At 71.7% G+C, this 110,614-nt stretch carries 105 protein-coding genes, 2 tRNA genes and 1 pseudogene (1 of these 108 only partly in view); 45 read left to right on the forward strand and 63 right to left on the reverse strand.

Annotated elements, in window-relative coordinates:
• From ACFZ8E_RS13580 to ACFZ8E_RS13620, 9 genes are all read right to left on the reverse strand, one after another.
• On the reverse strand, positions 1-434 hold the 5' portion of the coding sequence (locus ACFZ8E_RS13580) for an ABC transporter ATP-binding protein (protein ID WP_243938530.1). Its footprint begins 583 nt before the window's first position; only the first 434 of its 1,017 coding nucleotides appear in the window; it begins with the start codon at positions 432-434; the stop codon falls past the left edge of the window.
• Between the two features lie 20 nt (positions 435-454).
• Positions 455-1,525 (reverse strand): ABC transporter ATP-binding protein, encoded by a 1,071-nt coding sequence (locus ACFZ8E_RS13585; RefSeq protein WP_147727493.1) that lies wholly within the window; start codon positions 1,523-1,525, stop codon positions 455-457.
• Positions 1,526-1,640: 115 nt separating this feature from the next.
• Positions 1,641-2,570, reverse strand: coding sequence for an ABC transporter permease (locus ACFZ8E_RS13590; protein WP_405042971.1), 930 nt, complete (start codon positions 2,568-2,570; stop codon positions 1,641-1,643).
• A gap of 21 nt (positions 2,571-2,591) precedes the next feature.
• Positions 2,592-3,545 (reverse strand): ABC transporter permease, encoded by a 954-nt coding sequence (locus tag ACFZ8E_RS13595; RefSeq protein WP_147727495.1) that lies wholly within the window; start codon positions 3,543-3,545, stop codon positions 2,592-2,594.
• A gap of 80 nt (positions 3,546-3,625) precedes the next feature.
• Positions 3,626-5,257 carry an ABC transporter substrate-binding protein gene (locus ACFZ8E_RS13600; protein WP_405042972.1) on the reverse strand — a complete coding sequence of 544 codons (1,632 nt, stop codon included), beginning with the start codon at positions 5,255-5,257 and terminating at the stop codon, positions 3,626-3,628.
• A 144-nt stretch (positions 5,258-5,401) separates the two neighbouring features.
• Positions 5,402-5,782: an oxalurate catabolism protein HpxZ gene (gene hpxZ, locus ACFZ8E_RS13605; RefSeq protein WP_147727497.1), complete on the reverse strand. Its 381-nt coding sequence runs from the start codon at positions 5,780-5,782 to the stop codon at positions 5,402-5,404.
• Positions 5,782-7,191: an AtzE family amidohydrolase gene (locus ACFZ8E_RS13610; RefSeq protein ID WP_243938494.1), complete on the reverse strand. Its 1,410-nt coding sequence runs from the start codon at positions 7,189-7,191 to the stop codon at positions 5,782-5,784. Before ACFZ8E_RS13610 ends, hpxZ begins: the two co-directional genes overlap by 1 nt.
• A 4-nt stretch (positions 7,192-7,195) precedes the next feature.
• Positions 7,196-7,402, reverse strand: a complete 207-nt coding sequence (locus tag ACFZ8E_RS13615) for a DUF4089 domain-containing protein (protein WP_405042973.1) — start codon at positions 7,400-7,402, stop codon at positions 7,196-7,198.
• Between the two features lie 170 nt (positions 7,403-7,572).
• The gene (locus ACFZ8E_RS13620) at positions 7,573-8,043 is read right to left on the reverse strand and encodes an ureidoglycolate lyase (protein WP_147729046.1); all 471 of its coding nucleotides are present in this window, start codon (positions 8,041-8,043) and stop codon (positions 7,573-7,575) included.
• A 197-nt stretch (positions 8,044-8,240) separates the two neighbouring features.
• Between ACFZ8E_RS13620 and puuE the strand changes: the two are divergent.
• The 4 genes and pseudogenes from puuE to ACFZ8E_RS13640 all read left to right on the forward strand — a co-directional run.
• A pseudogene (gene puuE, locus ACFZ8E_RS13625) lies at positions 8,241-9,146 on the forward strand (allantoinase PuuE); the annotation flags it as partial.
• Between the two features lie 56 nt (positions 9,147-9,202).
• A complete protein-coding gene (hutH, locus tag ACFZ8E_RS13630) occupies positions 9,203-10,837 on the forward strand; it encodes a histidine ammonia-lyase (RefSeq protein ID WP_147729044.1) in 1,635 nt (544 codons plus the stop codon).
• Positions 10,838-10,907: 70 nt separating this feature from the next.
• Positions 10,908-12,425, forward strand: a complete 1,518-nt coding sequence (locus tag ACFZ8E_RS13635; RefSeq protein ID WP_405042974.1) for a DUF1800 domain-containing protein — start codon at positions 10,908-10,910, stop codon at positions 12,423-12,425.
• 9 nt (positions 12,426-12,434) lie between these two features.
• The gene (locus tag ACFZ8E_RS13640) at positions 12,435-13,637 is read left to right on the forward strand and encodes a DUF1501 domain-containing protein (protein WP_405042975.1); all 1,203 of its coding nucleotides are present in this window, start codon (positions 12,435-12,437) and stop codon (positions 13,635-13,637) included.
• Here ACFZ8E_RS13640 and ACFZ8E_RS13645 read toward each other — a convergent pair.
• From ACFZ8E_RS13645 to ACFZ8E_RS13665, 5 genes are all read right to left on the reverse strand, one after another.
• A complete protein-coding gene (locus ACFZ8E_RS13645; RefSeq protein WP_147728593.1) occupies positions 13,565-14,875 on the reverse strand; it encodes an allantoate amidohydrolase in 1,311 nt (436 codons plus the stop codon). The genes ACFZ8E_RS13640 and ACFZ8E_RS13645 overlap by 73 nt on opposite strands.
• A 3-nt stretch (positions 14,876-14,878) precedes the next feature.
• Positions 14,879-16,138: a Zn-dependent hydrolase gene (locus ACFZ8E_RS13650; RefSeq protein WP_147843547.1), complete on the reverse strand. Its 1,260-nt coding sequence runs from the start codon at positions 16,136-16,138 to the stop codon at positions 14,879-14,881.
• 138 nt (positions 16,139-16,276) lie between these two features.
• Positions 16,277-16,738 carry a tellurite resistance TerB family protein gene (locus tag ACFZ8E_RS13655; protein ID WP_147859830.1) on the reverse strand — a complete coding sequence of 154 codons (462 nt, stop codon included), beginning with the start codon at positions 16,736-16,738 and terminating at the stop codon, positions 16,277-16,279.
• Positions 16,739-16,955: 217 nt separating this feature from the next.
• On the reverse strand, positions 16,956-18,098 hold the full coding sequence (locus ACFZ8E_RS13660; RefSeq protein ID WP_243938399.1) for a carboxylate-amine ligase: 1,143 nt from the start codon (positions 18,096-18,098) through the stop codon (positions 16,956-16,958).
• Between the two features lie 54 nt (positions 18,099-18,152).
• Positions 18,153-19,712 (reverse strand): CHAD domain-containing protein, encoded by a 1,560-nt coding sequence (locus ACFZ8E_RS13665; protein ID WP_405042976.1) that lies wholly within the window; start codon positions 19,710-19,712, stop codon positions 18,153-18,155.
• 424 nt (positions 19,713-20,136) lie between these two features.
• Here ACFZ8E_RS13665 and ACFZ8E_RS13670 point away from each other — a divergent pair, with 424 nt between their 5' ends.
• Positions 20,137-22,026, forward strand: coding sequence for a SelB C-terminal domain-containing protein (locus ACFZ8E_RS13670; protein WP_244030706.1), 1,890 nt, complete (start codon positions 20,137-20,139; stop codon positions 22,024-22,026).
• Between the two features lie 21 nt (positions 22,027-22,047).
• Here the strand turns inward: ACFZ8E_RS13670 and ACFZ8E_RS13675 are convergent, their stop codons facing one another.
• The 8 genes from ACFZ8E_RS13675 to ACFZ8E_RS13710 form a co-directional block, all read right to left on the reverse strand.
• Complete coding sequence (locus ACFZ8E_RS13675; protein WP_243945942.1) at positions 22,048-23,346, reverse strand: MSMEG_0569 family flavin-dependent oxidoreductase; 1,299 nt, start codon at positions 23,344-23,346, stop codon at positions 22,048-22,050.
• A gap of 72 nt (positions 23,347-23,418) precedes the next feature.
• Positions 23,419-23,697 carry an MSMEG_0570 family nitrogen starvation response protein gene (locus ACFZ8E_RS13680; RefSeq protein ID WP_147729117.1) on the reverse strand — a complete coding sequence of 93 codons (279 nt, stop codon included), beginning with the start codon at positions 23,695-23,697 and terminating at the stop codon, positions 23,419-23,421.
• Positions 23,690-24,868, reverse strand: a complete 1,179-nt coding sequence (locus ACFZ8E_RS13685; RefSeq protein ID WP_405042977.1) for an MSMEG_0565 family glycosyltransferase — start codon at positions 24,866-24,868, stop codon at positions 23,690-23,692. The genes ACFZ8E_RS13680 and ACFZ8E_RS13685 overlap by 8 nt, the downstream gene beginning before the upstream one ends.
• Positions 24,869-24,872: 4 nt before the next feature.
• On the reverse strand, positions 24,873-25,871 hold the full coding sequence (locus ACFZ8E_RS13690; protein ID WP_405042978.1) for a sll0787 family AIR synthase-like protein: 999 nt from the start codon (positions 25,869-25,871) through the stop codon (positions 24,873-24,875).
• Positions 25,868-26,425: an MSMEG_0567/Sll0786 family nitrogen starvation N-acetyltransferase gene (locus ACFZ8E_RS13695; protein ID WP_243945947.1), complete on the reverse strand. Its 558-nt coding sequence runs from the start codon at positions 26,423-26,425 to the stop codon at positions 25,868-25,870. Before ACFZ8E_RS13695 ends, ACFZ8E_RS13690 begins: the two co-directional genes overlap by 4 nt.
• A gap of 1 nt (position 26,426) precedes the next feature.
• Positions 26,427-27,581, reverse strand: coding sequence for an MSMEG_0568 family radical SAM protein (locus ACFZ8E_RS13700; protein WP_243985162.1), 1,155 nt, complete (start codon positions 27,579-27,581; stop codon positions 26,427-26,429).
• A complete protein-coding gene (locus tag ACFZ8E_RS13705; RefSeq protein WP_405042979.1) occupies positions 27,466-28,572 on the reverse strand; it encodes a Nit6803 family nitrilase in 1,107 nt (368 codons plus the stop codon). The genes ACFZ8E_RS13700 and ACFZ8E_RS13705 overlap by 116 nt, the downstream gene beginning before the upstream one ends.
• Positions 28,573-28,614: 42 nt before the next feature.
• Complete coding sequence (locus ACFZ8E_RS13710; protein WP_147729031.1) at positions 28,615-29,097, reverse strand: MSMEG_0572/Sll0783 family nitrogen starvation response protein; 483 nt, start codon at positions 29,095-29,097, stop codon at positions 28,615-28,617.
• 367 nt (positions 29,098-29,464) lie between these two features.
• Between ACFZ8E_RS13710 and ACFZ8E_RS13715 the strand changes: the two genes are divergently transcribed.
• The 3 genes from ACFZ8E_RS13715 (at position 29,465) to ACFZ8E_RS13725 (ending at position 32,514) form a co-directional block, all read left to right on the forward strand.
• Positions 29,465-30,916, forward strand: a complete 1,452-nt coding sequence (locus ACFZ8E_RS13715) for a PLP-dependent aminotransferase family protein (protein ID WP_405042980.1) — start codon at positions 29,465-29,467, stop codon at positions 30,914-30,916.
• A 142-nt stretch (positions 30,917-31,058) separates the two neighbouring features.
• Positions 31,059-31,514: an anaerobic typically selenocysteine-containing protein gene (locus ACFZ8E_RS13720; protein WP_147729670.1), complete on the forward strand. Its 456-nt coding sequence runs from the start codon at positions 31,059-31,061 to the stop codon at positions 31,512-31,514.
• Positions 31,515-31,689: 175 nt separating this feature from the next.
• The gene (locus ACFZ8E_RS13725) at positions 31,690-32,514 is read left to right on the forward strand and encodes an SGNH/GDSL hydrolase family protein (RefSeq protein ID WP_405042981.1); all 825 of its coding nucleotides are present in this window, start codon (positions 31,690-31,692) and stop codon (positions 32,512-32,514) included.
• 8 nt (positions 32,515-32,522) lie between these two features.
• Here ACFZ8E_RS13725 and ACFZ8E_RS13730 read toward each other — a convergent pair whose 3' ends face one another.
• Positions 32,523-32,873 carry a DUF2171 domain-containing protein gene (locus ACFZ8E_RS13730; RefSeq protein WP_243985147.1) on the reverse strand — a complete coding sequence of 117 codons (351 nt, stop codon included), beginning with the start codon at positions 32,871-32,873 and terminating at the stop codon, positions 32,523-32,525.
• 260 nt (positions 32,874-33,133) lie between these two features.
• On the opposite strand from ACFZ8E_RS13730, the gene rocF reads away from it, so the two are divergent.
• From rocF to ACFZ8E_RS13750, 4 genes are all read left to right on the forward strand, one after another.
• Positions 33,134-34,078: an arginase gene (gene rocF, locus ACFZ8E_RS13735; protein WP_405042982.1), complete on the forward strand. Its 945-nt coding sequence runs from the start codon at positions 33,134-33,136 to the stop codon at positions 34,076-34,078.
• Complete coding sequence (locus tag ACFZ8E_RS13740; protein ID WP_147843661.1) at positions 34,075-34,959, forward strand: urease accessory protein UreD; 885 nt, start codon at positions 34,075-34,077, stop codon at positions 34,957-34,959. Before rocF ends, ACFZ8E_RS13740 begins: the two co-directional genes overlap by 4 nt.
• A 187-nt stretch (positions 34,960-35,146) precedes the next feature.
• Positions 35,147-35,220, forward strand: a tRNA-Cys gene (locus ACFZ8E_RS13745).
• A 241-nt stretch (positions 35,221-35,461) separates the two neighbouring features.
• Positions 35,462-35,537 (forward strand) — tRNA-Asn (locus ACFZ8E_RS13750).
• A gap of 485 nt (positions 35,538-36,022) precedes the next feature.
• On the opposite strand, the gene ACFZ8E_RS13755 is transcribed toward ACFZ8E_RS13750, so the two are convergent.
• Both ACFZ8E_RS13755 and ACFZ8E_RS13760 read right to left on the reverse strand, forming a co-directional pair.
• Positions 36,023-36,562 carry a hypothetical protein gene (locus ACFZ8E_RS13755; RefSeq protein ID WP_243935153.1) on the reverse strand — a complete coding sequence of 180 codons (540 nt, stop codon included), beginning with the start codon at positions 36,560-36,562 and terminating at the stop codon, positions 36,023-36,025.
• A complete protein-coding gene (locus ACFZ8E_RS13760; RefSeq protein WP_187274893.1) occupies positions 36,562-37,056 on the reverse strand; it encodes a hypothetical protein in 495 nt (164 codons plus the stop codon). The genes ACFZ8E_RS13755 and ACFZ8E_RS13760 overlap by 1 nt, the downstream gene beginning before the upstream one ends.
• A gap of 804 nt (positions 37,057-37,860) precedes the next feature.
• Between ACFZ8E_RS13760 and ACFZ8E_RS13765 the strand changes: the two genes are divergently transcribed.
• The 3 genes from ACFZ8E_RS13765 to ACFZ8E_RS13775 all read left to right on the forward strand — a co-directional run bounded on the left by ACFZ8E_RS13765 (position 37,861) and on the right by ACFZ8E_RS13775 (position 39,901).
• Positions 37,861-38,070, forward strand: coding sequence for a hypothetical protein (locus ACFZ8E_RS13765; protein WP_405042983.1), 210 nt, complete (start codon positions 37,861-37,863; stop codon positions 38,068-38,070).
• Positions 38,070-38,348, forward strand: coding sequence for a hypothetical protein (locus tag ACFZ8E_RS13770; protein WP_243933848.1), 279 nt, complete (start codon positions 38,070-38,072; stop codon positions 38,346-38,348). Before ACFZ8E_RS13765 ends, ACFZ8E_RS13770 begins: the two co-directional genes overlap by 1 nt.
• 662 nt (positions 38,349-39,010) lie before the next feature.
• Positions 39,011-39,901, forward strand: coding sequence for an outer membrane protein (locus ACFZ8E_RS13775; protein ID WP_405042985.1), 891 nt, complete (start codon positions 39,011-39,013; stop codon positions 39,899-39,901).
• A 1,008-nt stretch (positions 39,902-40,909) separates the two neighbouring features.
• On the opposite strand, the gene ACFZ8E_RS13780 is transcribed toward ACFZ8E_RS13775, so the two are convergent.
• The 3 genes from ACFZ8E_RS13780 to ACFZ8E_RS13790 all read right to left on the reverse strand — a co-directional run bounded on the left by ACFZ8E_RS13780 (position 40,910) and on the right by ACFZ8E_RS13790 (position 43,747).
• Positions 40,910-42,154: an NRAMP family divalent metal transporter gene (locus tag ACFZ8E_RS13780; RefSeq protein ID WP_243932681.1), complete on the reverse strand. Its 1,245-nt coding sequence runs from the start codon at positions 42,152-42,154 to the stop codon at positions 40,910-40,912.
• 195 nt (positions 42,155-42,349) lie between these two features.
• Complete coding sequence (locus ACFZ8E_RS13785) at positions 42,350-43,273, reverse strand: alpha/beta hydrolase (protein WP_405042986.1); 924 nt, start codon at positions 43,271-43,273, stop codon at positions 42,350-42,352.
• Between the two features lie 180 nt (positions 43,274-43,453).
• Entirely contained in the window at positions 43,454-43,747 is a 294-nt protein-coding gene (locus tag ACFZ8E_RS13790) for a hypothetical protein (RefSeq protein WP_147726442.1), read from the reverse strand.
• Positions 43,748-44,091: 344 nt separating this feature from the next.
• Between ACFZ8E_RS13790 and dps the strand changes: the two genes are divergently transcribed.
• Entirely contained in the window at positions 44,092-44,643 is a 552-nt protein-coding gene (gene dps, locus ACFZ8E_RS13795; protein ID WP_147726444.1) for a DNA starvation/stationary phase protection protein Dps, read from the forward strand.
• Between the two features lie 1,423 nt (positions 44,644-46,066).
• On the opposite strand, the gene ACFZ8E_RS13800 is transcribed toward dps, so the two are convergent.
• Positions 46,067-46,309: a hypothetical protein gene (locus tag ACFZ8E_RS13800; protein ID WP_147841696.1), complete on the reverse strand. Its 243-nt coding sequence runs from the start codon at positions 46,307-46,309 to the stop codon at positions 46,067-46,069.
• A gap of 161 nt (positions 46,310-46,470) precedes the next feature.
• Between ACFZ8E_RS13800 and ACFZ8E_RS13805 the strand changes: the two genes are divergently transcribed.
• From ACFZ8E_RS13805 to ACFZ8E_RS13820, 4 genes are all read left to right on the forward strand, one after another.
• On the forward strand, positions 46,471-46,686 hold the full coding sequence (locus tag ACFZ8E_RS13805) for a hypothetical protein (RefSeq protein ID WP_405042987.1): 216 nt from the start codon (positions 46,471-46,473) through the stop codon (positions 46,684-46,686).
• Positions 46,687-46,692: 6 nt separating this feature from the next.
• On the forward strand, positions 46,693-47,034 hold the full coding sequence (locus ACFZ8E_RS13810; RefSeq protein WP_405042988.1) for a hypothetical protein: 342 nt from the start codon (positions 46,693-46,695) through the stop codon (positions 47,032-47,034).
• 1,356 nt (positions 47,035-48,390) lie between these two features.
• Entirely contained in the window at positions 48,391-48,696 is a 306-nt protein-coding gene (locus tag ACFZ8E_RS13815) for a hypothetical protein (RefSeq protein ID WP_405042989.1), read from the forward strand.
• 147 nt (positions 48,697-48,843) lie between these two features.
• The gene (locus tag ACFZ8E_RS13820) at positions 48,844-49,053 is read left to right on the forward strand and encodes a cold-shock protein (protein ID WP_147726454.1); all 210 of its coding nucleotides are present in this window, start codon (positions 48,844-48,846) and stop codon (positions 49,051-49,053) included.
• Positions 49,054-49,788: 735 nt separating this feature from the next.
• Here ACFZ8E_RS13820 and ACFZ8E_RS13825 read toward each other — a convergent pair.
• A complete protein-coding gene (locus ACFZ8E_RS13825) occupies positions 49,789-49,974 on the reverse strand; it encodes a hypothetical protein (protein ID WP_405042990.1) in 186 nt (61 codons plus the stop codon).
• A 258-nt stretch (positions 49,975-50,232) separates the two neighbouring features.
• On the opposite strand from ACFZ8E_RS13825, the gene ACFZ8E_RS13830 reads away from it, so the two are divergent.
• Positions 50,233-50,490, forward strand: a complete 258-nt coding sequence (locus ACFZ8E_RS13830; RefSeq protein WP_147841691.1) for a hypothetical protein — start codon at positions 50,233-50,235, stop codon at positions 50,488-50,490.
• A gap of 157 nt (positions 50,491-50,647) precedes the next feature.
• On the opposite strand, the gene ACFZ8E_RS13835 is transcribed toward ACFZ8E_RS13830, so the two are convergent.
• Positions 50,648-50,890 (reverse strand): hypothetical protein, encoded by a 243-nt coding sequence (locus tag ACFZ8E_RS13835; protein ID WP_147726460.1) that lies wholly within the window; start codon positions 50,888-50,890, stop codon positions 50,648-50,650.
• A 46-nt stretch (positions 50,891-50,936) separates the two neighbouring features.
• Here ACFZ8E_RS13835 and ACFZ8E_RS13840 point away from each other — a divergent pair, with 46 nt between their 5' ends.
• Positions 50,937-51,068, forward strand: a complete 132-nt coding sequence (locus ACFZ8E_RS13840; protein WP_405042991.1) for a hypothetical protein — start codon at positions 50,937-50,939, stop codon at positions 51,066-51,068.
• Between the two features lie 34 nt (positions 51,069-51,102).
• Here ACFZ8E_RS13840 and ACFZ8E_RS13845 read toward each other — a convergent pair whose 3' ends face one another.
• On the reverse strand, positions 51,103-52,134 hold the full coding sequence (locus ACFZ8E_RS13845) for a fumarylacetoacetate hydrolase family protein (RefSeq protein ID WP_147726462.1): 1,032 nt from the start codon (positions 52,132-52,134) through the stop codon (positions 51,103-51,105).
• 136 nt (positions 52,135-52,270) lie between these two features.
• Here ACFZ8E_RS13845 and ACFZ8E_RS13850 point away from each other — a divergent pair, with 136 nt between their 5' ends.
• Entirely contained in the window at positions 52,271-52,918 is a 648-nt protein-coding gene (locus tag ACFZ8E_RS13850; RefSeq protein WP_405042992.1) for an SOS response-associated peptidase, read from the forward strand.
• Positions 52,919-52,945: 27 nt separating this feature from the next.
• Here the strand turns inward: ACFZ8E_RS13850 and ACFZ8E_RS13855 are convergent, their stop codons facing one another.
• The 3 genes from ACFZ8E_RS13855 to ACFZ8E_RS13865 all read right to left on the reverse strand — a co-directional run bounded on the left by ACFZ8E_RS13855 (position 52,946) and on the right by ACFZ8E_RS13865 (position 56,389).
• Positions 52,946-53,197 (reverse strand): hypothetical protein, encoded by a 252-nt coding sequence (locus ACFZ8E_RS13855; protein WP_147727295.1) that lies wholly within the window; start codon positions 53,195-53,197, stop codon positions 52,946-52,948.
• Positions 53,198-53,642: 445 nt separating this feature from the next.
• A complete protein-coding gene (locus ACFZ8E_RS13860) occupies positions 53,643-55,607 on the reverse strand; it encodes an alpha/beta hydrolase domain-containing protein (RefSeq protein ID WP_405042993.1) in 1,965 nt (654 codons plus the stop codon).
• 584 nt (positions 55,608-56,191) lie between these two features.
• Positions 56,192-56,389 (reverse strand): hypothetical protein, encoded by a 198-nt coding sequence (locus ACFZ8E_RS13865; RefSeq protein ID WP_243988984.1) that lies wholly within the window; start codon positions 56,387-56,389, stop codon positions 56,192-56,194.
• 320 nt (positions 56,390-56,709) lie between these two features.
• Between ACFZ8E_RS13865 and ACFZ8E_RS13870 the strand changes: the two genes are divergently transcribed.
• Positions 56,710-57,702: an AraC family transcriptional regulator gene (locus ACFZ8E_RS13870; protein ID WP_405042995.1), complete on the forward strand. Its 993-nt coding sequence runs from the start codon at positions 56,710-56,712 to the stop codon at positions 57,700-57,702.
• Here ACFZ8E_RS13870 and ACFZ8E_RS13875 read toward each other — a convergent pair.
• Together ACFZ8E_RS13875 and ACFZ8E_RS13880 are read right to left on the reverse strand one after the other, a co-directional pair.
• The gene (locus tag ACFZ8E_RS13875) at positions 57,699-57,887 is read right to left on the reverse strand and encodes a hypothetical protein (protein WP_243948867.1); all 189 of its coding nucleotides are present in this window, start codon (positions 57,885-57,887) and stop codon (positions 57,699-57,701) included. The genes ACFZ8E_RS13870 and ACFZ8E_RS13875 overlap by 4 nt on opposite strands.
• Positions 57,888-59,255: 1,368 nt before the next feature.
• Positions 59,256-59,495 (reverse strand): hypothetical protein, encoded by a 240-nt coding sequence (locus ACFZ8E_RS13880; RefSeq protein ID WP_147727290.1) that lies wholly within the window; start codon positions 59,493-59,495, stop codon positions 59,256-59,258.
• Positions 59,496-59,712: 217 nt separating this feature from the next.
• On the opposite strand from ACFZ8E_RS13880, the gene ACFZ8E_RS13885 reads away from it, so the two are divergent.
• Entirely contained in the window at positions 59,713-59,943 is a 231-nt protein-coding gene (locus ACFZ8E_RS13885; RefSeq protein ID WP_405042996.1) for a hypothetical protein, read from the forward strand.
• Positions 59,944-60,027: 84 nt separating this feature from the next.
• Here ACFZ8E_RS13885 and ACFZ8E_RS13890 read toward each other — a convergent pair whose 3' ends face one another.
• Complete coding sequence (locus tag ACFZ8E_RS13890) at positions 60,028-60,306, reverse strand: hypothetical protein (RefSeq protein WP_147727297.1); 279 nt, start codon at positions 60,304-60,306, stop codon at positions 60,028-60,030.
• A 356-nt stretch (positions 60,307-60,662) separates the two neighbouring features.
• Between ACFZ8E_RS13890 and ACFZ8E_RS13895 the strand changes: the two genes are divergently transcribed.
• The gene (locus ACFZ8E_RS13895) at positions 60,663-61,367 is read left to right on the forward strand and encodes a hypothetical protein (protein ID WP_187274722.1); all 705 of its coding nucleotides are present in this window, start codon (positions 60,663-60,665) and stop codon (positions 61,365-61,367) included.
• 455 nt (positions 61,368-61,822) lie between these two features.
• Here the strand turns inward: ACFZ8E_RS13895 and ACFZ8E_RS13900 are convergent, their stop codons facing one another.
• The gene (locus ACFZ8E_RS13900; protein ID WP_147727288.1) at positions 61,823-62,134 is read right to left on the reverse strand and encodes a hypothetical protein; all 312 of its coding nucleotides are present in this window, start codon (positions 62,132-62,134) and stop codon (positions 61,823-61,825) included.
• Positions 62,135-62,305: 171 nt separating this feature from the next.
• On the reverse strand, positions 62,306-63,376 hold the full coding sequence (locus ACFZ8E_RS13905; RefSeq protein WP_147841683.1) for a UV damage endonuclease UvsE: 1,071 nt from the start codon (positions 63,374-63,376) through the stop codon (positions 62,306-62,308).
• A 184-nt stretch (positions 63,377-63,560) separates the two neighbouring features.
• Here ACFZ8E_RS13905 and ACFZ8E_RS13910 point away from each other — a divergent pair, with 184 nt between their 5' ends.
• From ACFZ8E_RS13910 to ACFZ8E_RS13935, 6 genes are all read left to right on the forward strand, one after another.
• Positions 63,561-63,806, forward strand: coding sequence for a 3',5'-cyclic-nucleotide phosphodiesterase (locus ACFZ8E_RS13910; RefSeq protein WP_147729921.1), 246 nt, complete (start codon positions 63,561-63,563; stop codon positions 63,804-63,806).
• Between the two features lie 171 nt (positions 63,807-63,977).
• Entirely contained in the window at positions 63,978-64,220 is a 243-nt protein-coding gene (locus ACFZ8E_RS13915) for a hypothetical protein (protein ID WP_147841682.1), read from the forward strand.
• Positions 64,214-64,366, forward strand: a complete 153-nt coding sequence (locus ACFZ8E_RS13920) for a hypothetical protein (RefSeq protein WP_405042997.1) — start codon at positions 64,214-64,216, stop codon at positions 64,364-64,366. Before ACFZ8E_RS13915 ends, ACFZ8E_RS13920 begins: the two co-directional genes overlap by 7 nt.
• A 220-nt stretch (positions 64,367-64,586) precedes the next feature.
• Complete coding sequence (locus ACFZ8E_RS13925) at positions 64,587-66,470, forward strand: MHYT domain-containing protein (protein WP_405042998.1); 1,884 nt, start codon at positions 64,587-64,589, stop codon at positions 66,468-66,470.
• 14 nt (positions 66,471-66,484) lie between these two features.
• Entirely contained in the window at positions 66,485-66,919 is a 435-nt protein-coding gene (locus ACFZ8E_RS13930; protein ID WP_147728927.1) for a response regulator, read from the forward strand.
• Positions 66,916-67,980, forward strand: coding sequence for a sensor histidine kinase (locus ACFZ8E_RS13935; protein ID WP_147728928.1), 1,065 nt, complete (start codon positions 66,916-66,918; stop codon positions 67,978-67,980). Before ACFZ8E_RS13930 ends, ACFZ8E_RS13935 begins: the two co-directional genes overlap by 4 nt.
• Before the next feature lie 29 nt (positions 67,981-68,009).
• Here the strand turns inward: ACFZ8E_RS13935 and ACFZ8E_RS13940 are convergent, their stop codons facing one another.
• The 5 genes from ACFZ8E_RS13940 to ACFZ8E_RS13960 form a co-directional block, all read right to left on the reverse strand.
• Entirely contained in the window at positions 68,010-68,738 is a 729-nt protein-coding gene (locus ACFZ8E_RS13940) for a spermidine synthase (RefSeq protein WP_405042999.1), read from the reverse strand.
• 110 nt (positions 68,739-68,848) lie between these two features.
• Positions 68,849-69,226 (reverse strand): phage holin family protein, encoded by a 378-nt coding sequence (locus ACFZ8E_RS13945; protein WP_147841678.1) that lies wholly within the window; start codon positions 69,224-69,226, stop codon positions 68,849-68,851.
• Positions 69,227-69,331: 105 nt separating this feature from the next.
• Positions 69,332-69,583, reverse strand: coding sequence for a hypothetical protein (locus tag ACFZ8E_RS13950; RefSeq protein WP_147728751.1), 252 nt, complete (start codon positions 69,581-69,583; stop codon positions 69,332-69,334).
• Positions 69,584-69,710: 127 nt separating this feature from the next.
• Complete coding sequence (locus tag ACFZ8E_RS13955) at positions 69,711-70,505, reverse strand: trypsin-like serine protease (RefSeq protein ID WP_405043000.1); 795 nt, start codon at positions 70,503-70,505, stop codon at positions 69,711-69,713.
• 103 nt (positions 70,506-70,608) lie between these two features.
• On the reverse strand, positions 70,609-70,860 hold the full coding sequence (locus tag ACFZ8E_RS13960; protein WP_147728750.1) for a hypothetical protein: 252 nt from the start codon (positions 70,858-70,860) through the stop codon (positions 70,609-70,611).
• A gap of 175 nt (positions 70,861-71,035) precedes the next feature.
• Here ACFZ8E_RS13960 and ACFZ8E_RS13965 point away from each other — a divergent pair, with 175 nt between their 5' ends.
• The 5 genes from ACFZ8E_RS13965 to ACFZ8E_RS13985 all read left to right on the forward strand — a co-directional run bounded on the left by ACFZ8E_RS13965 (position 71,036) and on the right by ACFZ8E_RS13985 (position 73,748).
• Complete coding sequence (locus tag ACFZ8E_RS13965; RefSeq protein ID WP_147728749.1) at positions 71,036-71,767, forward strand: LuxR family transcriptional regulator; 732 nt, start codon at positions 71,036-71,038, stop codon at positions 71,765-71,767.
• Between the two features lie 199 nt (positions 71,768-71,966).
• On the forward strand, positions 71,967-72,599 hold the full coding sequence (locus ACFZ8E_RS13970; RefSeq protein ID WP_147841676.1) for an acyl-homoserine-lactone synthase: 633 nt from the start codon (positions 71,967-71,969) through the stop codon (positions 72,597-72,599).
• 61 nt (positions 72,600-72,660) lie between these two features.
• Positions 72,661-72,855, forward strand: coding sequence for a hypothetical protein (locus ACFZ8E_RS13975; RefSeq protein ID WP_147728747.1), 195 nt, complete (start codon positions 72,661-72,663; stop codon positions 72,853-72,855).
• 133 nt (positions 72,856-72,988) lie between these two features.
• Positions 72,989-73,201 (forward strand): hypothetical protein, encoded by a 213-nt coding sequence (locus ACFZ8E_RS13980; protein WP_147728746.1) that lies wholly within the window; start codon positions 72,989-72,991, stop codon positions 73,199-73,201.
• Between the two features lie 52 nt (positions 73,202-73,253).
• Entirely contained in the window at positions 73,254-73,748 is a 495-nt protein-coding gene (locus ACFZ8E_RS13985; RefSeq protein WP_243935911.1) for a DUF6894 family protein, read from the forward strand.
• Between the two features lie 12 nt (positions 73,749-73,760).
• Here the strand turns inward: ACFZ8E_RS13985 and ACFZ8E_RS13990 are convergent, their stop codons facing one another.
• The 3 genes from ACFZ8E_RS13990 to ACFZ8E_RS14000 are packed head-to-tail and all read right to left on the reverse strand — an operon-like array spanning position 73,761 to position 80,514.
• A complete protein-coding gene (locus ACFZ8E_RS13990) occupies positions 73,761-74,669 on the reverse strand; it encodes a transglutaminase family protein (protein WP_243988993.1) in 909 nt (302 codons plus the stop codon).
• Positions 74,666-77,224, reverse strand: coding sequence for a circularly permuted type 2 ATP-grasp protein (locus ACFZ8E_RS13995; protein WP_243988994.1), 2,559 nt, complete (start codon positions 77,222-77,224; stop codon positions 74,666-74,668). Before ACFZ8E_RS13995 ends, ACFZ8E_RS13990 begins: the two co-directional genes overlap by 4 nt.
• Positions 77,221-80,514, reverse strand: a complete 3,294-nt coding sequence (locus tag ACFZ8E_RS14000; protein ID WP_405043001.1) for a DUF2126 domain-containing protein — start codon at positions 80,512-80,514, stop codon at positions 77,221-77,223. The genes ACFZ8E_RS13995 and ACFZ8E_RS14000 overlap by 4 nt, the downstream gene beginning before the upstream one ends.
• Positions 80,515-80,793: 279 nt before the next feature.
• Here ACFZ8E_RS14000 and ACFZ8E_RS14005 point away from each other — a divergent pair, with 279 nt between their 5' ends.
• On the forward strand, positions 80,794-81,981 hold the full coding sequence (locus ACFZ8E_RS14005; RefSeq protein WP_405043002.1) for a putative zinc-binding metallopeptidase: 1,188 nt from the start codon (positions 80,794-80,796) through the stop codon (positions 81,979-81,981).
• Between the two features lie 15 nt (positions 81,982-81,996).
• Here the strand turns inward: ACFZ8E_RS14005 and ACFZ8E_RS14010 are convergent, their stop codons facing one another.
• From ACFZ8E_RS14010 to ACFZ8E_RS14030, 5 genes are all read right to left on the reverse strand, one after another.
• Positions 81,997-82,608 (reverse strand): pyridoxamine 5'-phosphate oxidase family protein, encoded by a 612-nt coding sequence (locus ACFZ8E_RS14010; protein WP_405043003.1) that lies wholly within the window; start codon positions 82,606-82,608, stop codon positions 81,997-81,999.
• Positions 82,609-82,680: 72 nt separating this feature from the next.
• Positions 82,681-84,399, reverse strand: coding sequence for a lysine--tRNA ligase (locus ACFZ8E_RS14015; protein ID WP_405043004.1), 1,719 nt, complete (start codon positions 84,397-84,399; stop codon positions 82,681-82,683).
• A gap of 81 nt (positions 84,400-84,480) precedes the next feature.
• Positions 84,481-84,993, reverse strand: coding sequence for a hypothetical protein (locus ACFZ8E_RS14020; protein ID WP_405043005.1), 513 nt, complete (start codon positions 84,991-84,993; stop codon positions 84,481-84,483).
• Positions 84,990-85,319 carry a nucleotidyltransferase domain-containing protein gene (locus ACFZ8E_RS14025; protein WP_405043006.1) on the reverse strand — a complete coding sequence of 110 codons (330 nt, stop codon included), beginning with the start codon at positions 85,317-85,319 and terminating at the stop codon, positions 84,990-84,992. The genes ACFZ8E_RS14020 and ACFZ8E_RS14025 overlap by 4 nt, the downstream gene beginning before the upstream one ends.
• 108 nt (positions 85,320-85,427) lie before the next feature.
• The gene (locus ACFZ8E_RS14030) at positions 85,428-86,273 is read right to left on the reverse strand and encodes a transporter substrate-binding domain-containing protein (protein ID WP_405044382.1); all 846 of its coding nucleotides are present in this window, start codon (positions 86,271-86,273) and stop codon (positions 85,428-85,430) included.
• A 169-nt stretch (positions 86,274-86,442) separates the two neighbouring features.
• Here ACFZ8E_RS14030 and ACFZ8E_RS14035 point away from each other — a divergent pair, with 169 nt between their 5' ends.
• Entirely contained in the window at positions 86,443-88,311 is a 1,869-nt protein-coding gene (locus tag ACFZ8E_RS14035; protein ID WP_405043008.1) for a glycosyltransferase, read from the forward strand.
• 16 nt (positions 88,312-88,327) lie between these two features.
• On the opposite strand, the gene ACFZ8E_RS14040 is transcribed toward ACFZ8E_RS14035, so the two are convergent.
• From ACFZ8E_RS14040 to ACFZ8E_RS14080, 9 genes are all read right to left on the reverse strand, one after another.
• On the reverse strand, positions 88,328-88,909 hold the full coding sequence (locus tag ACFZ8E_RS14040) for an SCO family protein (protein ID WP_147843809.1): 582 nt from the start codon (positions 88,907-88,909) through the stop codon (positions 88,328-88,330).
• Between the two features lie 215 nt (positions 88,910-89,124).
• A complete protein-coding gene (gene cysG / locus ACFZ8E_RS14045) occupies positions 89,125-90,573 on the reverse strand; it encodes a siroheme synthase CysG (RefSeq protein ID WP_243933151.1) in 1,449 nt (482 codons plus the stop codon).
• A 44-nt stretch (positions 90,574-90,617) separates the two neighbouring features.
• Positions 90,618-93,320: a nitrate reductase gene (locus ACFZ8E_RS14050; protein ID WP_244032809.1), complete on the reverse strand. Its 2,703-nt coding sequence runs from the start codon at positions 93,318-93,320 to the stop codon at positions 90,618-90,620.
• A 113-nt stretch (positions 93,321-93,433) separates the two neighbouring features.
• Positions 93,434-95,035, reverse strand: a complete 1,602-nt coding sequence (locus ACFZ8E_RS14055) for a sulfite reductase subunit alpha (RefSeq protein ID WP_243935943.1) — start codon at positions 95,033-95,035, stop codon at positions 93,434-93,436.
• Positions 95,032-96,816, reverse strand: a complete 1,785-nt coding sequence (locus tag ACFZ8E_RS14060) for a NirA family protein (RefSeq protein ID WP_405043010.1) — start codon at positions 96,814-96,816, stop codon at positions 95,032-95,034. The genes ACFZ8E_RS14055 and ACFZ8E_RS14060 overlap by 4 nt, the downstream gene beginning before the upstream one ends.
• A 12-nt stretch (positions 96,817-96,828) precedes the next feature.
• On the reverse strand, positions 96,829-98,106 hold the full coding sequence (locus tag ACFZ8E_RS14065) for an NAD(P)/FAD-dependent oxidoreductase (protein WP_147727642.1): 1,278 nt from the start codon (positions 98,104-98,106) through the stop codon (positions 96,829-96,831).
• A gap of 404 nt (positions 98,107-98,510) precedes the next feature.
• Positions 98,511-98,723: a hypothetical protein gene (locus ACFZ8E_RS14070; RefSeq protein WP_405043011.1), complete on the reverse strand. Its 213-nt coding sequence runs from the start codon at positions 98,721-98,723 to the stop codon at positions 98,511-98,513.
• Positions 98,724-98,804: 81 nt separating this feature from the next.
• On the reverse strand, positions 98,805-99,821 hold the full coding sequence (locus ACFZ8E_RS14075; protein WP_405043012.1) for a CmpA/NrtA family ABC transporter substrate-binding protein: 1,017 nt from the start codon (positions 99,819-99,821) through the stop codon (positions 98,805-98,807).
• A gap of 21 nt (positions 99,822-99,842) precedes the next feature.
• A complete protein-coding gene (locus ACFZ8E_RS14080; RefSeq protein WP_147729847.1) occupies positions 99,843-100,430 on the reverse strand; it encodes an ANTAR domain-containing response regulator in 588 nt (195 codons plus the stop codon).
• Between the two features lie 254 nt (positions 100,431-100,684).
• On the opposite strand from ACFZ8E_RS14080, the gene ACFZ8E_RS14085 reads away from it, so the two are divergent.
• From ACFZ8E_RS14085 to pgl, 6 genes are all read left to right on the forward strand, one after another.
• A complete protein-coding gene (locus tag ACFZ8E_RS14085) occupies positions 100,685-101,254 on the forward strand; it encodes a hypothetical protein (RefSeq protein WP_243948842.1) in 570 nt (189 codons plus the stop codon).
• Positions 101,255-101,428: 174 nt separating this feature from the next.
• Positions 101,429-103,321 carry a glycoside hydrolase family 15 protein gene (locus tag ACFZ8E_RS14090; RefSeq protein ID WP_147841742.1) on the forward strand — a complete coding sequence of 631 codons (1,893 nt, stop codon included), beginning with the start codon at positions 101,429-101,431 and terminating at the stop codon, positions 103,319-103,321.
• A gap of 22 nt (positions 103,322-103,343) precedes the next feature.
• A complete protein-coding gene (gene tkt, locus ACFZ8E_RS14095; RefSeq protein ID WP_405043013.1) occupies positions 103,344-105,431 on the forward strand; it encodes a transketolase in 2,088 nt (695 codons plus the stop codon).
• Between the two features lie 171 nt (positions 105,432-105,602).
• On the forward strand, positions 105,603-108,455 hold the full coding sequence (locus tag ACFZ8E_RS14100; RefSeq protein ID WP_405043014.1) for a bifunctional transaldolase/phosoglucose isomerase: 2,853 nt from the start codon (positions 105,603-105,605) through the stop codon (positions 108,453-108,455).
• A gap of 97 nt (positions 108,456-108,552) precedes the next feature.
• Positions 108,553-109,533 carry a phosphogluconate dehydrogenase (NAD(+)-dependent, decarboxylating) gene (gene gnd / locus ACFZ8E_RS14105; RefSeq protein WP_243933167.1) on the forward strand — a complete coding sequence of 327 codons (981 nt, stop codon included), beginning with the start codon at positions 108,553-108,555 and terminating at the stop codon, positions 109,531-109,533.
• Complete coding sequence (gene pgl / locus ACFZ8E_RS14110) at positions 109,530-110,261, forward strand: 6-phosphogluconolactonase (RefSeq protein ID WP_243935957.1); 732 nt, start codon at positions 109,530-109,532, stop codon at positions 110,259-110,261. Before gnd ends, pgl begins: the two co-directional genes overlap by 4 nt.
• 54 nt (positions 110,262-110,315) lie before the next feature.
• Here the strand turns inward: pgl and ACFZ8E_RS14115 are convergent, their stop codons facing one another.
• Positions 110,316-110,522 carry a hypothetical protein gene (locus ACFZ8E_RS14115; RefSeq protein ID WP_147841738.1) on the reverse strand — a complete coding sequence of 69 codons (207 nt, stop codon included), beginning with the start codon at positions 110,520-110,522 and terminating at the stop codon, positions 110,316-110,318.
• Positions 110,523-110,614: the final 92 nt, after the last annotated feature.

Below are 110,614 nucleotides of genomic sequence, written 5' to 3' on the forward strand. Positions count from 1 at the left end.
CGCTCCGGGCTCGGGATGCGGACGCGCTCGAACAGCGCGAGCGCCCGCTGCCGGGCTCCCGCCGCATCGATCTTTTCGTGGCGGCGGATCGCTTCCGTGATCTGGCGGCCGACGGTGTAGACCGGGTCGAAGGCGAGCAGCGGCTCCTGGAAGATCATCGAGGCGACGTGCCCGCGGAAATCCGCCAGCTCGCGCTTCGACAGCGCGAGCACGTCGCGACCCGCCACCGAGATTCCGCCCCGCGTGCGGCTGCGCCCTTCCGGGAAGAGGCGCAGGATCGCGCGCAGCGTCACGCTCTTGCCCGAGCCCGACTCGCCGATCAGCGCCATGGCCTGGCCGCGCTCGAGCCGCAGGTCGACCCCGTCGACCACCTCGACCTTGCCGAAGCCGACCTTGAGGTCGGTGAGCTCGACCGCGGGGGCCGACGCGTTCATGTCCGCGCTCATCTTCGCGCTCATGCCGCCACCTGCTCGGCAGCGGGAGCAAGGGAATGGCCCGAGCCCGGCTGGCGCGCGAGGCAGGCGGCCTGATGCAGCGGCGCGATCGGGGCGAGCGGCGGCGTCACGCCGGAGCAGACCGGCTCGGCGAGCCGGCAGCGCGGATGGAAGCGGCAGCCGTCCGGCGGGTCGATCGGGTTCGGCGGATCGCCGGTGAGCAGGGCGGCCTCGGTGCGGTTGTCGGGATCGAGCGACGGCATCGAGGCGAGCAGCGCCTGGGTGTAGGGGTGGGCGGGCTCGGCCAGCACCGTGTCCGAGGGGCCGAGCTCGGCGACGCGGCCGAGATACATCACCATCACCCGGTCGCAGATGAAGCGCACCACGTTGAGGTCGTGGCTGATGAACAGGTAGGTCAGCCCGAACTCCGCCTTGAGGTCGAGGAGCAGGTTGAGCACCTGCGCCTCCACCGACTTGTCGAGGGCCGAGACCGCCTCGTCGAGGAGGATCAGCCGCGGCTCCAGCGCGAGGGCGCGGGCGATGTTGACCCGTTGGCGCTGGCCGCCGGACAGCTCGTGCGGGTAGCGGCCGGCGAAGCGCTTCGGCTCCAGGCCGACGCGGGCCAGCAATCCGCGGGCACGCTCGATCGCCTCGCGGCTGCCGACCCCGTTGACCGTCGGCCCGAAGGCGATCGAGGCCTCCACCGTCATCCGCGGGTTGAGCGAGGCGTAGCTGTCCTGGAACACCATCTGCACCTGGCGGCGATAGGTCCGCCACGGCATCGCGCGGCTGCCCACCGCCTCGCCGTCGAACAGCATCTCGCCCTGGTCGCGCTCGATCAGGCCCATCAGGAGCTTGGCCGTCGTCGACTTGCCGCAGCCGGATTCGCCGACGATCCCGAGGGTCTCGCCCTTGAGCGCCGAGAAGTCGACGCCGTCGACGGCGCGCACGACCGACTTCTTGCCGCCGACGCCCTTGCGCACCGGGAAGTGCTTGACGAGGCCGGAGACCGACAGGAGCGGCTGGGCCGGGCCGCCGCGGTCGCGTAGCGAAGCGGTCGCGAGGTCGGCGGGCTGGACGATGACGCTCATGAGTGTTGCCCTGGGCGCTGATGCCGCGACGGCGATCCGCCGCGGGGGCGGCGACGCGCGGGCGCGCTCGCCGACGTCGGGCGGATGAGAGGGGGGCGGTGCCGAGCCGTGGGGATCACTGGCGGATCTCCATGGCGCTGCGCAGGCCGTCCGAGAACAGGTTGAACGAGATCGAGACGATGAAGATTGCCAGCCCCGGCAGCGCCGCCACCGTCGGGTTGACGTAGATCGCGGTGCGCAGCGTGTTGAGCATCAGGCCCCATTCGGGCTCCGGCGGCCGCACGCCGAGGCCGAGGAAGGACAGGCCCGAGGCCAGGATCATCGAGACCGAGATCAGGCCGGTGGAGTAGACGAAGATCGGCCCGACCACGTTGCCCAGCACCTGCACCCGCATGATCGTCAGCGCCGAGGCGCCCGAGAGGCGGGCCGCGTCGATGTAGTCGCGCGCGCGGATGCCGGTGGTGACGCTCTCGGAGATCCGCGCGATCTGGGGCACGAACACGCAGGTGAGCGAGACGATGGCGTTGAAGATGCCGGCGCCGAGCGCGCCCGAGAGCGCGATGGCGAGCAGCACCGAGGGGAAGGCGAAGAACACGTCGATGGTGCGCATCAGGATCGTGTTGGTCCAGCCGCCGACGTAGCCGGCGACGATGCCGATCGACGACCCGATCACGAAGGCGATCAGCACCGGCGTCACGCCCATGAACAGCGACAGTCGCGCGCCGACCATCAGGCGGCTCAGCATGTCGCGGCCGAGCTCGTCCGAGCCGAGCCAGTAGGTCGCGTCGCCGACCGGCTTCAGGCGGCGCAGCATCGAGCCGCGATACGGGTCCATCGGCGTGATCCACGGCGACAGGATCGCGACGACGACGATGGCGAGGATCACCAATCCGGCGGCGATCGCCACGGGGTCGCGCACGAGGCGGTGGCCGACATGGCCCCAGTAGCCGCGGGAGGCGACGAAGCCGTCGGGCTCGACCTCGGACGCCGCGGGGGCGATGCCGCCGTCGAGGGCCATGGTGGCGGCGGTGACGGGTGCGGTCATGACGTCATGCTTTCCTCGGGCTCAGGCCCGCTCGATGCGCGGATCGAGTGCGGTCTGCATCACGTCCACGAGGAGGTTGAGGGCGACGAAGAACATCGCCAGCACCAGGATCGAGCCCTGGAGCAAGGGCAGGTCGCGCTGGAAGATCGCGGCGTTCAGGAGGAAGCCGGTGCCGGGCCAGGCGAACACCGTCTCGATCAGGATCGAGCCGCCGAGCAGGTAGCCGAGCTGCAGGCCCATGATCGCGAGCGCCGTCGGCGCGGCGTTGCGGACCACGTGCTTGAACACGCCGACCTCGTCGAGGCCCTTGGCGCGCAAGGCCTCGACGAAGTCCTGGGCGAGGATGTCGGCCACCAGCGCCCGCACGGTGCGGGCGATGATGCCCATCGGGATCACCGACATCGTGACGGCGGGCAGGATGATGAAGCGCAGATGCTCGAGATCGGGCCGCCAGTTGCCGGAGCCGTCGGGCCCGGCGCCGGTCGGCGGCAGCCAGCCGAGGTTGGCCGAGAACACGATCACCATCACCATGCCGAGCCAGTAATGCGGCACCGAGACGCCGAAGACCGAGATCGCGGAGGCGACCCGGTCGAGGATCGAGTTGCGGTGATAGCCGGCGACGAACCCGAACAGGGTGCCGAAGGTGAAGCCGATCAGCGTCGCGACCGAGGCGAGGATCAGGCTGTTGACCACCGCGCGCGAGACCTCGCCGAGCACCGGCCGGCCGGTGGCGATCGAGACGCCGAGGTCGCCGTGCAGCACGTGCCAGAGCCAGATCGCGTACTGCACCGGCAGCGGCTTGTCGAAGCCGTAGGCGGCGCGCATCTCGTCGATGGTCGCCTGCGTCGCGTCCGCCGGTAGGATCGCGCTCAGGGGATCGCCCGGCGCGAGGTGGACCAGCAGGAAGCAGACCAGGCTGACCCCGAACGCCACGGGCGTCACGGCGACGAGGCGCTTGAGGATGTAGAGCAGCATCGGATCCGGGTGTCCTTGTTCCGATGACCGGGGGGCGGGCGTGGGCCGGCCCCTCCCCCGCGACGGGGGGAGGGATCGCGTCAGCGCCCCGCGGTCGCGATGGTGATGTTCGAGAAGTCCTGGAACCAGTTCTGCGCCTGGATGAAGCCCTTCACCTTCGGGCTCATCGCCCGCGGGTTCACGTCGTGCGTGATCATGATGAACAGCGCGTCGTCGACGAACTTCTCATGGACCTTCTCCAGCACCGCCGTCTGCTCGGCCTTGTCGAAGGTGTTGCGGACCTGGTCGAACAGCTTGTCCATCGCCGGGTCGGAATAGTAGCCCCAGTTGGTGCCGTTCGGCGGCGCGAAGTTGCTCTGGAGATGCCGGATGAAGCCGGTGAACGGGTCCTGGATGAAGTACGAGTAGTTGATGCCCGTCACGCCGCGCGAGATGTCGGCCTTGGCGCCGGCGCGCCAGATGTTGATCAGCGTGTTCCACTCGACCACCTCGTAGTCGACCTGGATGCCGACCTCGGCGAGGTTCTGCTGCACGAACTCGTTCATCGGCAGCGGCTGCATCTGGCCGGAGCCGGAGGCCGAGATCGCGATCTTGGTCTTCAGGGGCTTGTTCGGCCCGTAGCCGGCTTCCGCGAGCAGCTTCTTGGCCGCGGCCGGATCGTAGGTCACCTTGAAGGTCGGGTGGCCGAACCACTGGTGGCCGGGCGGGAAGAAGCCGGTGGCCGGCACCGCGAGGCCGCCGAGCAGCTCCTTCAGGCCTTCGCGGTCGATGGCGAGGTTGGCGGCCTTGCGCACGCGCACGTCGTTCCAGGGCGAGCCCTCGACCCGCGATAGGTGCCAGGTCCAGTTGTGGGGATAGGTGTTGGTGACGATGGTGAAGCCGGCGCCCTTCAGCGAGGCGACGGCGTCGGGCGCGGGCGCCTCGATCCAGTCGACCTGGCCGGAGCGGAGCGCCGCGACGCGGGCGTTGGCCTCGGGCAGCGGCACCAGCACGAGCTTGTCGAGCTTGGGCACGCGGGCCTTGTCCCAGTACGCCTTGAAGGGGACCATCTCGGCGCGCTCGCGCGGCGCGAACAGGGTCAGCTTCCACGGGCCGGTGCCGGACGGGGTCTTGGCGAAGGCGTCCCAGCTCCGCCCGAGCTTCTCCCACTGGGCGGGCGAGGACATCATCACCCAGGCGATCTGGTAGGGCAGCGTCGCGTCCGGCGCCTTGGTGACGATCTCCACGGTCAGCGGGTCGACCACGCGATAGCTCGCCACCGCCGGGATGCGGGTGCGGCCTTGAGCCGACTGGCGCGGATCGTATTGCGGGCTGTCGTTCTTCAGCAGCTTGTCGAGGTTCCACACCACGGCGTCGGCGGTGAAGTCGGAACCGTCGTGGAACGTCACGCCGGGGCGCAGCTTGAACGTCCACTTGGTCTTGTCGGCGGCGTCCACCGCCCAGCTCTCGGCCAGCCCCGGCACGAGGTCGGAGGGCTTGGTCGCCGAGGACAGGTCCCAGTTGATGAGCCCGTCGTAGACCGTGTAGCCCATGAAGCGCATGCCCTCGCCGCCGTTGTCGGCCTGGCCGGTGGTCAGCGGGATGTCGGAGGCGGTCATGCCGATCCGGAGCGTGCCCTGCGCCATCGCGGCGGAGGGCGCCTGGGCCGACAGCGCGAGGGCGCCGGCGAACGCCGCACGGGCGGTGAAGGTCTTCATCGAGCGAAACGGCATGTCGGGCGGGTCTGCTCCGTGAGGCGGGCCCCCGCGACGGGGCGCCCGAGAGGACGCCCGGCTCCATGCAAGCGCGCGGCCAGACCGGCGCTGGGGTGTCATTCTTTATTCAATCGCACCGGAGGCGCGGATCGGCGGGGGGGCCTACCCGTCGATCAGGCTCACATGCGCGGCGACCACCCGCCAGCCTTCGGGAAACCGCACCCAGGTCTGGCTCTGGCGCCCGATCCGACCCGGCGCGCTCTCGCGGAAGAACAGGGTCATCGCGGTGGCGAAATCCCGCCCGTAGGTGGTGATCACCGTCTCGGACAGGGTCCGTTCCAGGCCGACGGGCGAGCGCGCCCGGCGGAAGGCGCGGATCGCGTCCATGCCGTAGAGGTTCTCGCCCCCGCCGTAGCGGATGGTGCGGGGATCGTCGCGGAACAAGGCCTCGAGCACCGGCACGTCGTTCTCCGTCAGCGCGGTCTCGTAGGCGCGGAACGCCGCCTCGACCTCGGCCTTCACCGCGAAATCGTCGACCACCATCACGTCAGCTCCGCGATCGGGGCGCGGACGATGCCGAGCCGTTCCAGCACCCGCGCCACGCGCAGCGCCACGTCCTCGCGCCAGGGCGCGGCGATGACCTGCACGCCGAGGGGCAGCCCGCCGTCGAGCCAGACCGGCACCGCCGCCACCGGAAGGCCGATGAACGAGATCGGCTGGGTGAACACGCCGATATTGGCCCGCACCGGCAGGGAGACGCCGTCGAGGGTGAAGTGCGTCTGGCCGCGCGGCGGTGCCCGGCAGGGGGTGGACGGTGCCAGGATCACGTCGACGTCCGCGAACAGGTCGGCCACCGCGCCGCGGTACCAGCGCCGGAAGCGCTGCGCCCGCTCGACGAAGGGCGCCGGCAGCATCGCGCCGGCGATGAGGCGGTCGCGCACCGCCGGATCGAAGTCCTCCGGCCGGGTCCGGAGACGGTCGAGGTGGAGCGCGGCGCCCTCGGCCGCGGTGATCAGGTAGGCCGCCGCCCGGGCGCGGGCGGCTTCCGGGATCTCGACGACCCGCGTCGCGGCGAGCGCCCGCGCCGCCACCTGGACCGCGGCGAACGCCTCCGGGTCGCCGCCGCGGGCGAAGTAGCCGCCGGCCACGGCGATGCGGAGGTCGCCGAGGCCGGAATCCAGCCCCGGCAGGACGGGCTCCGCGGCCCGCGCGGTCGCCGCAGCGTCGTCCGGGTCGGGACCCTGCATCGCGTCGTAGGCGAGGGCCAGGTCGGTCACGCTGCGCGCCATCGGCCCGAGATGGTCGAGGCTGTTCACGAAGGGGAAGCTGCCGGCCCGGGTCAGGCGGCCGTAGGTGGGCTTGAGCCCGAAGCAGCCGCAGAAGGCCGAGGGCACCCGGATCGAGCCGTTGGTGTCGGAGCCGAGCGTCAGCGGCACCAGGCCGGCGGCGATCGCCGCGCCCGAGCCGCCCGACGAGCCGCCGGTCATGTGGCCGGCCCCGTGCGGGTTGCGGCTGTCGCCGTCGTGCACGTTCTCGCCGGTGAAGTCGTAGGCGTACTCGCCCATGTTGAGCGCGCCGACGAGGACCGCGCCGGCCGCCTCCAGCCGGCGCACCAGGGCGCCGTCGCGCGCGGCCGGCGCCCGCTCGCGGTTGATCGTCGATCCCGCCCGCGTCGGCAGGCCGGCGCAGTCGATCAGGTTCTTCACCGCGAAGGGCACGCCGGCGAGCGGCCCCGACGCCGCGCCGGCGGCCCGCCGCGCATCCACGGCGTCGGCGGCGGCCAGGGCGCGCGCGGCCGTCACGTCGGTGAAGGCGTTGACCGCCGGGTCGACCCGGCCGATCCGCGCCAGCGTCGCCTCGATCACGCTGCGGGCCCGGACGCGCCCCTCCGCGACGCCGGCGGCGATCGAAGCGGCGTCGGCGCGGCTCCAGTCGGTGCTCTGCTCCACCATCGCCTCAGGCCTCGAAGACCGGGGCCGCCTCGGCCTCGTCGGGCAGCGGGAAGCCGCCGACGAGGTCCGCCGCGGCGGCCAGGACCCGGAGGTTGGCGATCACCGGCGCGACCCAGGCGGGATCGAGGCGCAGCCCGAGCAGCCCGAGCAGCGGGGCCGCGGCGGCGGCGAAGGCGTCGAGATCCGGCGGCGGTGCATCGCGGGTCGTCATCGGGCATCCTCATCGAACGATCGGACCTCGAGCGGGCAAGGGCCGCGCCAAGCCGCCCCGCTGGGCCGGACGCCTGAATTGCTCGTCGAATAGGCATAATCCGGTCAATCGCGTCTGCCTACGAGATAGGCAATCGGCGGCTGCCACGCCCATCGTGGACGCAGGGCCGGTCAACCGGCGCCGAGCGTCACCGGCGCGATCGCGGCGAAGACGCAATCCTCCGGCGTGCCGTCCTCGTGCACGAGCATCGCGAAGGTGCCGGGCGCCGAGACCGTCATCAGGTGCGCGTGCCAGGCGCCGGCGCGGTAGTTGATGCCGGCCTGCCCCGGCACCCGGAAGGCGCGGATCGCGGCCTCGTCGGGCCGCCCGTCGCGGTCGGGCGCCACCACGACGAGGTAGGAATCCACCGCGAGCGGCAGGAAGGCCTGGCTTGAATGCGGATGCCGCTCCAGGCGGGTCAGCGGCATCAGGCCGGCGAACGGCTCGCTGCGGATCAGGGCGAGGTTGGCGGAGACGCCCGCGCGCCGGTTCTCGATCGGGCTCGCATGGTCCTGCCGCGGCCCCGCCGCGGGCGCGGCGAGCAGGTCGGCGAAGGGCCGCAAGGCAACCTCGTCCATCGGTTCGATCGGGATCGTGCGCATCGTCCGTCCTGGCTTCGTGCCCGGCTTCGCGGCACGGGGCCGAGCTTCCGCCGCTCGCCTCGGCGGTCAAGCGGGATTCGGGCCGGCTTGCGTATGGCCGAGGGCGGGTTTGCGGGGCCGAGGGCCGCGGCGGGGTTGACGGCGGAGGCGGCTGCGTCGTTGCGTCCCCGAGCCTTCAGACCGCCCGAGCAGACCCGTTGACCGATCCCCGCCCCTATCCCCGCGACCTCGTCGGCTACGGCCGCAACCCGCCGGCCGCCGACTGGCCGGACGGCGCCCGCATCGCGGTGCAGATCGTGCTGAACTACGAGGAGGGCGCCGAGAACTGCATCCTGCACGGCGACCCCGCGTCCGAGGCGTTCCTGTCCGAGATCGTCGGCGCGCAGCCCTGGCCGGGGCAGCGCCACATGAACATGGAATCGCTCTACGAGTACGGCGCGCGCGCCGGGTTCTGGCGGCTGTGGCGGCTGTTCACCGCCCGCGGGATTCCCGTCACCGTGTTCGGCGTGGCGCACGCGCTGATGCGCAACCCGGAGGCCGTCGCGGCGATGCGCGAGGCCGCGTGGGAGATCGCCAGCCACGGCCTCAAGTGGATCGACATGCGCGACGCCTCCCGGGCGGAGGAGGCCGCCGCGATGGACGAGGCGATCCGCATCCATGCGGCGGTGACGGGCTCGGCGCCCGAGGGCTGGTACACCGGCCGCTCCTCGATCCACACGCTGGAGCTCGGCCTGGAGCGCGGCTTCACCTACCTGTCGGATTCCTACGCCGACGACCTGCCCTACTGGCTGACGGGCGCGGGGCGCACCGGCCTCGTGGTGCCCTACACCCTCGACGCCAACGACATGCGCTTCGCGAGCCCCCAGGGCTTCAATTCCGGCGACCAGTTCTTCGCCTACCTGCGCGACAGCTTCGACGTGCTCTACGCCGAGGGCGCGACGGCGCCCAAGATGATGTCGGTCGGCCTGCATTGCCGCCTCGTCGGCCGCCCGGGACGGATGGCGGCGCTGGCCCGCTTCCTCGACCACGTCGCCGCGCACGACCGGGTCTGGCTCGCCCGCCGCGTCGACATCGCCCGGCACTGGATCGCCCGCCACCCGGCGCCGTGACGGCCTGATTCGTGCTCCGCTCCGGGAAAGCCCCTTTCGAGAGACAGCCCATGACGACGACCACCATCGACGGCCGCACCCTCACCGCCGCGGACGTGCTCGCCGTCGCCCGGCCGGACGCGGCGGGCCTCCGCGCCGAGGCGGTGCTCGACGAGGGCGCGCGCAGGAGCCTCGTCGGCGCGCGGGACTACATCGACGCGCATTTCATGACCGACGACGCGCCGCTGATGTACTCGTTCAACACCGGCGTCGGCCTGTTCAAGGACCAGCGCGTGCGCATGGACGAGATGCAGGCCTACCAGCGGCTGACCGTCTACGCCCACGCCACCGGGATGGGCGAGCCGTTCGACGCGGAGGCGGTGCGCGCCACCATGCTGCTGCGCGCCAACGCCTTCGCGTCGAACTTCTCCGGGCCGCGCGTCGCGGTCGTCGACCGCCTGCTCGCCTGCCTGAACGCCGGGATCGTGCCGGTGATCCCGTCGAAGGGCTCGGTCGGGGCGTCGGGCGACCTCGCGCCGCTGGCGCACCTGGCCGGCGCGATCTGCGGGTTCGAGGAGGCCGAGGCGTTCTACGAGGGACGCCGCCTGCCGGCCCGCGCGGCGCTGAAGGCGGCGGGCCTGCCCGAGGCGTTTCCGCTGGAGGCCAAGGACGCCTCGGCGCTGATCAACGGCTCCACCGTGTCGCTCGCCGTCGGCGTGCTGGCGCTGGAGGACATGAAGCGGGTCCTCAAGGCCGCCGAGATCGCCCTCGCCCTGACGCTCGAGGCCCTGCGTGCGGAGAAGGCCGCCTTCGATCCCCGCGTCCACGCCGCCCGCCCGCACAAGGGCCAGGCGGCCTCGGCCCGCAACGTCCTGCGGATGATCGGCGATTCCGAGCGCTGCACGGAGGGCGCCCGCGTCACGGTGTTCCCCGACGAGGCCCGCGCGCCCGGCCAGGCCCCGCCGCCGCGGGTGCAGGACGTGTACTCGCTGCGCTGCGCGCCGCAGGTGCACGGGCCGGTGCGCGAGGCGCTGGCCTACGTCGACGGCATCATGGGCACCGAGATCAACGCGGCCACCGACAACCCGCTGATCTTCGCCGACGGGGCCGACCACTACACCTGCATCTCGGCCGGGCACTTCCACGGCGCCTACGTCGCGCAGGCGATGGACCTGCTCGCCATCACCGCCACCGACCTCGGCTCGATCTCGGAGCGGCGGCTCGCGCGCCTCATCGACCCGACCATGAGCTACGGCCTGCCGCGCAACCTGCTCGCCGGCAAGAAGGGCCTCAACACCGGCTTCGCCACCGTGCAGTGCACGATGTCGGCCCTGGTGATGGAGAACCGGACCCTGTCGATGCCTGGCTCGGTCGACTCGATCCCCGGCAAGTCGAACGCCGAGGACCACGTCTCGAACTCGACCTGGTGCGCGCGCAAGGCCCGCACCGTCGTCGCCAACGTCGAGACCATCGTCGCCGGCGAGATCCTGATGGCGTGCCAGGCGCTCTCGCTGGTCGCCGACGTCGCTCGGGACCATCCCCTCGGCTCCGGCACGCAGGCCGCCCTCGACGCGGTGCGCAAGGTCATCGCCCCGGCGCTGTCGGGCGACCGCTGGTACCAGGCCGAGATGGAGGCCGCGCTCGCGCTGGTGCGCTCGGGGGCGGTGGTCGCGGCGGTGGAGGCCGCGATCGGCCCGCTGGAATAGGCGCGGCGCCCCTTACCGCACCGGCGCCACAATCCGGTGGCTGGATCGTGCGGGCACGAGGGGGGATCCGATGATGCGGCCCGCGCTCCGCTTGTCCTGCCTGACGCTCGCCACGGGCCTCGCCTTCGCGGGCGCCGCGGCCCGGGCCGCGACCACGCCCGAGGCCGACGCCGCCTTCCTCGACGCCGTGACCTGGGGCGTCTCGCCGGCCAGCCACGCGGAGCTCCGCGCCAAGGGCCGCGAGCGCTGGCTCCGGGAGCAGCTCCATCCGCCGGCAGGCCCAGCCCTGCCGGAGGCCGCCCAGGCGCAGGTCGACGCGCTGACGCCGAAGGGCACGCTGCTCGAGCGGATCTCCGCCCTCGACGCGCAGGCGCGGGCGGCCAGCGCCGAGCCCGACCCGGATGCGAAGAAGGCCGCGCAGCAGGCCTACCAGGGGGCGCTCTTGGCCGCCGCCCGGGACGCCGCCGCGGCGACGATCCTGCGGGCGCTCGACAGCCCGGACCAGGTGCGCGAGCGGCTGACCTGGTTCTGGCTCAACCGCTTCAACGTCCACCAGGGCAAGGCGAACCTGCGCGCGATGGTCGGCGACTACGTCGACGCGGCGATCCGCCCGCACGCGCTCGGCCGCTTCCGCGACCTGCTGGAGGCGACGCTGCGGCACCCGGCGATGCTGCGCTATCTCGACAATGCCGACAACGCCGCCGGCCACCTCAACGAGAACTACGCCCGCGAGCTGATGGAGCTGCACACCCTCGGGGTCGGCTCCGGCTACACGCAGGGCGACGTCGAGGCGCTGGCCCGCATCCTCACCGGCGTCGGCATCGACGCCCGCCCCGAGGACCCGAAGCTGAAGCCGGAGCGCCAGGCCGACCTCGTCCGCGCCGGCCTGTTCGAATTCAACCCGAACCGCCACGATTACGGCGACAAGGTCTTCCTCGGCCACGCGATCCGCGGCCGCGGCTGGCCCGAGATCGTCGAGGCGCTCGACCTGATCGCCCGCGAGCCGGCCACCGCGCGAACCGTGTCGGCCGCGCTCGCGCGCTACTTCCTGGGCGCCCCGCCCTCGGACGCCCTGGTGGCGCGGCTGGCGCAGGTCTTCACCCGGAGCGACGGCGACGTCGCGGCCGTGCTCGACGCGCTGTTCCACGCGCCCGACTTCGCGGCCTCCCTCGGGGGCGGGTTCAAGGACCCGGCCCGCTACGTGCTCTCGGCCGTGCGCCTCGCCTACGACGGGCGGACGATCCGCAACGCCGCGCCGATCCAGGGCTGGCTCAACCGCCTCGGCGAGGGCCTGTTCAACCGCTCGACGCCGGACGGCTACCCGCTCGGCGCCGCCGCCTGGAACGGGCCGGGACAGATGACGACGCGCTTCGAGATCGCCCGGCAGATCGGGTCGGGCTCCGCCGGCCTGTTCAAGCCCGCCCCCGACATGGCCGACGAGCCGGCCTTCCCGCTGCTGCAGAACGGGCTCTACTTCTCGACGCTCTCGGCCACCCTGAGCGCCCCGACCCGGGACGCCCTGGCCCGCGCCGTCTCCCCGCAGGACTGGAACACCCTGTTCCTGTCCGCCCCCGAATTCATGCGCTGAAGGCCGCCCATGGACCCGCGCGACCCGCACCGCCGCGCGCTGATCCGAGCCTCCCTCGCGCTCGGCCTGTCCACCGTCGCCGGCCGGGTCTGGGCCGCGCCGAAGGTGGATGCGCGCCTGCTCGTGGTGTTCCTGCGCGGCGCCTACGACGCGGCCAACGTCGTGATCCCGACGGGCAGCGACTTCTACTACCGCGCCCGGCCGACCCTCGCGGTCGCCCGGCCGGATGCGGCCGACCCGGCGGCGGCGCTGGCGCTCGACGCCGACTGGAGCCTCCACCCGAGCTTGCGCGACACGATCCTGCCGCTCTACGCCCGGGGGCAGGCCGCCTTCGTGCCGTTCGCCGGCACCGACGACCTCACGCGCAGCCATTTCGAGACCCAGGACACGATCGAGCTCGGGCAGACGGTCGGCGCCTCCCGCGACTACAATTCGGGCTTCATGGCCCGGCTCGCCGCGGAGCTGACGCGGACGCGCCCGATCGCCTTCACCGAGCAGATCCCGCTGATCTTCCGCGGCACCGAGACGGTGCCCAACATCGCGATCAACGAGGTCGCCAAGCCCGGGATCGACGCGCGCCAGGCTGGGCTGATCACGGCGATGTACCGCGACACCCCGCTGGCCGCTTCGGTGGCCGAGGGGTTCCGCGTGCGCGACGCGGTCTACCAGTCGGTCTCGGAGCATCAGGCCGAGGCCGACCGCGGCGCCGTCTCGCCGAAGGGCTTCGCGCGCTCGGCCCGGCGCATCGGCCGGCTGATGCGCGAGTCGTTCAACCTCGGCTTCGTCGACGTCGGCGGCTGGGACACGCACGTGAACCAGGGCGCCGCCACCGGCTACCTCGCCGACCGGATCGGCGAGCTCGGCCGCGGGCTGGCCGGCTTCGTCGAGGAGGTCGGCCCCGCCTGGAACGACACGGTGGTGGTCGTGCTCTCCGAGTTCGGCCGCACCTTCCGCGAGAACGGCAACCGCGGCACCGATCACGGGCACGGCAGCGTCTACTGGGTGCTGGGCGGTGCCGTGCGCGGCGGCCGCATCGCCGGGCCGCAGGTGCGGGCCGACGAGGCGCACCTGTTCCAGAACCGCGACCATCCCGTGCTCACCGACTACCGCAGCCTGCTCGCCGGGCTGCTGCGACGCCTCTACGGGCTCGATCCGGCGAGCCTCCGGCGGGTCTTCGCGGATGCGGCGCCGGCCGACCTCGGGCTGGTCTGATCGGCCGACCGCTCCCGTGCCGCGAGGAACCCGCGCACCGTCCCGAGCAGCACCCGGGTCCCGGCCTCGATGTCGGGCAGGCTGGCGAACTCGGCCGGGTTGTGGCTGATGCCGCCGCGGCAGCGCACGAACACCATGGCGATCGGCGCGATCGCCGCCACCGCCATGCCGTCGTGGCCGGCCCCGCTCGGCAGCGCCAGGACTGGATGGCCCTCGGCGACGATCGCCGCCTCGACCAGGGCCGTCATCCCGGGGTCGCAGGGGACGGCTTCCGCCTCGTGCAGGAGGGCGATGCCGAAGCCGAGCCGGCGCCGGAGCGCGATGCGCTTGCAGGCGAGGTCGATGTCGGCGAGCGCGGCGTGCCGCTGCGCGTCGTCGGGCGCCCGCAGGTCCAGGCTGAACTTGGCCTGGCCCGGGATGGTGTTGACCGCCCCCGGCAGCGCCTGGATGCGCCCGACCGTGCCGACGAGGTGCTCCTCGCCGCGGCAGCGCGCCTCGATCGCCAGGATGCATTCGGCGGCGCCCGCGAGCGCGTCGCGGCGCTCGGTCATCGCGACGGTGCCGGCGTGCCCCGCCTCCCCCGACAGCGTGATCTCCAGGCGGCTCGCCCCGCTGATCGCGGTGACGAGGCCGACCGGCAGGCCCTCGCGCTCCAGCATCGGCCCCTGCTCGATGTGGAGCTCGACGTAGCCGAGGATCTGATCCGGCGTGCGGGCGGCGGTCGGGACGGCCTTCGGGTCGAGGCCGTATTCGCGCATCGCGGCGGCCAGCGTCGTGCCGGCGGCATCGAGGGTGCGCAGCGCCGCCGGGTCGAGATGGCCGGCGAACGCCCGGCTGCCGGTCAGCGTCGCGGCGAAGCGCACGCCCTCCTCGTCGGCGAAGCCCACCACCTCGATCGCGACCGGCGGCGGTCCTTGGCGCAGCACGGCCTCGACGCAACTGATGGCGGCGACGACGCCGAGCGGCCCGTCGTAGCGGCCGGCGTTGCGCACGGTGTCGAGGTGCGAGCCGATCACCAGGGCCGGCCCGCCGGGCTCGCGGCCCTCGACGCGGCCGATCAGGTTGCCGACGGCGTCGCGGCGCACCTGCAACCCGGCCTCGCCCATCCAGCCGGCGACCAGGGCCTCGGCCCGCGCCTGCTCGGGGGTGAGGTAGAGGCGGGTGATCGCGCCGGGCTCGGCGCTGATCTGGGCCAGCGCGTCGAGCCGCTGCTGGATGCGGGGGGCGAAGGCGTCCACGGATCAGGCCTTCGGCGCGTTGGCGAGCGTCAGCACCGTCTGCAGCAGCACGTCGGCGCCGGCGGCGCAGTCGGACGGGGTCGCCGATTCCGACTCGTTGTGGCTGACGCCGTCCTTGCACGGCACGAAGATCATCGCGGTCGGGACGCGGGCCGCGAGGTTGCAGGCGTCGTGCCCGGCGCCCGAGACCATGCGGCGGCGGCTCAGGCCAAGCCCCTCGGCGGCGGCATCGACCGCCGCGATCACGCCCGCGTCGAACGGCACCGGCTCCTTGCGCCAGATCCGCGCGAGGTCGATGGCGAGCTTGCGCCGGTCCGCGATCGCGGGAAGGCTCGCGCGCAGCTCCGCCTCGATCGCGTCGAGGACCTCCGGCTTCGGGTCGCGCACGTCGAGGGTGAAGCGCACCAGCCCCGGCACCACGTTGCGGGAGGGCGCGCCGATCACGGCCTCGCCGATGGTGGCGACGGCGGTGGGCGCGTGCGCCAGCGCGATCCGCTCGACCGCGAGCGCGACCTCCGCGAGCCCGAGCAGCGCGTCGCGGCGGCGCGGCATCGGCGTGGTGCCGGCATGCGCCTCGAAGCCGGTGATCGTGCCGTCGAACCAGGCGATGCCCTGCCCGCCCTCGACCACGCCGATGGTCCGGCCCTCGGCTTCCAGGATCGGGCCCTGCTCGATGTGCAGCTCGACGAAGGCGCCGATCTTCCGGTCGCCCACGGTGTCGGTCCCGCGGTAGCCGATCGCGTCGAGCGCCGCGCCGACGCTGATGCCGGCCGCGTCGGTCTTCTCCAGGATCTCGTCGGTGGTGAAATCGCCGGCGTAAGCCGCCGACGCCATCATCGCGGGGGCGAAGCGCGAGCCCTCCTCGTTGGTCCAGTTGACCAGAAGCAGCGGCGCCTCGGTCTCGATGCCGGCGTCGTTCAGGGCGCGCATCGCCTCCAGCCCGGCCAGCACCCCGAGGATGCCGTCGAACTTGCCGCCGGTCGGCTGGGTGTCGAGGTGCGAGCCGAAGGCCACCGGCGGGCGCGCCGCGTCGCGCCCGGGCCGCAGGGCGTACTGGGTGCCGAGGGCGTCGACCCGCACCTCGAGCCCCGCCGCCGTGCAGGCGTCCCGGAACCAGTCGCGGACCGCGCCGTCCTCGGGCGACAGGGTGAGGCGGTTCAGGCCGCCGGCCGGCGTCGCACCGAACCGCGCCGTCTCCTGGATCGTCTCCCACAGGCGCGAGCCGTCGATGCGCAGGTTGTGGGTCTTTGCCGTGCCGGCCATCCTGGCCTCCGTCGTGGCGTGTGTGTCTCGTGTCACGATGCCGACGTGACGGCCCGGCGGCCGGCAAGGATCGTGCCCGGCCAGGTTCCGCAGGCCCGCCCAGCCCCCCGCAGGCGCGTCAGGCCCCGCAGGCGCGGCTCACGGCGCCGGGCGGCGCACCGGCGAGGCGCCGAGCAGCGCGTTCCCGTCGACGCCGAGCGCGGCGGCGATCTCGGCCAGCGCCACCGCCTCGATGCCGCTGATCCCGTCCTGGTCGGCGACGTCGGCCGCGATCAGGAAGACGTTCTCGCGCTGCGCCTGCGGCCGGTCGGCGAGCGCGGCGGCGTGGCGCAGGTTCTCGGCCCGGCCCGCCCGCGTCCGGGCGCGGGCGATCCCGTCGTAGAGCTCGGCCTCCAGCATCAGGGTGTCGTAGCCCTTCTCGAGGATCGGGTTGGCCCTGAGGCCGGCCAGCGCCGTCTCGAACTCGGTGCCGGCCACCTCCCCGTCGGCGACGATGACGTTGGCGGCGGCCGAGACCGCCGCCAGCATCAGCGCCTTGTCGCCGGCATAGGCGGTCACCGCCTGGGTCAGGCGGCCGAAGATGTCTTTCAGGATGCTCATGGGAACCGGGTCGTTGAGGGGCGCCGATGCGTCGGGGGAGATAACAGAACCCAGGCGGTCCGTGTTGCGCCGATGCCCCCGCGGCGAACGGACATGCTTGGGAAATACGCGGGCGCGATGATGGCCCGTCGTCCGGCCTCTCGGTCCGGATGCCGGCCGACCGTCGGGCCGGGCGTGCCTACCCCCAACGGGCGCGCCCGGCCCGCATGGTCCGGCCTCATCGGGGCTTCGGCGACGCGGTCTCGTCGGCCAGGGCGTCCACCACCGCTCCGAGGCTCGCGCGGTCCGACGATCCGGCCGCGCGCGCCGCCGCGTACGCGGCGAGCTGCCGGTCGGCCCCCGTGCCGTGCCGGACGATGGTGCGGGCGCGCTCGCAGGCGGCCCGGCAATCGAGGGCGTCGGCATCCTCCGCGAGGCGCGCGAGCAGCCCCTCGACGATCTCGGCCATCGGCACCGCCCGCTCCCGCGTGGCGTCGATCAGCTCGGCCCGCACCCCGTCGCGCTCGGCCCGCCACAGGTTCTCCATCGCGAAGCCGCGCGCCGCCCCGGTGAGGCCGGCATTCACGCCGGGATCGCGGTCGAGCAGGCGCACGAGGCAGCGGAACAGGGCGGCGATGCAGAGCCCGTCCTCGACCTCGGAGCAGCTGTCGGCGATGCGCAGTTCCAGCGTCGGGTACTTCACCGACGCGCGCAGGTGCCACCACAGGAAGCTCGCATCCGCGATCGCGCCCGAGGCGGTCATCACCCGGACGTAGCGGTCGTAGTCGGCGGCGTCCGCGAACAGCTCCGGCAGGCCGGTGCGCGGCAGCTCGGCATAGGCCCTGAGCCGGTAGCCGGCGAGCCCGGTCCGCTGCCCCTCCCAGAACGGCGAGGAGACCGAGAGCGCGAGCAGGATCGGCAGGAACGGCATCAGCCGGTTCTGCAGGTCGAGGCGCGCGTCGGGACGCGGCACCTCGACGTGGACGTGGAGCCCGCAGACCACCGAGCGCCGCCCGACGATCTGCAGGTCGTCGATGATCCCGCGGTAGCGCTCGGCCGGCGTCGTCGATTGCCGCCGCCACGTCGCGGCCGGGTGGGTGCCGGCGGCGAAGACGCGCAACCCGTGCTCCCGCCCGATCGTCGCGAGGTCGGCCCGCATCGCGATCAGGCGCGCGCGCGTCTCCGCGATGCTGTCGGAGGGCGGGGTGCAGGTCTCGACCTGGCTCTCCAGCATCTCCCGCTCGGCCGATTCCATCCGCGCCTGGACGGCGGCATGGAAGGCCCTCACCCGGCCGCGAGACGTCTTGCGGGGGGTGTTGCGGGTCTCGGCGTCGGCGAGGAAGAACTCCTCCTCCATGCCGAACCTGTAGACGTGAGCCATGCCGCCTCCCCCCGCGCCGTCCGCGAGGGGTCTACGCGCCGACGGGCGCCCGGTTCAGCGCCAGAACGGCTTGAGGTCGGCCAGCGTGCCGTGGGCCTCGGCCGCGCCCGCGAGCAGCTCGTCCGCCTTCGCCTCCGAATCGGCGGTGGCGAGGCCCGCCGCGAACAGCGCCTGGCCGTCGAGCGCGTCCGAGGCGGGCCCGGACGCATCGGCGAGTCCGGCCATCACCGCATGCGCGGTGGCGAGGTCGTTGAGGCCGCCGAGGTGGTCCTGCAGGTCGGAGAGGGCGGCTGCGAACGCCTTGTGGCGCCGGCGCGCCTTCCGGCCGCCATAGAGGCCGGCGAAGAACTCGGCGCCGTAGCGCAGCTTCTTGCCGGCGATGCGGACGCGATGACGCGCCTCGGGATCGAGCCGCTCGATGTGGCGGCCGCGCTTGGCGATCCGCCGGCGCAGGCGCTCCAGCACCTCCGTGGCGAGGTCGCGGGCGGGCGCGTCGCGGAGCTTGCCCACGCCCTCCCGCCACGGGCCGGCCTCGATCCAGGCCAGGAGGTCGAGGAGCAGGCTGCGCCATTCGGGCGAGGTCAGGATCGCGCCGACGGCGTCGTGCGCCCGGTCGCGCTCGGTCTCCAGGCGCTCGCGCAGGCCGGCGAGCCCCGGCTCGTCCGGGCGCCGGGCGACCTCGTCGGGCAGGGTGGTCTCGAGGAAGACGTCGAGGTTGCGCGCCCGGCCGAACGGCTCAGTGACGCGCTTGATCTCGTCGCCGAGCGTGGCCGCCCGGGCGTCGCCCGCCAGCATCGGCCTGAACAGCCACAGCGCGGTGCGCAGCCGCCGCAGCGCCACCCGCATCTGGTGCAGCGCCTCCGGGTCGCGGGCGTGGCCCCAGACGTCCTCGTTGAGGCGCAGGTGCCGCAGGCACCCGAGCGCGATGTGGCGGAAGGCCTCGCCGCCGGTCGCGTCCTTCGGCAACGGCGCCATGTCGGACTTGCTCGGCCGCGCGGCCTTGCCGTCGCGCAGCGCGAACCCGCGGGCGCTCTTCGACAGCACGCCGATCCGCAGCGGCACCGTCTCGGCGAGCGCCTGGGCCAGCGCGAACAGGTCGGCCGGATCGCCGGATTCGAGCTCCAGCTCGAGCTCGCACAGCGGGGCATCGCCCCGGTCGGTCTCGACCCGGCCCTCGTCGAGGGTCGCCGCGATCCGCGAGGCGCCGTAGGTCACGGGCCGGACCGAGCGCATCACCACGGTGCGGAACTGGGCCGCCAGGTCCGGCGCCTCGGCCTTCGCGAGGAGATCGGCCACCGGCGTGTCGGCGAAGGCCGCCGGCTCCGGCGCCTCGCCGGCGACCGGGCTCTCCCATTCCGCCCGGTCGAACAGCCCGGCCGCGCCGGAGCCCGCCTTGACGGTCTGCACGAAGGCCTCGCCCGTCCGGCGCACCCGCAAGGTCAGGTCGGCCTCGCGGAGCGCGCCGTCGGCGGTGTCGAAATAGGTCGCCGCGAGGAGCTTCGGCTCGGATGCGGCCCCGTCGGCCTGCCCCTGCAGCAGCGGATGGGCACCGAGTGCGGCGAGGTCTGGGCCCGTGCATTCCAGCTTCAGCTCGATCTCCCGCGGCGTGTCCATGAAGCGTTCGTCCGTCCGTTCCGGGCCGCAGCCCCTGTCACCGCGAGAACGCATCGGAGCCACCTCCGATCCGTCCGGATCGCCTGCCGTGTAGCACGCGCAGGGCGGCGGTGGCGCCCTCGGCCGCATCCGCAAAGTTTGCCCTTTGCGCGACCGACGCTTCGTGCAAAAGCTTGGCGCAAGAGCGTGTTGTGCACAATCGACCCGACCGTCTCGCGGGTCCCGCCGCATCCGGGCGGGGCCTCGGCTCGATGCCGAGCCGGCGGTCGCGTCGCGGATTGGGCTGCGCGTCGTCCTCGTTCACGGGAACGGTGCGCGTGTTCGGTGCGTCTCCCGGCCATGCCCCCGAACGACCGCCATCCGGGGCGGGCGCGCGGCGGCGACGGTTCGGAGGCACGCCCGGTCGGGACGGTGACGATAAGCGATGAAGACACTCCTCGTCGGCGTGATCGGACATGTCGATCACGGCAAGACCGCGCTGGTGCGGGCGCTCACCGGCATCGAGACCGACCGGCTGAAGGAAGAGAAGGCCCGCGGCGTCTCGATCGTGCCGGGCTTCGCCCTCCTCGCGCCCGAGGGACGCGACGGGGAGATCGACCTCGTCGACCTGCCCGGCCACGAGCGCTTCGTCCGCGCGATGATCTCGGGCGCCACCGGCATGGGGGCGGTGCTGCTGGCGGTCGACGCCAACGAGGGCATCAAGCCCCAGACGATCGAGCACCTGGAGATCGCCCGGCTGATCGGCGTCCGCCGCGGCGTCGTCGCGCTCACGAAATCCGACCTCGTCGCGCCCGACGCCCTCGCCGAGCGGGCGGCCGAGGTCGCGGCGGTGGCCGCGCGGGCGGGCCTCGAGGCGCCTGCCGTCGTCGCGACCTCGACGCTGACCGGCGCCGGCCTTCCCGCCCTGTCCGAGGCGCTGGCGGCCCTCCTCGACGCGAGCCCGCCGCGGGCCGACGACGGCTTCCCCTACCTGCCGGTCGACCGGGTGTTCTCGCGGGCCGGCTTCGGCACGGTGGTCACCGGCACGCTCCGGCGCGGGCGCCTTTCCGTCGGCGACGCGGTCGCGATCGTGCCGGGCGGGCCGACGGCGACGGTGCGCGGGCTGCAGATCCACGGCCGCGCCGTCGCGACGGCCGAGCCCGGCCGCCGGACGGCGGTGGCCCTGCGCGGCGTCGGCCTGTCCGACCTGAGCCGGGGGCAGGCGCTCGCGCCGCCGGACCTCCTGGTGCCGTCGCGCTGGCTCGACGTGTCGCTCACCGCGAGCCCGGGCGGCGATCCGCTCCCCGGCGGCACGGCCCTGCGCCTGCTGTTCGGCACCAGCGAGGTCGCGGCCCGCCTGCGCCTCCTCGATCGCGACGCGCTGGAGCCCGGCGCGACGGCGCCGGCGCAGCTCCATCTCGACGCGGCGGTCACCGTGCCGGCGCGCGAGCCGTTCATCCTGCGCCGCGACTCGCCGGCGATCACTGTGGCCGGCGGCCGGGTGCTCGATCCCGACAGCCGCCGCCGCAAGCGTCACGACCCGCGCGTGCTCGCCGACCTCGCCGGGCTCGCCGGCGGCGGGCCGGCCGAGGCGCTGGCGATCCGCCTCGCGCAGGCCGGCGCGGCCGGCGCCGGCCTGCGCGACCTCGCCCGCGTCAGCGGCACGGCGCCGGACCGGGTGCGGGCGCTGCTGCCGGCGCTCGGCGCCCGCGAGGTCGGCGAGCGCATCCTCGGCGGCCCGGCCTTCGCGAGCCTTCGCGACGCGATCCTGGCGGTGCTCGCCGGCCACCATCGCGACCAGCCGATGGAGCACGGGCTGCCGGCCGAGCGCATCGTCAAGGCGCTCGGCCTCGCCGAGCCGGTCGCCGCCGCGGCCCTGCGCGACCTCGTCGCCACCGGCGACGTCGCGCAAGGCGGCGCCCTCTTCCGCCGCGCGGCGTTCAACCCGGCCCGCAACGAGAGCGAGGTCGCCCGGCGCCTGGAAGCCGTGTTCCGCCAGGCCGGGCTCAACCCGCCCGACGAGGCGGAGGCGATCGGGCGCGACGTGCGCCGCCGCGAGGCGCTGACCTACCTCGTCGGCGCCGGCACGGTGATCCGCGCCGTCGACCGGGTGCAGCGCCGCGCCGTGCTGTTCCACAAGGCGGCGGTGGAGGAGGCCCGGGCCAAGCTCCGCACCGCCTTCCCCGGGGCGACCCAGCCCGAATCCGGCTTCCTCGCCCGCGAGGCGGGGGCGGCCTTGGGCATCTCGCGGAAATTCTCGATCCCGCTGCTCGAGCACCTCGACGCCACCGGCTTCACCCGCCGGGCCGGCGACCGGCGGGTGATCGTCGGGTAGGCCTTCGCGGAGGCCGCCGTCTCAGCTGGCGATCGGAAGCGGCTGCGCGGCGGCGGCTCCGGCGATCGCGTCGGCGAGGTAGGCGGTGTCCTGCGCGATGCCGGAGAAGCGCCCCGAGCCCCAGGTCCAGAGCCAGGGCATGCCGACGACGTAGAGCCCGTCCTGGGCGGTGACGCCGCGGCGGTGCACCGGCAGGCCGCGGCCGTCGAGGATGTCGGCCTCGACGAAGCCGAAATCGGCACGGAACCCCGTCGCCCAGATCACGCTGCGGATTCCGGCCGTCGCGAGGTCGAGCACGGGCTCGAACGGGCCGGGCTGCCAGACGGGGGCGTAGTGCGCCTCCTCCGGGGCCGCGATGCCGGCTGCCGCGATGTGCCGGTCGATGGCGGCCTGGATGCCGACATGGACCGCGTCCGCCCCGTCGAGGTTCTTCGCAAGATCGTCGGCGAAGGCGAGGCGGGGGCCGTCGATGCCCGTCAGCCGCCCGTGCAGGCGCATGCCTTCCCGGGCGAAGCGGCGCAGGTCGATGTCGCGCCCGCCGTCGCGGCCGGTGAGGTAGTGGTTGGCCTTGCGCCGGACCTCGTCCTTCAGCGGATGCTTCTCGACCGTGAGGTCGTACTGGCCCATCTCGGCGAGCCAGTCGACGGCGTCGCGCCCGCGGTAGACCCGCGGGCAGCGCGGCGCCGAACCGGTGACGAGATGCACCGTCCGGCCGGCCAGGTGCAGGTCCTCCGCGATCTGGCAGCCGGACTGGCCGGAGCCGACGACGAGCACGGCCCCGTCCGGCATCTGCGCCGGGTTGCGGTAGGCCGAGGAATGGACCTGCCGCACCTCCGCCGGCAGGCCCGCGGCCATCGCCGGGATCGCCGGCAGGTGGTAGCCGCTGATCGCCAGCACCACCGCGTCGGCGGTGTGGACCCCCTCCCCCGTGGCGACGGCGAATCCCCCCTCGGGCCGCGGGCGGATCGCCGCGACGCCGACGCCCTCGCGCAGGGGCGCCGCGATGTGGCGGGCATAGGCCTCGATGTAGCCGACGATTTCCTCCCGCCGCATGAAGCCGTGCGGGTCCCGGCCGTCATGGGACGGCCCGTCGTAGGGGAAGTCCGGCAACCGGCACTGCCAGTTCGGGGTGACGAGGCAGAAGCTGTCCCAGCGCTGGGTCCGCCAAGTGTGCGCGATGCGGTTCTTCTCGAAGACCACGTGGCGGATGTCGCGGTTGGCGAGCTGCCGGCTCATCGCGAGCCCGGCCTGGCCGCCGCCGACGACGATCACGGGCCAGTGCGCGGGCGAATGGGTGTCCGGCTCGGGCTGGCGGCTCATGGCGCGTCTCCTGGTCTCTGGCGAAGGCCCGCCCGCGTGCGGGCGGAGCGAACGGTCATTCCTCGCGAACGGTCATTCCTCGAAGGCCTCGACGTGGACGGTGCCCGGCGCCTGCCGGCGCGCGCCCTCCTCGATCCGGGCGAGCTGCGCGAGCGCCCGGCCGCAGGGGAAGCCGTAGCGCTCGCGCACCCGTTCGCTCGCGATCCCGAGCGCGGTGCGGCTCAGCGCGACGAACTCAGCCAGCGGATAGTCCTGGCCGACCGCGAGGTGGTCCTTGATCACCAGGGAGGGCGAGTAGCAGGCCTCGCGGGCGCCGTCGGGCCAGCGGATGTGGAAGCGCATCTCAGGCATGGGACGTCTCCAAGCGCCGGCGCGCGCAGGCGGCGTAGGCCGGCAGGTGCCGCTCGGCGCAGAGCCGCCAGGGATGGGTCTTGGCGATCGCGAGCCCGGCCGGGATCAGGCGCGCCCGGACCTCCGGGTCGAGGGCGGCCTTCATCGCGCGGGTGATCGAGGCGGCGTTGTCGGGATCGACGAACAGGGCGTCGCGGGGCCCGAGATACTCGGTGAACGGCGCGCAGTCGGAGACGATCGCCGGGGTGCCGCTCGCCATCGCCTCGAGCACGCAGAGGCCGAACCCCTCGCTCAGCGACGGGAACACCAGGGCGTCGGCGCGGCGGTAGAGGGCCGGCATGACGGCCTGCGCCACCGGCCCGGTCTCGACCACCGCCTGCCCGGGCCCGACGGCGAGACCCGCCCGCGCCAGCGCGTCCCGGCAGCGGGCCCGGTAATCCGCGTGGTCAAGGAGCGAGGCGCCGCCCGCCACCACGAGCTGCGCCTCCGGGTGCGAGGCCCGGAACGCGGCGAACGCCGCGACGATGCCCAGCGTGTTCTTGCGCGCCTCGAAGCCGCCGACGGCGAGCAGCACTGGGCCGGTCCCGAGGCCGAAGCGCGCCGCGACCGCCGCGTCGTCGTCGGCCGGCTCGGGTGCGTAGGCGTCGGTGTCGATCCCGTTGCCGACGATCGTCGCCTCGGCCCCGTAATCGCTCGCGAGCACGCCCTTCCAGCCGGCGCTGACGCAGAGCAGCGCCTGCGCGTCCAGGATCGCCCGGTCCTGCCACTGTGCGAGCTGCGGATCGCTGAACGCGTCGACGTGGTGGACGGTGCGCACGAAGCCCGGGATCAGGCGGCGGCGGGCCAGGGTCGCGAGCGCGTTGCCGCCGATGCCGCAATGGGCGTGGAACAGGTCGAAGTCGCAGGCCGCCGGCGTCGCGAAATGGCGGAGGTAGTCGGCGATCCGCGCCCGGACGAGCTCGACCGTCGTCCCGGCCGCGGGCTTGGCCGCGACCGAGACGGTGGGGCAGCGCGCGGGGCGGAAGAAGCCGCCGCCGGTGGGGTCGGGGGCGTGCACGCTGGCCTCGTGCCCGAGCCCGCACAGCGCTTCCGCCAGCGCCAGGGCATGCACCACGCCGCCGCGCGGGTTGGTCGAATGCGTCAGGATCGCGATGCGCAGCTGCCGCGGCATGGGTTCACGCTTCCTCGCCGCGGGTCGCGCCGCAGCCGATCAGCGGCGAGCTGCCGAAATCCCACACCACCGCCTCCTCCGTCCCGCGCGCCACCCGCGCGACCCGGCTCGCGTCGAGGCTGCCGATCGCGGCGGCCGCGATCCCGCGTTCGGTGAAGCGCCCGACGACCGCGGGCACCTCGGCGGGGGCGGCCGCGACGAGGTAGCCGAAGCTCGGAAAGGCGGTGAGCCAGCGCTCCAGCGCGACGCCGTCGGGGATCGGGAGCCGGTCGAGGTCGATCCGGCCGCCGACGCCGGAGCATTCCATCAGCATCAGCGCGGTGCCGACGAGCCCGGCCATGCTGATGTCCTTGGCGGCCCGCGCCAGGCCGTCGGCCGCGAGCCCCGCCAGGATCGCGACGTCGCCGCGCAGGCGCTCCGGCGGCGCGCCGGTCGCGGCGTCCCAGTACGGATGGGGCTCGCGGAAGCGCCCGCGCAGGTCGATGCCGGCGATCAGCACGTCCCCCGGGGCGGCGTCGAAGCTGGTGAGCAGGCGCCGGCCGGCCCGGCCGAGGATCGCCACCGCGAGGTGCTCGGCGCCGTTGCGGGTGTTGGTGTGGCCGCCGACCACCGGCACGCCGTAGGCCTCGGCGCCGGCCCGCAGGCCCGCGAGCACCGGGTCGGCGTGGTCCTGGTCGCGGCTCCACAGGGCGTCGACCACCGCGACCGGCGTCCCGCCCATCGCCGCGATGTCGCTGACGTTGACCATCACGCCGCAGAATCCGGCGAAGTACGGGTCGGCGGCGACGAACCCGTCGAGGAAGCCCTCGATCGCCAGCAGGAGGTGGCCGTCGCCGTCGGGGATCGCGGCGCAGTCGTCCCCGGCCGGGACCGCGAGGCCGCGCGCGCCGAGCCGGCCGATCCCGAGCCTCCCGACGACCGCGTCGATGTCGCGCTTGTGCGCCAGCCCGCGGCTTTCGCGGACGGCGCGGGCGATGGCGTCGAGGCTGGGGGGCGCCGTCACGCGGCCGTCGCCGGCCGCCCGCGCGGCAGGGTGACGAGCCCGTGCTCGGGATCGTGCATCGGCGGGTAGTGGGCGAGGTCGGCCCGCATCAGCCGGTGCGGCCGGCCGTGCAGGTCGACCGCGCCGAGGTCGTCCCAGTGCAGGCCGGCGAACAGGGCGGCGTTGCCGGCCTGGACGTGGGCGAGGAAGCGCGTGCAGCCGCGGGCATGGGCCGAGGACACCGCGACCCGGATCAACCCGGCGCCGAGCGCCCCGACCCGGCGATGCCCGCGCTCGACGGCGAGCCGCGAGCCCCACCACTCGCCGGGCGTCTCCGGCGCCGCATGGATGCGGACGGTGCCGACGACCGCGTCCGGGTCGCCGCCGAGCGTCGACAGGGCGCAGATCGGGATCGCGTGCGCATCGAGCGCATCCGCGTCGCTTTCCGCGAAGAGGCCCTGCTCGGCGCAGAACACCGCGCGGCGCAGGCGCGCGCAGGCGCGCCGCTCCCAGGGGGCAGTGGCGAACTTCACCCGGAACAGGCTCGCGCGATACGGGGCGACCGGCTCGAACATCTCAAGGCCTCCGCTCGTAGGCGGAGAGCGCCGAGCAGGCGCCGCAGCGGCCGCAGCCGGCCTTGATGTCGGCCGAGCGGAGGTCGGCCCGCGCCAGCATCCCGGCCAGCGGCTTCAGGATCGCGTGCATGAAGTCGGGGGACGGGGCCGGGTGGCTTTCCAGCGGCGTGCCCGAGATCGGCACGAACGGCACCACGAACGGGTAGACCCCCAGCGCGACGAGCCGCTCGGCCATCCCGAGGATCGCCTCGGGCGCGTCGCCGAGGCCCGCGAGGATGTAGGTCGAGACCTGGCCCCGCCCGAACACCGGCACCGCGGCGGCGAAGGCCTCGAGATAGCGCTCCAGCGGGACGCTCGCCTTGCCGGGCATGATCCGGCTGCGGACCTCCGGCGTCACCGCCTCGAGGTGCATGCCCAGCGCGTCGATGCCCGAGGCCCGCATGCGGGTGAACCAGCGGTCGTCGTCGGGCGGCTCGCACTGCGCCTGGATCGGCAGGTCCACCGCGGCCTTCACCGCGAAGGCGCTCTCGCACAGGACCGCGGCGCCGCGGTCGGTGGCGTTCGGCGTGCCGGTGGTCATCACCATGTGCTTGACGCCGTCGAGCAGCACCGCGGCGCGGGCCACCTCGGCGAGCTGCTGCGGGCTCTTGTGCGCGACCGTGCGGCCGGCCGCCAGCGACTGGCCGATCGCGCAGAACTGGCAGGTCCTCGTGCGGCTCTGGTAGCGGATGCAGGTCTGCAGCACGGTGGTCGCGAGGACGTCGCGCCCGTGCAGCACCGCGATCTTGGAATACGGCACCCCGTCGAAGGTCTGGAGCGCGTAGAAGCGCGGCTTGTCCGGGAAGGTCACCCGCCCGACCACCGCGCCGTCGTGCTCGATCAGGCTGAACCCGTCCGGCCCCGGGCGCTGCACGAGGAAGGGCGATTCGAAGGCGGTGGCGGTGTGGACCGGCACCATCACCGTGCGGCCCGAGATCGTCATCGCCTTGTGGTCGGAGGGGCCGGCCCCGCCGCGCCGGCTCTGGACGCCGGGGCGGCTGTCAGCCAGCCGGACTCCGTAGGATTGCAGCGCGTTGATCAGCCGCTCGGTCGGAAGGCCGGGCGCCGCTGGGCCCGGAGCCGGGGAGGCCGGCGACGGGGCGGTCGAACCGGTCAGGAGCGGGCTGTCCATGGTCTGAACTCCGGGTCGTCGCGGGAAGGCGGTTCGTCGCGGGAGGCGTCGTCGTCACGGGAAGCGCCGGGCGCGCGTCGTGGTTGAGGCTGAGCAGCTCGGGCCGGGCGTAATGGCCGACCGAGTCCATCATCCGCTTGCGCTTGGTCACGAGCGCGAGGTCCATGTCGGCGATCACGAGCCCCTCGCCCGCGCGCAGGGGCTCGGCGAGCAGCCGCCCTTCCGGCGAGACGATCGCCGTGAAGCAGCCGCCGCGCATCGCGCCCCGCAAGCCCTCCTCCGGGCAGGCCTTGGCGATCTGGTCCTCGGAGAGCCATCCGGTGGCGTTGACCACGAAGCAGGCGGCTTCGAGCGCGTGGTGGCGGATGGTCACCTCCATCTGGTCGGCGAAGACCTGGCCGACCAGCGAGCCCGGGAACTGGGCCGCGTGGATCTCCTCGTGCTGGGCCATCAGGCAGTAGCGGGCGAGCGGGTTGTAGTGCTCCCAGCAGGCGAGCGCGCCGACGCGGCCGACGGCGGTGTCGACCACGGCGAGACCCGCCCCGTCGCCCTGCCCCCAGATCATGCGCTCGTGGTAGGTCGGCGTGATCTTGCGGCGCTTGAGCGCCAGGCTGCCGTCGGCGTCGAAGATCAACTGCGCGTTGTAGAGCGTGCCGTGGTCGCGCTCGTTGACGCCGAGCACGATCACCATGCCGTGGCGGCGGGCGGCGGCCGAGACCGCCTCGGTGACGGGGCCGGGCACCACGACCGCGTGCGCGTAGAGCCGCAGGTGCTCCGCCCCCTGCATCGCCGGCGGGCTGACGAAGGAGAAGTACGGGTAGTACGGCACGAAGGTCTCGGGGAAGACGACGAAGCGCGCCCCCTTCCCCGCCGCGTCCGCGACCGCGTTCAGCACGCGCTCCAGGGTGTTCTCGGGCCGGTCCAGGTCCGGCGCGATCTGGACCGCGGCGGCCCGGACGATGCGCGGCTCCGCCATTGTCCGCCTCCTCGCTCGTGATGGGTGCCGGCGGCCGGCCGCTCAGACGGTCCAGGTGTCGATGATCACGGCGTTGTCGCGCTTGTGCAGCAGCACGATGTCGAGGACGTCGGTCGGCGCGATCGGGCGGATGCCCTCGATCAGCGAGGGCTCGCCGTGGCCGTAGAGCGCCTGGAGCGCGAAGCGGCAGGCATAGACCTTGCCGCCCTCGGCGATGAACTTCGCGATCTGGTTGTTCATGTTGAGGTGGCCCGGGAACGCCTCGTCGCCGAGCGTCGGGAAGCCGCGCTGGATGCCCAGCGTCACGCCGGGGCCGTAGAGCAGCACCGAGGTGTCGAAGCCCTTGCGCTGGAGGCGCGTGGCCTGGAGCAGGTTCACGAAGCCGATCGAGCCCTCGAACGCGACGGTGTGGAAGGTCACCAGGGCCTTCTGCCCCGGCTCGGCCTTCACGTCCTCGAAGACCTTCTCCTCGTAATCGACGAAGTAATCGCCCTTCTTGTGCTTGTCGGTGCTGACGGCAGGCATCGGCCGCACTCCCTCTTGTGCATCGCGACCTGCGGCGGATCGAATGATCCCGGCCGCAGGTTCAATCGAGGATGGCAATCCCCGTGCCAGCGGGACGCCGACGACGTGCCGTTTCGGCGCCCGGTGCGGGATGCGGTCAATCATGCGGTCAATGGTCGATACGGCGCGATCGACGTCTGTTTGGAAACGGCGCCGAACGACGCGGCATCTGCCGATAAAATGGGCGCCATTATTGTGAATTCTCTGGCGAGTACTTGACCGGATTGACCGTATCGCTCGCGCGGTTCGCAGCGCTCGGGCGTACGGCACGCCGATTGCTCCCGATCAATCGACGATTGACTGCATCCTGACCGGTCGGGAGGCGAACATGAGCCGCGCGACGCCGAAATCACGCGTCTCCGGGGCGCCCGCTCCGGGATCGCGCCCGGAAGACGGCTGGTGCCCCGACCTGCGGCGCTTCGGCAAGCCGCACTACCTCGCCATCGTCGAGGCGATCGCCGAGGACGTCCGCACGGGAAAGCTCGCGGTCGCCGAGCGCCTGCCGCCGCAGCGGGTGCTCGCGGCCCGCCTCGCCCTGAACTTCACCACGGTGGCCCGCGGCTACGTGGAGGCGCAAGGCCGCGGCCTCGTCGAGTCGCGGGTCGGCCAGGGCACCTTCGTGTGCGATCCGGCGCGCAGCCTCCAGGCGCCCCGCCCGGCCCTGCCGCGCCGCCGCGGCGCGGTCGACTTCTCGATGAACCTGCCGCCCGAGCCCGACGACCCGCGGCTGCAGGCGCGGATGCGGGCCGGCGTCGCGGCGATCGCCGACGACCTGCCCAACCTCCTGCGCTACCAGGGCTTCGGCGGCACCGACGCCGACAAGGAGGCCGGCGGGCTCTGGCTCGCGCGGCGCGGGGTCGTCGCCGGCCACGACCGGCTCCTGCTCTGCCCCGGCGCGCACAGCGCCCTCGACGCGATCCTCGGCTCGGTGGCGCAGGCCGGCGACGTGCTCTGCACCGAGGCGCTGACCTATGCCGGCATCCGCTCGCTCGCGGCCCATCGCGGCCTGCGGCTCGTCGGCCTGCCGACGGACGCGGACGGGCTGGAGCCCGACGCCTTCGCGGCCGCCTGCACCCGGCTCGCGCCCAAGGCGCTCTACCTCAACCCGACGCTGCAGAACCCGACTACCCAGACGATCGGCCGGGGCCGGCGCGAGGCGATCCTCGCGGTGGCGCGCCGCTACGACGTGGCGATCGTCGAGGACGACGCCTACGGCTTCGTCTGCCCGGACCCGCCCCCGAGCTTCCAGCAGCTGGCCCCCGAGATCACCTACTACGTCGCCGGCCTCGCCAAGTGCCTCGGGGCCGGGCTGCGCCTCGCCTACTGCGTCGCGCCGAGCGCCCGCGCGGCGCTGCCGCTGGCCTCGACCCTGCGCGCGGCGACCGTGATGGCCTCGCCGCTCACCACGGCGCTCGCCACGCGCTGGATCCTCGACGGCACCGGCGAGGCGGTGCTCGGCTTCGTCCGCGCCGAGTCGCAGGCGCGCCAGGCCATCGCCGCCCGCCTGCTGCCGGGGGAGCTGGTCCGCTCCGATCCGAACGGCTTCCATCTCTGGATGCGGCTGCCCGAGGGCTGGACCCGCTCGGCCTTCGCCAGCCAGGGCCGCGCCGCCGGGCTCGGCGTCGTCGCGAGCGACGCCTTCTGCGCCGCGGGCCCCGCCCCCGAGGCGGTGCGGATTTGCCTCGGCGGCGTCGGCGCCCGCGCCGAGGTCGCCCAGGCGCTCGAGGTGCTGGCTCACGCGCTCGGGCGCGCGCCGACGCTCGCCTCCGCCTACATCTGAGCGCCTGCCCGACCCCGTCGCGAGCCGCCGGTGCGGCGTCGCGTGCCGGAACTCGCCGGCGCCTGCTGCCATTCCGCTCCTATCCCGAGGCCGCGCGACCCCGCGCGATGCCCTTCGCTCACGCTTCTCCGGACGGACCTTCATGCAGCATCTTCGACGCGACCTCGCCGCGGCCGCCCTCCTCGTCCTCGGGACCGCCGCGGGCCATGCCCAGGGCAAGCCCCTGCCCGCGCCGTCGAGCGCCGTGATGCCGCCGGTCGAGCTGACGATCACCGCCGAGGGCGGCAAGCCGGTCTGCGCGCCGGCGGAGCTGCGCCTGCCCGCCAACACCGACGTCGCGCTGCACGTGGTCAGCCACGCCGACACGCCGGTGACGATCACAGCGGCGGGGCTGTTCGAGAACGGCCACGTGCTCCATGCCGACGGCGACCTCGTCCACGTGGCGAGCGAGAAGGGCTACCTGATCAAGCGGGACGGCCAGGGCACCCTGCGCGTGCGGACGCTCGAGGCCGGCGACCACGACTTCGCCTGCACCAGCACGGCCAACAAGAACGCGCCGTTCGTGGGCAAGCTCGTGCTCACGCCGCCGGCGAACTGATCGGCGAAGCCGACGAGCCGCGGCGCGGGCGTCCGAACAGGTATCACCGGAATTCAGCCTTAATTTTGCGTTACGAATTCAATCGGAATTCAACAGGTGTTGCAGACGGGACCTTTCGGTCGGCCCCGTAGGATCGTATTCGGATCCCGCAAGCCCGAACGCTCCGATGGTGCCCGTGCCGAACACCGCGTCCGCCCGCCGCGTCACGAAACCCCTGCGGGGACTGATTCGCGGCGTCGCCCTGCTCACCGGGTTGTTCGTCCTGCCGAGCGCGGTGCTCGCCTACGCCGACCTCCTCCCGGCCCCGTTCGATTTCGGCCTCGGCGATGCGGTCGCCGAGATCGACCTGCCGCACGTCGCCCGGCAGATCGCCATCGGCGCACCGCTGCGCATCGTCGCCTTCGGCTCGTCCTCGACCGAGGGCATCGGCGCCAGCACGCCGGCCAACGCCTATCCCGCCCGCCTGCAGGCGGATCTCCGCGCCGCCCTGCCGAGCGTCGCCGCGAGCATCACGGTGCTGAACCGCGGCATCGGCGGCGAGCACGTCGACGACATGCTGCGCCGGCTCGAGCGGGACGTGATCGCCGCCGAGCCGCAGCTCGTGATCTGGCAGACCGGCAGCAACGACCCGCTGCGCGGCGTCACCATCGAGCATTTCCGCGAGGCGACGGTCAGCGCCGTGCGCCGGATGCAGGAGGCCGGCATCGACGTCGTGCTGATGGAGCCGCAATGGTGCCCGAAGCTCGACGCCACCCCCGGCTCCGACCGCTTCCGCGACGCGGTGCGCGAGATCGGCGACGCGCTCGACGTGCCGGTGATCCGCCGCGCCGACCTGATGCGCGGCTGGATCCGCGACGGCAAGCTGACCCACAGCCAGCTCTTCTCCGCCGACGGCCTGCACATGGCCGACCGCGGCTACGCCATGCTCGCCAAGGCCGCCGCCGCCGCGATCATCGAGGATGCCGGCCGCGTCCAGGTCACCGAGGCGGTCGCCGAGTAGCGCCCGGCTCAGCGCTTCGGCCCGTCCGTCGGCTTGTCCGCCCGATCCCACTGCGCCTTCGCCTCGGCCGCCGGCTTCGTCAGCAGCACCTTGCCGTCCACCGTGCCGATCCACGCGATCGGCACGGCGTGATGGCGTCCGCCGGCATCCCGGTCGGTCTCGGCCAGGACGATGGTGCCGTTCTCGACCTTGTCGACGGTGCCGACATGCGCCCCGTCGGCGCCGACCACCTCCATGTGCTCGGCGATGCGGGCGGCGCCCGCCGCCGGCGTGGTCTGCGCCACGGCCGCGGGCGCGAGCAGGATCGCCGCGGCGCAGGCGAAAGCGCGGCACCCGACGGTCTGCAAACGGTTCGGCATGGGCGATCTCCCTCGCGGCGCCGCGGCCGGCGTCCCTGCCAACCGCCCGGGGCCCCGCCCGTTTCCCCGCGCCGGGCCGGCCGCTGGCCCGCGGCTTGCGCATGCCCTATCGCGGCGTGAGCCTTCGCATGGCAGGCCTTGGTGTCGCCGGCCGCTCCCGGCCGAGGCCCGAGGCGGCGGCCCCGACACGGGCTCGTCGCGCAAGCGTGTCACGCCGCACGGCGCAGGAACCGGCACGGTTCCGTACGGACGAGGTGGGGATGGACGGCCCGGAACGTATCGCGATCCTCGGCGCGCCGACGGAGGTCGGCACCAGCGAGCCCGGCTCCGTGATGGGCCCGGCCGCCCTGCGCACCGCGGGCCTCATCCGCACCCTGCGCGACCTCGGCCACGCGGTGGCCGACCATGGCGATGCGGTGCCCGACGGGCCGGCCGACGCGGTCGGCAGGCCCGCGGTCGCGGCCTGGACCCGGGTGCTCGCCCGCCAGGTCGAGGCCGCCCTCGACGCGGGCGACCTGCCCGTGGTCGTCGGCGGGGATCACAGCCTGTCGCTCGGGACCGTCGAGGGGGCGATGCGCCACTGCGCGCGGACCGGCCGGCCGCTCTTCGTGCTCTGGCTCGACGCGCATGCCGACTTCAACACCCCGGAGACCTCGCCTTCGGGGAACCTGCACGGCATGCCGCTGGCGGCGCTCTGCGGCGAGCCGGGCCTGTCCGACCTGTTCGCCGACCCCGACCGCCCGGCCCTCGACCCGACCCGCGTCCACCTGTTCGGCCTGCGCTCGATCGATGCCGGCGAGCGAGCCCTCGTGGCCGCGCGCAACGTCGAGGTCACCGACATGCGCCACATCGACGAGTTCGGCGTCGTGGCGCCGCTCCGGCGCAGCCTGGAGCGGGTCGCCGAGGCCTCGGGCCACCTCCATGTCAGCTTCGACATCGACTTCCTCGATCCCGGCCTCGCGCCGGCCGTCGGCACCACGGTGCCCGGCGGGGCGACGTTCCGCGAGGCGCACCTGATCATGGAGATGCTGCACGATTCCGGCCTCGTCGGCTCGCTCGACGTGGTCGAGCTCAACCCGTTCCTCGACGAGCGCGGCCGCAGCGCCCGCGTGCTGGTGGAACTGGTCGCGAGCCTGTTCGGCCGCCGCATCCTCGACCGCCCGACCCCGATCGCCGCCGTGCGTGCGCCCGCGACGCGCGGATGAGCGACCGGCTCGCCGTTTCGGACCGGACCGACGCCGTCTCGCCCGAGACCGCGCCGGCGCGCCAGCGCTCGGTCGGCCGGGTGATGCTGCGCGTCGCCGCCGACGGCGCCGGCACGGCGACGCGGATCGCGGACCTCGCCGAATCCGGCCCCTCGCGCCTGCGCTTCCCGCGCGCGCATGGGGGCGCCGCGGAGGCGATCCTGGTCAACACCGCCGGCGGGATCGCCTGCGGCGACGACTTCGCGGTCTCGCTCGCGCTCGAGGCCGGGGCCGGCCTCGTCCTCACCACGACCGCGGCGGAGAAGATCTACCGCTCGGACGGGCCGGTGAGCCAAATCGCGAACCGCGTCGCCCTCGGCCCGGGGGCCCGGCTGGCCTGGCTGCCGCAGGAGACGATCGTGTTCGACCGCGCCCGCCTGCGGCGGCGCTTCGAGGCCGATCTCGCCCCCGATGCCGGGCTCCTGGTGTTCGAGGCCGTGGCCTTCGGCCGGGCCGCCCGCGGCGAGCGGGTGGAGGCGGGGCTGTTCGAGGACGTCTGGCGCATCCGGCGGGGCGGCCGCCTCGTCTACGCCGACAGCCTGCGCCTCGACGGACCGATCGCCGCCCGCCTCGCGCGGCCCGCGATCGGCGGCGGCGCCAGGGCCTGCGCGACGGTGCTCGACCTCTCCCCCGGGGCGGAGGCGCGCCTGGACGAGGCCCGGGGCCTGCTGGCGGAATGCGGCGCGAACGCCGGCTCGGGGGTCGAGGCCGGCGCGAGCGCCTGGAACGGCCACCTCGCGATCCGCCTCCTCGCCACCGATCTCGGGCCGCTGCGCGCCGTCGCCGCCCGCCTGCTCGTCCGCTACCGCGGCGTGGCGCTGCCGCGGGTGTGGCAGGCCTGAGGGCTCGGTGGCTTTCGACGGCCGGCGGTCCTTCGAAAGCGCGAATGCCCGACGATCCTGCGGAGATACGGCCTCGCGCCCGTTGCTCAGCGCCCGCCTCGTCTGCTAGAGACCCCTCACCCCGCGCCGGCCGCCCGGCACGGGATCTTGCGGGCGCCCCGTTTCGACGGCCGCGCCGGAGCGACGAGGCCTCGTGGCGGAGTGGTTACGCAGAGGACTGCAAATCCTTGCACCCCGGTTCGATTCCGGGCGAGGCCTCCACGTCACGTCCCTCCCATCTACTTTTCCTTGACCCATCCCCGGCGATCGATCGCAGGCGTTGCGCGTCCTCCGGCATCGCGACGCGAAGCCTGCGCCTCGTGGCGCGGCCGCCTCGTGGCCCCGGCGCAACGCTGTTGCCGAGGTTCCATTCGCGCCGCCCGAGGCAGCCCGCGCGAAATGCAAAACATCCACCCGAGGCCCTTGCGCGCCGTACCGACGCTGTGTAGATCACCCCCCGTGATCCCCGATAGCTCAGTTGGTAGAGCAGGCGACTGTTAATCGCCTTGTCGCAGGTTCGAGTCCTGCTCGGGGAGCCATCACTTCTCCAAGCCATTTTTCGGATTGATCTTTTCGCTCCGAACCCCGCACCGGTTCAGGAGAAGCGGAGATGGACATTCGAGCTGCTGCCCTCTCTGCGACCCGCTCGGCGAGTTTCGCTCGGTCGGCTCCGCGCAGGTAGGTCGCGCTCGCGGCTCCCCTCAGCCCATCCGAACCAGGCGTTCAATTCGGCCTCCGTGGCGCCCTCCTCCGCCGCGCGCCCGCCTTGCGCAGACCGTGCGCTGCGCCAGCTCGCAGCATCACTCCGAACCGCGGCGCATATGGCGGACCGGGCGGTCATCGCCGCCTTCCTCGAGGACGCGGCGACGACCATGGCCGCTCACAACCCGCTGTCTCGAACGAGCGCGGGCGCTCGGCGCCACTGGACCGGGCGGCAGCGAGAATTCGCATCGGCGGCCGCCGATGCCCACGGTGGGCCGGAGGCTCGGTTCGATGCCCTGCCACCTCACGGCAGTTGATACGGTCAGGTCGGATCTTCGGTCAGGTCTTTGAACTCGTCCTTGAGGCAAGCATGCACGCGCCTGAGCCATAGTTGAGCTTCAGCCTCTTCAGCCTTGGCGGCCTCTGCCTGCTTCTCTGCAAGCTTCGCCCTGGCTTCCGACAGCCGAGCCAGTTCCTCAGCCCTCTCGGCACGTGCGATGGCCGCGGCCGCTGAAGCTTCGGCAGCCTCGGCGCGCCGTTCGGCCTCTTCGGTCTGCTTGAGGCTACGGCGAATGATCGACTGAGACTGGCGGGACACCTCCTGCGCGAAATCGCGTGCCCGGCGCACGCGGTCTCCAACGTCGCGGATCAGGTCGAGCGCGGCAGGCCAGTCGGTTTCGCCAGGACCGACATCCGCAAGCCGTGGCGGTGAGATGCCCGGCTCCACGAAGAGGGGTACGATCTTGCTGTTGGAAGGCAGCCCGGCCGCCAGCTCGGAGCTGCTGCGCCAAGCATCGTCGGCCGGGATATCACGTCCGGCCGGGCGGACGGTGATTGCAGGACGCTGAGCTGAGTTCGGCATCACGCAGTTCTCTTCACATCCGGCTCAAGGGTGAACTCGCTCGCGATCGTGTCGTAGACGCGTGTGAGCCACTCCTCCGCGATCCGCGCTCGCTCTTCGGCCGCCTTTACCCTCTCGTCGGCCAGCTTCAGCATGGCGTCGGCACGGCTCTGAATTTCAGCGGTGCGCGCCTCAGCGACTCGGACCCGCTCGGCGGCGTTGCGGACATCTTCGCGGACGCGGTCAAGCACCTCCTGGACGCGCAGCTCCTGTTCTTGAGCCTGCGCCTCGACCTCGCGGGCGTGATTGGCCGCATGCCGAACCCGCTCGATCAGCTTCGACCAATCCTGTGGCGAGGAACGACGGGTGGGAGCGCCTCCACCACCGATGTCGTCGAGAGGCCCGACCAACCTCAACACGTTGGCCAGGTGGGTGTCGGTCGAGGAGGTCACATTCGTAGGCGCTTCGAGTTCGGAGGGGCTCTCCCAGGGGTATCGCTTGCTCGGACCCGTCATGACGCTTTCATTTCGCCTGGCTTCGTTCCGGAACCGCTATCCCGGGCTCACGGTGTGAGCATGTCCAAGAAGCCTAAAATATACTGATGTGTCTACCTGGCGCGCTTCTTATTGCCTTTAATCGATATCGCTTCCGCGCGGCGGTTCTTTATTGAGAGACCGTTGTGGCGGTTGAAACACAACATGCCGAGGAGCGCTGACATATGTAGCGTCAGATGCTCGATAACCTCGGCGCTCAGATCTGCCACCGTTGCCGGAAGCCCGCTCGCTCTCGGGGGTATGGACTCCCGACACGGGCGTCGCACAAACAGCCGCTGGCACCCAACCCCTCGTGCTCCCCCGCTACTCCCAGTCGGCGGCCGATCCTTCGGCAGCCGCTCCAGGAACGTGGCCGGGGCCTTCCAGCCAACCTCCGCGCCGTTCGGATCGCCCCGATCCGGCGGCACGTAGCGACCGCGGTTGTCCTTCAGGCGCCGTCCCTCGCGAGAGGCATCGGCGTGGCTCCGTTGAATGGAGCCCCTACGATCCGGCCGGCGTATGAAAGTCGAAATGGCGTGCGCGGTCAGCGGTCGAAAATAATTTTCGGCAGCCGCTGACGGAATCGGGTTGCACCTGACCCTGTCGGCCCGTGTACGCACTGGGTCCGCCCAACGTCGGGTCACGAGGGTGCGAGAGCAGGTTGTCGGCTGGAATGTAGGCGGCGGCCCTGCTCGAAGGGGCAAACAGGACCGTCGCAACAGATCGAGCGACCTGCTGGCCGCGGATGCGGCGGCGTCCACGGTGGATCAGATGGGTTGCTGAGGGATGAGCGACGAGACGACGACGCTGGTCCTAGCGCTCGCGACCGAGAACGCGGAATTGCGCGCGGCGCTCGCCGAGGCTCAGGAACTCTTAATCGAGACCGCCGTCGATGCCGGCGAGATGCATGCCCGTGTCGAGGAATTGCAGATGGAGTTGGCCGTGGCACGTGCGGACCGTGATGCCTGGATGATCCGCGCGAGGCGGCAGGCCTGATGATCGACCCCTATACCTGCCAGCCACGCGATACGGAATTTCGGACCCTGCTGGGAGCGCTCGACGACAACCTGCGGACGCGCACCATCCACAACCTGGCCAGGCTTCGCGTCGATCGCGAGGGCGGCGAGGGTACGTATCGGGACATGCTGGCCCTGATCGCCGCCGGGGGCACCGGCGCGCTCGCGGCCCAGCGTGCCCTGGACCGTGTCCACGAGAGAGCCGAGAGGAACCTCTCGGACGTCCTGGCGGCCTTAGCAGAGGCCAGCGCCACCTGACGGCTCGGGACGGATTTGCCGACCGCGAATGCGGCGCAGACCACAGCCGGCAGATCGATGGCCGCCGAGCTATCCAGACCGCTGTTCCTACCCGATCGACGGGCGCGAGCTGTCGGCCATGGTCCGGTTCCGGCGTGCCGGCGGCGCCTGCGAGGGCTGCGGACGACCGCATGGGCACATGGTCTCCCACCTGGGCGACGGGCGGTGGCGGAATGCCGAGGTTGGCGCCTGGCGTGACGGGAAGGGCAAGAGCCTCACCGTGCTGCCGCGTGAACCACGACCGGCCCGAGCATCAGCGGCGGCGAACGCCGTTCCGGCGCCGTGCGCTGGGCGACCTATTCGGTGGCACCGAACTGCGCCCACGGGCCAGCCAGGCGCCCGACTGCAGCGCCCTCGAAGCGGATCCCTTCGGCAGTCAGTCAGGGTGTGAACTTTGGGGGTAACGCGCGTAGTGCGACCCAGGAAAGCCAGGCCGAGACAGCAGGGCTGTTTGCCCACCAGGGACTTACGTGAAAGCGTGCGGATGGCGGGGCGCGCCTCATGATGCGAGGGCGTGATTGGATCAGAATAGAGGGATTGCAGGTGTGTCTTAGTCGCTACAGCAACTGCGCGGGAAAAGGGTATCTAGCAGTCAACTAGGCACACCGATCGGCACCCGACATATGAACAAGATCCTTACGTCCCTCGCAGCCTTCACGGCTCTCACCGCTGCCGCGTCCGCCGCCGACCTTCCGCGTCGCGCCCCGCCGCCGGTGTTCACCCCGGTTCCGGTGTTCACCTGGACGGGCGCCTACTTCGGTATCAATGCCGGCTACGGCTTTGATGCCAACGACAACCGCGGCGCCACCGTCGTCGGTGTCTCGCCGCAGAACGCGATCTTCGCCGGCCCGGCCGGTGGTAACCGCGCTGGCGTGCTCGCCTTCGGCGGCAGCCGCGGCAACGATGGCTTCACCGGCGGTGGCCAGGTCGGCTACAACTACCAGTTCACCCCGGGCTCGGGCGTCGTGATCGGCATCGAGGCCGACGCGCAGTACGTCGACTTCGGCCAGAACCGCAACCGCTTCTCGTCGGCCACCGTCGCTGGCGGCGGCATCCTGCCCGGCAACCTGATCTACAACCCGTCGGGCCTCTCCAGCCTCGACTACTTCGGCACCGTGCGCGGTCGCCTCGGCTACGCCTTCGACCGCACCCTCGTGTACGGCACCGGCGGCTTCGCCTACGGCAGCGGCGGCGGCCGTGACTTCGGCTCGGGCGTGTCCCGCAACGACTTCCAGACCGGCTGGGCCGCCGGCGCCGGCGTCGAGTACGCCCTGCCGACCGACTCGTTCCTGAACTTCTTCCGCTCCTCGGCCGTGACGCTGAAGGTGGAAGGCCTGTACGTGAACCTCGACCAGGGCGGCCGCAACAACGGCGCCTTCGCCTCCAACTCGACCGGCACCGTGACCCTGACCTCGCCGGGCGTGACCGTCGTGCAGAGCGGCCTGAACCGCAACAACAGCACCGAGTTCGCCGTCGTGCGCGCCGGCCTGAACTACAAGTTCGGCTCGTACTAGGACCTGCCGGATCCGCCGCGGCTCGCCCAGAGCCGCGGTTCGGTTGGATGGGTCGGTCGATCAAACAACGCCCCAGGAGAAACCTCCTGGGGCGTTTGTCGTTTTCCGAACCCGACCGTCTAAAAATCGGGGCAAGAAACAAAAAAGCGCGCCTTTTGGGGCGCGCTTGAGTTGTTTAATTCTAGATGGACTGGAACGAATTCTATTCTATCCGAAGTCGGATCGAACGCAATAGGTGTGGTATAGCTTTTGCCGGGCTTCAAAGGTTATCCCCGCTCACCGCTGCGCTGTAGTCCGATCCGCCGCTTTCCAATGCCCCATCTGCTGCTGCCGCATCGCCGGCAATGCATGAGTAGGGCGGGAAGCTGTACCGCATCCCAGCCGAGGCCGTGGCGACCTACGAGACCGACAGCAGGTTCAAGGCGCGGAGACCATAACGGCGTCAGGTCACGGCTGGCCCTGACGCGTCCCGGTGCGACTTGAAATCCGGCGAGCGTAGTGTCGGACAGGCGACGTGGCGGGGAATGCGCTGACGGGCGCAATGGTAGGAGGGGCTTTCGATGCAGCCATTCCGGCCGCCGGTGCCGCCGCTTCTGGGCTCCTAAACCGTCTGACCGGCTCCGCCTCTCCCGAGGTCGCAACCCTCGCCCGCACGGCGCGAGCCCGCTTTGGCATACCGATCCGAGCCGGGCGGATCCGCGACGCCTTGGATGGTGCTTAACGTGCCCTCGATCGCGCGATTGCGTGTCGAGAACAGTCCCGGCTCCCGGGCCGGCGCCCCGTTCTCATTCGCGGGACGATCGTTCGGCGCCATTCCGTCCACGCGGCCCGGCAATCTCGCCGCGGCAAGCACCTCCTACGATCCACGTCGAGGACTGGCAGGCAGGGATCGCCGATGGCCTCCGGCATCGTCACGAACGGCATGCTCTGCGTCACCGGCCCGGAACTGACGGCGGACGAGTGGACGGCGCGGCCCTGACTCCGCGTCGAGATCGGGTTGCGACCGCCCTAGAGCAGCCCAACCCCATCGAGGACACCAACCATCGCGAAGGCGATCGTGAGGCCGGATACGACGTAGACCACCCATTTGTAGGTGCCTTCGACCCGCCGGTCTGGCGGCAAGGCACGGGTGGCGAGCAGGATGAGGAAGCCGAGGGCCAGCGGCAGCAGGAGCGCGTTCATCACTTCTACGGCGACGTTGAGCGCTACAAGGTTCGGTACGAGCTGCACTCCGATCGCACCGGCGACCACAACTAAGGTGAAGGCGCCGTAGAAAACTGGTGCCTGACGCGGCGACAGGGTGAGGGAGTGCGCCCGGCCCGTCAGGTCGCCGAAGCCCCACGCGAGCGACAGTGCGACGACGTTGAGTGCCACGAACGCCGCTGCGATGATGCCGACCCCAAAGGCGACGTGTCCGAGCCATGGGCCCAGCGCCGGTGTGAAGGCATCTGCTAGTTGGCCGACCGTATCGAGCCCTTGGGCTGTTCCGCGGCCGCCCTTCCCGATGGTGGCGGCCGCCGCGATCAGGATCGCCCCCATCACGCATTGCGAGATGATCGCACCGACGAGGGTATCCAGGCGCGAGTCGCGTGCGTGTTGCCAGCCAAGGCCCTTATCGACGATCGCCGACTGCTGGTAGAAGATCATCCATGGCATGATGACTGCGCCGATATTGGCTGCGATGAGAACCCGGAAGCCGCCGTCGTTTAGCGGTATGTGCGCGAACGAGGCCAGGATTTCGCCTGGGTCAGGTTTGGCCGCAATAGCGAGTCCGATGAACACGAGTTCGAACAAGCCGACGGCGATGGCTACCACCTCGACACGCCGGTAGCCCCCGGTGAACACCAGCCACAGCAGGATCGCCACCGGTAAACCAAGGCTGACGATCCGCGGCACACCGAACAGGTCACCGATGCCGGCGATCCCCGAGAACTCGGTGACGATGGCTCCGATACCAGCCACGACGAGACCGCCAAATGAAATCCAGGCCCAAGCGGGTCCGAAATGCTCTCGGATTAGCGCGCCGTGACCACGGCCTGTCGCCGTGCCGAGGCGGACGGTGAGTTCCTGAACGATGTAGAGGATCGGCACGAGCAGGAGTTGCAGCAGAAGCAGGGAATAGCCCCAACGCGCTCCGCTCTGCGCGGCGGTGATCAGGCTCCCGACATCGGTGTCGGCGAGCATCACGACAAGACCGGGTCCTGCGGCCTTGAGAAACGCGGATATGCGGGGCAGGTAAGCGGTGTCGGGCACGGCATTGCAACCGGAACGGTCAAGGCGGGTTCCGAGCGTCCCAGTAAACCATGGTGCGTCACAGAAACCCGCTCCCCCAGGGCCCCTTGAGCGCGTTCGCCCGGCCGATGCAGCCGACGACCATTCGCGGATCGCGGTGCCCGGATGATCCCCTGATCTGGATGAGATCAGCGCACCGGAAGCGACGTTCAGCCTTCAACCCAGCATGTCGAGGGTCTGGAGCCACGCATGACACAGGGTGGGCCAGACGCTTGCGGGCGTGCCCGGCTCCCCAATGCCGAAACCATGGCCGCCCTTGCTGAAGCGGTGGAACTCGACCGGGACGCTCATGTGCCGACAGGCCGTGTCGAGGATGCGGCTGTTCTCCGGACTGATCACGGGATCGTCGTCGGTCTGCACGAGGAAGAGCGGCGGGCAGCCCGGACGCAACTGTGTCTGGAGCGACCAGGCGGTCCGCGCTTCGGGCTTCGGCTGCTCGCCGACGAGGTTCCGCCGGGTGCCCGTGTTGTCGTAAGGCGGCTCCAGCGTGACGACCGGATAGATCAGGGCCGCGAAGTCGGGACGGGCCAACTGCCGATCGATCTCGTCCACCGGCGCGTAGGTGCGTAGGCCGGCACGCATCGCGAGCGTGCCGGCGAGATGTCCGCCCGCCGAGAAGCCGACGACCCCCATCCGCTTCCGGTCGAGCCCCATCGCCTCCGCCCGAGAGCGCATCGTCCGCATGGCCCGTTGCGCGTCCTGCAGGGGAACCAAGGTGCCGTCGGCCCAGCCCTCGTTGGGTAGGCGGTAGGTGAGGACGAAGGCCGTCACCCCGATGTCGGTCAGCCAGCCTGCGGCCGGATAGGCCTCCTTGACCAGGCCGATGCGTCGATAACCGCCGCCGCCGACGACAAGTGCCGCGGCACCGTTCGGCTTGGGCGGAATGAAGATGTCCAGCAGGGGCTCGGATATGTTGAAGGCGGCCCCATCGATCTCGGCCTGTTGGGTCCCCATCGGGCCGCCCCCACCCGGTGGGGCGCTGGGCCAAAGCCGCAAGCGCTCGGACCGTGGCTGAGCGCAAACGCTGGTTGCGATCGCGCTCGCGCCGGCAGCGAGGATCAAGGAGCGGCGGTCGAGCATGGTGATCCAGCGCGGCGAGGTGGAGCCTTGCAAGCAAGACCCATACAGCGGTGAAGCGAAATCATCCGGGGACGTTTCGGAGTGAGGCGCCGGGAGCTGCTGTAGCAGGTCCAGCCTCATGGGAACCCGCTTCCCGAGTGCGCCCTATCCGGCATCGGCTGCGGCGCTATCTCAGACTGACTACTCGCGGTTCGCAGCGGTCATAGCGCGAGCGACAACTTCCCGTAGGGCTGTCTGTCCATCCACGAGGAACCAAGCTCGCAACGCATCCGTGGTCTCGGGCCTGTCGTCCACCCGCTCGCGGAACAGGTCGCTGTAACGTGCGAGTTCACGTTCAAGGAATGTGTCAAGGTAGCTCGGCCCTTTCGCTTTGGCGAGGTCGAGAAGGGCGTCATCGAGGACGCGACGCATCATCTCTCCGACCATGGCTGAGACGTAGATGGCTTCAGGACTGCCTTGCTCGGGCTCTTTCAATCCGGTCTCCGTAAGGGTGGGGGATGGCGAGCCTGTGCCCGCCAGCTGAGGCGCCGTGCAATCGCATCGGCGCCTGCCTGAAGCCTTTAGCCCTCATTCGCCTTGAAGTCGCCCCACGAGGATCGCCCGAGGCTCGGCCTCTTCATCCGGCTCCCGCTCGCCGAGCAGCGCGGCAATTCTAGCCACCCACGGTGCCCAACACCGTCGTTCGATCGTTGCAGAGGAACCGGCGCCCGATGGCGGTCTTGAAGGGAGCGAGCGCTCATCGCGCGCATCCCAGACGCTGTCGCCTAGGCTGCTGCAGAGCGCCTTCCGGCTGTTGCTGAAACTTGAAGGGACCTACCATGGCCGACACGAACGCCTCCCAGGGGCAGCGCCTCCACGAGACCCAGAACGGCACCAAGTCCAACGCGAAGCAGGTCTCGACCGACGCGCTCAACGCCCGGCTCGCGGACGGCATCGACTTGGCGCTGGCGGTCAAGCAGGCCCACTGGAACCTGAAGGGTCCGCAGTTCATCGGCATCCACCTGATGCTGGATGGGTTCCGTACCGAACTCGACGATTACAACGACAAGGTTGCCGAGCGCATCACGCAGCTCGGCGGCACGGCGCGGGGCACGGCGACCGCGGTGGCCGCTGGCTCGCAGCTCGCACCGTATCCGCTCGACGCCTATCGGATCGCAGACCATCTTGCGGCGCTGATCGATCGCTATGCGGTCTATGCGAACGCCGTCCGCCAGAACATCGACGACACCGACGAGGCGGGCGATGCCGGCACGGCGGACCTCTTCACTGAGGTCTCGCGCGGCGTCGATAAGCAGCTCTGGTTCCTCGAAGCTCATGTCCAGGAGCCAACTGGCGCGATGCGCGATGGTGATCACGACGGCAAGCGCTGAGGCGCGATACGGCCATTCGGCTGACGCCGGCACGAGAGCCAAGATCACATCCCTCAGATGAGGGATGTGATCTTGGCGGTCTCGACACACCGATGCCGGGCGGCTTCGTGCCGGGTCGATGGTCCTGCCCGTGTCCGGTGCGCCGAGGAAGCGGTGAGAGCACGATGTTCGCTCTCAGCCTGATCTGCCTCTCGGCGGGAGCTACATTCGCCAGTGTCGCTCCGCAGCGACTCGCGCGGCAGGCCACGTTCGAGAGCATGGGGGGCTGCCCGATTGTCGGCGGCCCCTGCCTGCCTGATGCTGGGCTGCCGCTGTGCCGCTGAGCGAAGCGCCAACGCGCCTGCCTTACCGTCCCGCCATGACCTCAAGCCGCGCCAGCGGCAGCCAGACTGTTGCCCCGGCCGCCCCAAGGGAGAGGCGCGAACGGGATCACCGCGCGCCCGGCCGCGACCGGCAGCACGCCGTCAGAGGCGATGGCAGGCATCCGTGCGGCTACGAGAGCCAGGAAGGCACCGAGAAACGGTGCGGCGGGCGAGGTCGGCCATCCGCGCGTCTCGCTCCGTTCGGCAGCGACGAGGCGTCAGCGGCGGGCAAGGCCGAGCGCCCAGGCATGGGCCCCGCGCTGATCGGTCTCGCCGGCCGCGGATCCGGTGCCGGTAGGAGGCACCAAGGCGGAGGCAGACCGCGTGATCCTGCCGGGCGTGCAGCAGGCGGACGGCGGGGGAGCGGATCCGGTCGGAGGCCATCGGTCCGACCTCGATGCGCGCGGTCGGCGCGGGAGGACCTTGGCGGCGGCCCGGGCGCCCGCGAGCGCATAGGACATGCACATGCCCCAGGCGTCGCCAGTCACTTCCATGCGGGCCTGAGCCGAACGGATCGCGGCGCGCTTGATGGCGGAGCGGTCGAAGGTGCCGTCGCGGTTGACCGGCGGGGCGACGGTGGCGGCGAAGCGCTCGGCGCTTTCGGTCGAGACGACGACGGCAGCCCTGGGAACGCCTGTCCGAGGTCTCCCGCCTTGCCGGCCTCCTTGCCGATCAGGTGCTGGACGCGCAGATCATGAGTCGGCCAGTCCCGGAGCAACATATCCGGGCGCTACTCAGCGCAGCCTTCCTGCTGGACGAGCACGACCTTCCGCTTCCTTCGCTGCCGCAGCAGATCGCCCACGGGGCGAAACGCGGAGCCGACCGATGCCAGGAGCCTTCGAGCGTGCGGGTCTGAAGTTCATCTCCGAAATCGGAGGTGGTTCCGGCAGCCGGTTCCATGAGGAGAAGGCGCGGAGCTGGACGAAAATCACTGCCCGGATCAGCTCGCCAGCAGGAACGAGGCTGGCCGAAGGGACGGAACGAACGGCCGCGCCGAGCCGAGCCGCATTCAAATGTTTCGCGTCTCATGGCTCGAACATGCGTATCTCGCGCTTTGAGCCCTAACCCCAATCCTGGCTGTCCAGCGTGCACGCGCCATTGGCGACGCTTGCGATGGCCGACATCGCGGCGTCGAGGGAGGCGTGCGCGCGTTTCACAGTCACGAGAAGGCCCGCCTCATCCGGCTGGATCTGGAAATCGTCGGTATCCTTCGGCCTTGTGATCTTGCCGAGGCTCCGTCCCAGCCGATCTTTGAGATCCCATGCCTTGCCGGCCGGCCCTGTCGGTGTGAGAACGACATCCATTCATCTGATCCTTAAGAGCGGGGAAGGTCGCTCCAAAGCCCTACAATTTCGGTCGAAGGCCTCAGGCAATTCAGGAGCAGGACCACATCGCGACCAATCAGGTCTGCGCTGTCGATGCCCTTCTGCGACAGATCGAGTGGAACCGCTTCGACGATACCGAAGTGGGCCACACACCGTTCTTGAATGAGTCGGCCTCGGCGACGATCGCGGCGCAGCTTCGCACAATCGGTGAAAGCATTCACGCCATCGGAGGACTGGATGCGGTCGACGAGGCGATCCTCCGGATCACCGAAATGAATTCCGGCTTTTCCGACCAGCGGTCGAAGCTCCTGAAAGCGCTTTGGTCTTCCATAGGCCACGATGTCGGGACGGCATGACGCTGGATGTTCCCGCCCTCGATCCTGACAGCCGTGGCCATCAACTTGCAGGCTTTGGCTTCGACGACCGGTGAATGCTTGATGTCGGGCCTTCAAGCGCATGCCTCACTGATCGTCCTTTCCGCTGTCGCCCTTCCCGGCGTTCGCAGCGTTGCCGGTGACCGTCATGCGAACGTGGTTGGCGGCTTCACGATGTTTTTCGATACGGGCTTGCGCCAACGTATCGTCGGCTTCGGCATCCCTTTCGGCTGCAGGGGAACGCCCGGCATCGTCAGCCCTGTGAGATCGCTGATCCGCGAGGCTCGGTTGCTGAGGCATAAAACGCTCCTTGCATGTTCGATTCCGTGATCCGGCAGCGAGTTCAGATCAGGCACGTCCGAGCCACATCAGGAGGAACCCTGCCAGGGGTAGGCTGAAGCCCAGCACCACCCGGATATCGAGTTCCTTGGAATGCTGTGCCATGCGCCATCGGCGACAGGCCAAGTGCTCCGACTCCATTCCCAGGATCATAAGACATAGACCAACGTACACCGGCATGGACGGCAGCGCGATTTCTCGCATGATCGCCTCATTTTGCTGGTTCTGAAGGGACAACGCCTCGCGGAGGCAATCGGGTACAGAGAAAATAACTCCAAAGGATCCTGAGGATTTCAGCTGAGATTGAGCAAGATCCTGGCGGGCATCGGGGCCGCCGGCACGCCGATGGTGGGGCGGCGCGCATGAGGTCGTCGTTGCGCGGTGCCGCGAGTACGTCGCGACAAACAAAAGCGGTCGCCGCCACCGTGCGGGCGTCCAGGCGGCAGGTACCGTCGTGAACCGAGCGTCCCGATCGGTACTTTCGGCTCGTCCTGGACTTACCGCGCAGTCTGCCAAAGGGCTGTTATCTCTCGAAATGCCGTATCGGCACTTGCCTCAGATGCCCCCTGTGATCCGAAAGATCGGATCGATTGGCGTATAACCAAATCATCCTTCATGATCGTCCAGTCGAAGCGTCCTGGCTCCGACTTGGACGGGTTGATCCGTATCGTATGCGGGTTCGGTGTGAAGGTGATCATGCCCGACATATAGGGCCTCGGCGCGTACAGCGTTCAAGGCGTGATCGAGCCGGCGGATCGCCGAGGGGCTCAAGAGGGCCGCCTGCGCCGGGCAGCGCCTTCCCGGTTCGCCGGCACTATACCAACACCGGGTACGCAGACCTATGCCGGCCCGGCCGCCTCTGCTGATCGACCGGCTGGCAACGGATCACGGGCACCTTCCCAGCAAGCCGAGCTCAGGACCGGATGGCCGGTGCGATGAACGACGCACCCATCCGCCGTGATCGGATCGGAGGACCGGCCTGCTTCGCCTTCAGCGTTCCATTAAGCGCCTGCTAACCGCCGGCCGACACCTTCGCGGGCATGTCGAAGCGTACCAAGCGGACCGCACGAGCCCTTCTCTGGATCACGTCGCTGGCCCTCTGCTGCTTTGCGGCCGTCATGCTGATGCAGATCAACCGGCCCCCGGATCAGGTGGCGAGGCGGGTGGGAGACGGAGATCCGATCACAACGGGCTCGATACCGCCCACGCCTATGCGCTGGTGTGGAGCAGCGCCATGGTGTCGGTGAAGCGTCGCCGATCGGCCTTTTGGACCGGAGGAATATCCGAGGTGCCCGGCTGCGCATTCCACGCGCTTACGGGTCCACGATCGAACGGATCGAAACGAGCTTGAGCTTGGTTCTTCCATTCTCCGGTCGACCGACGGGAGAAGGCTGTCGCTTCTGGCGGCATGCGAGGAGAACCATCTCGCGCTCATCCATCATTGCCGCCGCCCTGTTCGCCGCGCTCGGCGCAGCGTCGCTCTCCACGTCCGCCTCCGCTGCACCGATGGGCCCGTCCGCCGCTGTGGCCGCACCCGCCGAGCTGGTGACGAATGTCCGCATGGAGCGCCGGATGATGCATCGTCGTATGATGCGCCGGCCGATGATGCGCCACCGCATGCATCGTCGGGGCATGATGCGCCACGGCATGTAAACCAGTTCGGGCCCGTATGGCCTTGACGAGGCTCAGCCCGCCCGGCACCGCCGCGGCGGGCTTCGCTCTTTGGAACGTCGCGTGAGGGCCATCCGTTTGGCCTGCGAGCGCCCCGCTTTGGTGCGCCCGAGACGTCTAGGAACTTCTATGAGCATCGGCACCGTTAAGTGGTTCAACGAGACCAAGGGCTACGGCTTCATCGAGCCGAATGACGGCGGCAAGGATGTGTTCGTTCACATCTCGGCCGTCGAGCGCGCCGGGATGCAAAACCTGGTCGAGGGCCAGAAGGTCTCTTACGAGGAAGAGACCGACAAGCGCAGCGGCAAGCTGTCTGCCGGCAATCTGAAGGCAGCCTAAAACTGTCCCGTCCGGGGGATGGGCAAAGCACCTGAAAAGCCCGCCTCCGGCAGAGTCGGCGCCCCGAACCTACAGCGCTTGGGTGCGCTGATCGGGGCGCATCAGGGTCGCCTTACGGTCGGACACCTTCCACACCGGCAACGACCCTTCGCGGACGAACATAGCGAACGCCTCGGTCGCTTCCGCACTCCCGATAGCACCCGCTCCTTCCACGGCGCGACCCACGACGCAGGCCCCTTCAAGACCATTCGCGCAAGGCGCACTGCCCTCGATCGCGAAGATCACCCCTGATCGGTCTGGCCTCAGCGCGTTCGGCAATGCGCCGATCTTGCGCCAGAGACAGTACCACCGCACGCACACCTCAGGGCGATCCTGATAGATCCCGCACGCCGTCCCAGTGCTATGCCGACAGAGGACGCCCGCAGGCTTGGCAAGCACCTCGATCGCGGGAACCCGGCAGCAAGCCGTGCACGGTCCGCATGTTCGGCCTGGAACAAGGGCACCTACGGCCGGTGTGGTCGGGTGGTGCTTCGGGGTCAAATCGTTCCGTTCCCGATGCGGTGCGTGAAGGTCTGCGATCCGATCGAGGATCACGTCGGGCAGCTTCTGAGCTACGCGCTGAGAATGCAGGCCCACCTCCGCGAGGCCGTGGCTCACCCCGCGCGGCAAGCCTCATGGAGACCCTCGCAGCGTCGACTTAGCGGGACCTGCGGTCGTGTCGACCCGGCGGGTGGTTCAAAGGCTCTTGGTCGTCACCCCGAGCGCGAGCAGAGCGTAGGCGCCGATGAAGAACCACTGCCGGTTCGCGAGCACCGTGCGCCCGACCATCGGGACCTTCGTGTAGAGGCTGGCGACCGCCAGGCCGATCAGCACCGCGGAAGCGAGGAAGGTGAGTAGGCGCGGGGCGGACAAGGTCGGCATGCCGCGATTTTCACGCGCGTGCGGTTGCCAAGTCGTTACCGTGCCAGACGCTCGTCGAATCCCGGCAGGATAGCCCCAGCGACGGCGTCGTCGAGACGCGGTGAGATCCGGGATTCCCCCCGTCCCGTGAGCAGACCGGGGCGGGGCCGAACCGTACGCGTTCACGTGCCACAGGAACGAGCCCTGCAGCGATCGGTTTGCCCTGCTCATCCGGCGGGGGCGTATCGATCCGCCCCCTGGAACGACAGGAGAGCGACGATGGCGAATGCAGGCAAGCACGGCATGCACCCTGGAAGCCAGGGCAAGGGATCGGGCTCGGGAGCGATGACCGAGTTGCCGGAAGGCGTGATCGAGGACAACGCGGTGCTCAGCAATCGCGACAAGGCCCAGCATGGGGATGAGCGCGGCCTGGACAGCAAGACCGTGCAGACCGAGCAGTACCAGGATCACTCGGCCAATCGGCTGGGGGATGACAAGGACCAAGCGCAGGGCGGCGGCGACGCCGGAAATCCCTAGGCTCGCGACAACCCGCCCGGTCCATCGGGCGGGTTTCCCGTACCGTTATCCGCCCCGCAGGCTCTCGGCGAGATCCTCCGGCACCTCGCCGAACTGCCCAGGAGCGTTGCGCCTTCCAGCTCGCCGGTCTCGTCGGCGGCGTTCTTGAACACGCCGCCTATACCAGCACCTCACCCGTACCCGTCATCTCGACGAGCACATTTCCGAGGTAGGCTCCCAGGCGCTTCAGGGCGCCCCGATCCGGGGCGTCGATCCAGAAACCGATAAGGGCAGGCTTACCGTCCAGACGACGCAGCACCGACTCGGCCATCAGAGCCGCCTCCCGCTCGGTCGAGGCGAACAGGGTACGCTGAGCGCCGGCCGCTAAGATCGTGATTTCGAAGGGGGTGACGCTTGGCATACCAAGCCAACGTGTTGCGTTGCAAAATCGTTGCGTGCCGGACCCCATGACGGTTGGCAGCGTTCTGCTGACCCGTGCCGACCTTGAGGCCGTGCGGACTTGGGGCACGAAGTTCGAGATGCGGACGCCGCGCCCCACGACGCAGGTCGGCGCGCTGCCGATCGCGGTGGCCGGCTGATTGAGCGCCCGCCTCTCGATCGAGGGCGAACCTCTTACGCCGGGACGGCCTGGATCACGTTGCGCAGGGTGCCGAGGCCGACGATTTCCGTCTCCATCACATCGCCCGGCTTGAGGAATTCGGGCGGCTTGCGCGCGTTGCCGATGCCGGGGGGCGTGCCGGTGGCGATGATGTCGCCGGGCACGAGGGTGAGGCCGTGCGACAGCTCGGCGATGATGCGGGCGACCTTGAAGTACATCTGAGCGGTCGAGGCGTCCTGTTTCACCACGCCGTTGACGCGGGTCAGCAGACGGAGATTCGAGGGATCGAGGTCGGATGCAGGCACGATCCACGGGCCGATCGGTCCGTACCCGTCCAGGCTCTTCCCCTTGAACCACTGCCCGCCGTGCAGCTTGATCTGCATGTCGCGCGCCGTGGTGTCGTTGATGACGCTGTAGCCGAACACGTGGGCCATCGCGTCGGCTTCTGTGATGTTGCGTCCGCCCGTGCCGATGATGACGGCGAGCTCGACCTCCCAGTCGATCGCCGTCGACACCGAAGCATCGTAGGGGATCGGGTCGTAGGGGCCGTTGATCGTGTTGACGCCCTTGGTGAAGAACACGGGATGGGCGGGGTACTCGGCGTTCGTCCCCCGGACGGCCTGACCCTCGGCGAAGTGCTCCAGGTAGTTCCAGCCGACCGCGTAGATGTTGCGCGTCGGTGCCGGGATCGGCGCCAGCAGCCGCACCGTCTCGACCTGCGGGCCATCCCCGGCGGCTGCGGCCCGGCGCACGGCATCGAGCGCGGCCGGTCCTGCCGTGATGAGCGAGACCATCTGCGCCGGATCCACGCCCGGCACTCCAACCTGCGTCAGGTCGACGACGCGCCCGTCCGAGCGGACCACACCGAGCCGCGGCGTGCTGCCCGCGTCGGGTGCGAAGGTGACGAGACGCAGAGCCTCTCCGCTCGGCGGGGGTATCGGATGCCCCGGACCCGAGGCTGGCGCCTGCGCCGAGGCTGACCCGACCAGGGCCCCGACCGCCGTCGCGGCGGCCGTGAGATGCAGGAAGTCGCGCCGAGTGCTCATCGATGGTCCTCCGCAGCGCTCGCCCTTCATCGGGGCAAGTCGCGCGAGCGAATTTTGAATTCATATGATGCGGGATGCAATCGGGCTCGCGCAGCGTGCCTTGCTCTTTCGCGCTTTGGCGGCGCACGATGTCGGGATGTGCAACCTCTACAGCCTCGACAGGGGCCAGGACGCGATCCGCAAGGCCTTCGGGGTCGAGCGCGACGAGACCGGCAACCTGCCGCCGCTGCCGGCGATCTTCCCCGACCAGATGGCGCCGGTGATGCGTTTGGCCGAGGGCGAGCGCGCGTTGGCGATGATGCGCTGGGGCTTCCCCTCGCCGTCGAGCAAGGGGCCGCAGCACCCGGTCACGAACGTGCGGAACGTGAGGTCGCCCTACTGGCGCCCGTGGCTGAAGCCGGAGCAGCGCTGCCTCGTGCCGGTGTCCTCGTTCAGCGAGTACGCGGACACCAAGCCGCGCAAGACGCCGGTGTGGTTCGCGCTCGACGAGGACCGGCCGCTGTTCGCCTTCGCCGGGATCTGGCGACCGTGGACGGGCGTGCGCGGCCCGAAGCGCGACGAGCCCGTCGAGGAGGAACACCGGCTCTACGCCTTCCTCACGACGGAGGCGAACGGCGTCGTCGGGCCGGTGCATCCGAAGGCGATGCCGGCGCTGCTGACCACGCCGGAGGAGTGGCGCACGTGGCTGGAGGCGCCGGTGGAGGAGGCATTGCAGCTTCAGCGGGCGCTGCCGGACGAGGCCATGCGCGAGGTCGCCCGCGGCAAGCGGAGCGATGGGACTTAGGCCCCGGATCGACGGTGCGTGATGCGCTTACTGCGCGTCGTCGGTGCCAACCATTCGCATGGTGGCGCCAAGCCGACCCCGATCGAGCCCCTTCGCGACGTAGCGCTCATCCACCCGGGCAACCCGCATCGGCGCCGGAGCACGCCCGACGACGTTCAGATTGCTCCGCACAGCCCGCTCGAGCTGAGATCGCACCGCGCCGTCGGCCAGGATCGCAAGGCCGCCCACGGTCGCGACAGCGAGGACGCTGCGGGTGATGATCGAGGTCAACGTGAGCATGTGAGGCACCTAAAGGATGCCTCACGGTAACCGAAGGGCTCCGCTGTGGCTGCTACAGCCACGCCACAGCCAGCACAAAAAGCGAACGGGCCCTACGCGAGAGGGAGCGTGTTCGCGGGCTTCAGTAGGCGCGTGACCGAGGCGGCGGGGGCGGGCCGTCATCGTCGTCGTCATCCGGCGGAGGCGGCCCCCGCCGACGCGGCGGAGGCAGCGGCCTGTCGTCATCGAAGTCCGGCGGGGGCGGTCGGTAGCGGTGTGGCGGCGGCCCGTCATAGTCCTCATCCGATGGAGGCGGAGGGCGCCGATCGTCGTAGGGTTGAGCCGTGGCGCCGGCCGCCGCGAGGACGAACAGAGCAGCGCCGGTGAGACGTGCGCGCATGAACTCTCCATGGAGCGAGACCGCGCGAGCGGTGGCCCAGCTTTCACTTCGACCTGCCAGTTTCGGCTAGGGGGTCGCTCCTTGGCGTGCCGCCGCGATCAGCCGGTCTCCGTCCTCGCGCAGCAGCAGGCGATCCGAGACGAGAGCATCGACCGACTTCGCGACAGCCGCGACGTAGGCGTCCGGCTCGGCGTAGCGCTCCTCCAGGGACGGGCGGGGGTCGCCGGCGGCCGTCCGTTCGGCCCGTGTGCGTGCGAAGGGGATCTCGCTGCCCTCACGATCGCACAGGGCGCCGGCCGGGAACGGGTCGGCATACAGGTTCCAGCCGGTGAAGGTCGCGCGGGGGGCTGCGACGGCGGGTAGGCGGATGCCCGCCACGTCGTTGCCGTCCGCGTCGACCCGCGGCACCAGCGGGCGGTACTGCGGCCCGGTCTCGGGGCGGGGATCGACGTAGGTGCCGAACCGCGCGATCGCGTTCGGCGTCGTCGGGACCGGGATGCCGACCAGGAACGGAAAGCCGATCTCGGCGGCGTCCACCAGCGTGCCGTCCGACAACCGCGGGACACGGCTGTCCGGCGGGGCCTTGCCCGCGGTCACCCATTCCTCGAGCGCGACCAGCAGCGCCCGCAGGGCCGGCGCCGGGTTCAGGGTGCTGCGCAGGTTCGCGCACGCCCCCTTGGTCGAGGTCAGACCGGCGCGCCCGTAGTGAAAGCCGCTGGAGACCAGGAAGGCGCGCGACGTCCCGGGCAGCGCCACGTCGGTCCGGCCGAGCGGATCCGTCGTGAGCATCGAGGCGCCCTTCTGCCAGTACTCGGTCCCGGTGTTCACCTCGATCAGGAGCGGATCGAAGCCGTCGCCGCGCAGCAGCGCGCCGGTTCGGCCGGTGACCGGATCGTGCTGCCGTGCGGTCGAGAACGGAAAGGCGTTCTCGGGATAGAGGTGGTCCTCGTGCTGCGTGTTGGTGCGGGAGGGCTGCCCGAACCGGGCGTTGAGGAAGATGCCGCCGACGCCCGCGATGTGCGAGAGCATGCCGTCGAAGACGCGGCGGCCGGCTTCGTCACGGTTGAAGCCCTGGTAGACGAAGTCGCGCAGGTAGCGCCCGCTCTGCGAGATGCCGAGGGCGACGGCATGGCGGATGGTGCCGCCGGCCGGGTTCGCGCCGTCGGCGGCACCACCGCGCAGATAAGCCACCACGTCCCGCGTCGCGGCGAAGCCGATGCCGAGCACCTTCGGTTCGGTGGCCGGGTAGGTGAACTCGTAGAGCGATCCCGGCAGGGGCTTGGTACCCTTGGGCAGCAACTCCAGCTGTCGCGGCGTGGCGTAGTGCCAGGCTTCGGCCGGGACCGGGCGAGGCGGATCGCCCTCGCGCCGGCGAACGGTGAGCCGCGCGTCGGCCTTGTCCGGGCCGGCGGTCTTGAAGGTGAGGTAGAACGGGGCCTCGGGCGGCCCGCGCGTCGCGCTGACGAGCTCGTCGCGCACCGTCTCGACGATCGGCGTGCCGTTGCGGCCGGCGACCGGAACGTCGATGGCCATGCCGCCCTGCTGGCGCAGCGCGTCCGCCTCCCAGCCCGACCAGACGATCGTGTCGCCGCGGCGCAGGACGAGGCCGGTGCCGGCGTCGGTGGCGGTGCGCGGATCGTTGACGGCCTGGGCCGCCTGGGCCGGCGCGTCGAGCACCCAGTTGAACAGGAACTTGCGACCGCGGTTCAGCACCTCGAACAGCAGCGTGCCGCTGCCGCGGGCCGGATCCTTCGGGCGCAGCATGAACAGGTCGGTCTGGTACGCGACCATGCCGCGCGCGTTGCGGGGCGCGAGCGCGATGTCGACGATGCCGGCATTGGCCGGGTCCGCCGGGTCCAGCTCGCCGCGCGCCGTGCCGATGACGCGCTCGTAGGCGCCGGCCGCACCGAACGCGCCCCCGTCGGCGAAGGGCTCGACCGTCGTGATATCGATGCCCACGATGCGGGATTGCGCAGGCGCGACGCCCAGGGCGCAGCCGAGCACGGCGATGATGACGCCACTGGTTCGCATGGTCACTCCCGAGGTCCGGCTCTACGAAGGCCGGTACCATCAGCAATCACATGGAGGCGTGAGCGTCGAGAGGGATGGCTCCTCGACAGATGTCGCCCCCGCCGACCTGTCAGGTGCGGTATCGTCCTCGGGCTTGGGGCGACGACGGTCCGCAACGCGCCATCGCACCCCGCAAGCCACGATGAGGGGGCGTTCCGTGCATCTGACGGCTACGGCTCGGCCGCGCTGCCGACGGGACTGAAGTCGCCCCGGCGCTTCCGGACGGCCTGCGACGCGTCGAGATGCGAGAGCGGACGCCGAACCTCCACCGCGTGGTCGTCGTCGAGCGGGCCCGGGACGATCTCGATCGTCGCGTCCGGGAACGCTGCCAGGATGGCTGCAAGGATGGCTGCTGAATTGTCTCCAGGCGCTCCGATCGATCGGCTGGGGGCTCCGCAAGGGCTCGCTCGATAATCCGGATCATGCCGCACGATGGTACGGCCGGCGGGGTGGAGGCGCGGGCCGGGCGGCACAACGCGGCGTTCGGCCCTGCCGTACCCGCCTCGTCGATCGCCATTCACGCGCGCCACGCGACATGCAGGCGCTCAGTCGCCTCGTCCCTTGCTTTCGACCCGCAGCCAGCTGTGCCAGGCGCAGCCTTGGACCCCCTTCGGGAAGAACGCCCCCCGCTGCAGGTTGCCGTGCTCGCGCCGGATCCGGCCGACGCGGTAGCGATCCGCATCGCGGGCGATGAGGTCGCAGTCGCTGTCGGGCTGCGTGCGGGAGCCGATGGGGCTACTCACGCCAGCCTCGCGTACCCCTCTCGGCCGCGAGCATCCCGAGGAAGCCCGACCTGATCGGGTAGAGCGGGACAAAGCCGTGGCGGCGGGTGCTGCAATCTGAGGGCGCGTCGGGCGATGACGATCGTCACACGCTGCAGGGCGTGCGAGGTCTCGACGCAGTATTCAGACGCTCAACCAGAAGATGGAAAGCGACCCGCAAATCGAGTACGCCGATGCTCGCCCTACTCCCTGAACAGCGCTTCATTGGATCTCAGGGCGAGTAGACCTGCGGCCCGCCTCCCTCGCGAGAGGCGATCTCCTCGAGGAAAAGAAGCAGCGTCATGAGCGTTGTTCGGCATTCTTCGTTCTCGACCGATGACTTGCCTGAGCGCGATCGCTTCGACGCGTGGCGGACCTTGTTCAGCGCTCACGATCTGGATGCGGACCCGCACGGCTTCTCTGCTCGCATCGACACCACACAGATCGGTCCGGTCCTGCTGCACGTCATGAACGCGTCGCCTCAGAGGACAGGCCGCACGCGATCTAAGATCAGGCAGGATGGCCAGGAGCGGTTCACCCTGCTGCTGAGCCAGCACACCTACGCGATCGAGTCGGATCACGGCACCCAAAAAGTTCCGCCCGGTGCTTTCACCCTCAACGACCTCTCGCAGCCTTATCGACGCAGCCGAGTTCGCGAAACAAACTCACTAATCGTGAGCCTCGCGCGCGACAGCGTCGCTCGCCTGCTTCCTAACGAAGAAACGCTGCATGGGGCGATCCTCGCTGGTCCAACGGCCTGCCTGCTTGCCGAACATCTCCGCGGCTTGGTCGCGCATCGGCACACGATAGGGACGGACCAGGCGCTCGACATTGCGCAGGCCACGCTCCACTTGCTTGCAGCCACAGCCCGGCCCGACCGGGATCGGCAGGCGATGGCAAGTGCCCCGGCAAGCATGGCCCGGTTGTCCGCCTCGAAACGGTACATCCGCAGCAACCTTGCCAAGGCGCTGACGGTCGAGCAGATCGCATCGGCTGTCGGTTTGTCTCGGACCCGATTGTACCACCTGTTCGAACCTGAAGGCGGGGTAGCCCGCTATCTGATGCAGCAACGTCTCGCTGCCGTGAGGGCGGCTTTGGATGATCCGCAGGAGGGCCGAAATATCGGCGTGATCAGTGAAGCCTACGGGTTCGGTAATTTCAGCCACTTCAGCCGAACCTTCCGGGAGGCTTACGGCCAGAGCCCTCGGGACTACCGCGCGTCACGCAAAACATCTGGAGAGCTAGAATTCCCTAGTTCACCGGCTGCAGCAACATGGATGCGAGCGCTCGGCTAAGTCGCTCGCGGGGCCGTCGGCCGCGCCAGCAGGATCGCGGTTCGCACCATGCCGCGCCGAAAATTCCCGGATGCGCCGGGCTCGGCGACCGCCTTCCGCGATGGCTCATGGTCCTTCACCGCGGCGGCCGGGTCCACCGTGTGCCCGCTCGCGAACCGGAACAGGCTGACGGTCGGGTCGCGCATGGGGTGATCGTCGTGGCAGGCGGGAGCGGACGCTACCAAGGCGATGTCGGTGCGGGGGCCGCCGAAAATAACCCTTCCGCCTCAATGACCCCCCCTCCCCCCCAGGTGCGGGGCAAACAGTCTCGATGATAAAGGGTTGTTTGAGAACGGCTCGGGGAGCCATCACCTTTCCAAAACCTTGGTCTCGTTCATCGCTTCGCCCGGCGCTCCGCATCGAGCCCGAAGGTGCGGGGACAGGTCCGCGCGACCGGACCGGCGGCCGCGCCATCGCGCACATCGGCGGGAACGGCTCCATGTCCTCGAAAGCCAGCCCGCGCGCTCCGATCGGCCAGCGCGACCCTGGCCGCTCCGGGCCGCCGATGGCGGCGATGCCGGTGGGTGCGTTGCCGATCGCGAAAACCGGCTGAGGGAGCGCCTGTGCGATCTCCGGGGTGGCCGGCTCGTCGTCGCGTGCCCGCCGTGCAACCGGCGCGGCACCTACGACCTGGCGCGCCTCCGGCACCGGTTCGGCGACCACGCCGACCTCTACGACGTGTATCTGCGTCTCACCCGGACGTGCGGCCGCCGGCAGGCGGTCGGCCCCCGGGAGCCGGCCCGGTCCGGCCGGACGTGTCGCGCCATGATCGGCGTCGAGGGCGGCGACGGGCGCACGGGGTTGCCGTCCCGCACGTGACCTTTCGACGGCGATCGCGGGTCGGCCGCGGCGAGGCGGCAGAGCGGGTGAGGTCGCAACGGCCTCGAGCCGCCGAGCCTTCGGACGGGATCGGCAAGTTCGCCGCCCGAGCATGGAGGCCGCCCGACGACATGGACGGGGGCGGCGCTCCGAATGACCCCTGCGTCGCCGCCCGCCTCCTGCTGGCGACGATCCTGCGCTGGGTCGACGCCCGGGGTGATCGCGGCGGCTATGCCCGCCGTTCCGGCATCGCGGCGGCCGACAGACGAGGGCGACTTCGAGCCGGCGGGGCATCGGTGGTCCTATGACGCGTGACGCGCCGGCCGGTGCCGCATCGTCGCGCCGACGATCCGGCGTTCGTGCTCGGTTCGGGCGCCAGACCCGAGCCTGTTGCTCTCCGGGTGACGCTCAGGGCGCCCGGCGCGCGAGCCAAGCGGTTCCAAGACCGAGCGCCAACGCGCCGACGGCCCACGCGATTAGGAGGTAATTGTGCGGGTCCATCACCGGAACCCCTTCAGGAGGCTGCGTGCCGCCGAATATGGGCCGGTGCCGACCGCCAGGCAAACGCGGGACGTCTCCCCTGTGCCGACGGCGACGGACGGATCGACCGGGCCCGGCGGCCTCCGGGCGAACACGGGTGCGAGACCTCCCACGGCGAGGACCGCCACCGCGACGCCGTTCAGGCCGAGGGAGTGTCAGGCCGCCAGGGCGAGGACGGCGGTTTCCCCGCCGGTCGGGGCGACGGTGTCCTTGGCTCCGAACAGGAGTTGATAGATCGCGGCAGGGGTGCGGGCGTGACCATTGCCGTCGACGATCCGGACGTCGGCCAGGCCCGAGGCCTGCAGCGATAGGCCTTGCTCCAGAGCGTCCAACATCGAGTTGTAGTGATGCGAAAACCGTTGTGCCGATATGCGAGCGGTGACGGTGAAGTTCACGGACGCCAATCCTGACTGTCGAACTCGGCCGGCGGCCGCATGGCCGTGATCCGAGGCATCGTGATGAAGAGGAAGAGGATCGCTGGACAGGGCCGGCGCGGCTTTGAATTCGCCTCGTCGCCCGACGGCCTCCGTATCGTTGCAGATAGAGGCGGTTCGTTGACGAAAACTTAGCCCAGTATGGCAGGGACGTGTCTTTTGCGATGGGGATGCTGTCGTGACCCGGAAACCGCTGCTCGATCAGGTCGACGCCATTCAGATGGCGCGCACGTATTGCCGTCTTGTGAAAGCCGATCCCGACGCGGTCATCGCGGGCGACTTCGTCGACGCGACCGGCCAGCGGCGCCGCGTCAGCAAAGCCCGTTGGCGCTGGTATCGGGACATCGCCGAAGCGCCGGCTCCGAAGCCGCCGGAGACCGGCGCGTCGGGAGAGGCTGCCGAGGTCTGAGCTTGGCCGGAAAAGCGCCGAAGGACGCGGTTCTCACAGGCCGGTTCGGGTTTTCACGGATCGCGGCTCGGCGGACGGGCGCAGCTATGTCCTCGCTGCCATCAGGTCGTGCGTCAGGACGGTCAACTTCCCGATCAGGCCGGTGATGTCGGCCCCCTTGCACGACCACTGCGTGCCGACCGCCTCGCCATCTGCGGACACGGACACGACGGCGACCGATCGCAGCTTGCCTTCGCGAGCCAGGACGAGCTGGTCCTGCAGCACGGCGATGATCGAGGCGGTGTCCGCGTCCGCGACCGCGGCAGAGATCCGGGCGGGAAAGGGCACGACGGCGCCTGCGTTTGCCTGTTCGTTCGTGCTCATCGCGACCTCGCCTTGCCTCGCTGGATGCGCAGAGACCTGGGTGATCGCTTGGGACAGAGTGTGGCAGCTTGTCCGTGTCGGCGAACGTCGATGCCGAGTGTGGCTGCCAGAGCACGGTGCGGCTGCCGGAGCACCAACCATCCGGTCGGCCCCGCGCGACGCTTCGCCCGGCCTCGTCTCGCACATCGGCGCCGATCCGCCTTCCCGATCGCCCGATGCCGGCCGATCGGCACGACGGGCGGCCTGCTCCCCGTCGAGATCGGCCACCATGTCGGGATCGCCGTCATGCAGGCCGCGATCCGCGTGCGCGACGACCGCGTTTCCCGCGCGTCCCCATTCCATGCCGAAAGATCCGCATGACCATGACCGATCCGACGCCGGCCAGCCTGCGCGACGCGATGGCCTGCACCCTCTACGAGCACGACAGTGCGGAGATCGCCGGTGCGCCGCCCTGGATCGGCGATCGCCTGGACCGCGAGCATCCCGGGCTGCGCGCGCGCTATCTCGGGCGCGCCGATGCCCTCTTGGGCGGCCCCATCGCCGGGTTGCTCGCCCTGTTGGCGCGCCAGGGCGAGGAACGCCGGATGGTCGAGGAGGAGGTGAACGTCCTGCGCCGCCAGCGCATGGGTCCGGAGCGCGAGCGCGAACTGCTGGAAGCCAACAACCGGATGCTCGAGCGCGCCCGGGCCTCCGCGGCCGCCCAGGCCGCTGCGGAGGCGGCCCTGCCCCTGATGCAGCGCGAGCGCGACGTCGCGCGGGAAGCGGAGACCTTCTGGCAGCAATTCGCCTTCGACGCCGACGATCTGGCCACGCAGCGCCTGGTGAAGCTCACCGCGGAGCGGAACGCAGCCGAGCGCATGGCCATTCTCGAGCGCGCCCAGCGTGAACGGGTCGAGACCGCCCTGCGGCTGTTCGCGGATCGCGCCGACACGATGCCGAAGGAGGGCTGGGTCTCGGATCTGGCCGGGATGAACCGCGACATGCCGCTGTGGTGGTTCCATGCCGCGCGCGTCGCCCTGGAGCGGGCGGAGCCGAAAGCGGCGGACGATCATCCGCGGTGACGCAGGCCCCCGGCTGGGACCGGGTCGATGGCCGGGACCCGCGCCCTCTCCGTTGATGACGATCGCTCGGGTCGGCCGCTGCGAGGGGCGCCATGCGTGAGGCCGCCGGCACGCCGGGGTGCGGAACCTCCGCGAGCGTCCGGGCGCCAGGTGCCGGAAACTCGATCCCCCATCTGGAGGATGACGGCCGGTCCTGACTCGTTCACGCAGGAGGCCCGAGATCACCTTGGCCCGGCCGGAGACTTCCGCGCCGGGCCTTTTTGCGCCCCCGCCGTGCTCTCCCGGCCCCCGGTCGGAGCACGGGCGACGGCCGGAGCGTCAGCGGATTCCGCGGGGGACCGGGCCGTCGCGCCTCGCGGACGCACCGTCCTTCCCCGCGGCAAGGCCCTGGCGGCAAGGCCCTCGCGGCGAGGCGGGAACGGACGCGGCGCCGGGCCCGGTCCCGGCACGCCGCGTCAGCGTCTCAGGTCGGCGGTCCGCTTCCGGGCCGACGGGGCGGCGTTCCGGTTCTGCGCCTCGTCCATCACGTCGCCGATCTTGTCGCCGACCGCGATCACGATCGCCGTCGAGGCGGCGCCCTCGGCGGTCTCGGAATGGAAGCGGCCGAGGGTGTCGGTGAGGCGCTGCTCGATGGTGCTCAGCACCGTCCGCGCGGCCGCGGCGTTCGCGGTCATCATCACGCCGGCGAGGTCGCAATAGGCCTCGCGCAGCAGGTGGAACGCCAACCTGTCGACGGCCTGCGCGTCCTCCGGGCTCAGATCCTTCATGGGGTATCCCGTCGGCCTGCCGGCGGCGCAGGCATCGCTTCAAACGCAGGGCTTCGCTGCGAACAGCCCATCGCTTCGAACAGGGCATCGCCTCGAACGCGGCCACGGTCTCGAACGGTCGACCTTCGATCGGCCGCCCGATGCCGCCCTGCAACCGGTACGCCTGTGCGGCTAGGAAGGGAATGCGCCGGCTCCTCCGTCGCGGAATTCCGCCGCGAGGGCGTCGGAGGCCAGGTTCTTGGACTTCGCCTCGATCTCAAAATCCGCCCATTCCATGTGGCGCCCGACCAGGGCGTTCAGGGCCCTGTTCCACATCATGTCCGAGTGGGCGGCGAGGTCGCGCCAGGAATGCCCGGCCTCGGTCAGCGCGGCGAAGTCGGGCAGCGCGTCGCGGTCGTGCTCCGGCAGCACCGTCTCGCGCGAGACGCTGACATGGGCGAGCGGCCGCACCCCGCGCCAGGACGCGCGCACGCGCTCGACCCGCGGATCCTCCGGCGCGATGTACTCGCCGCGGCTCTCAACCCAGTGATGATGCAGGTCGAGCACCACCGGCACGCTGTCGGCGAGCGCCAGCACCGCGTCGAGCCCGAAGGCGTTCTCGTCGTTCTCGACGGTGATGAGGTCGCGCGCCGTCTGCGACAGGCGCGGCAGGGCGGCGCGGAAGCCGTCGGTGCCGGGGTCGCGGGCGCCGACATGGATGTTGATGTGGGCCCCGTGCGGGTGCCAGCCGCCGCCGTAGCCCAGCAGCGCCATCAGCTCGGCGTGATACTCGAACTCGGCGATGCCGTTCTCGGACGCCGCCGGGTTGCGCGAGGCGATCACGCAGAACGGGCCGGGATGGAAGCTGAGACGTATGCCGGCCGCACGCGCCGCCGCGCCGCAGCGGGCGAGGCCCGCCTCCACGAGGCGGCGCATCTCGGGCTCGGCGTAGATGTCGCGCGCCACGGGATGGGTGTAGCCCGGCAGGACGTTGCTCGCCATGCGCAGCAGGCGCGCGATCGGCGGCCGCCCGGCGACCCAGGCGATCTGGCGCTCCAGCGCCCCGAGGTTGTGGCGGACCAGATTCTCGATCTTCGCGCGCCGCGCCGCCGGAGCCAGCGCCGTCAGCGAGGCCATGGTCGCGTTGGTGAGGTTCATCTGAAGCGCCGCCTCCCGGGCGGCCTTCAGGGTTTTGAAGCCCTCCGGCGGCGGCGTGAGCACGAACTTGCAGCAGAATCCGAGGCGGGGCGCATCATCGATCATGGGTCGAGAACGCCGTGCGCCCGGTTTCGTCCCACGCCGTCGACGCGCGGCCGCCGCAGGGAGGGTCGATGCCGCAGGCGCCCGGCCGGGGAAGACGGAGCCGTTTCGCGCGGTCCGGCGTTCCCTGCACGGTTCGTCGACCCGAACAGGTCCGCGACCCGCCACATCCTCTCAGCTGGAAGCCATGATGCGCGTCGCCCCGCTCGCCTTCGTCCTCGCCCTCGCGGCCGTCCCGGCTCTCGCCGCGCCCACGTCCACGCGCGGCAACGCGGACCTGAAGAAGTACTGCACCGGGGACGCGCTGAAGCTCTGCGGCGACATCGATCCGGACGATCCGGCGATGGATGCGTGCTTCAAGAAGAACCGCGGCGCGCTGACGGAGAACTGCCGCCGGGCGATCGACGCCTACGCGGGCTCCGGCGGCAAGTAAGGGCAGGTCCGGTCGAGTTCGGGCACGCCGAGCCGGGCTGCCCCGGGACCCGTGAGGGCGCCCCGTCGCGGGCGTCCGGCGGCCGGGGTGCGGGTCCTGCGTCATCCGGCCGTCACGGTGTCCGCCTAAGCGGGCGCCCTCGCCGCGCCGACGGCATCGTGTCCCGAAACCATGCCCGAGCATCTCTGCCTCGACCCGCACGACCCGTATGCGCAGCGCGAGGTCCGGGTCGCGTTCGAGCGCGTCGGATCGGGCTTCCGCCTGATCGCGGCGATCGACGACAGCGACGACGACATCCTGCCCGACCTGATCGACGCGCAGCGCGACGACCTGCTCCGCGAGATCTCCCAGGCGGACCCGCGCGCCGCCGACTGCGTCCCCCCGCCCGACACCCGGCCGTCGGCGTCGTGCTGAGGCTCGGCCGCCTCGACGATGCGGACGAGCTCGCGGCGTCGCCGCTCGGGGTGCGCGGGCGCACGAGCCGGATGCCGGCCTACATCGCCGCGAGCGTCCTTCTCGTCCTCGTCTCGGACCTGCTGATCCAGTTGCTCCTGGCCTGACCGACGCGCGGAAGCCCGCCGGCGGCCGTCGCGTCGGGCGGTCCCCGGCACCCCCGCAGCGAAAGCCGTCCGCACGCGCGGTGCTCTTTCGCCAAACCGGGATTCCCTTCGGGCCAAAGCCCACTAAGGTCGCGCGAGCCGCGAGCGCGCTGGCCGACCCGAGCCGTGCGGCGACGGCCGCGACCCGCCTCGCGCGAATGTCCCCGTCACCGGTCGCGCCATGGTCCATACCGGCTACAATCCCGCCCTCGTCGCCCTGTCCCTGGCGATCGCGGTGTTCGCCTCCTACACCGCCCTCGACCTCGCCGGGCGGATGCGCGGCGCCGCCCGCGGTCCGCGCTGGGCCTGGGTCGCCGGGGCCGCCCTGGCGATGGGCGGCGGCATCTGGTCGATGCACTTCGTCGGCATGCTCGCCTTCGAGATGGGCATGCCGGCCGCCTACGACCTCACGCTCACCCTCGCCTCCCTGCTGATCGCGGTCGGCGCCACCGGCGCGGCCTTCGTCCTGATCAGCCGTCCGGGTGCGGGCCCGCGCGAGGTCCTCGTCGGCGGTCCGCTGATGGGGGTCGGCGTCGCGGGCATGCACTATACCGGCATGGCGGCGATGCGGGTGCCCGGCAATCTCGCCTACAGCTGGCCCGTGGTCGCGCTCTCGGTGGCGATCGCCGTCACCGCCGCGACGGCCGCCTTGTGGCTGACCTTGCGCCGGCACGGCGTTTGGCAGAAGCTGTCCGCCGCATTCGTGATGGGCCTCGCGGTCGCCGGGATGCACTACACCGGGATGGCGGCGGCGACGTTCACGGCGGAGGCCGCCGGCGCCCACGCCGCCCATGCCGGCGGCGTCGGCGCGGGCCAGCAGAACCTCGCCCTCTCGGTCGGCGGCGCGACCTTCCTGATCCTGTTCCTCGCCATGCTGGCCTCGTCCGTCGACCAGCAGCGGGTCCAGCGTGATCTGCAGGCCAGCGAAGCGCGGTTCCGCGCCGCCGTCCAGGCGGTGCGCGGCGTGCTCTGGACCAACGACGCCGCCGGCCGGATGGTCGGCGAGCAGCCCGGCTGGGCGGCGCTGACGGGCCAGGCGCCCGAGGCCTATGCCGGCTTCGGCTGGGCGAGCGCCGTGCACCCCGACGACGTGCAGCCGAGCATCGCGGCCTGGAACGCGACGGTGGCCGCGCGCCGGCCCTTCGTGCACGAGCACCGGGTCCGCGCCCGCGACGGCAACTGGCGTCACTTCGCGATCCGCGCCGTGCCGGTCCTCGACGACCGCGGCGCGATCACCGAGTGGGTCGGCGTGCACACCGACATCACCGAGCAGCGCGAGGCCGAAGGCGAGCTGCGGGAATCGAACGAGGAGCTCCAGCGCTACGCCTACATCGTCAGCCACGACCTGCGCTCGCCGCTGGTCAACGTCATGGGCTTCACCTCCGAGCTGGAGGAGGCCCGCCCCGAGATCCGCCGGGCGCTGGGGGACCACCCGGAGGCCGAGCGGATCGACGCCGATCTCGGCGAGGCGCTGGGCTTCATCCGGGCCGCCGTGACCCGGATGGAGGGGCTGATCGCCGCCATCCTGAAGCTCTCGCGCGAGGGGCGGCGCAGCTTCGCGCCCGAACCCCTCGACCTGACGCGCCTCCTGCGGTCGCTCGTCGACGCGCAGCGCCACCAGATCGAGACCGCCGGCGCGACGGTGGAGGTCGCCCCCGACCTGCCGACCATCGTCGCGGACCGGCTGGCGGTCGAGCAGGTCCTCGGCAACCTGATCGACAACGCGGTGAAGTACCTCGACCCGGCCCGGCCCGGGCGGATCACGATCACCGCACGGTCGGTGGGCAGCAACCGCGTGCGCATCGCCGTCGCCGACAACGGCCGCGGCATCGCCCCGCGCGACCACGCCCGCGTGTTCGAGCTGTTCCGCCGCTCCGGGGTCCAGGACCGGCCGGGCGAGGGGATCGGGCTCGCGCACGTCAAGGCGCTGGTGCGGTCGCTCGGCGGACGCATCGACCTCGCCTCGGCGCTGGGCGCGGGCACCACCTTCGAGGTGACGCTGCCGCGCGAGGCCGCTACAGGTCGTGAGGCACACGGCGCCCCGACGACGCTGGCCGCGGAATGACCCTGGAGGCCGCCATGAACGCCGTCAGCATCGTGATGATCGAGGACGACGACGGCCACGCCCGGCTGATCGAGCGGAACATCCGCCGCGCCGGCGTGAACAACGAGATTATCCCCTTCCGCGACGGCACCTCGGCCCTGGCCTTCCTGCTCGGGCCGGACGGCTCGGGCGAGGCCAGCGCCCGACGCCACCTGCTGATCCTGCTCGACCTCAACCTGCCGGACATGACCGGGATCGACATCCTGGAGAAGGTGAAGGCCAACCCGCACACCAAGCGCTCGCCGGTCGTGGTCCTGACCACCACCGACGACAGCCGCGAGGTGCAGCGCTGCTACGATCTCGGCGCCAACGTCTACATCACCAAGCCGGTGAACTACGAAGGCTTCGCGAACGCCATCCGCCAGCTCGGCCTGTTCTTCTCGGTGATCCAGGTGCCCGAGAATCCATGACCGGCCCTCCCCCCGCCGCGGCCGACCCGGCCGGCACGGCCCGCATCCTCTACATCGACGACGACCCCGGGCTCGCGCGCCTGGTCCAGCGCGCGCTCGGCGCGCGCGGCTACGTGGTCGAGCTCGCCGCCAGCGGCGATGCCGGGCTGGAGCGGCTGGCGCGGGGCGGGATCGACGTCGTCGCCCTCGACCACCACATGCCGGGGCAGACCGGGCTCGACGTGCTTCCGGCGATCCGCGCCCTGCCCGACGCGCCGCCGGTGGTCTACGTCACCGGCTCCGAGGACAGCCGGGTCGCCGTCGCCGCGCTGAAGGCCGGCGCGGTCGACTACGTCTGGAAGGACGTGCAGGGCCAGTTCCGCGAGCTGCTCGGCGGCGCCGTCGACACCGCGCTGCGCCAGGAGGCCCTGCGCCGCGACAAGGAGCGCGCCGAGGCGGAGGTCCGCGCGGCGCGCGACCACGCCGTGATGCTGCTGCGCGAGGTCAACCACCGGGTCGCCAACTCCCTCGCCCTGGTGGCGGCGCTGACGCACATGCAGACCAGCGCCGTCTCGGACCCGGCCGCGAAGGCGGCGCTCGAGGAGATGCAGGCGCGGATCTCGGCCATCGCCGGCATCCACCGCCGCCTCTACACCTCCGACGACGTCGAGGCGGTCGAGCTCGACGCCTATCTCGCCAGCCTCGTCGAGGAGCTGCAGGCGGCGATGCGGGCCTCGGGGCGCGATCACGCCATCCGGCTGAGCGCCGACCCGGTGCGGCTGGCCACCGACAAGGCGGTCTCCGTCGGGGTGGTCGTGACCGAGCTGGTGACCAACGCCTACAAGTACGCCTACCCGGTGAATGCCGCCGGCGAGATCCGGGTCGAGCTCCGGCGCCGGGCCGAGGACACCCTCGAGCTCGCCGTCGAGGATGACGGGATCGGCTGGACGGGCGAGGGACGGCCGCGCGGCACGGGCCTCGGCTCGCGCATCATCCGGGCGATGGCGACGAACCTGCGCTCGGGCCTGTGCTACGTGCCCGACCGCATCGGCACCCGGGCCGTGCTGTCGTTCCGGGCCTGACGGCCCCGTTTTCACGCGGATCGGATCCTCTAGGCGGCCGGGGTCGGGACGGCATCGGCGCGGACGGGGAGCGCCGCCGCCGGCCCCGTCCGGGTGGCGAGCCACAGGACGTTCCGCGGCCCCTCCCCGCTGGCACGCGAGCGCACCCGGACCTCCTCGACGGAGAAGCCCGAGCGGGCGAGCCGCGCCTTGAACTTGCGGTCCGGCCGGCCGGACCAGACGCCGAGGATGCCGCCCGGGCGCAGGGCGTAATGGGCGCGCTTCAGGCCCCAGCCGTCGTACAGGCGGTTGTTCTCGCCCCGGACCATGCCCTCGGGGCCGTTGTCGACGTCGAGCAGGATCGCGTCGAACGCCGCCGGGCCGGACTGGATCAGGCGGTTCACGTCCGCCTCGTGCAGGGCCAGCCGGGGATCGTCGAGGCTGCCGTCGAACAGGTGCGCCAGGGGCCCGCGCGCCCACGCCACCACTGCGGGCACGAGCTCTGCGACGACGATCTCCGCCTCCGGCCCGAAGGCGCCGAGCGCCGCGCGCAGGGTGAAGCCCATGCCGAGGCCGCCGATCAGCACGCGCGCCTTCGGCCGGTCCCGAAGCCGCGCCGCGACGAGGGTCGCCAGCGCCCGCTCGGATTCGCAGTGCCGGTCGCGCATCAGGTCCTGGTTGCCGACCGTGATCGCGAAGGCGTCGCCCTGCCGCATCAGGCGCAGGGTGGTCTCCTCGCCGGGCACGAGACCGGTGTCGACATGGACCCAAGACGTCACGGATGTCCTCCCGCCGTCCGGCGGCGTGGCTGCAGGAACGCCCCTGTACCAGCGGTTCGAGGGCGCCGCGAGGGGCGTGATCCAGGGCCTCGCGCCGCGCGCGCGCCGCGTCAGGCGCCGGCCGCGAGCGTGGCCCGTCCGCGGGCCTTCGGGCGCTCGATCCGGGTGGCGCGCGCGATGCGGCGCAGGCCGAACGACGCCAGCAGGCCGGCGGCGACCAGGAACGGGCTCGCGACGATCAGCGCGGCCACGACCTCGGAGCCGATCAGCGCCGCGAGCGCCTTCACCATCGCGTCGAGGAAGACGAAGAACGCCGCGACGAGCAGCACGAGGATCGTTCCCAGGAGCGCGAACAGGCCGATCAGCGCCCGGAGGTTGCCGTCGATCTCGGTCCGCGCAAGGTCGAGGGTCCGCCCGACCAGGCGCCCGCTCTCGCGCAGGATCCCGAGGGTCAGCGCGAAGGTGCTCTCGGGGGTGCGATCCTGCATCGAGCGGTGCCGTCGTCCAGAAGGGGGCCGGGAGCGGTGCACCAGTTCGGCGCGGCTACCAACCCCGGATGCGACCGGGCGTTCCCGGATGGCGGCGGCCGCCGGTCAGCGCGGCGTGATCGGCGGCGCGAGCGCGCGCTCGCACGCGTCCCGGATCAGCAGCCCCGCGATCCGTCCCGCATCCCAGACGCCCATCAGGACGGCGTGGATCGCACCGGCGGCCAGGAGGAACGCGGCGACCGCGCAGAGGGGAAGGCTCAGGAGGAGCCCGATCACCAGGCGGGCCGCGACGCGCTCGGCGAGGCGGCGTTCGAGCCGCGCCCCCGGGGCGAGGTCGAGCAGGCGTTCGTAGAGCATGGGAAGCCCGCACGATCGAGAATGGGCGGAACTCGGCACGACGGCGACGCAGGCACGCTGTGCCGGTTCAACATCGGCACGGGCCCGGCGTTGCATCGGACGATGCGAAAAACCCCGGGGCGCGGCGTCAGCGCATCCCGCTGCTGGTGAAGACCTGCGCGGCCGGCGCGATCACGACGAGGCTCCCGCACGGGGCCTGCCGCGACAGCACCGCGCTCGCCACGCCCCAGACGAACACGCCGCGCCGGTCCTGCCCCACCACGGGGCCGCCGGAATCGCCGAAGCAGACGCGGCCGCCGTTCACGCGGGCGATCGTCAGCCCGGTGCTCGACGCGGCGACGGGCGTCAGGATCGCGGTGCGCAGCCGGCCGACCACCCGGCCCGACACGCCGGTCCCGGCGACCCGCAGGCTCCTCGGCACCCGGCTCGGGTCGGTGGCGAGCGGCACCGGCACGCGGTCGCGCACCGGCTCGGCGAGGCGCAGCACGGCGAGGTCGAGCGAGAGGCTGTTCAGGTCGACGTCGACGACGTTCGAGGTCATCTGCCCGGGATCCGGGCTGTAGCGCGCGATCACCCGGGCGGTGCGGACCGGCTTCACCGGCTCGCTGCCGCGGAAGAACACCACGAGCGAGCCGAGCGGATCGCCGTTGACGCAATGGGCCGCCGTGAGGATCAGGTCGGATGCGATCAGGACGCCGGTGCAGCGCGAGAGGTGCAGGCCGTCCTCGGGCGCGGTCACGGTCCCGAGCCCGACGGTGGCCTGCGCGAGCGCATCGCCCGACCGGCCCGCGGCACCGCCCTCGAGCGCCGCGGCCGGCGCGCTCCCCGAAGCGAGCGCGAGAAGCGGAACGACGAGACGTGAGGCAAGGTGACGCAGGATGGGGCGAATGCCCGCTCGGGACGGGGTCGAAATTCGGGACACGCGGGCCTCGGGGGTGTGGAACACGCCGTCCAGAGATCATCCGGGCGCGCCGGAGGGCAATCGGGCGCGAGGACGCGGGGGCCGCCGCGCCGTCCTGCGGCTCTCAGGAGTCGCGGCGCGTATCGTCCTTCGCCTCGAGGTCCTTGAGCATGGCGATCACCGAGCGCCGAAGGTCCGGATCGCCGATCGATTGGAACAGGCGCAGCAACTCGGCGGGGTCCGCGTCGGAGCCCGGCGCGCCGGAACGCGGCGAGAGGAAGAACGCCGTGTCGACACGAAGGAGCTCCGCGATCTTCCCCAGCAGGATCCGCGCCCGTTCGGATCGGTCCGATCCGTTGTTCCGACCGTCGTCCACGTCGGACTCCTCACGTCATGCGTCTCGTTATACAACCTAGAATAAACTTTCAATCCCCTATAAACAGGGCAGGATGGTGTCTGTCCAGCCGCATGGTGGGATGGCGACCCAGTTCGCGTACGGAAGACGACGGCCGGCTCCGTCGGACGGCTCCTGCGAAACGGCTGCGCAACACATGATCACGAAGGCGATCGACGTCACCTACGGCCTGTTCCAGGCGTTCGACCGGGCCGGCTCCGTCGGCGATCTGAATCGCACGCTGCTGTCCGCCGTGTCCAAGCTCGGCGTGGAGAGCACGTTCGCCGGCATCATCCCGATGCCCGGCACCAGCCGGCGCGACCAGGCGGCCCACGTCCTGCTCGACAGCACGCCGGCCGGCTGGACCGACCGCTACTTCAAGGCCGGCCACCTGTTCCGCGACCCGACCATCCAGCGCCTGACCACGGACCTGACCGCGTTCCGGTGGTCCGACATCGAGCCGGAATACCGCGCCGACGCGGCCGCCCGGCGGGTGATGGAGGAGGCCGGCGACTTCCGCCTGCGCCAGGGCTTCACCGTGCCGCTGATCACCCTCGACGGGCGCGTCGCGGGGTTCAGCTTCGGGGCCGAGCGGTTCGATCCCTCGCCGGAGCTGCGCGGCATGCTGCAGCTCGTGGCGAGCTACGCCTTCGGCCGCTCGATCGTGCTGAGCGAAGGGCCGCCGCGGCCGGAGGTCCGGCTGACGCCGCGCGAGCGCGAGGCCCTGCAATGGGCCGCCGACGGCAAGACCGAGTGGGAGATCGGCGAGCTGATGTCGATCTCCGAGCACGGCGCCGAGAAGCACCTGCGCTCGATCCGGACCAAGCTCGGGACCGCGAGCCGGACGCACGCCGTCGCGGAAGGATTCCGGCGCGGGTTCCTCAAGTAGGCGCCGCGCGCCTCCGACCTCGAAGACCGCTTCGTCGAAAGCATGCTTCGTCCGGCGTGGGCGTGCGCGTGGGGATGCTCGCGCGGATTGACCGGATCCAGTCAAGTTCCGCTGGTTCGCAGTCGAGAATGGTACGCGAACGCGTACTTTCGGGCGAATACTTAGAAACGATACTGACGGCCATCCAATGGAGGCCGCTTTGATCCATATCGTCACGCCCGAGAACATCGATCGTTACCGCGATGCCATGGAGCAGGCCTATCGCCTGCGTCATCAAGTCTTCGTCGAGGAGAAGGGCTGGCACGACCTCGCCAAGCCCGACGGACGCGAGATCGACCAGTTCGACGACGGCCACGCCGTCCACATGCTCGCGATGCAGGGCGACCGCGTCGTTGGCTACCAGCGCATGCTGCCGACCACCCGCCCCTACCTGCTCACCGAAGTCCTGCCGGAGCTCTGCGAGGTCCCCGCGCCCCGGAGCGCGCGGGTCTGGGAGTGGACCCGCTACGCCGTGCAGCGCGACGTGCGCGACCGCGGCCGCATCCTGAGCCCGGTCGGAAGCGCGCTCCTGGCCGGCATCGTCGAGTGGGGTCTCGAGAGCGGGATCGAGTCGATCGTCATCGAGATGAACCCGCTCTGGCTGCTGCGCCTCGTGCAGCTGCATTTCCGGGTGACCCCCCTCGGCCTGCCCTGCCGGATCGCCGGCGAGGACACCCTCGCCGTGGTCGCGGCCTTCGACGTGCGCACGCTCCGGCGCCTGCGCGAGACCCGCAACGACGCCGCCTCCGTGCTGACCGCGCGCCCCGCCCTGCCGCAGCGCCTGGCGAGCTGACCCCAACCGTTCCGGCGCGATGCCGCCGGACCCCGATCGACGCCAACCCGCGAACGAACCGATGACACGACAGACCCTTCCCGCTTCCACCGAACCCGACAACCCGATGGAGCGCCTCGCCGAGATCTGCATCGAGGCGCACGGCCTGATCGAGGAGGCCGGCACGCCGGAGATGAAGGCGACCCTCGAGGCTCTCCTCGTCCGGGTCGGCTTCGGCCTCGCCGAGCGCCTCGACCCGCAGCACCGCACGGCCTGACCGGCCGGCGAACGGAATCGACGCCGGCCGACTTGTCCACCGCTCATCCAACGACCCGCCGGGATGGGAAACCGATCGGTAAGGGACGCCGCGCCACGGTGTCCCGCGACCAGCATTCGGGATCCGAAAGCCGATGATGACCAAGGACCAGCTCGCGACCGAGCTGAAGCGCATCGCGACGACGCAGATCAGCGACATCACGCGCGCGGTGAAGGAGGGCCAGAAGTCCATCGCCCTCAACGAGGTGCGGGACATGGCCCATCGCCTCGAGCGCCTGGCCGACGCCTTCCACCCGCGGCTCGCCGCGCCCGTGGACGCCGTCGACCCCGGCGCCCAGGCCGCTTGACGCCGTCGCACGGGCCCGCCGGCCCACCCAACCAGGAACGGGGCGTTCGATCATGATCCACGCGTTCTTCAACATCCGCCTCGACGACGCCTACCTGCCGGAGCGCACCGGGCAGCTCGTCCGGGACGCCGGCGAGGCGCGCGCGGTGGCGCGCACCATCATCCGCCGCCTCGTCGTCCAGCACGGCGGCGAGCCGCGCCTGCTGAACGCGGTGATGGCGGTCACCGACGCGGACGGCGCGTCCATCCTCGACCTGTCGTTCTTCGAGGCGCTCTACGTGCCCGTGGCGGCGCCCGAGCGGGCGGGGCCCGCGCGCCCGCGCGCCGACCTGCGCCGCGCGGCGGGCCGGATGCCCGACGCCGTCTCCGGCAAGGCGGCCGCGGCAGTCGCGGGCATCGCCGCTCGGATGCGGGCCCTGTCGACGCATCCGCGGATCGGCGCCGCGGCCCTGCGGCTGCGCGCGCATCTCGCGACGATGGCCGACCTGCTGTCGTTCCGGCGCGACCCGCGGCAGCGCTTCACCCTGCAGCTCGATCCGGGCCGCTGATCGCGACCGCGCTCAGCCGACGAGGGCCAGCGCCCCGATCTCGTCCTGCTCGTCCTGCGGGATGACGTCGACCTCGACCTTGAGCTTCTGCTTGCCCGAGCCGCTGACGATGCCGTCGACGGGCGAGACGTCGCCGTAGTCGCGCCCGCGGGCGACGACGATGTGGTCGTCGCGAACCCCGATGCCGTTGGTCGGGTCGAGGCCGAGCCAGCCGTCGCCGCACCAGACCGCGACCCAGGCGTGGCTCGCATCCGCGCCGCGAAGCCGCGGCCGCCCGGCCGGCGGGATCGTGCGGAGATACCCGCTGACATAGGCCGCGGGCAGCCCGATGCCGCGAAGCCCGGCGATCATCACATGGGCGAAATCCTGGCAGACGCCGGCGCGCAGGGCGAAGGCCTCGGCCAGCGGCGTGTGCACGTCGGTGGCCTTCGCGTCGAAGCGGAAGTCGCTGCGGATGCGCGCCATCAGGTCGAAGGCGGCGCCGTAGGCGCTGCGCCCGGGCGAGAAGCTCGCCCGCGCGTAGTCGGTCACCGCCGGCAGCAGCGGCACCCGGGCGCTCGGGAACAGGAAGTGGACCGGCGCGTCGGCCCCGAGGTCGCGGGACGCGATCGCCGCCATCCGCGCCGCCTCCCAGCTGCGGCCGGATTCGGGCGCCGGCAGCGGCCCGCGCTCGACCCGCACCTTCGACAGCGCCTCGACCCGGAACCGGGTGTGCGGCGCGTCCAGGGTGATGCCGACGGTCTCGATGCCGAAATAGTCGCGCCGGATCACCGCGGTCGCCGGGCTCGGGTCGATCGTCACCGCGCTCTCGAGCACGCTCTGGCCCTCGCCGTCGGCGGGCTTCAGGCGCAGGGAGCAGCGCGCGAAGCCGACCGGCTTCGCATAGGTGTAGGTGGTGACGTGGCGCAGCGTGTAGATCACGCCAGGCCCGCCAGCTTCTCGGGCCGCAGGGCGTGCGGCCCGTTCGGGAAGTAGCGGCCGGCGATGGTGTCGGCGAGCCGCTCCAGGTCGTCCTCGATCCGCGCCAGGCCGACGCCGTCGAAGTCGGCGGCCTCGCCGCTGCGCAGGGTCGCCACGATCCGCGCGGCCAGCCGGCAATGCGGCTCGGGGATGCCGTCGGCCGAGAGCGCCGGCAGCTCGGCCAGGTGCCGGCCGATCGCCTCCGCCTGGAACGCGACCGAGCGCGGGTTGTAGGGGTCGAGGAGCACCATGTCGCGCACGGGGTCGAGGGCCACGCCCTGCATGTAGCGCGCGCCGTAGGTGACCTGCGAATCGGCGAGGGAGAGCAGGACGCCGAGGCAGTCGGCCCCGGCCTCGTCGTGGCCGAAGGCCAGCGTGAAGGCGCAGGTGTTGATCGCCCGCTCGATCCGCCGCCCGAGATCGACGAAGTGCCAGCCGGCGGCGCGGTTCATGTTCTCGTGCGTCAGGCCCGAGAGCGCCGCGATGTGGCTCAGCGCCCGCTCGGCCCGGCCGAGCAGCTGCGACTCGGTGAACGCCCGGGCGGTGTCCAGCGAGAGCAGGTCGATCAAGTCGGCGAGCACCCGCCACGCCTCGCCCGAGAGCCGGGCGCGCAGGGTCGCCGCGTTGGTGCGGGCCGAGATCACGTGGGCGCGGGCGGAGCCGTGGACCTCGCGCCCGACCAGGGCCTCCTGCGCCAGTGCCGCCGTCGGCATGTCGGCGGAGCTGGCCGCCCCCCATTCCTCCAAGAGCGCGCGGATGCGGAGCGCGGTCGGCGCCGCGGTGTCGCCGGAGATGTCGGTGACGACGGCGTCGCCGACGCTGCGCAGGTGCGCCAGCACGAGGCGGATCACCGCCTCGGCCCGCTCGACGTAGCGGCCGAACCAGAACAGGCCGTCGGCCGCCCGCGAGGGCAGGTGCCCGGAGATGCGCCGGACCCGCGGCGTGGCCTGCTGCCCGAGATGGCGCGTGTCGACCGGGTTCTCCGAGAGGATCCAGACGTCGGCCGAGCGGATGCCGAGGCGCATCTCGATCGGGTCGACGTTCTCGCGCTCCGAGACCCGGCAGAAGCCGCCGGGCATCACCCGCCAGCCGTCGGGGGTGCGGGCGGCGAACACGCGCAGCGCGAAGGGGCGGGGGACGAGGTGCAGGCCCCGGTCGGTCCGCTCCCAGGCCGGCATGGTCGAGAGCGGCCCGAGGTCCTGGCCGACGAAGTCGAACGGCCGGTCGTGGAAGGCCGCGATCACCCGCTCGCGCTCGGCGGCCAGCGCCTGCGGCCCGAGGATCGCGTCGCGCCCCGCCCCGCGCTGCGGGGTGGCGGCCGGGCGCAGCGTCATCGCGTCGAGGTTGTCCCGAACGTGGGCGAGACCGGCCGGATCGCCGCACCACCACGCCGGCGGGCTCTTCAGCCTGAGGCCCTCGCCGAGGATGCGCTGCGCGATCCCTTCGAGATACGGGCTGAGGGCCGCCGACTCGACCACGCCGGAGCCCGGCATGTTGGCCATCACCAGGCTGCCGTTGCGCAAGGCCTCGATCACGCCGGGGATGCCGAGCCGCGAGGCCGGGTTGAGCTCCAGCGGATCGAGGAAGTCGCCGTCGATCCGACGCCAGACCGCGTCGGCCCGCTTCAGGCCGGAGACGGTGCGCACGTGCAGGCACCCGTCCTGCATGACGAGGTCGTCGCCCTCGACCAGCATCAGCCCGAGATAGCGCGCGAGCGCCGCCTGCTCGACGTAGGTGCTGCTGTAGGGCCCCGAGGTCAGCAGGCAGATGCGCGGGTCCGAGCGCGCGGACCCGGCCGCCAGGCCTTCGCGGAACGCCTGGAAGAAGGCCGGGAAGCGCTCGACCTGCAGGCTCTCGAGCACGTCCGGGAAGGTGCGGCCGAGCACCATCCGGTTCTCCAGGGCGTAGCCGAGGCCGGAGGGCGCCTGCGTCCGGTCGGCGAGCACACGCCAGGCCCCGTCCGGCCCGCGGCCGATATCGGCGGCGTAGAGCTTGAGCCAGCGCCCGCCGGGAGGCGCGACCCCGTGCAGCGGGCGCAGGAACTCGGGACTGCCGGCGACCACGGCGGCCGGCAGGAGGCCGTCGGCGACGAGGCGGCCCGGCCCGTAGACGTCGGCGAGGACCGCCTCCATCAGCTCGGCCCGCTGGATCAGCCCGGCGCTCAAGGCGCGCCACTCGGCCGCCTCGATCACCAGCGGCAGCGAGCCCAACGGCCAGGCATGCTCGCGCTGGTCGCCGTAGATGCGGAACGAGATGCCGGTGTCGCGGATGTGACGCTCCGCCGAGACGAAGCGCGCCATGATCTCGGGCTCGGTCAGCCGCGCGAGCCGCTCGAGCAGCCGGGGCCACGCGCCGCGCGCGCGGCCGTCCGCGTCGAGATATTCGTCCGGCCGGCCGGGTTCGGGCCGATAGCCATCGGCCCAGCGCGCGAGCCGGTCCGGCTCGTCCGCGGCGTCCGCGTCGGCCGGTGCGTGCCGTCCTGCCGTGACCTGTGCCGCCGCCAGCGTCGGGCTCATGTCGGCTTCGGCGTGCGCAGGTCGAGCGTGAGCGGGAATTCGGGGTTGGTCTCGGGCACCGGCATCGCGATCTTGCCCGGCGTATGGCCGTGGGCCTGGAAGCGGGCGAGGCGCCGCCCCTCCGCCTCGTAGGTGTTGACGGGATGCGTCTCGTAGTTGCGGCCGCCGGGGTGGGCGACGTGATAGCGGCAGCCACCGAGCGCGCGCCCGCTCCAGCTGTCGAGGATGTCGAAGGTCAGCGGCGAGTGCGCGGGGATCGTCGGGTGCAACGACGAGGCCGGCTGCCAGGCCTTGAACCGCAGGCCCGCGACCGCTTCGCCGCCGGTGCCGGTGCCGGTCATCGGCAGGCGCCGGCCGTTGCAGGCGATGACGTGGCGGCCGGGCACGAAGCCCTCGACCTTGACCTGCAGGCGCTCGACCGAGCTGTCGACGAAGCGGACGGTGCCGGCACTGGTCCCCTCCTCGCCCATCACGTGCCACGGTTCCAGCGCCTGACGCAGCTCGAGCTTCACGCCGCCGTGCTCGACCCGGCCGAAGACCGGGAAGCGGAACGCGGCCTGCGCCTCGAAGGCCGTGGGATCGAAGTCGTAGCCCGCGGCCCGCAGATCCTCCAGCACGTCGAGGAAGTCGGCCCAGAGGAAATGCGGGAGCATGAAGCGATCGTGCAGGCCCGTGCCCCAGCGGACACAGCCGCCGACCTGCGGCTCGCGCCACAGCCACGCCACCAGCGCCCGCAGCAGCAATTGCTGCGCGAGGCTCATGCGCGGGTCCGGCGGCATCTCGAAGGCGCGGAACTCGAGCAGCCCGAGCCGCCCGGTCGGCCCGTCGGGCGAGTACAGCTTGTCGATGCAGATCTCGGACCGGTGGGTGTTGCCGGTGACGTCCACGAGGATGTTGCGGAACACCCGGTCGACGAGCCAGCGCGGGATGTTGGGCTCGTCCGGGCCCGGCACCTGCGCCAGGGCGATCTCCAGCTCGTAGAGGCCGTCGTGGCGGGCCTCGTCCATGCGCGGGGCCTGGCTCGTCGGGCCGATGTAGAGGCCGGAGAACAGGTACGAGAGCGCCGGGTGGCGCTGCCAGTACAGCACCAGGCTCTTCAGGAGGTCGGGCCGGCGCAGGAACGGCGAGTCGTCGGGCGTGGCGCCGCCCATCACCACGTGGTTGCCGCCGCCCGTCCCGGTGTGGCGCCCGTCCACCATGAACTTCTCGGCGCCCAGCCGGGTCTGGCGGGCGTCGGCGTAGAGGTCGGTGGTGATCGCCACCGCGTCGCGCCAGGAGGTCGCCGGGTGGACGTTGATCTCGATCACGCCCGGGTCGGGGGTGACCTTGATCACGTTGAGGCGCGGGTCGAAGGGCGGCTCGTAGCCCTCGACGTGGATCGCGAGCCCGAGCCCCGACGCGGCTTCCTCCAGGACGCCGATCAGCTCGAGGTACTCGTCGGCGCGCTGGGTCGGCGGCATGAACACCCGCAGCGTCCCGTCGCGCGGCTCGACGGCGAGCGCGGTGCGCACCGCGACGCCGGTGATGCCGCCGCCGTTGACCGTTCGCTTGCTGGTCCCTTCGCCGGTTCCTTCGCGGGCATGCCCCTCGGGCAGGGGCTCGCGCGGCTCCAGCGGGTCCTGCGGCTGGTAGTAGGGGTAATGCTCCGGCGGCACGTACGGGAGCGAGCCGAGCGGCAGGCGGAAGCCCAGCGGCGAGTCGCCGGGCACCAGGAACGCGTGGCCGCGGCGGAAATCCCAGGCCTCGGAGATCCAGACCCGGTCGGAATCGCCGTCCTTGCCGGTGGGCAGGCTCGCGAGCGGCAGCACGAAGCCGGCCGGGTTGCCGAGGCCCCGCTCGTAGACGCGGTGGATGCGCGAATCGAATTCCACCGAGCCGCTCTTGGCCTCCTGCGTCGTCACGTTGACGGGCAGCTCCGCGCGCTTCTCCTCCCACTGCGCCGGGTCCTCGTAGGCCGGCATCACGTAGTCCTGCAGCCCGAAATGCCCGGCGACCGCATCGATCAGGCGACGCGCGGCGTCGGCGTCGGCCGTCTTCGGGCCGTCCTCCCGCGCGATCAGGTCGGCGTCGCGCCAGATCGGGCGGCCGTCGCGGCGCCAGTACAGGGCGAAGGCCCAGCGCGGCAGGCTCTCGCCCGGATACCACTTGCCCTGGCCGTAATGCAGCATGCCGCCCGGCGCGAAGCGGTCGCGCAGGCGGCGGATCAGCTTGTCGGCCAGCCCCCGCTTCGACGGGCCGACGGCGGCGATGTTCCATTCCGGCGCCTCGAAGTCGTCGATCGAGACGAAGGTCGGCTCGCCGCCCATGGTCAGGCGCACGTCCTGGGCGACGAGGTCGGCGTCGACCCGGTCGCCGAGGGCGTCCATGGCCGCCCAGACCGCGTCCGAGAACGGTTTGGTGATGCGCGGGCTCTCCTCCACGCGCGCCACGGTCATCTCGAAGCCGAACTCGACCTTGGCCGGCTCGGCGAGCCCCGAGATCGGCGCGGCCGAATGGTAGTGCGGGGTGGCGGCCAGCGGGATGTGCCCCTCCCCGCAGAGCAGGCCGGAGGTGGCGTCGAGCCCGATCCAGCCGGCGCCGGGCAGGTAGACCTCGGCCCAGGCGTGCAGGTCGGTGAAGTCGGTCTTGGTGCCCTCGGGGCCGTCGACCGCGGTGGTGTCGGGCACGAGCTGGATCAGGTAGCCCGAGACGAAGCGGGCGGCGAAGCCGATGCGGCGCAGCACCTGGACGAGGAGCCAGGCCGAATCGCGGCAGGAGCCGCTCTTCAGGGTCAGGGTCTCGGCCGGCGTCTGGACGCCCGGCTCCATCCGGACGCCGTAGGCGACCTCGCGGCTGATCTGCGCGTTCAGCGCCACCAGGAACAGCACGGTGTTCGGCTCGGACGGCAGGCGCGCCAGGAAGCCGTCGATCTCAGGCCCCTGGGCGTCGTCGAGGACGCGGTAGGGCGCCAGCTCGGCGACGAGGTCGGGGGCGTAGGCGAACGGGCGGGCCTGCGCGTAGTCCTCGACGAAGAAGTCGAACGGGTTGATCACCGACATGTCGGCGGTGAGGTCGACCTCGATCTTCAGCTCGCTGGTCTTCTCCGGGAAGACCAGCCGGGCGAGCCAGTTCCCGTTCGGGTCCTGCTGCCAGTTCACGAAGTGGTTCTCCGGGGTCACCTTGAGGGTGTAGGAGGGGATCTTCGTGCGCGCATGCGGCGCCGGCCGCAGGCGAATCACCTGCGGCCCGAGCGCGATCGGCCGGTCGTAGGTGTAGTGCGTGACGTGGTGCAGGGCGGCTTTGATCGACACGGGCACTCTCGTCTGGGCGAAGCAGGTGGCGTCCGGATCGAATCCGGCGGTGCCCTCGTCTGCGCCTTATGCGGCAAAGGGGAGGGCGCAAGCAATTTCCATGCGGCGTCCGGCTCCGGGCGGCGCGCCGCGTCCTCCCCGTGCCGCGCCCCCCGGGAACTTTGCCGGGCAAGCCCGTTTGATGCGGCGAGGACGGTCCGCCTGGCGGCGGCCGCCGACGACTGCCGACGACGCCTTCGACGACAGGGTGCTTGCCCGCCTCGGGCGCCGGGACCCGCCATGAAGATCTTCCAGTGCCAAGCCTGCGACCAGCCGCTCACCTTCGAGAGCACGGCCTGCGACAGCTGCCAGCGGCGCCTCGGCTACGTCTGCGAGGTGCATGAGATCTCCGCGCTCGAGCCGTCGGTCCGCTCGGCCCATCCGGGCTCGGCCGATGCGCAGACCTTCCACGCCTACGCGCGGCCCGGCCAGCGCTACCGCTTCTGCGCCAACGCCCGGCACGCGGCCTGCAACTGGCTCGTGCCGGACGACGCGCCCGAGACGTTCTGCGTCACCTGCCGCCACAACCGCGTCGTCCCCGACCTGACGCTCGCCTGGAACCTGACCCGCTGGCGCCAGGTCGAGGCGGCCAAGCACCGGCTGTTCTACTCGCTGCTGCGCCTCGACCTGCCGCTGGCCACCCGTGCGCAATACACCGACGGGCTCGCCTTCGACTTCCTGGTCGACCCGTCCGAGAGCTTCCTGATCGGGCCGCCGGTGCTCACGGGCCACCTCAACGGCCTGATCAGCATGAACATCGCCGAGGCCGACGACGTCGAGCGCGAGCGGCGCCGGATCCGCTTCGGCGAGCACTACCGCACCCTGCTCGGGCATTTCCGCCACGAGATCGGGCATTACTTCTGGTACCTGCTGGTCCAGAACAGCCCGCACCTGTGGACGTTCCGCGATCTGTTCGGCGACGAGAGCCTGAACTACGTCGGCGCCCTGCAGAACCACTACGCCCACGGCGCGCCGGGCGATTGGGAGGAATCCTTCGTCTCGGCCTACGCCACGAGCCACCCGTGGGAGGATTTCGCCGAGACCTGGGCGCATTACCTGCACATCGTCGACACGGTGGAGACCGCCTCGACCTTCGCGCTCCAATTGCGGCCGCAGCTGCGCCGGGGCGGCAGCGAGCCGGTGGTGATCGACTTCGATCCCTATCGCACGCCCGACCTCGACAAGCTGATCGCGGCGTGGCTGCCGCTCACCTACGCGGTGAACTCGCTGTCCCGCAGCATGGGGCAGCCCGACCTCTACCCGTTCCGCCTGACGCCCGCGGTGATCGCCAAGCTCGCCTTCGTGCACGAGCGCATCTACGCGGTGCGCGGCGACATGAGCGCCAAGGCCGGCGCGGGGGCGGGCGCCGACATCCTGCGCGCGGTGATCGCGGGGTTGCGCCAGAAGGTGGCGGTGCCGAACGCGTGAGCGCGCCCGGCCGCCCTACCAGAGGGTGGCGGCCGCGCGTGCCGGCCAGGCCTCGTCGTAGGGGCGGCCGCCGACCTCGCCCGCGCTCAGGGCGGCCAGGATCGTCCCCGGGCTCGGCAGCGTCCCCGCCTCGACGTGGCGGGCGGGATCCCACAGCTGCGCGCGGACGACGGCGCGGGCGCACTGGAAGTAGGCCTGCTCGACGGTGACCACGAGGGCGGTGCGCGGCGCCTGCCCGTCGACGGCGAAGCTTTCCAAAAGGGCCGGATCGGCCGAGACCACGGCCCGCCCGTTCACGCGGAAGGTCGTCCCCGAGCCGGGGATCAGGAACAGCAGGGCGACGCGCGGATCGCGCACCACGTTGCGCAGGCTGTCGATCCGGTTGTTGCCGCGGCGGTCGGGCAGCACCAGGGTGTGCGGGTCGACGACCCGGACGAAGCCCGGACCGTCGCCCCGCGGGCTGCAATCGAGCCCCTCCGGGCCGGCGGTGGCGAGGATCGCGAAGGGCGAGGCCGCGATCAGCGCGGCGTAGTGCGCCGTGATCCGCTCGCTCTCCTTCACCACGGAGGCCGGGGCGAGGTAGTCGCCGTAGATGGCCTCGAGCCCGGCGAGGTCCCGTACGATCATGCCCCTGCCCCCGAGCGCCCGATCCGATGGTGGTGCGTCACGCGCGGTGCGTGACGATCCCGCGAACGCCCGTCAGGCGGATTTCGCTGCGCGGCTCGCCGTGAACGCCGCGTGCTCGGCCAGCAGCTCGCCCGACAGCGCCTTGGCGATCAGCGCGCGGGTCTCCGCCACGCCGTAGAGCGCCACGAACGAGCCGAAGCGCGGGCCGCGGGCCTCGCCGAACAGCACGTTGTAGATCGTCGTGAACCACGCCTGCGACACGCCGGGCCGTCCGTCCGGGCTCTTGCCCTTGCCCGACAGGTCCGGGAAGTGCCGCCGCCCGACCTCGTAGACCACCGCCTGCAAGCCCTCTGGGTCGGTCGAGCCGTCGTGCTCGGAGAGCGACGCGGAGAGGTCGTCGAGGGCCGCGCGCTCCTCCGGGCTCGGGGCCCGGTAGCTCTTGGCCGGGCGCACGAAGTCGCGGAAGTAGGCCAGCGCGTGGCCGACGAGCCGGTCGAGGCCGGGATGGGTCTCGGGGCCGACGTCGGCGGCGTAGCGCCGGATGAAGCCCCAGAGCACGCCCGGCTCCTCGGCGTTGGCCACCGCCACGAGGTTGAGCAGCATCGCGAAGCTCACGCTGCCCTTGGACCCCCCTTGCGCGCCCTCCCCGATCCGCTCCGGCGCGGGCGGGTTGCCGGCATGGATGTGCCAGACGGGGTTGCCCAGGCGCAGCTTGGCGTCCTGCGCGGCGTAGCGCTCGGAGAAGCTCAGCACCTCGTCGACGTGCCGCGGGATCACGTCGAAGAACAGCCGCTTGGCCTCGCGCGGCTTGTTGTACATGAACAGGCTCAGGCTCTCCGGCGTGCCGTAGGCGAGCCAGTCGTCGATGGTCAGCCCGTTGCCCTTCGACTTGGAGATCTTCTGGCCCTTCTCGTCGAGGAACAGCTCGTAGTTGAAGCCTTCCGGCGGCTCGCCCCCGAGCGCGCGGGCGATCTGCCCGGAGAGCTTCACCGAATCGATCAGGTCCTTGCCGGCCATCTCGTAGTCGATGCCCAGCGCCACCCAGCGCATCGCCCAGTCGGGCTTCCACTGCAGCTTGGCGTGGCCGCCGGTGATCGGGGTCTCGTAGGCCTCGCCGGTCTTCGGGTCGCGCCAGGCGAGCGTTCCCCGGTCCGCGTGCACCGCGTCGATCACCACCTGCATCACCTCCCCGGTCACCGGGTGCAGCGGCAGGAACGGGGAATACGAGGCCGAGCGCTCGGCGCGCAGCGACGGCAGCATGATCGCCATCACCGCGTCGTAGCGCTCCGCGACCCGCATCAGGGCCGCGTCGAACACGCCGGAGCGGTAGCAGTCGGTGGCCGAGCGGAACTCGTAGTCGAAGCCGAAGGCGTCGAGGAAGCGGCGCAGCTCCGCGTTGTTGTGCGCGCCGAAGCTGTCATGCGTGCCGAACGGATCGGGCACCCGGGTCAGCGGCTGGTTGAGGTGCTGGGCCAGCATCGCGCGCTCGGGCACGTTGTCGGGCACCTTGCGCAGGCCGTCCATGTCGTCGGAGAACGCGATCAGCCGCGTCGGCACGGCGTCCTTCGTCAGCACCCGGAAGGCGTGGCGCACCATCGAGGTCCGCGCCACCTCGCCGAAGGTGCCGATATGCGGCAGCCCCGACGGCCCGTAGCCGGTCTCGAACAGCACCTCCGGCTTGGGCCGGCGCTCCAGCCGGGCCACGAGCTTGCGCGCCTCCTCGAACGGCCAGGCGGCGGCGGTGGCGGCGGCCTCGATCAGGTCGGGGTCGAAGTGGAGGGGCGCGGACATGGGCTGGGACGCTGGACTGTGACACGGGATCTTCGCGGGTGCGGCACCCTAATGAGGTTTGCCGCGATGCGAAATCGACTTTTACGGCCGCTCGGCCGGGTCGTCGGCCCCCGATCCCGTCGGCCGGTTCTCCAACGTCCTGACGGCCTCGACGAGTTTCGGGAAGGTCGCTTGCATCAGCGCCCGGTTCTGCTCCGTCCGGCCGGCGTCGTGGTCGAACCCGTAATTGTGCCGCACGCGGTGCCGAAAGCCCTTCAGCTCCATCAGCGAAACGTAGAGCTCGTCGTCGAGCACGGCCGGACGCAGGCCCGGTATCTGCGCCCGCATCTGATCGAGCAGGTTCTGGTGCGAGGTGTCGCCGGTCGGCGCGGCCCCGTCGACGTCCTTGGCGATGCCGAGCAGCACGTCCTCGATGCCGTTGTCAGCGTTGTGAAGGGCGGCCGCGATCGCCGTGAGCTGCCCCCACGTCGTCCGCTGCTCCGGCGGGAGGGCGTCGTATCCGGCGAGGAACGCGTCGAGGTTCGCCAGCTCGCGGCCCGCGCGGTCGAGCTTCGGACCAGGCTTGGCGAAGGCGGGCAGTCGCGACGCGATCACGGGACCGCCTTCTCGAATGCCTCCCGCTGCGACGGCGTGAGATCGCAGGCATAGATCAGGTCGTAGGGGATGCCGGTGCCGCGCATCACCGCAGCCACCGCCCGCTCGACGGCGGCGCGTTCGGCCGGATCGATCGGCCCGCGCACCAGGAGGTCGATGTCGGAATGCAGCCGGAAACGCCCGGTCGCCAGCGAGCCGATGAGGCTGATCGCGCGACCCTGCGCCTCGACGTCGGACACGATCCGTGCCGCGAGGCCTCGCGCCGTCCGGTGACGGTCCGCGACGCGGGCGGCGAGGATGCGCTCGAACGGGCTCGGAGCCGTCATGGCCGCCGCACGCCGTTTGCGGGATCGCCCCTTCGCAGGACCGCCCCGAGGATACCCGCAGGAACGCCTGCGGAAAAGGAGACTCGTCGGTCCCGGACGCAATGCGGATCAGAACGGGCTGACGGGGAAGAACCGCAGGTACAGCTCGGTGTACTTCCCGTCGTCCCACACCCGCTGCAGCGCGTCGTCCAGCGCGCGCGACAGGGCCGCGTCCTCGGGCCGGGTGATCAGGCCGATGCCCTCGCCGAAGTAGCGGTTCTCGAGGTAGTCGCCGCCGACGAGCGCGCAGCAATTGCCCGCCTCCAGGCCGCCGACCCAGAGGGCGAGGCCGAGCCCGTCGGCGAAGACGTAGTCGGCCTCGCCGCGCTTCACCGCGCCTTCCGCCGCGGCGAGGTCGGAAAACGGCTTCGCCTCGGCCTTGGGAAAGAACGCCTGGAGGTAGGCGGCGTGGGCGCTGCCGCCGACCACCGCCACCGACTTGCCCGCCAGCGCGCTCGCCGAGGGAGCCGGCAGGCCGCGGTCGACGCGGGCGGCGAAGCGCGCCGGCCACCGGAAATACGGGCGCGTCGCGGAGAACGTCGCCCGCAGCGTCGGCGTCAGCGGGATCGCGGCGGCGACGACGTCGCCCTGCTTGTCCGTCAGGCCGTCGAGGAGGGTGTCGAATCGCCGGGCCTGCACGGTGCAGGTGATCGACAGCTTCTCGCAGACGGCGCGGGCCAGCTCCACCACGAAGCCCGTCGGGTTTCCGTCGGGGCCTGCGAAGTGCAGCGGCGGGAACTCGTCGTCGGTCAGGAAGCGCACGGCCCGGCCGGTCTGCGGCGCCTCGACCCGCTCGCCGCGGCTGCGCGGGTTCCAGAAGTTGGGCACCGTCACGGCGGCGGGCGCGGGGCTGCCGGCGGCGGGCTGGCCGGCACGCACCTGACCGGCACGATCCTGGGCGTCCGCCTGCGGCATCGTCGCGACGCAGAGGCCGACGGCTAAGAGAATAGTCTTGATCGAGGACATCGTGCTTGCGCCGGGGCCGGGCGCACCTATGATCGCGGGGCGCCGACGGCGCGATGGGGAGGGGGTCCGGCTCACGCCCCCGCCTTAGCACGTCCCGGAGCCGACGGCAGCCGGCCCCGTGTCGTTCCTCCGTTTCCTGGGCCCGCCCCTCGGCGCACCGGGCCTGCCGCCGGAGATCGCGTTCCTGGCGGCCGAAGGCGTCGACGCGGCCTTGCTCCGCCGGGCCGCGGCGCTGGCCGAGGCGAGCGGCACCGATGCGGCGACCGCGCTGCTGCGGGCCGGGCTGATGGACGAGGAGCCGTATTACCGGGCGCTCGCCCGCGCGCTCGACGCGGCGTATCTCGACGGGCCGATCCCGCTCGGCATGGGCGCGCGCTTTCCCGACAGCCTCTCGCTCGGCATGGCGCCCCTGGTCCTCGGGGCCCCCGCCCCGGCGGTACTGGCGCCGCGCGGGCGGCAGATCGCCGAGCTGCTCGCCGGGCGCAGCCCGCGCGGGCGGATGCCGGCGGTGACGAGCCCGACCCGCCTGCGCGCGGCCCTGTTCGCGGCGATCCCCGAGGCCATCGCCGGCTACGCGGTCGACGACCTCGAGGCGAAGGCGCCGGACTGGGCCTTCGGCAGCCGTCCCCTGGGGCCGGCCCTGGCGCTGGTCGCGCTCGTGGCGTGCGCCGGCATCGTGGTGTTCGAGGCCCTGCCCCCGTTCCTCGCGATGATCCTGGTCGTGGCGGCGCAGACGCTGTTCCTGGTGATGGCGATCTTCCGCGTCGGCGCCGTGTTCGTCGGCGTCCCGACCGTCCCGCCGCCGATCGCCTCGCCCCTGAGCGACCGCGACCTGCCGACCTACACCGTCCTCGTGGCGCTCTATCGCGAGGCCCGCGTGGTGCCGCGGCTCGTCTCGGCGCTGGCCCGGCTCGACTATCCGGCGGCCAAGCTCGACCTGAAGTTCGTCGTCGAGGCCGACGATGCCGGCACCATCGCCGCGCTGGCGGCGGTCCCCCTGCCCGCCCGCTTCGAGGTGATCGCGGTGCCCGACGGCCGGCCGCGGACGAAGCCGCGGGCGCTCAACGTCGCCCTGCCGCTCGCCCGCGGCGAGCTGCTCGTGGTCTACGACGCCGAGGACGTGCCCGATCCCGGCCAGCTCCGGCTCGCCGCCGAGATCTTCGCGCGGGCGCCCGCCCGCACCGCCTGCCTCCAGGGCCGGCTGGTGATCGACAACGCGGAGGATTCCTGGATCGCCCGGTGCTTCGCCATCGAGTATGCGGGCCTGTTCGACGTGCTCAATCCGGCGCTGGCGCAGTGGCGCCTGCCGATGCCGCTCGGCGGGACCTCGATGCACGTGCGCACCGAGGTGCTGCGCAAGCTGCACGGCTGGGACGCGCGCAACGTCACGGAGGATGCCGATCTCGGGATGCGGCTGGCCTGCGCCGGCTACGAGGTCGGCGACCTGCCGAGCGCGACGATCGAGGAGGCGCCGAACAACCTGCCGGCCTGGCTGCACCAGCGCGTCCGCTGGATGAAGGGGGTCCTGCAGACCACCGTCACCTACGGCCGCCGCCCCGCCGAGACCTGCCGGCAGCTCGGGCGCCTCGACGCGCTCTGCGCCGTGACGCTGCTGCCCGGCGCCGTCGCCTCGGCCCTGGTCTATCCGATCTTCCTCGTCTGGGCGGGCGCCGACTTCCTGCTCCAGGAGATCCCGGCCGCGCCCGAGCCCTGGCCGAACCTGCCGCTCGCCGTCGCGATCACCCTGTTCCTGGCGGGATCCGCGGCCCTGGTCCTGCCGGCGGCGCTCGGCTGCATCCGCCGGGGCTGGTGGGACCTGCTGTGGTTCGTGCCCGGGATGCTGCTCTACTTCGCCCTGGTCAGCGTCGCCGCGTGGCTCGCGGTGATCGAGTTCGTCCGCGCGCCCTCGCGCTGGAACAAGACCGAGCACGGGCTGTCGCGCACCTCGCGCAGCGGCCTGCTGCGTCCGCGGCGCCCGGCGGCGTGAGGCCCGCGCCGGATGCTCAGATCCGCCGCGCGAGCTCCGCCGCGGTCTCGTCGGCCGGGCGCATCAGGTTGAGCGCGCCGAGGAAGCGGTTCCTGCCGTCCATCACGTAGACCAGCGCGGTGTGCTCCATCGTGTAGTCGCCGTCCTTGCCCGGCACCTTGCGGCTGTAGGCACGATAGGCCTTCACGGCCGCCGCCACCTGCGCCGGGCTGCCGGTGAGCCCGGCGATCCGCGGATCGAAGCTCGACAGGTAGGCCTTGAGGCTCGCCGGCGTGTCCCGCTCGGGATCGACGGTGATGAAGGCGACCTTCATCGCCTTGGCCTTCGGCCCCAACGCCGCCAGCACGTCCGAGATCTGCTGCAGCGTGGTCGGGCAGATGTCGGGGCAGTGGGTGAAGCCGAAGAACACGAGGTGCGTGGCGCCTGCGAAGTCGGCTTCGGTGACCGCCTTGCCGTCCTGGTCGACCAGCGCGAACGGCCCGCCGACGCTCGAGGCCGCCACCTCCGTCCGCTCCGGCATCAGCGTGAACACGGCCGCCGCCGTGAGCCCGACGAAACCGAGCACGAAGGCGATGATGGGCAGGAGGGCGCGGCGCATGGAGGTGACCTTCTCGCGACGGCCGCTGGAACAGCATGGGTGGCCGCGGGAGGCAAGGTCGGGGCACCTCGGAGGCCCCCGGCGCTTTGCCTCAGGCCCGCGTTCCGTCGTGCGCCTCCCTGGCCTGGAACCCGGTTCGGCAGGTGCCCGCGCGACGCCCTCACGATGCGTCCGGCGTCACGATCGGGCTGGCCGCAGACGGGAAGCGGCCGGGTCTAGATCGCGATCTGCGCCTGCTCGACGCAGTCCGCGACACTCTGTTCCTTGAGCGCGTCGCCCACCATCAGGATCGCCGGTCCTTCGAGCAGCGAGGCCTCGACCCGCTCCGCGAGATCGGCCGCCGTGCCCCGCAGCGCCGCCTGGTTGGGCCGCGTCGCGTTGAACACCACCAGAGCGGGCGTCGCCGGTGCCAAGCCTTCGGCCACCGCGCGTTCCAGCAGCACCCGCAGGGTGCGCTTGGGCATGTAGACCACGGTGGTGACCGAAGGGTCGGCGAGCGCGCCCCAGTTCAGGTCGTCCGGCAGCGCGCCGCGGCGGTCGTGGCCGGTGACGTATTGCAGGCGGCGCGCCGCGTCGCGGTGGGTGAGCGAGACGCCGAGGGAGGCGGCCGCGCCCTGCGCCGCGCTGATCCCGGGCACCACGGCGACGGGGATGCCGGCCTGCCGGCAGGCCTCGATCTCCTCGCCGGCGCGGCCGAAGATCAGCGGGTCGCCGGACTTGAGGCGCACCACCTGCTTGCCGGACTTGGCGAGCGAGACCATCAGCGCGTTGATGTCGTCCTGGCGGCAGGAAGGGCCGTGGCCGGTCTTGCCGACCAGCATCGTGCGCGCCTCGCGGCGGGCGTAGTCCAGGATCTCGGGGGCGACGAGGTCGTCGTAGAGGATGACGTCGGCGTTGCGCAGGGCCCGCAGCGCCTTCAGCGTCAGCAGCTCGGCATCGCCCGGCCCGGCGCCGACCAGCGTCACCGCCCCGCCCTTCGGCGCGGCCTCGGTCTGCGCGAGCAGCCTGTCGAGGTCGGCCTGCGTCGGGGCCCGGTCGGGCTCGGCGAAGGCCAGGTCCGAGAAGCGCTCCCAGAACCCGCGGCGCTCGCTGAACCCGTGGAAGCGGGCGGTGACGCCCTCGCGCCAGTCCCGCGCCGCCGCGACCCAACGCGAAAACCCGCGCGGCAGCATCGCCTCGATGCGCGCCCGCACGGTCTGCCCGAAGACCGGCACCGCGCCTTCCGTCGAGATGCCCACCACCAGCGGCGAGCGGTTGACGATGGCGCCGAACTTCACGTCGCAGAGATGCGGCCGGTCGACGGCGTTGACGATGGCGCCGGTGCCGCGCGCGGCCGCGACGAAGGCGACGCACTCGGCCTCGTCCTCCATCGCGCCGATGCAGAAGGCCGAGCCCCACAGGTCGTCCGGCGTCCAGGCCCGCTCGTGCAGGGTCACGCTGCCGGCGACGATCTCGCCCGGAACGTTGCGCATCTCCTCGCTCGGCTCGGCGGCGTAGACGTCGACGTGGGCGCCGGCGGCGGCGAGCAGCTTCACCTTCCAGGGCGCGCCGCCGTTCGAGCCGGCCAGCACCGCGCGCTTCCCCTGCAGCGGCACGAAGACGGGTAGGACGGCGAGGGGCTCGAGGCCGGCGCGGGTCTCGCGCGGCTGGCGGGGCGTGCTCATGAGGGTCGGCTTGGATCTCGGCAGGGTCACGGACGAACCTGATGCTACGCGGCGTCGCGCGCAAGCGCCTCCGGCAGCAGCTTGCGGATCTCAGGGATGCACGAGCCGCAATTCGTGCCGGCCTTGCAGGCCGCGCCCACCGCCTCGACGGAGCCCGCTCCGCCCGCGATGGTCGCCGTGATGACGTCGAGCCCGACCCCGTGGCAGGCGCAGACCACCGGCCCCGCCCCGGCGGTGGCGGCGCGGCCCGAGAGCAGGGCGCGGCGCTCGGCCGCGCCGGGCACCGCCTCCGCGAACAGGGCCTTGGCCGCCTCCCAGTCGGGCCGGCCCGCGTCGGGACCGAACGCGAGGCAGGCGAGGAGGCGCTCGCCGTCGTAGACCGCGCAGCGGTAGCGGCCGCGGGCGTGGTCGGCGTACTCGGCGAGCTCCAGCCCCTGGAACAAGCCGCGCATCAGCAGCATGGCCTCGCGCGACCCGTCCTGCGTGGCGAATTGCAGGCCCGCGCCGCCGGCGATCGTGGCGCGCGCCCACCACCATCCGGCGGGCGCCGCGACCGGGTCGCGGCTGAGCAGGAAGCCCCGCGAGCGGTAGGCGGCAGCCTGGATCGCCGCCGGCGTCGCCTTCAGCTCGGGCTGGCCCGAAAGCGGGTCGGGCACGCCGCGGACCAGCGCCCCGACGCGGGCCATCGAGGCGTTCGAATCGTTCCAGTGCATCGGCATGAACAGGTTGCCGGGCGCCACCGCCTCGGTGACGATCACCTCCAGCTCGGCGGCGCCGTGCGCGGTCGAGACCCGGGCGAGGCCGCCCTCGGCCAGGCCCGCGGCGGCGGCGTCGCGCGGATGCACCTGGACGAAGGGCACCGGGCGATGAGCCGAGAGCCGCTGGCTCTTCCCCGTCCGCGTCATCGTGTGCCAGTGGTCGCGCACCCGGCCGGTGTTGAGCACGAAGGGCATCGCCGCGCTCGTCGCCTGCGCCAGGGCCGGCGCCTGCACCGCGACGAAGCGGGCGCGCTTGTCGAAGGTGAAGAAGCGGCCGTCGGCGAAAAGCCGTGCCTTCGTGCCGCCGCGCTTCGTCAGCGGCCACTGCACCGGCAGGTTCGTCTCGTAGGCGGCGTCCCCGATGTCGGCGAGCGCGCCGATGTCGAAGTCGCGGGTGCCGTTGTTCTCGAACGCCGACAGCGCGGCGTGCTGGCGGAACACCGCCGCCGCCGAAGTGAAGCCGAAGGCGGCGCCGTGGCCGAGGCGGCGCCCGACGTCGGCGAGCACCGCCCAGTCCGGCCGCGCCTCGCCCGGCGCCTTGAGGAAGCGGCGCTGGCGCGTGATCCGGCGCTCGGAATTGGTGACCGTGCCGTCCTTCTCGCCCCAGGCCAGGGCCGGCAGCAGCACGGTCTTCCGGGCCGTGGCGCGGGCGGTGTCGGAATCGGCCATCACCTCGGAGACGACGAGCAGGTCGAGGCCCTTCAGGGCCTCCTTGATCGTGTCGGCCTGCGGCATCGAGACCAGCGGGTTGGTCCCCATCACCCAGAGCGCCTTGATCTTGCCGCGGGCGACCGCGTCGAACAGCGCCACCGCCTTCATCCCCTCGCCGGTGATGAGGTTCGGCGCGTTCCAGAAGCGGCGGACCTTGTCGACCTCCTCCGGCGCGAAGTGCATGTGGGCGGCCAGCATGTTGGCCAGCCCCCCGACCTCGCGCCCGCCCATGGCGTTGGGCTGGCCGGTCAGCGAGAACGGCCCCGCGCCCGGCTGCCCGATGCGCCCGGTGGCGAGGTGGCAGTTGATGATCGCGTTGCCCTTGTCGGTCCCCTGCGCCGACTGGTTCGCGCCCTGCGAGAAGGCGGTGACGACGCGCTGCGTGGCGGCGAACAGGTCGAAGAAGGCGGAGACGTCCGCCTCCGACAGGCCGGTCGCCGCCGCGGTGGCGGCCAGCGTCGGCGCGATCGACTGCGCCCGCTCGAGCGCGCCCTCGTAGCCGGAGGTGTGGTCGGTCACGAAGCGGGCGTCGCACGCGCCGATGCGGTCGAGATGCACCAGCAGGCCCGAGAACAGCGCGCTGTCGGTCCCGGGCCTGAGGCCGAGGAACAGGTCGGCCTCCTCCGCGGTCTCGGTCCGGCGCGGGTCGACCACCACGAGCTTGGTGCCGCGCGTCGTGCGCGCGTCCACCATCCGGCGGAACAGGATCGGGTGGCACCAGGCGGTGTTCGAGCCGACGAGCACGATGACGTCGGCCTCGTCGAGGTCCTCGTAGCAGCCCGGCACGGTGTCGGAGCCGAAGGCCCGGCGGTGGGCGGCGACCGCGCTCGACATGCACAGGCGCGAGTTGGTGTCGACGTGCGGCGTGCCGAGGAAGCCCTTCGCGAGCTTGTTGGCGACGTAGTAATCCTCGGTGAGCAGCTGCCCGGACAGGTAGAACGCGATCGCGTCCGGCCCGTGGGTCTCGGCCGTGCGGCGGAAGGCGCCGGCGACGGTGCCGAGCGCCGATTCCCACGACACCCGCGCGCCGTCGACGTGCGGGTGCAGCAGGCGGTTCTCCAGGCCCAGCGTCTCGCCGAGCGCCGAGCCCTTCGAGCACAGGCGGCCGAAATTGGCCGGGTGCGCGGTGTCCCCGGCGATCCCGGCGCCGCCCTTGCCGTCCGGCGTCGCGATCACCCCGCACCCGACGCCGCAATAGGGGCAGGTGGTCCGAACCGCCGCAGCCTGGTTCGCGCCCTGCTGGTTCGAGACCTGGGGCTCCGGCACGTGCACGGTCATGGCAGGGTCCTCGTATTCACGACGTCGGCCGGCGCCGGCGGAGGCAGCAAGAGTCGGGCCGGGCTCTGCCAGCGCCGCCCTTCCCGCGCGAGCGGGAGGGCGGCCCTGTCGGCTCAGTACACGTCGGCCTGGTAGCGCCCGGCCTTCTTCAGCGCGCCGAGATAGGCCACCGCCTCGTCGGGGGATTTGCCGCCGTGCTGGGCGGCGACGTCGATGATCGCGCGCTCCACGTCCTTGGCCATCCGCTTGGCGTCGCCGCAGACGTAGAAGTGGGCGCCGCCCTCCAGCCACTTCCACAAATCGGCGCCGTTCTCGCGCATGCGGTCCTGGACGTAGGTCTTCTCGGTGCCGTCGCGCGACCAGGCCAGCGACAGGCGCGTCAGCACCTTGTCGTCGCGCATCCGGGTGAGCTCGTCCTTGTAGAAGAAGTCGCTCGCCTGGCGCTGGTGGCCGTAGAACAGCCAGTTGCGCCCAGGCGCCTGCGTCGCGGCGCGCTCGCGCAGAAAGGCCCGGAACGGCGCGATGCCGGTGCCGGGGCCGCACATGATCACGTCGGTGGCGAGGTCCTTCGGCAGCCCGAAGCCATGCGCCTTCTGCAGGTAGATCTTCGCCCGGGTCTGCTCGGGCATGCGCTCGCCGAGATGCGTCGAGGCGACGCCGAGCCGGAGGCGCGAGCGGTGGTTGTAGCGCACCGCGTCCACCGTCAGCGAGACCTTGCCCGCATCCATCTTCGGCGAGGACGAGATCGAGTAGAGCCGCGGCTGCAGCTCGTCGAGGGATTCGAGGAAGACCTCGGCGTCCGGGCGCGCGCCGGGAAACTTGTGCAGGGCGCCGAGCACGTCGAGATAGGCGGCGTCGCCGTCCGGGTCCTCGCCGGCCGAGAGCGCCTTGGCCTTCCGCCGGGCCTCGCCGGAGGTCAGCAGCGAGAGCAGCTGGTAGAGCCCGTCGGGGGCGGCGCCGAGCGAGTAGTCGGCGATCAGCCGGTCGCGCAGGGTCTTGCCGCCGATCACCCGCTCGGGGCGGGCGCCGAGCTCGGCGATCACCGCGTCGGCGAGCGCCGGCGCGTTGGCCGGGAACAGGCCGAGCGAATCGCCGGCCTCGTAGCTGATCGGCGTGTCCCTGAGGTCGAACTCGACGTGCCACGTCTCCTTCTCGCCGCCCGGCTCGTTGAGCCGGCGGCGGCCGAGGAAGATCGCCTCCACCGGGTTCTCGCGGCAGAAGCCGAGGGGGCCGAGGTCGGCGGCCTTGTCCGCCGCCGCCTCGCCCGCGGCCGCGGCCGGCGCGGCGGCGTCGCCCGTGCCGAACTCCTCGTCGAGCTTCTTCAGCATCCGGAGCGTCTCCTTGCCGCCGGGCTGGCAGAGGTTCAGACGCGCCTCGCTTTTGAGGAAGATGGCGTTGGCGTAGTCGGCGCAATTGTAGCCGCACTGGCCGCAATCCTGCTGCGCCATCGCCGCCATGAGCTTCTGCGGCTCGGGCCGGGCTTTGGCCATCTCCATGCGCTCGGTGATCGGCAGCGACGGGTCGTGCCAGGGCGCGTCGTCGTTGTCGGCGAGCTTGGGGCCGCCGGCCATGTCGCCGGGGGCCAGGGCGGTGGCGCCCTCGACCGCCGGGCCGAGGAGGGCGGCGAAGTAGCCCGACAGCCACGAGCGCTGGTCGGCGGAGAACGGGGCGTTCTCGGGGACGAGGACGAGGGGGGGAGAGACGTGCTCGCTCATGCGGCTGCCTTGAGGGCTGGCTGGTCTTCGGCAAGGTCGCGCAGGGCTTCCGGCCCGGTGCGCGCCGTGAAGGTCTGGAAGCTCTCGTCCGGCCCGGTGCGGCGGGCGAGGTAGGTGCGCAGCAGCGCCTCGACGCGGGACGGCGCGTCCTCCGCCTTGATCGCGGTCCAGATCTCGGTGCCGATCTTCGGGTTCTCGGCGAAGCCGCCGCCGACCACGACGTCGTAGCCCGGAACGGTGTCGCCCTCCTCCGAGACCACCACCTTGGCACCGATCAGGCCGATGTCGCCGATGTAGTGCTGGGCGCAGCTGTGGTGGCAGCCGGTGACGTGCACGTTCACCGGCACGTCGAGCTCCGGCAGCGCGGCCTCGACGTGGTCGGCGATGATCATCGCGTCGCCCTTGGTGTCGGCGGCGGCGAACTTGCAGCCGTTCGAGCCGGTGCAGGCGACGAGCCCCGCACGGATGCCGGCGGCCTTCGTGGTGAGCCCGAGCGCCTGCACCCGCGCCTCCACCTCGGCGACCTTGGCGTCGGGCACGCCGGAGAACAGGAAGTTCTGCCAGACCGTCATGCGGATCTGCCCGTCGCCGCATTCCTGCGCGATCCGCGCGAGCGCGCGGACCTGGTCGCTCATGATCTTGCCGACCGGCAGGATCACGCCGACCCAGTTCAGCCCGGGCTGGACCTGCGCATGCACGCCGACATGGGCGAACCGGTCGGTGGTGCGGCGCGGCGCGACGTGGGCGGGGTCGACCCGATCGAGCTTGCGCCCGAGCTTCTCCTCGACGGCGGCGAGGTACTTGTCGAAGCCCCAGGCGTCGAGGACGTACTTCATCCGCGCCTTGTTGCGGTTGGTCCGGTCGCCGTTCTCGATGAACACCCGGATGATCGCATCCGAGACCGCGTTGCAATCCTCCGGCCTCAGCACGATGCCGGTGTCGCGGGCGAGGTCCCGATGGCCGGAGATGCCGCCGAGCACCAGGCGTATCCACACGCCCGGCGCGACGCCCGCGCCCTCCAGCACCTCGATCGCCTGGAAGCCGATGTCGTTGGTCTCCTCCAGCACCGCGACGATGCCGCCGCCGTCGAAGGCGACGTTGAACTTGCGCGGCAGGCCGTAGAGCGACTGGTCGTTGATGATCCAGTTGTTCCAGGACTTGGCGAGCGGACGCGTGTCGAGGAGCTCCTGGGCGTCGATCCCGGCGGTGGGCGAGCCGGTGACGTTGCGGATGTTGTCGGCGCCCGCGCCGCGCGCCGTCAGCCCGATGTCGACGAGCCCGTCGAGGAAGGGCTGGGCGTGCTCGGGCGCGATGTGGCGCACCTGGAGGTTCGCCCGCGTGGTGACGTGGACGTAGCCGCCGCCATGCGCGTCGGCGAGGTCGGCGACGCCGGAAAACTGCCAATGGTGCAGGATGCCGTTGGGGATGCGCAGGCGCGCCATGAACGAGGTCTGGTTCGGGGCGACCCAGAACAGTCCGTGGTAGCGCCAGCGGAAGTTGTCCTCCGGCTTCGGGGCCTTGCCGGTGGCGGCCTCCACCTTCAGCCGGTTGTGGCCCTCGAACGGGTTCTCCGCGCGCTTCCACTTCTCCTGCTCGCAGAGCTTGCCGCCGGCCTTCACCGTGCGGTCCTGCGCCTTGATGTGGATCGCGTCCGGCCCGGTCGGCTCGGGCGGCGGACCGCCCTGGCCGAGGGCCAGGCCGCCGGTGAGGCGGGCGGCGGCGACGCCCGAGGCGAAGCCTTCGAGGTAGCGTTGCTGTTCGGCGTTGAAGTCTTCAGCCATGGTCTGCCTCCTTCACGCTGCCAGATTCTTGGCGAGGGGTTCGGCCGGGGGCGCCGCGGGGCGCCCGAACATCAGGTCGTCGATCTGATCTCCGACCGGCGCGCCGGTGCGGATCAGGGTCTTGCACAGGCCCTGCTCGCCGATGTCGCCGACGAAGACTGCGCCGATCAGGCGGTCGCGCTCGACCAGGAGCTTGCGGTAGAGGCCGGCGCCCGGATCGCTCATCACGATCGCCTCCGCGGTGTCGGGCGTGTCGACCACGCCCGCGGAGAACACCGGCAGCCCCGAGACCTTGAGGCTCGTCGAGAGCGCCGTGCCGGAATACTGGGCCTCGAGCCCGGAGAGGTGGCGGCTCAGGGTCTCGGCATGCTCGTAGGCCGGCTCGACGAGGCCGTAGACCATGCCGCGATGCTCGGCGCATTCGCCGAGCGCGAAGATCCGCGGGTCCGAGGTGGTCATCCGGTCGTCGACCTTGATGCCGCGCCCGGTCTCGATCCCCGCGCCCTGCGCCAGGGCGAGGTTCGGGCGCACGCCCACCGACATGACGACGAGATCGGCCGGCAGCACCGTGCCGTCGGCCAGGATCAGGCGCTCGACGCGGCCGTCGCCCTCGACGCGGTCGGTGTCGGCGTTGAGCAGGACCTTGACGCCGCGCGCCTCCATCGCCCGGCGGACCAGGGCGGCCGCGGAATGATCGAGCTGCCGCTCCATCAGCCGGTCCATGACGTGGAGCAGGGTGGTGTCGACGCCGAGCCGCGCCAGCCCGACCGCCGCCTCGAGCCCGAGCAGGCCGCCGCCGATGACGATGGCCTTGGCGTGCTGGACCGCCGCCTTCCGGATCGCCGACACGTCCGCCAGGTCGCGGAACGTGATGATGCCGGGTAGGTCCATCCCGGGCTTGGGCAGGCGGATCGGCACGGAGCCGACCGCGAGCACCAGCTTGTCGAACGGCAGGACGTGGGTCTCGCCGACCACGACCAGCGCGTTCTCGCGGTCGACCTGCGTGGCGGGGGCGCCGGTGATCAGGCGGATGCCGTGGCTCTCGTACCAGTCGAGCCCGCGGAAGGCGCAGGCCGCCTCGTCGACCTCGCCGCCGAGGAGCGAGGACAGCAGCACCCGGTTGTAGGCGGCCACCGGCTCGGCGCCGACCACGGTGACGTCGTAGCGGCCGGGCGACCCTTCGGTCAGCCGCTCGAGAAACCGCAGAGAGGCCATGCCGTTGCCGACCACGACGAGCCTCTCGCGCGGGATCTCCGCGGCTGGAACCTGATCCGTCTGGGCTGTGAGCATCGGTGGAAGGGTCTCGTCCTCGATTGCGCCGGGCACGTCCGCCACGAAAAAAGCCGCCGCCGATCGACCTCCCGGCAAGCGTCGCCGCCCGCGAGGAGACATCGGTTCAGCGGCCTCGCTGACGGTGCTGCCCGTCGTCGTTGACGGGTCGGATCACCTCAGCAGGTTCCGTGCCAGTTCGGCGGGACGAGGCTCGCGCGCTCTGCCGGGCACGGCCGAGCGGTCGGTGCCCGGTTTCGCGCGGAGGATGTGCGCTGCACAAAGATGAGGCGAATGAAGCCCGATCGGGCAGGGGCCCGCGATGCACCCTCGACTCGACCGCGCAGCGTCGCGGGCCCGTCGAACGCGGGAAGGACGCTCGGCGAGGGGCGCGAGCGTCCAGGAGGCTTGTGCCCGGGGGTCGGCTAGATGAGGGTCGAGAGGGCTGCCATCAGGCCGACGACGGGGACGGCGCCGATGAGGAAGGCCCACCGCCAGGGGGGCGCTGCCCGCGCGCGCCGGTTGTCGTTCATCGCCCGGGGCGCGCGGCCCCGGTGCCGGACATAGGCCGAGAGGTCCACGCGTCCGCGCGAGGCGGGAATGGACGAGGCGGTGTCGAGCTTGCGGCAACCTGGCATGGCATGACGATAACGACGTCGCAGCCTCCGCGTTCCGTTTCCTCGCAGGCGATTCCGTCGGATGCGGGCGTCCCGCAGGTCTCAGGCGGGGGATAGTCCGGCCGCCGCGTAGAGATCCGGGCGGTAGACCGCCTCCGCGGCGGGCAGGAGGTCGTCGAGCGGCCCCTGCCCGGCCGCCTTCATCTGCGCCAGCACCCAGCCGGCATGCGCGGCGCGCGGCTCCTGCGCCGCCGCGTCGAGGCGCAGGTAGTCGGGGGCCTCGCGCTGCAGACCCGTCCCGTCGAGGACGATCGTGCCCTCGAGGGTGCGGGCGATCAGGGCGGAATCGAGGTTGAGATAGGCTCGCCGCGCGAGCCGGTGGGCGAGCTCGGAGCGGTTCGCCGGGTCCGCGCACCAGCGCCCTGCCCTGGCGACGGCCCGCACCAGGGCGGGGATCGCGCCGTCGAGCCGCGGCGCGACCGCGAGGACCTTCTCGGGCGCGTCCGGCGCCACCTCGCAGCCGAGCGCGGCGATGCGCCCGAGGCCGGCCGCGACCGCGACCGCGTTCCAGGGCGCGCCGGCGCAGAAGCCGTCGACGATCCCGCGCGACAGCGCCTCGACGCTGTGCTGGGGCGGCACCGCCACCAGCCGGACGGCGGCCGGGTCGAGGCCGCCGGCCTCGGCGAACAGCCGGAGCTGATAGGTGTGCGAGGAGAACGGGTGGACGGTGCCGAGCGTCAGCGGCTTGCCGGCCTGCCTCCCCGCGCGCGCGACCCGGGCGAAGGCGCGGGCGACATCGGCGAGGCGCTCGCTCTCGGGCGCCATCGCCGCCCAGAGGCTGCCGGACAGGGTGATCGCGTTGCCGTTCAGGCTGAGCGACAGCGGCACGATCAGGTCGGAGGGCGGCCCCGACAGCCCGAGCGCGCTCGCCAGCGCCAGCGGCGCCAGGATGTGCGCGGCGTCGAGGTAGCCGAGCGCCAGCCGGTCGCGCAGCGTCGCCCAGGACGGCTCGGCGGTGAGGTCGAGATCGAGCCCTTCGGCGCGGGCGAAGCCCATCTCGTGGGCGGCGATCACGGGGGCCGCGTCGCAGAGGGGCACGTAGCCCAGGTGAAGTCTCATCTGCGAAGTCTCATCGCGCCCTCATCCGAGCAGGTCGGCCGCGGTGACGATCGCCCGCGCGATGTCGGCGATCTTCCGCTTCTCGTTCATCGCCTTCTTGCGCAGCTGCTTGTAGGCCTCGTCCTCGGACAGGCCCTTCATGCTCATGAGGATGCCCTTGGCGCGCTCGATCAGCTTGCGGTCGGCGAGCTCGCCCCGCGCCTCCGACAGCTCCCGTTGCAGCCGCGAGAACGCGTTGAAGCGCAGGATCGCGATGTCGAGGATCGGCTTGATCCGCTCGGGCCGCAGGCCGTCGACGACGTAGGCCGAGATCCCGGCATCGACCGCCGCCTGCATCATCGTGGCGTCCGAGCGGTCGACGAACATCGCCACCGGCCGCTCGACGTGGCGCGCGACCCCCGACATCTGCTCCAGGATGTCGCGGCTCGGACTCTCCAGGTGGATCACCACCACGTCGGGGGCGAGCGCGGCGACGCGCTCCATCAGGTCGGCGGTGTCGGCCATCACCACGACGCGGCCGATCCCGGCGGCGCGCAGGCCCTCCTCCAGGATCGCGGCACGCGCCCGGCTCGGATCGATCACGGCGACGGTGAGGCTGGTTTCGGTCATCGGGGCCCGGCGTTGGGCGGCAAACGGGGCAGCAAGACGGGGCAGCAAGTCGGAGCGTGGCCGCGACGCATGCCGCCGGCCGTGTCGCAAGGCAAGCGGCGTGCCCCGTTCCGGCGGAAGCGCCGCGCCGAGGCGCTCGCCCCGCGGCCCTGATCGCGCCGCGCAACCGAGCGGAAAGGAAACGGTCCAGCTTCCGCCGCAAATGCAGGGCACCTCTGTAGCCGTCGCGACGGTGCGGAGGTTCGAAGGATCGGATGTCGAAGCCAGACCCCTTCGCGGCCCTCGACGGTGGCGGTTCCGGCCGCCTCTCCCTCCCCTTCCTCCCGACCCTGGTGACGGCGCTCGTCCTCGGCGCGGGCTCGCTGATCTGCCGCGAGCCGGCTCCGACGCCGCCCGCTCCGGTTCCGGCGGCCTCGGTCGCGCCCCACGCCTTCCATGCGGCGGCTCCGGTCGAGGCCGCCCTGCCCCGGTTGCCGGCCGCCATCGCCTTCGCGCAGGTGCCGCCGAGCTTCGTCCTGCCGGAGATCCGCACCGCGGCCGCACCGCATCCGGTCGCCCGGGTAGCGACCGCCGCGCCGCTCCGGCGCGCCTGCACCGCCCCGCGCTGCGCGGAGGGGCCGCCGCGCCGGCCCGACCCGTTCTCCGAGATCGTCCGGCCCGCGCCCGTCGAGGCGCAGGCGCAGGCCCGCGACGGCCTGCTGCCGGACCTCGCCCTCCCCTTCGCCCCGGCCGCGCGCGTCGTCGGGGATGCCGCCGCCTACCTGCGCAGCGGGGCCTCGTCGCTCGGCAGCTCGGTCGCGCTCCTGGTCGACCGCCTCAACTGAGGCGGCCCGGAATCCCGCGCGATGCTGCAGTGCGGCCGCCCGACCGGGGCCGCGATCCGTCCCGCACTGCCGCCGCCATCGGATTTCCCGGGCGCGCCCTGGACCGCATCGCGTCGCCGACCTAGGTGCAGTGCATCGGACGGCTGCTGTCGCCGGCCGCGACGGATCCGCTTCATGGCCGCACGCATCGAGGATTACGCGCTCATCGGCGACGGCCGCACCGCCGCGCTGATCAGCCGGCAGGGCAGCGTCGACTGGCTGTGCTGGCCGCGCTTCGATGCCTCCGCCCTGTTCGCCTCCCTCCTCGGCACAGAGGAGCACGGATTCTGGCGCCTCGCGCCGCAGGCCGGGCATGTCGAGACCACCTGGGCCTACCGCGAAGGCAGCCTCGTGCTGGAGACCCACCACAAGACCCGCGAGGGCGAGGTCCGGGTCATCGACTACATGCCCGCCGGCGACGGATCGCACCTGATCCGCCTCGTCGAGGGGCTGCACGGACGCGTCGCGATGCGCATGGATCTCGCGATGCGCTTCGATTACGGCTCGGCCGTGCCGTGGGTGTCGCACAACGAGCTCGGCGACCTCCGGGCGATCTCGGGCCCGCACAAGGCGGTCCTGCGCACCAAGGCGCATCTCAGGGGCCATGGGCAGACCACGGTCTCGGAGTTCACGGTCCATGCCGGCGAGTCGGTCGCCTTCACCTTGAGCTACGGCGCCAGCCACGAGGACGACCCGCCCCCGATCGAGCCGCGCAAGGTGCTGGCCGCCACCGACCAGTTCTGGCGGGACTGGTCCGACCGCTGCGCGAAGGGCACGCCCTGGGACGCGATGCTGAAGCGCTCGCTCCTGACGCTGAAGGCGCTGATCTACATGCCGACCGGCGGCATCGTGGCCGCGCCCACGACCTCTCTGCCGGAGTCGCTCGGTGGCGTCCGCAACTGGGACTACCGGTTCTGCTGGCTGCGCGACTCGACCTTCACCCTGATGGCGCTGATGGATGGCGGCTTCCTCGAGGAGGCGCGGGCGTGGCGCGACTGGCTGCAGCGCGCGGTGGCCGGGAATCCGGAGCAGGCGCACATCCTCTACGGCATCGCCGGCGAGCGGCTGCTGCCCGAGATCGAGCTCGACTGGCTGCCCGGCTACGAGGGCTCGAAGCCTGTCCGGGTCGGCAACGCCGCGGTGTCGCAGTTCCAGCTCGACGTCTACGGCGAGCTGTTCGACGCGCTCTACCAGGCGCGGATGCGCGGCATGCCGACCGACAAGGACGGCTGGCGCGTGGGCCTGGCGATCATCGCGCATCTGGAGAAGGTCTGGAGCGAGCCGGACGAGGGCATCTGGGAGGTGCGCGGCGGCCGCAAGCACTTCGTCCATTCGAAGGTCATGGCCTGGGTCGCCTTCGACCGCGCGATCCGCAGCCACGCCGGCCAGCCCGGCGCCCCCGACGCACCGGTCGCGCGCTGGAAGGCGATCCGCGACCGGATCCACGCGGAGGTGTGCGAGAAGGGGTTCGACCCGGAGCTCAACAGCTTCGTGCAATATTACGGCTCGAAGCAGCTCGATGCGAGCCTGCTGCTGATCGCCCATATGGGCTTCCTGCCCCAGGACGACCCGCGCGTGGTCGGCACCGTCGAGGCGATCGGCCGGGACCTGATGCGCGACGGCTTCATCCTGCGCTACGACACGCAAGGGCAGACCACGGACGGGCTGCCCGGCAACGAGGGCGCGTTCCTGCCCTGCACGTTCTGGTACGCCGACAACCTGATCGGCCTCGGCCGCCGCGCGGAAGCCCGCGCGCTGATCGAGCGCCTGATCGGCATCTGCAACGACCTCGGGCTCGTGTCCGAGGAGTACGACGGGAAGGCCCAGCGGCTGGTGGGCAACTTCCCTCAGGCGTTCACGCATGTTGCGCTCGTGAACACCATCCTCAATTACAGCCGGGCCGAAGGGCCTGCGAAGGAGCGGGGCGGCGCCGACGATTCGGATGCGCCCGCCGGCCGCGGGCCGGGCGCGCAAGTTTCGCGTGAGCACGATCCGCGCGCGGTCGCGAGCAGTCTCGCGCCGCAGTGACGACAACGGGAAAGACGACATCATGAGCGGAGCAGACACCGCGCCCAAGACGGCGCTTTCCGAGATCGACAAGCTCTCGATCGACACGATCCGCACGCTGGCGATCGATGCGGTGCAGAAGGCGAATTCGGGACACGCCGGCGCACCGATGGCGCTGGCGCCGGTCGCCTACACCCTGTGGAACCGCTACCTGCGCTACGATCCGGCGCATCCGCACTGGCCGAACCGCGACCGCTTCGTGCTGTCCTGCGGACACGCCTCGATGCTGCTCTATTCGCTGCTGCACCTCGCCAACGTGGCCGAGACCGACGGCGGCAACGCGCCGGCCGTGACGCTCGACGACATCAAGTCCTTCCGCCAGCTCGACAGCCGCACCCCCGGCCACCCGGAATACCACTTCACCACCGGCGTCGAGACCACCACCGGGCCGCTCGGCCAGGGCGTGGCGAACTCCGTCGGCATGGCGATGGGCGGCCGCTACCTCGGCGAGCACCTGAACAAGCCCGACCTGCCGCTGTTCGACTACAACGTCTACGCTATCTGCTCGGACGGCGACCTGATGGAGGGCGTCGCCTCCGAGGCCGCCTCGATCGCCGGGCACCTGCGCCTGTCGAACCTGTGCTGGATCTACGACAACAACACCATCACCATCGAGGGCCACACCGAGCTGGCCTTCGGCGAGGAGGTCGCCACTCGGTTCCTCGCCTACGGCTGGCAGGTGCTGCGGGTCGCCGACGCCAACGACGTGCACGCGATCTCGGCCGCGATCGAGACCTTCCTGCAGTCGAGCGACCGGCCGACCATCATCGTCGTCAACTCGATCATCGGCTTCGGAGCGCCCAAGAAGCAGAACACCGCGAAGGCCCACTCGGACGCGCTCGGCGAGGACGAGGTCAAGGGCGCCAAGCGCGCCTACGGCTGGCCGGAGGACGCGCAGTTCCTGGTGCCGGACGGGGTGCAGCAGAACTTCGCCGACAACATCGGCAAGCGCGGGGCCGAGCTCTACGACCAGTGGCAGGGCTTCCTGACGTCGGCCAAGGAGGCCGACGCCGAGCACGCGGAATCGCTCGACGCCTTCTTCGAGGGCCGCCTGCCCGAGGGCTGGGACCGGGACATCCCGGTCTTCGAGCCCGATGCCAAGGGGCTCGCGACCCGCGAATCCTCCGGCAAGGTGCTGAACGCCATCGCCCAGCACGTGCCGTTCATGCTCGGCGGCTCGGCCGACCTCGCGCCGTCGAACAAGTCGAACCTCACCTTCGAGGGGGCGGGCTCGCTCACCCCGTTCGAGCCGGGCGGCCGCAACATCCACTTCGGCGTGCGCGAGCACGCCATGGGCTCGATCGTGAACGGGCTCGGGCTCTCCGGCCTCCGGGCCTACGGCGCGACCTTCCTGGTCTTCGTCGACTACATGCGCCCGGCGGTGCGGCTCGCCTCGCTGATGGAGCTGCCGGTCTTCCACATCTTCACCCACGACTCGATCGGCGTGGGCGAGGACGGGCCGACCCACCAGCCGGTGGAGCAGCTCCTGAGCCTGCGCTGCATCCCCGGGCTCGTGACGCTGCGCCCGGCCGACGCCAACGAGGTGGCCGAAGCCTACCGCGTGATCTTCTCGCTGAAGGACCAGCCGGCGGTGCTGGCCCTCTCGCGCCAGCCGCTGCCGACGATCGACCGCACCAAGTTCGCCAGCGCGTCGGGCGTCGCCAAGGGCGGCTACGTGCTCGCGGGCGGCGACGCCACGCCGGAGGTGATCCTGATCGGCTCGGGCTCCGAGGTGCAGCTCTGCATGCAGGCCTACGAGAGCCTGGTCGCGGAGGGGGTGACGGCGCGCGTCGTCTCGATGCCGTCCTGGGACCTGTTCGAGCGTCAGGACGAGGCCTATCGCGAGAGCGTGCTGCCGCCGGCCGTGCTGGCCCGCGTCGCCGTGGAGCAGGGCTCGGCGATCGGCTGGGACCGCTACGCGGGCTCGGCCGGCACGATCATCGGCATGCACACCTTCGGCTCCTCGGCGCCGATCAAGGACCTGCAGGCCAAGTTCGGCTTCACCCCGGAGAAGGTGCTGCTGGCCGCCCGCGACCAGATCGCCAAGCACCGGGGCGCGCGCAAGCCCTAGCGGCCGCGACCCGGGTCTGCGTTCCGTGCCGGAGCCAAGACCCGGGTCGTGTGTTTGATCCCCAGAACATATCGACCAAGACATACCGACCAAGACAGACCCGCCGAGGCCGGCCGACCAGGCCCGGCCGGCATCGACGACGTGAAGACCGACGATCTGCGAGGCATCGACATGAACGCGCTCAAGGCCCTGCACACCGAACAGGATCAGGCGGTCTGGCTCGACTTCGTCGCCCGCGGCTTCATCGCCAAGGGCGAGCTCAAGGCGCTGGTCGAGAACGACGGCCTGCGCGGCGTCACCTCCAACCCGTCGATCTTCGAGAAGGCCATCGGCCATTCCGACGAGTACGATGCCAGCCTCAAGGGCGTGATGGAGCAGGGCGACAGCCGCGTCATCGACCTCTACGAGGGCCTGGCCATCGCCGACATCCAGGCGGCGGCCGACGTGCTGCGCCCGGTCTACGAGGCGTCCGACGGCGCCGACGGCTACGTCAGCCTCGAGGTGTCGCCCTACCTCGCCCTGCAGACCGAGGAGACGCTGGAGGAGGCCCGCAGGCTCCACAAGGCGGTCGGCCGCGACAACCTGATGGTGAAGGTGCCGGCGACGCCGGAGGGCATCCCGGCGATCCGCCAGCTCACGGCGGAGGGCATCTCGATCAACGTCACCCTGCTGTTCTCGCAGGGCGAGTACGAGAAGGTCGCCCGCGCCTTCGTCGAAGGGCTCGCGGAGCGTGCCCGCAACGGCGGCGACGTCTCGCGGATCGCCAGCGTCGCGAGCTTCTTCATCAGCCGCATCGACGTGCTCGTCGACAAGCTGCTGGACGAGAAGATCGCGGCGGCCAACGACCCCGACCAGAAGGCCGCCCTGGAGCACCTCAAGGGCAAGGTCGCGATCGCCAACGCCAAGCTCGCCTACCAGCGCTACAAGGCGGTGTTCGGGGAGGCCGCGTGGACGGGGCTCGCCGAGAAGGGCGCCAAGGCGCAGCGGCTGCTCTGGGCCTCGACCGGCACCAAGAACAAGGCCTACCGCGACGTGCTCTACGTCGAGGAGCTGATCGGCCCGAACACCGTCAACACCATGCCGCCGGCGACCATGGACGCGTTCCGCGACCACGGCGAGGTCCGCAACGCGATCGAGGAGGACGTGGCCGGGGCGGAGGCCGTGATGGCGCGCCTTTCCGAGGCCGGCATCGACATCGACGCGGTGGCCCGGCAGCTGGTCGAGGAGGGGGTGCAGCTGTTCATCGACGCCGCCGACAAGCTGCTCGGCGCGGTCGCCGGCAAGCGCGTGGCGCTGCTCGGCCACCGGCTCGACGGCCAGAGCCTCAAGCTCGGCGACGCGCTCGCGACCGAGACCGGCAAGGCGGTCGAGGCCTGGCGCGCGAGCGGCGCGATCCGCCGGCTCTGGGCGCACGACACGACGGTCTGGTCGGGCGCCGACGAGGACAAGTGGCTCGGCTGGCTCCGCATCGTCGAGGACGAGCTGGAGCGCGCCGACGCCTACGCCGCGCTCTCGGCCTGGGTGCGGAGCCGGGCGTTCAGCGACGTCGTGGTGCTCGGCATGGGCGGGTCGAGCCTCGGCCCGGAAGTGCTCGGCCTGACCTACGGCAACCGCGACGGCTTCCCCAAGCTCTCGATCCTCGACTCGACCCATCCCGACGAGGTCCGTGCGCTCGAGGCCACCCTCGACCTGCCGCGCACGCTGTTCATCGTCGCCTCCAAATCCGGCTCGACGCTGGAGCCGAACGTCTTCCGCGACTACTTCCTGGCGCGGATGAAGGCGGTCGTCGGCGACCGGGCCGGCGAGCATTTCCTCTCGGTCACCGATCCTGGCTCGGCCATGGAGAAGGAGGCCGAGGCCGACGGCTTCCGGCAGATCTTCCACGGCGTGCCGCAGATCGGCGGGCGCTACTCGGTGCTCTCGGCCTTCGGGCTGGTGCCGGCGGCCTGCATCGGCATCGACGTGAAGGATTTCCTGGAGCGGGCGCGGATCATGGTGCGCTCCTGCGGCCCGGCCGTGCCGCCGACCGAGAACCCCGGGGTGCTCCTCGGCGCCGCGATGGGGACTGCGGGGCTGGCCGGCCGCGACAAGGTGACGATCGTCGCCTCGCCGGCGATCGCGAGCTTCGGCGGCTGGGCCGAGCAGCTCATCGCGGAATCGACGGGCAAGCAGGGCAAGGGCCTGATCCCGATCGACGGCGAGCCCGTCGACGTGCCGGCCGCCTACGGCCACGACCGCGTCTTCGTCTACCTGCGCCTCGACGGCCATGCCGACGAGCGCCAGGACGAGACCCTGCGCGGCCTGGAGCGCGACGGTCATCCGGTGGTGCGCATCACCCTCGACACGGTGGAGCAGCTGCCGCAGGAGTTCTTCCGCTTCGAGATGGCGACCGCGGTGGCCGGTGCCCTGCTCGGCATCAACCCGTTCGACCAGCCCGACGTCGAGGCGAGCAAGATCGAGACGAAGAAGCTGTTCGAGGCCGCCGAGGCGAGCGGCGCGCTGCCGCCCGAGACGCCGGTGTTCGAGGACGAGACCATCGCCCTTTACGCCGACCCGGCCAATGCCGGTGCGCTGCCGGCGGCGGCGACGGACGGCCTCGAGGCCGGGCTCAAGGCGCAGGTCGCCCGGCTCAAGGCCGGCGACTACCTGGCGCTGCTCGCCTACGTGCCCCGCAACGCGGCGAACCACGCCACGCTGCAGCAGGCCCGCCTCGCGATCCGCGACGCGAAGCACGTCGCGACCTGCCTCGAGTTCGGGCCGCGCTTCCTGCACTCGACGGGGCAGGCCTACAAGGGCGGCCCCGACAGCGGCGTGTTCGTGCAGATCACCGCCGATCCGACCGAGGATCTCGCGATTCCGGGGCGCAAGCTCGGCTTCGGCACGGTGGTCGCGGCGCAGGCGCGCGGCGACCTGTCGGTGCTGTCCGAGCGCGGGCGCCGCGCCTTGCGGATCCACATCAAGGGCGGCGACGTCCCGGCGGGCCTCAAGCGGATCGCCGCGGCCCTGACCGCCGCCGCGGGCTGAGCGACCCGACGCACGATCGCGCCCGGCTCCGCCACGCGGGCGCCGCCGGGCATGAGGGGCCCGACCCCGATAGAGTCTCAAACGGAGTGCCAAACCAATGCAGCTCGGCATGATCGGCCTCGGCCGGATGGGTGGCAACATCGTCCGGCGCCTCCTCCGCGACGGGCACACCGCGGTGGTCTTCGACCAGAACCCGGAGGCGGTGAAGGCTTTGGTCGAGGCCGGCGCGGTCGGCGCCGACAGCCTGGAGGACTTCGTCGGCAAGCTCGACGTTCCGCGGGCCGCCTGGGTGATGCTGCCGGCCGGCGCCATCACGGAGGGAACCGTCAAGACCCTGTCCGGCCTGATGCAGGCCGACGACGTGATCATCGACGGCGGCAACTCGTTCTACGGCGACGACGTGCGCCGCGCCGGCGAGCTCAAGGGCAAGGGCATCCACTACGTCGACGTCGGCACCTCGGGCGGCGTCTGGGGGCTGGAGCGCGGCTACTGCATGATGATCGGCGGCGACACCGCCGCCGTCGGCAGGCTCGATCCGATCTTCGCGACGCTGGCGCCCGGCATCGGCGACATCCCGCGGACGCCGGGCCGCGAGGGGCGCGACCCCCGCGCCGAGCAGGGCTACATCCATGCCGGCCCGAGCGGGGCGGGCCACTTCGTCAAGATGATCCACAACGGCATCGAGTACGGGCTGATGCAGGCCTATGCCGAGGGCTTCGACATCCTCAAGCACGCCGACAGCGAGAACCTGCCGCCCGAGCGCCGGTTCGACCTCAACCTCGGCGACATCGCCGAGGTCTGGCGCCGCGGCAGCGTGGTCTCGTCCTGGCTCCTCGACCTGACGGCGAACGCGCTGGCGACCGACGAGAAGCTCGACGACTATTCCGGCTACGTCGAGGATTCCGGCGAGGGGCGCTGGACGATCAATGCGGCGATCGAGGAATCCGTCCCGGCCACCGTGCTCTCGAACGCCCTCTACCGCCGCTTCCGCTCGCGCGAGGACGCCTCCTACGCCGACAAGATGCTGTCGGCGATGCGCAAGGGCTTCGGCGGGCACCAGGAGCCCAAGAAGTCATGACGGCCGCGCTGCCGCCCGATGCCGTGGTCCTGCCCGATGCCGACGCCGTGGCCCACGAGGCGGCGGAGCGCCTGATCGCCGCCTGCGAGGCCTCCCGATCCGAGCGGATCGCGATCGCCCTGTCCGGCGGCTCGACGCCGAAGCGGCTCTATGCGCTGCTGGCCGGCCCGGACCATGTCGGCCGCGTGCCGTGGGACCGGGTCCACTGGTTCTTCGGCGACGACCGGGCGGTGCCGTGGGACCACGCCGACAGCAACGTCCGCATGGTCCGCGAGGCCTTCGGCCACGGCACGGCGGTGCCGGCGGCGCACCTGCACTTCATCCCGACCGACGCGGGGCCCGAGGCCGCGGCCGAGACCTACGCGCGCACGCTCCTGGAATTCTACGGCGCCGACCGGCTCGATCCGGGCCGCCCGCTGTTCGACTGCGTCCTGCTCGGGCTCGGCGAGGACGGACACACCGCCTCGCTGTTCCCGGGCAAGCCGGCCCTGTCCGAGACGGCCAGGCTCGTCGCCCCCGTGCCCGAGGCCGGGCTCGCGCCCTTCGTGCCCCGCGTGACGCTGACCTATCCGGCGCTCGCGTCCTCCGCCCTGGTCCTGTTCCTGGTGAGCGGCGAGAGCAAGCGCGCGGCGCTCCGGCGGCTCGCCGCGGGCGAGGATCTCCCGGCCGGGCGGGTGACGAGCCAGGGCCGGATCGCCTGGCTGCTCGATGCGGCCGCGGCCGCGTGACGGGACCGCCCCCGCGGGCCGCCGGCCCCTGACCGGCGGCCCGCGGGGATCGGCTCAGCGATGGCGGCGGTGACGGCGCATCATCGGCCTGCGTGCCGTCATGCTGCCCATGCGCGCGGTCCGATGCTGGCCGGCGAAGGTGCTGTTGCCGGTCGCCGCCGCGTTGCGGTCGAGGCCGTCGCCGGCGGCGGCGTGGCCCGGCAGGCTCGATCCTGCCAGGAGGCCGAGGGCCAGCGTCGCGCCGAGGAGGAGGGTCTTCATGTCGGGATGGCTTTCTCGAGGATGCGATCGTCGTGCCCGAACGGGCTTCGGGCAGGCGGGTATCCATCTGCTCAAGGCATCGTGACCGACGG

The organism is Methylobacterium sp. HMF5984, assembly GCF_045033435.1.
Lineage (GTDB): Bacteria > Pseudomonadota > Alphaproteobacteria > Rhizobiales > Beijerinckiaceae > Methylobacterium.

What these genes read in the sequence shown, in the direction of transcription:
- ACFZ8E_RS13845 (WP_147726462.1), bottom strand. Translation starts at nt 52,134, where the DNA reads ATGAGCACTCGGCGCGACTTCCTGCATCTCACGGCCGCCGCGACGGCG.
- ACFZ8E_RS13680 (WP_147729117.1), bottom strand. Translation starts at nt 23,697, where the DNA reads ATGCCTGAGATGCGCTTCCACATCCGCTGGCCCGACGGCGCCCGCGAG.
- ACFZ8E_RS13850 (WP_405042992.1), top strand. Translation starts at nt 52,271, where the DNA reads ATGTGCAACCTCTACAGCCTCGACAGGGGCCAGGACGCGATCCGCAAG.
- hpxZ (WP_147727497.1), bottom strand. Translation starts at nt 5,782, where the DNA reads ATGGTGGTCGACGATTTCGCGGTGAAGGCCGAGGTCGAGGCGGCGTTC.
- ACFZ8E_RS14040 (WP_147843809.1), bottom strand. Translation starts at nt 88,909, where the DNA reads ATGCGCCGCGCCCTCCTGCCCATCATCGCCTTCGTGCTCGGTTTCGTC.
- ACFZ8E_RS14075 (WP_405043012.1), bottom strand. Translation starts at nt 99,821, where the DNA reads ATGAGACTTCACCTGGGCTACGTGCCCCTCTGCGACGCGGCCCCCGTG.
- ACFZ8E_RS13810 (WP_405042988.1), top strand. Translation starts at nt 46,693, where the DNA reads ATGTTCCCGCCCTCGATCCTGACAGCCGTGGCCATCAACTTGCAGGCT.
- pgl (WP_243935957.1), top strand. Translation starts at nt 109,530, where the DNA reads ATGACGGCCGCGCTGCCGCCCGATGCCGTGGTCCTGCCCGATGCCGAC.
- ACFZ8E_RS13785 (WP_405042986.1), bottom strand. Translation starts at nt 43,273, where the DNA reads ATGCTCGACCGCCGCTCCTTGATCCTCGCTGCCGGCGCGAGCGCGATC.
- ACFZ8E_RS13670 (WP_244030706.1), top strand. Translation starts at nt 20,137, where the DNA reads ATGAAGACACTCCTCGTCGGCGTGATCGGACATGTCGATCACGGCAAG.
- ACFZ8E_RS13660 (WP_243938399.1), bottom strand. Translation starts at nt 18,098, where the DNA reads ATGGCTCACGTCTACAGGTTCGGCATGGAGGAGGAGTTCTTCCTCGCC.
- ACFZ8E_RS13755 (WP_243935153.1), bottom strand. Translation starts at nt 36,562, where the DNA reads ATGCCGAACTCAGCTCAGCGTCCTGCAATCACCGTCCGCCCGGCCGGA.
- ACFZ8E_RS13935 (WP_147728928.1), top strand. Translation starts at nt 66,916, where the DNA reads ATGACCGGCCCTCCCCCCGCCGCGGCCGACCCGGCCGGCACGGCCCGC.
- ACFZ8E_RS14060 (WP_405043010.1), bottom strand. Translation starts at nt 96,816, where the DNA reads ATGGCTGAAGACTTCAACGCCGAACAGCAACGCTACCTCGAAGGCTTC.
- ACFZ8E_RS13915 (WP_147841682.1), top strand. Translation starts at nt 63,978, where the DNA reads ATGCCCGAGCATCTCTGCCTCGACCCGCACGACCCGTATGCGCAGCGC.
- ACFZ8E_RS13720 (WP_147729670.1), top strand. Translation starts at nt 31,059, where the DNA reads ATGCAGCATCTTCGACGCGACCTCGCCGCGGCCGCCCTCCTCGTCCTC.
- ACFZ8E_RS13665 (WP_405042976.1), bottom strand. Translation starts at nt 19,712, where the DNA reads ATGGACACGCCGCGGGAGATCGAGCTGAAGCTGGAATGCACGGGCCCA.
- ACFZ8E_RS13965 (WP_147728749.1), top strand. Translation starts at nt 71,036, where the DNA reads ATGATCACGAAGGCGATCGACGTCACCTACGGCCTGTTCCAGGCGTTC.
- ACFZ8E_RS13830 (WP_147841691.1), top strand. Translation starts at nt 50,233, where the DNA reads ATGGCGAATGCAGGCAAGCACGGCATGCACCCTGGAAGCCAGGGCAAG.
- ACFZ8E_RS13760 (WP_187274893.1), bottom strand. Translation starts at nt 37,056, where the DNA reads ATGACGGGTCCGAGCAAGCGATACCCCTGGGAGAGCCCCTCCGAACTC.
- ACFZ8E_RS13905 (WP_147841683.1), bottom strand. Translation starts at nt 63,376, where the DNA reads ATGATCGATGATGCGCCCCGCCTCGGATTCTGCTGCAAGTTCGTGCTC.
- ACFZ8E_RS13740 (WP_147843661.1), top strand. Translation starts at nt 34,075, where the DNA reads ATGAGCGACCGGCTCGCCGTTTCGGACCGGACCGACGCCGTCTCGCCC.
- ACFZ8E_RS13875 (WP_243948867.1), bottom strand. Translation starts at nt 57,887, where the DNA reads ATGCGCGACCCGACCGTCAGCCTGTTCCGGTTCGCGAGCGGGCACACG.
- ACFZ8E_RS13855 (WP_147727295.1), bottom strand. Translation starts at nt 53,197, where the DNA reads ATGCTCACGTTGACCTCGATCATCACCCGCAGCGTCCTCGCTGTCGCG.
- ACFZ8E_RS13620 (WP_147729046.1), bottom strand. Translation starts at nt 8,043, where the DNA reads ATGCGCACGATCCCGATCGAACCGATGGACGAGGTTGCCTTGCGGCCC.
- ACFZ8E_RS14025 (WP_405043006.1), bottom strand. Translation starts at nt 85,319, where the DNA reads ATGACGGCTCCGAGCCCGTTCGAGCGCATCCTCGCCGCCCGCGTCGCG.
- ACFZ8E_RS13705 (WP_405042979.1), bottom strand. Translation starts at nt 28,572, where the DNA reads ATGGCGGAGCCGCGCATCGTCCGGGCCGCCGCGGTCCAGATCGCGCCG.
- ACFZ8E_RS13860 (WP_405042993.1), bottom strand. Translation starts at nt 55,607, where the DNA reads ATGCGAACCAGTGGCGTCATCATCGCCGTGCTCGGCTGCGCCCTGGGC.
- ACFZ8E_RS14030 (WP_405044382.1), bottom strand. Translation starts at nt 86,273, where the DNA reads ATGCCGCAGGCGGACGCCCAGGATCGTGCCGGTCAGGTGCGTGCCGGC.
- ACFZ8E_RS13765 (WP_405042983.1), top strand. Translation starts at nt 37,861, where the DNA reads ATGAGCGACGAGACGACGACGCTGGTCCTAGCGCTCGCGACCGAGAAC.
- ACFZ8E_RS13975 (WP_147728747.1), top strand. Translation starts at nt 72,661, where the DNA reads ATGACACGACAGACCCTTCCCGCTTCCACCGAACCCGACAACCCGATG.
- ACFZ8E_RS13895 (WP_187274722.1), top strand. Translation starts at nt 60,663, where the DNA reads ATGACCATGACCGATCCGACGCCGGCCAGCCTGCGCGACGCGATGGCC.
- ACFZ8E_RS13770 (WP_243933848.1), top strand. Translation starts at nt 38,070, where the DNA reads ATGATCGACCCCTATACCTGCCAGCCACGCGATACGGAATTTCGGACC.
- ACFZ8E_RS13890 (WP_147727297.1), bottom strand. Translation starts at nt 60,306, where the DNA reads ATGAGCACGAACGAACAGGCAAACGCAGGCGCCGTCGTGCCCTTTCCC.
- ACFZ8E_RS13615 (WP_405042973.1), bottom strand. Translation starts at nt 7,402, where the DNA reads ATGACGACCCGCGATGCACCGCCGCCGGATCTCGACGCCTTCGCCGCC.
- ACFZ8E_RS13730 (WP_243985147.1), bottom strand. Translation starts at nt 32,873, where the DNA reads ATGCCGAACCGTTTGCAGACCGTCGGGTGCCGCGCTTTCGCCTGCGCC.
- ACFZ8E_RS14010 (WP_405043003.1), bottom strand. Translation starts at nt 82,608, where the DNA reads ATGATCGTACGGGACCTCGCCGGGCTCGAGGCCATCTACGGCGACTAC.
- ACFZ8E_RS14015 (WP_405043004.1), bottom strand. Translation starts at nt 84,399, where the DNA reads ATGTCCGCGCCCCTCCACTTCGACCCCGACCTGATCGAGGCCGCCGCC.
- ACFZ8E_RS14085 (WP_243948842.1), top strand. Translation starts at nt 100,685, where the DNA reads ATGTCGAAGCCAGACCCCTTCGCGGCCCTCGACGGTGGCGGTTCCGGC.
- ACFZ8E_RS14055 (WP_243935943.1), bottom strand. Translation starts at nt 95,035, where the DNA reads ATGAGCGAGCACGTCTCTCCCCCCCTCGTCCTCGTCCCCGAGAACGCC.
- ACFZ8E_RS14065 (WP_147727642.1), bottom strand. Translation starts at nt 98,106, where the DNA reads ATGCTCACAGCCCAGACGGATCAGGTTCCAGCCGCGGAGATCCCGCGC.
- ACFZ8E_RS13640 (WP_405042975.1), top strand. Translation starts at nt 12,435, where the DNA reads ATGGACCCGCGCGACCCGCACCGCCGCGCGCTGATCCGAGCCTCCCTC.
- ACFZ8E_RS13800 (WP_147841696.1), bottom strand. Translation starts at nt 46,309, where the DNA reads ATGGATGTCGTTCTCACACCGACAGGGCCGGCCGGCAAGGCATGGGAT.
- ACFZ8E_RS13710 (WP_147729031.1), bottom strand. Translation starts at nt 29,097, where the DNA reads ATGCCTGCCGTCAGCACCGACAAGCACAAGAAGGGCGATTACTTCGTC.
- ACFZ8E_RS13925 (WP_405042998.1), top strand. Translation starts at nt 64,587, where the DNA reads ATGGTCCATACCGGCTACAATCCCGCCCTCGTCGCCCTGTCCCTGGCG.
- ACFZ8E_RS13685 (WP_405042977.1), bottom strand. Translation starts at nt 24,868, where the DNA reads ATGCCGCGGCAGCTGCGCATCGCGATCCTGACGCATTCGACCAACCCG.
- ACFZ8E_RS13675 (WP_243945942.1), bottom strand. Translation starts at nt 23,346, where the DNA reads ATGAGCCGCCAGCCCGAGCCGGACACCCATTCGCCCGCGCACTGGCCC.
- dps (WP_147726444.1), top strand. Translation starts at nt 44,092, where the DNA reads ATGGCCGACACGAACGCCTCCCAGGGGCAGCGCCTCCACGAGACCCAG.
- ACFZ8E_RS13910 (WP_147729921.1), top strand. Translation starts at nt 63,561, where the DNA reads ATGATGCGCGTCGCCCCGCTCGCCTTCGTCCTCGCCCTCGCGGCCGTC.
- ACFZ8E_RS13585 (WP_147727493.1), bottom strand. Translation starts at nt 1,525, where the DNA reads ATGAGCGTCATCGTCCAGCCCGCCGACCTCGCGACCGCTTCGCTACGC.
- ACFZ8E_RS13950 (WP_147728751.1), bottom strand. Translation starts at nt 69,583, where the DNA reads ATGCTCTACGAACGCCTGCTCGACCTCGCCCCGGGGGCGCGGCTCGAA.
- ACFZ8E_RS13995 (WP_243988994.1), bottom strand. Translation starts at nt 77,224, where the DNA reads ATGAGCCCGACGCTGGCGGCGGCACAGGTCACGGCAGGACGGCACGCA.
- ACFZ8E_RS14050 (WP_244032809.1), bottom strand. Translation starts at nt 93,320, where the DNA reads ATGACCGTGCACGTGCCGGAGCCCCAGGTCTCGAACCAGCAGGGCGCG.
- ACFZ8E_RS13635 (WP_405042974.1), top strand. Translation starts at nt 10,908, where the DNA reads ATGATGCGGCCCGCGCTCCGCTTGTCCTGCCTGACGCTCGCCACGGGC.
- ACFZ8E_RS13655 (WP_147859830.1), bottom strand. Translation starts at nt 16,738, where the DNA reads ATGAGCATCCTGAAAGACATCTTCGGCCGCCTGACCCAGGCGGTGACC.
- ACFZ8E_RS13980 (WP_147728746.1), top strand. Translation starts at nt 72,989, where the DNA reads ATGATGACCAAGGACCAGCTCGCGACCGAGCTGAAGCGCATCGCGACG.
- ACFZ8E_RS13835 (WP_147726460.1), bottom strand. Translation starts at nt 50,890, where the DNA reads ATGCCAAGCGTCACCCCCTTCGAAATCACGATCTTAGCGGCCGGCGCT.
- ACFZ8E_RS13945 (WP_147841678.1), bottom strand. Translation starts at nt 69,226, where the DNA reads ATGCAGGATCGCACCCCCGAGAGCACCTTCGCGCTGACCCTCGGGATC.
- ACFZ8E_RS14115 (WP_147841738.1), bottom strand. Translation starts at nt 110,522, where the DNA reads ATGAAGACCCTCCTCCTCGGCGCGACGCTGGCCCTCGGCCTCCTGGCA.
- ACFZ8E_RS13840 (WP_405042991.1), top strand. Translation starts at nt 50,937, where the DNA reads ATGACGGTTGGCAGCGTTCTGCTGACCCGTGCCGACCTTGAGGCCGTG.
- gnd (WP_243933167.1), top strand. Translation starts at nt 108,553, where the DNA reads ATGCAGCTCGGCATGATCGGCCTCGGCCGGATGGGTGGCAACATCGTC.
- ACFZ8E_RS13825 (WP_405042990.1), bottom strand. Translation starts at nt 49,974, where the DNA reads ATGCCGACCTTGTCCGCCCCGCGCCTACTCACCTTCCTCGCTTCCGCG.
- ACFZ8E_RS14005 (WP_405043002.1), top strand. Translation starts at nt 80,794, where the DNA reads ATGAAGATCTTCCAGTGCCAAGCCTGCGACCAGCCGCTCACCTTCGAG.
- ACFZ8E_RS13930 (WP_147728927.1), top strand. Translation starts at nt 66,485, where the DNA reads ATGAACGCCGTCAGCATCGTGATGATCGAGGACGACGACGGCCACGCC.
- cysG (WP_243933151.1), bottom strand. Translation starts at nt 90,573, where the DNA reads ATGAGCACGCCCCGCCAGCCGCGCGAGACCCGCGCCGGCCTCGAGCCC.
- tkt (WP_405043013.1), top strand. Translation starts at nt 103,344, where the DNA reads ATGAGCGGAGCAGACACCGCGCCCAAGACGGCGCTTTCCGAGATCGAC.
- rocF (WP_405042982.1), top strand. Translation starts at nt 33,134, where the DNA reads ATGGACGGCCCGGAACGTATCGCGATCCTCGGCGCGCCGACGGAGGTC.
- ACFZ8E_RS13595 (WP_147727495.1), bottom strand. Translation starts at nt 3,545, where the DNA reads ATGCTGCTCTACATCCTCAAGCGCCTCGTCGCCGTGACGCCCGTGGCG.
- ACFZ8E_RS13600 (WP_405042972.1), bottom strand. Translation starts at nt 5,257, where the DNA reads ATGCCGTTTCGCTCGATGAAGACCTTCACCGCCCGTGCGGCGTTCGCC.
- ACFZ8E_RS14100 (WP_405043014.1), top strand. Translation starts at nt 105,603, where the DNA reads ATGAACGCGCTCAAGGCCCTGCACACCGAACAGGATCAGGCGGTCTGG.
- ACFZ8E_RS13985 (WP_243935911.1), top strand. Translation starts at nt 73,254, where the DNA reads ATGATCCACGCGTTCTTCAACATCCGCCTCGACGACGCCTACCTGCCG.
- ACFZ8E_RS14090 (WP_147841742.1), top strand. Translation starts at nt 101,429, where the DNA reads ATGGCCGCACGCATCGAGGATTACGCGCTCATCGGCGACGGCCGCACC.
- ACFZ8E_RS13775 (WP_405042985.1), top strand. Translation starts at nt 39,011, where the DNA reads ATGAACAAGATCCTTACGTCCCTCGCAGCCTTCACGGCTCTCACCGCT.
- ACFZ8E_RS14080 (WP_147729847.1), bottom strand. Translation starts at nt 100,430, where the DNA reads ATGACCGAAACCAGCCTCACCGTCGCCGTGATCGATCCGAGCCGGGCG.
- ACFZ8E_RS13900 (WP_147727288.1), bottom strand. Translation starts at nt 62,134, where the DNA reads ATGAAGGATCTGAGCCCGGAGGACGCGCAGGCCGTCGACAGGTTGGCG.
- hutH (WP_147729044.1), top strand. Translation starts at nt 9,203, where the DNA reads ATGACGACGACCACCATCGACGGCCGCACCCTCACCGCCGCGGACGTG.
- ACFZ8E_RS13715 (WP_405042980.1), top strand. Translation starts at nt 29,465, where the DNA reads ATGAGCCGCGCGACGCCGAAATCACGCGTCTCCGGGGCGCCCGCTCCG.
- ACFZ8E_RS13650 (WP_147843547.1), bottom strand. Translation starts at nt 16,138, where the DNA reads ATGGCCGGCACGGCAAAGACCCACAACCTGCGCATCGACGGCTCGCGC.
- ACFZ8E_RS13610 (WP_243938494.1), bottom strand. Translation starts at nt 7,191, where the DNA reads ATGGTGGAGCAGAGCACCGACTGGAGCCGCGCCGACGCCGCTTCGATC.
- ACFZ8E_RS13820 (WP_147726454.1), top strand. Translation starts at nt 48,844, where the DNA reads ATGAGCATCGGCACCGTTAAGTGGTTCAACGAGACCAAGGGCTACGGC.
- ACFZ8E_RS13695 (WP_243945947.1), bottom strand. Translation starts at nt 26,425, where the DNA reads ATGTTCGAGCCGGTCGCCCCGTATCGCGCGAGCCTGTTCCGGGTGAAG.
- ACFZ8E_RS14070 (WP_405043011.1), bottom strand. Translation starts at nt 98,723, where the DNA reads ATGCCAGGTTGCCGCAAGCTCGACACCGCCTCGTCCATTCCCGCCTCG.
- ACFZ8E_RS13590 (WP_405042971.1), bottom strand. Translation starts at nt 2,570, where the DNA reads ATGACCGCACCCGTCACCGCCGCCACCATGGCCCTCGACGGCGGCATC.
- ACFZ8E_RS13870 (WP_405042995.1), top strand. Translation starts at nt 56,710, where the DNA reads ATGAGCGTTGTTCGGCATTCTTCGTTCTCGACCGATGACTTGCCTGAG.